The sequence below is a fragment of the Segatella hominis genome (assembly GCF_019249725.2).
Classification (GTDB): Bacteria; Bacteroidota; Bacteroidia; order Bacteroidales; family Bacteroidaceae; genus Prevotella.
This window is the reverse complement of record NZ_CP137559.1, coordinates 2355857-2471199: the sequence shown is the minus strand read 5'-3', so window position 1 is coordinate 2471199 and position 115343 is coordinate 2355857. Positions and strand designations below refer to the sequence as shown.

At 43.3% G+C, this 115343-nt stretch carries 74 protein-coding genes and 1 pseudogene (2 of these 75 running past the window's edge); 41 read left to right on the top strand and 34 right to left on the bottom strand.

Features of this window, described 5'->3' with window-relative positions; genetic code table 11:
• The 6 genes from KUA50_RS10065 to KUA50_RS10040 form a co-directional block, all read right to left on the bottom strand.
• Positions 1–2926, bottom strand: the 5' portion of a protein-coding gene (locus tag KUA50_RS10065) for a hypothetical protein (RefSeq protein WP_218458176.1). It extends 473 nt beyond the left edge of the window; the window shows 2926 of its 3399 coding nt (coding positions 1–2926); its start codon is at positions 2924–2926; its stop codon lies off the left edge, out of view.
• A gap of 765 nt (positions 2927–3691) precedes the next feature.
• Entirely contained in the window at positions 3692–4639 is a 948-nt protein-coding gene (locus tag KUA50_RS10060; RefSeq protein WP_218458177.1) for a M23 family metallopeptidase, read from the bottom strand.
• A 367-nt stretch (positions 4640–5006) separates the two neighbouring features.
• Positions 5007–5447, bottom strand: coding sequence for a hypothetical protein (locus KUA50_RS10055; RefSeq protein ID WP_218458178.1), 441 nt, complete (start codon positions 5445–5447; stop codon positions 5007–5009).
• Between the two features lie 68 nt (positions 5448–5515).
• A complete protein-coding gene (gene recG / locus KUA50_RS10050) occupies positions 5516–7612 on the bottom strand; it encodes an ATP-dependent DNA helicase RecG (protein WP_218458179.1) in 2097 nt (698 codons plus the stop codon).
• A 34-nt stretch (positions 7613–7646) separates the two neighbouring features.
• Positions 7647–8318, bottom strand: coding sequence for a 2-C-methyl-D-erythritol 4-phosphate cytidylyltransferase (locus KUA50_RS10045; RefSeq protein WP_022109682.1), 672 nt, complete (start codon positions 8316–8318; stop codon positions 7647–7649).
• 10 nt (positions 8319–8328) lie between these two features.
• Positions 8329–8901, bottom strand: a complete 573-nt coding sequence (locus KUA50_RS10040; protein WP_118119752.1) for a DJ-1 family glyoxalase III — start codon at positions 8899–8901, stop codon at positions 8329–8331.
• An 82-nt stretch (positions 8902–8983) separates the two neighbouring features.
• Between KUA50_RS10040 and KUA50_RS10035 the strand changes: the two genes are divergently transcribed.
• The 6 genes from KUA50_RS10035 to KUA50_RS10010 all read left to right on the top strand — a co-directional run bounded on the left by KUA50_RS10035 (position 8984) and on the right by KUA50_RS10010 (position 16358).
• Positions 8984–9874 (top strand): NAD kinase, encoded by an 891-nt coding sequence (locus tag KUA50_RS10035; protein ID WP_022109674.1) that lies wholly within the window; start codon positions 8984–8986, stop codon positions 9872–9874.
• 52 nt (positions 9875–9926) lie between these two features.
• Positions 9927–11645, top strand: a complete 1719-nt coding sequence (locus tag KUA50_RS10030; protein WP_256624385.1) for an ABC transporter ATP-binding protein — start codon at positions 9927–9929, stop codon at positions 11643–11645.
• A 137-nt stretch (positions 11646–11782) separates the two neighbouring features.
• The gene (locus KUA50_RS10025) at positions 11783–12913 is read left to right on the top strand and encodes an AAA family ATPase (protein ID WP_022109672.1); all 1131 of its coding nucleotides are present in this window, start codon (positions 11783–11785) and stop codon (positions 12911–12913) included.
• Positions 12914–12972: 59 nt separating this feature from the next.
• Positions 12973–13320, top strand: coding sequence for a hypothetical protein (locus KUA50_RS10020; RefSeq protein WP_218458243.1), 348 nt, complete (start codon positions 12973–12975; stop codon positions 13318–13320).
• Complete coding sequence (locus KUA50_RS10015; RefSeq protein WP_218458244.1) at positions 13302–14261, top strand: IS3 family transposase; 960 nt, start codon at positions 13302–13304, stop codon at positions 14259–14261. Before KUA50_RS10020 ends, KUA50_RS10015 begins: the two co-directional genes overlap by 19 nt.
• 873 nt (positions 14262–15134) lie before the next feature.
• Positions 15135–16358 carry a transposase gene (locus tag KUA50_RS10010; protein ID WP_217752555.1) on the top strand — a complete coding sequence of 408 codons (1224 nt, stop codon included), beginning with the start codon at positions 15135–15137 and terminating at the stop codon, positions 16356–16358.
• 335 nt (positions 16359–16693) lie between these two features.
• On the opposite strand, the gene KUA50_RS10005 is transcribed toward KUA50_RS10010, so the two are convergent.
• From KUA50_RS10005 to KUA50_RS09950, 12 genes are all read right to left on the bottom strand, one after another.
• Complete coding sequence (locus tag KUA50_RS10005; protein WP_218456969.1) at positions 16694–16897, bottom strand: hypothetical protein; 204 nt, start codon at positions 16895–16897, stop codon at positions 16694–16696.
• 38 nt (positions 16898–16935) lie between these two features.
• The gene (locus tag KUA50_RS10000; protein WP_134843703.1) at positions 16936–17211 is read right to left on the bottom strand and encodes a type II toxin-antitoxin system YafQ family toxin; all 276 of its coding nucleotides are present in this window, start codon (positions 17209–17211) and stop codon (positions 16936–16938) included.
• Positions 17208–17414 carry a hypothetical protein gene (locus tag KUA50_RS09995; RefSeq protein ID WP_134843702.1) on the bottom strand — a complete coding sequence of 69 codons (207 nt, stop codon included), beginning with the start codon at positions 17412–17414 and terminating at the stop codon, positions 17208–17210. Before KUA50_RS09995 ends, KUA50_RS10000 begins: the two co-directional genes overlap by 4 nt.
• A gap of 217 nt (positions 17415–17631) precedes the next feature.
• On the bottom strand, positions 17632–17886 hold the full coding sequence (locus tag KUA50_RS09990; RefSeq protein ID WP_218456970.1) for a hypothetical protein: 255 nt from the start codon (positions 17884–17886) through the stop codon (positions 17632–17634).
• Positions 17887–17907: 21 nt separating this feature from the next.
• Entirely contained in the window at positions 17908–18105 is a 198-nt protein-coding gene (locus tag KUA50_RS09985; RefSeq protein ID WP_218456971.1) for a hypothetical protein, read from the bottom strand.
• Positions 18106–18346: 241 nt separating this feature from the next.
• Positions 18347–19639, bottom strand: coding sequence for an alpha/beta hydrolase family protein (locus KUA50_RS09980; RefSeq protein ID WP_218456972.1), 1293 nt, complete (start codon positions 19637–19639; stop codon positions 18347–18349).
• Between the two features lie 552 nt (positions 19640–20191).
• The gene (locus KUA50_RS09975) at positions 20192–22219 is read right to left on the bottom strand and encodes an alpha-amylase family glycosyl hydrolase (RefSeq protein WP_218456973.1); all 2028 of its coding nucleotides are present in this window, start codon (positions 22217–22219) and stop codon (positions 20192–20194) included.
• Positions 22220–23226: 1007 nt separating this feature from the next.
• Positions 23227–24078, bottom strand: a complete 852-nt coding sequence (locus KUA50_RS09970; RefSeq protein ID WP_218456974.1) for an Rpn family recombination-promoting nuclease/putative transposase — start codon at positions 24076–24078, stop codon at positions 23227–23229.
• Positions 24079–24261: 183 nt separating this feature from the next.
• Positions 24262–25659 (bottom strand): DUF5115 domain-containing protein, encoded by a 1398-nt coding sequence (locus KUA50_RS09965; RefSeq protein ID WP_218456975.1) that lies wholly within the window; start codon positions 25657–25659, stop codon positions 24262–24264.
• Positions 25660–25681: 22 nt separating this feature from the next.
• Positions 25682–26959 (bottom strand): SusE domain-containing protein, encoded by a 1278-nt coding sequence (locus tag KUA50_RS09960; RefSeq protein ID WP_218456976.1) that lies wholly within the window; start codon positions 26957–26959, stop codon positions 25682–25684.
• 31 nt (positions 26960–26990) lie between these two features.
• Positions 26991–28724 (bottom strand): RagB/SusD family nutrient uptake outer membrane protein, encoded by a 1734-nt coding sequence (locus KUA50_RS09955; RefSeq protein WP_218456977.1) that lies wholly within the window; start codon positions 28722–28724, stop codon positions 26991–26993.
• Positions 28725–28745: 21 nt separating this feature from the next.
• Positions 28746–31838, bottom strand: a complete 3093-nt coding sequence (locus KUA50_RS09950) for a SusC/RagA family TonB-linked outer membrane protein (RefSeq protein ID WP_413777425.1) — start codon at positions 31836–31838, stop codon at positions 28746–28748.
• 361 nt (positions 31839–32199) lie between these two features.
• On the opposite strand from KUA50_RS09950, the gene KUA50_RS09945 reads away from it, so the two are divergent.
• The 15 genes from KUA50_RS09945 (at position 32200) to KUA50_RS09875 (ending at position 64027) form a co-directional block, all read left to right on the top strand.
• Positions 32200–33225, top strand: a complete 1026-nt coding sequence (locus tag KUA50_RS09945; RefSeq protein WP_218456978.1) for a LacI family DNA-binding transcriptional regulator — start codon at positions 32200–32202, stop codon at positions 33223–33225.
• An 87-nt stretch (positions 33226–33312) separates the two neighbouring features.
• Positions 33313–34617 carry an MFS transporter gene (locus tag KUA50_RS09940; RefSeq protein WP_218456979.1) on the top strand — a complete coding sequence of 435 codons (1305 nt, stop codon included), beginning with the start codon at positions 33313–33315 and terminating at the stop codon, positions 34615–34617.
• Positions 34618–34763: 146 nt separating this feature from the next.
• Positions 34764–37436 carry a 4-alpha-glucanotransferase gene (locus KUA50_RS09935; RefSeq protein ID WP_218456980.1) on the top strand — a complete coding sequence of 891 codons (2673 nt, stop codon included), beginning with the start codon at positions 34764–34766 and terminating at the stop codon, positions 37434–37436.
• Between the two features lie 206 nt (positions 37437–37642).
• Positions 37643–39778 carry a glycoside hydrolase family 97 protein gene (locus tag KUA50_RS09930; protein ID WP_218456981.1) on the top strand — a complete coding sequence of 712 codons (2136 nt, stop codon included), beginning with the start codon at positions 37643–37645 and terminating at the stop codon, positions 39776–39778.
• A gap of 291 nt (positions 39779–40069) precedes the next feature.
• Positions 40070–42109, top strand: a complete 2040-nt coding sequence (gene pulA, locus KUA50_RS09925; RefSeq protein ID WP_218456982.1) for a type I pullulanase — start codon at positions 40070–40072, stop codon at positions 42107–42109.
• An 86-nt stretch (positions 42110–42195) separates the two neighbouring features.
• Positions 42196–44121 (top strand): glycoside hydrolase family 13 protein, encoded by a 1926-nt coding sequence (locus tag KUA50_RS09920; protein ID WP_218456983.1) that lies wholly within the window; start codon positions 42196–42198, stop codon positions 44119–44121.
• Positions 44122–44260: 139 nt separating this feature from the next.
• Positions 44261–44461, top strand: a complete 201-nt coding sequence (locus KUA50_RS09915; protein WP_218456984.1) for a DUF6722 family protein — start codon at positions 44261–44263, stop codon at positions 44459–44461.
• 419 nt (positions 44462–44880) lie between these two features.
• Entirely contained in the window at positions 44881–47751 is a 2871-nt protein-coding gene (locus KUA50_RS09910) for a two-component regulator propeller domain-containing protein (RefSeq protein WP_318346023.1), read from the top strand.
• Between the two features lie 324 nt (positions 47752–48075).
• Positions 48076–50010, top strand: coding sequence for a glucanase (locus KUA50_RS09905; protein ID WP_218456986.1), 1935 nt, complete (start codon positions 48076–48078; stop codon positions 50008–50010).
• Positions 50011–50051: 41 nt separating this feature from the next.
• Positions 50052–53141 (top strand): SusC/RagA family TonB-linked outer membrane protein, encoded by a 3090-nt coding sequence (locus tag KUA50_RS09900; RefSeq protein ID WP_218456987.1) that lies wholly within the window; start codon positions 50052–50054, stop codon positions 53139–53141.
• Between the two features lie 27 nt (positions 53142–53168).
• Positions 53169–54965, top strand: a complete 1797-nt coding sequence (locus tag KUA50_RS09895; protein WP_218456988.1) for a RagB/SusD family nutrient uptake outer membrane protein — start codon at positions 53169–53171, stop codon at positions 54963–54965.
• A gap of 21 nt (positions 54966–54986) precedes the next feature.
• The gene (locus KUA50_RS09890; protein ID WP_218456989.1) at positions 54987–58238 is read left to right on the top strand and encodes a SusC/RagA family TonB-linked outer membrane protein; all 3252 of its coding nucleotides are present in this window, start codon (positions 54987–54989) and stop codon (positions 58236–58238) included.
• 21 nt (positions 58239–58259) lie between these two features.
• A complete protein-coding gene (locus KUA50_RS09885) occupies positions 58260–60086 on the top strand; it encodes a RagB/SusD family nutrient uptake outer membrane protein (protein WP_218456990.1) in 1827 nt (608 codons plus the stop codon).
• A 100-nt stretch (positions 60087–60186) separates the two neighbouring features.
• Positions 60187–62946, top strand: a complete 2760-nt coding sequence (locus KUA50_RS09880; RefSeq protein WP_218456991.1) for a glycoside hydrolase family 43 protein — start codon at positions 60187–60189, stop codon at positions 62944–62946.
• Between the two features lie 112 nt (positions 62947–63058).
• The gene (locus KUA50_RS09875; protein WP_218457036.1) at positions 63059–64027 is read left to right on the top strand and encodes a family 43 glycosylhydrolase; all 969 of its coding nucleotides are present in this window, start codon (positions 63059–63061) and stop codon (positions 64025–64027) included.
• A 580-nt stretch (positions 64028–64607) separates the two neighbouring features.
• Here the strand turns inward: KUA50_RS09875 and KUA50_RS16910 are convergent.
• Both KUA50_RS16910 and KUA50_RS16905 read right to left on the bottom strand, forming a co-directional pair.
• The gene (locus tag KUA50_RS16910; protein WP_413777460.1) at positions 64608–64709 is read right to left on the bottom strand and encodes a hypothetical protein; all 102 of its coding nucleotides are present in this window, start codon (positions 64707–64709) and stop codon (positions 64608–64610) included.
• Positions 64710–64727: 18 nt separating this feature from the next.
• Positions 64728–64895: pseudogene (locus KUA50_RS16905) on the bottom strand (AAA family ATPase); the annotation flags it as partial.
• 387 nt (positions 64896–65282) lie between these two features.
• Here KUA50_RS16905 and KUA50_RS09865 point away from each other — a divergent pair.
• On the top strand, positions 65283–66647 hold the full coding sequence (locus tag KUA50_RS09865; protein WP_318346022.1) for an ATP-binding protein: 1365 nt from the start codon (positions 65283–65285) through the stop codon (positions 66645–66647).
• 164 nt (positions 66648–66811) lie between these two features.
• On the opposite strand, the gene KUA50_RS09860 is transcribed toward KUA50_RS09865, so the two are convergent.
• The 4 genes from KUA50_RS09860 to purL form a co-directional block, all read right to left on the bottom strand.
• Positions 66812–69250, bottom strand: a complete 2439-nt coding sequence (locus KUA50_RS09860) for an alpha-L-arabinofuranosidase C-terminal domain-containing protein (protein ID WP_218456992.1) — start codon at positions 69248–69250, stop codon at positions 66812–66814.
• A gap of 722 nt (positions 69251–69972) precedes the next feature.
• Positions 69973–70545 (bottom strand): chromate transporter, encoded by a 573-nt coding sequence (locus KUA50_RS09855; protein WP_218456993.1) that lies wholly within the window; start codon positions 70543–70545, stop codon positions 69973–69975.
• A 496-nt stretch (positions 70546–71041) separates the two neighbouring features.
• On the bottom strand, positions 71042–71593 hold the full coding sequence (locus KUA50_RS09850) for a chromate transporter (RefSeq protein ID WP_218456994.1): 552 nt from the start codon (positions 71591–71593) through the stop codon (positions 71042–71044).
• Between the two features lie 19 nt (positions 71594–71612).
• On the bottom strand, positions 71613–75344 hold the full coding sequence (gene purL, locus KUA50_RS09845) for a phosphoribosylformylglycinamidine synthase (protein WP_256624262.1): 3732 nt from the start codon (positions 75342–75344) through the stop codon (positions 71613–71615).
• A gap of 407 nt (positions 75345–75751) precedes the next feature.
• Between purL and KUA50_RS09840 the strand changes: the two genes are divergently transcribed.
• Together KUA50_RS09840 and KUA50_RS09835 are read left to right on the top strand one after the other, a co-directional pair.
• Positions 75752–76609 carry an OmpA family protein gene (locus tag KUA50_RS09840; RefSeq protein ID WP_218456996.1) on the top strand — a complete coding sequence of 286 codons (858 nt, stop codon included), beginning with the start codon at positions 75752–75754 and terminating at the stop codon, positions 76607–76609.
• A 276-nt stretch (positions 76610–76885) separates the two neighbouring features.
• Positions 76886–78097 (top strand): NADP-dependent isocitrate dehydrogenase, encoded by a 1212-nt coding sequence (locus tag KUA50_RS09835; RefSeq protein WP_218456997.1) that lies wholly within the window; start codon positions 76886–76888, stop codon positions 78095–78097.
• Between the two features lie 74 nt (positions 78098–78171).
• Here the strand turns inward: KUA50_RS09835 and KUA50_RS09830 are convergent, their stop codons facing one another.
• Positions 78172–78414, bottom strand: a complete 243-nt coding sequence (locus KUA50_RS09830) for a helix-turn-helix domain-containing protein (protein ID WP_218456998.1) — start codon at positions 78412–78414, stop codon at positions 78172–78174.
• A gap of 497 nt (positions 78415–78911) precedes the next feature.
• On the opposite strand from KUA50_RS09830, the gene KUA50_RS09825 reads away from it, so the two are divergent.
• The 5 genes from KUA50_RS09825 to KUA50_RS09805 all read left to right on the top strand — a co-directional run bounded on the left by KUA50_RS09825 (position 78912) and on the right by KUA50_RS09805 (position 85856).
• Positions 78912–82181 (top strand): leucine-rich repeat domain-containing protein, encoded by a 3270-nt coding sequence (locus tag KUA50_RS09825; protein WP_218456999.1) that lies wholly within the window; start codon positions 78912–78914, stop codon positions 82179–82181.
• 53 nt (positions 82182–82234) lie between these two features.
• Positions 82235–82465, top strand: coding sequence for a hypothetical protein (locus KUA50_RS09820; RefSeq protein WP_218457000.1), 231 nt, complete (start codon positions 82235–82237; stop codon positions 82463–82465).
• Between the two features lie 265 nt (positions 82466–82730).
• On the top strand, positions 82731–83426 hold the full coding sequence (locus tag KUA50_RS09815; RefSeq protein WP_218457001.1) for a response regulator transcription factor: 696 nt from the start codon (positions 82731–82733) through the stop codon (positions 83424–83426).
• A gap of 18 nt (positions 83427–83444) precedes the next feature.
• Positions 83445–84938 (top strand): ATP-binding protein, encoded by a 1494-nt coding sequence (locus KUA50_RS09810; RefSeq protein ID WP_218457002.1) that lies wholly within the window; start codon positions 83445–83447, stop codon positions 84936–84938.
• Between the two features lie 351 nt (positions 84939–85289).
• A complete protein-coding gene (locus KUA50_RS09805; RefSeq protein WP_218457003.1) occupies positions 85290–85856 on the top strand; it encodes a hypothetical protein in 567 nt (188 codons plus the stop codon).
• Positions 85857–85940: 84 nt separating this feature from the next.
• On the opposite strand, the gene KUA50_RS09800 is transcribed toward KUA50_RS09805, so the two are convergent.
• Entirely contained in the window at positions 85941–87119 is a 1179-nt protein-coding gene (locus KUA50_RS09800; protein WP_218457004.1) for an ATP-binding protein, read from the bottom strand.
• A 567-nt stretch (positions 87120–87686) separates the two neighbouring features.
• On the bottom strand, positions 87687–88220 hold the full coding sequence (locus KUA50_RS09795; protein ID WP_256624263.1) for an outer membrane beta-barrel protein: 534 nt from the start codon (positions 88218–88220) through the stop codon (positions 87687–87689).
• A gap of 686 nt (positions 88221–88906) precedes the next feature.
• Here KUA50_RS09795 and KUA50_RS09790 point away from each other — a divergent pair.
• From KUA50_RS09790 to KUA50_RS09780, 3 genes are all read left to right on the top strand, one after another.
• The gene (locus KUA50_RS09790) at positions 88907–91039 is read left to right on the top strand and encodes a Tex family protein (RefSeq protein ID WP_218457038.1); all 2133 of its coding nucleotides are present in this window, start codon (positions 88907–88909) and stop codon (positions 91037–91039) included.
• A 215-nt stretch (positions 91040–91254) separates the two neighbouring features.
• Positions 91255–92592: an ATP-binding protein gene (locus tag KUA50_RS09785; RefSeq protein ID WP_218457006.1), complete on the top strand. Its 1338-nt coding sequence runs from the start codon at positions 91255–91257 to the stop codon at positions 92590–92592.
• 57 nt (positions 92593–92649) lie between these two features.
• Positions 92650–92934, top strand: coding sequence for a hypothetical protein (locus KUA50_RS09780; RefSeq protein WP_235390427.1), 285 nt, complete (start codon positions 92650–92652; stop codon positions 92932–92934).
• Positions 92935–93659: 725 nt separating this feature from the next.
• Here KUA50_RS09780 and KUA50_RS09775 read toward each other — a convergent pair.
• Complete coding sequence (locus KUA50_RS09775; RefSeq protein ID WP_218457007.1) at positions 93660–94811, bottom strand: 5-methyltetrahydropteroyltriglutamate--homocysteine S-methyltransferase; 1152 nt, start codon at positions 94809–94811, stop codon at positions 93660–93662.
• Positions 94812–95036: 225 nt separating this feature from the next.
• Here KUA50_RS09775 and KUA50_RS09770 point away from each other — a divergent pair, with 225 nt between their 5' ends.
• Positions 95037–95513 (top strand): Lrp/AsnC family transcriptional regulator, encoded by a 477-nt coding sequence (locus KUA50_RS09770; RefSeq protein WP_022110128.1) that lies wholly within the window; start codon positions 95037–95039, stop codon positions 95511–95513.
• Between the two features lie 26 nt (positions 95514–95539).
• Here KUA50_RS09770 and KUA50_RS09765 read toward each other — a convergent pair whose 3' ends face one another.
• Together KUA50_RS09765 and KUA50_RS09760 are read right to left on the bottom strand one after the other, a co-directional pair.
• Entirely contained in the window at positions 95540–95992 is a 453-nt protein-coding gene (locus KUA50_RS09765) for an HTH domain-containing protein (protein WP_218457008.1), read from the bottom strand.
• A gap of 585 nt (positions 95993–96577) precedes the next feature.
• On the bottom strand, positions 96578–97051 hold the full coding sequence (locus KUA50_RS09760; protein WP_218457009.1) for a hypothetical protein: 474 nt from the start codon (positions 97049–97051) through the stop codon (positions 96578–96580).
• A gap of 363 nt (positions 97052–97414) precedes the next feature.
• Between KUA50_RS09760 and KUA50_RS16900 the strand changes: the two genes are divergently transcribed.
• Together KUA50_RS16900 and KUA50_RS16895 are read left to right on the top strand one after the other, a co-directional pair.
• Complete coding sequence (locus KUA50_RS16900) at positions 97415–97783, top strand: transposase (RefSeq protein WP_218457010.1); 369 nt, start codon at positions 97415–97417, stop codon at positions 97781–97783.
• A 93-nt stretch (positions 97784–97876) separates the two neighbouring features.
• Positions 97877–98260, top strand: coding sequence for a transposase (locus KUA50_RS16895; protein WP_413777424.1), 384 nt, complete (start codon positions 97877–97879; stop codon positions 98258–98260).
• A 306-nt stretch (positions 98261–98566) separates the two neighbouring features.
• On the opposite strand, the gene KUA50_RS09750 is transcribed toward KUA50_RS16895, so the two are convergent.
• The 4 genes from KUA50_RS09750 to KUA50_RS09735 all read right to left on the bottom strand — a co-directional run bounded on the left by KUA50_RS09750 (position 98567) and on the right by KUA50_RS09735 (position 104037).
• A complete protein-coding gene (locus KUA50_RS09750; protein WP_218457012.1) occupies positions 98567–100732 on the bottom strand; it encodes a ThiF family adenylyltransferase in 2166 nt (721 codons plus the stop codon).
• Positions 100725–101858 carry a hypothetical protein gene (locus KUA50_RS09745; RefSeq protein ID WP_218457013.1) on the bottom strand — a complete coding sequence of 378 codons (1134 nt, stop codon included), beginning with the start codon at positions 101856–101858 and terminating at the stop codon, positions 100725–100727. Before KUA50_RS09745 ends, KUA50_RS09750 begins: the two co-directional genes overlap by 8 nt.
• Positions 101851–102582 (bottom strand): hypothetical protein, encoded by a 732-nt coding sequence (locus tag KUA50_RS09740; RefSeq protein WP_218457014.1) that lies wholly within the window; start codon positions 102580–102582, stop codon positions 101851–101853. The genes KUA50_RS09745 and KUA50_RS09740 overlap by 8 nt, the downstream gene beginning before the upstream one ends.
• 105 nt (positions 102583–102687) lie before the next feature.
• On the bottom strand, positions 102688–104037 hold the full coding sequence (locus KUA50_RS09735) for an AAA family ATPase (RefSeq protein WP_256624264.1): 1350 nt from the start codon (positions 104035–104037) through the stop codon (positions 102688–102690).
• Positions 104038–104390: 353 nt separating this feature from the next.
• Between KUA50_RS09735 and KUA50_RS09730 the strand changes: the two genes are divergently transcribed.
• From KUA50_RS09730 to mads7, 6 genes are all read left to right on the top strand, one after another.
• Positions 104391–104642, top strand: coding sequence for a helix-turn-helix transcriptional regulator (locus KUA50_RS09730; protein ID WP_218457016.1), 252 nt, complete (start codon positions 104391–104393; stop codon positions 104640–104642).
• 108 nt (positions 104643–104750) lie between these two features.
• Complete coding sequence (mads2, locus tag KUA50_RS09725; protein ID WP_218457017.1) at positions 104751–106784, top strand: methylation-associated defense system DNA methyltransferase MAD2; 2034 nt, start codon at positions 104751–104753, stop codon at positions 106782–106784.
• A complete protein-coding gene (gene mads5 / locus KUA50_RS09720) occupies positions 106781–108142 on the top strand; it encodes a methylation-associated defense system restriction endonuclease subunit S MAD5 (protein WP_218457018.1) in 1362 nt (453 codons plus the stop codon). Before mads2 ends, mads5 begins: the two co-directional genes overlap by 4 nt.
• Complete coding sequence (locus tag KUA50_RS09715; RefSeq protein WP_218457019.1) at positions 108127–109662, top strand: RNA-binding domain-containing protein; 1536 nt, start codon at positions 108127–108129, stop codon at positions 109660–109662. Before mads5 ends, KUA50_RS09715 begins: the two co-directional genes overlap by 16 nt.
• A 12-nt stretch (positions 109663–109674) precedes the next feature.
• On the top strand, positions 109675–113793 hold the full coding sequence (mads6, locus tag KUA50_RS09710) for a methylation-associated defense system protein kinase MAD6 (RefSeq protein WP_218457020.1): 4119 nt from the start codon (positions 109675–109677) through the stop codon (positions 113791–113793).
• A 13-nt stretch (positions 113794–113806) separates the two neighbouring features.
• Positions 113807–115343: the 5' portion of a methylation-associated defense system protein MAD7 gene (gene mads7, locus KUA50_RS09705; RefSeq protein ID WP_218457021.1), read on the top strand. Its footprint extends 20 nt past the window's final position; only the first 1537 of its 1557 coding nucleotides appear in the window; it begins with the start codon at positions 113807–113809; its stop codon lies off the right edge, out of view.

Sequence of the window (115343 nt, the reverse complement as noted above, 5' to 3'; positions counted from 1 at the left end):
CGCTGATAGTTCCTGCATCAATGGTTATGGCGCCTTTTAGCGCAGTCTTTTTGCTTATATTTATAATATAAGGTGTATTGGCTACGAGATATGCGCTATTGGCATTATTCTTATCTTCCTCTACCAGACTGAATCCGATAACCAAGTTGCCGTTTGAATCATATACTTTGTTTGCCTTAGCTAACTTGGCATCTGAACCAAATGCTTCATCAAATTGTGCTTTGGTCAAGTCCACTGGCATGATGAGCGAGTTCCATTCATTTTTCACGAAAGAACGCTGGAAATACATCGTCAGATTTTCCTTGTATTTCTTCTGACTCTTCTCGCTGAGATTTACGGTCTCCTGGAAAACGAGGTCCTGCTTGCAGTCTTCTGCGAGTTCATCATCATCAGGTGTTCCATCTCCATCCTTGTCGTTACGCAGATAAAGTCCATAGACTGCCAATGCATCAAGAAGTTTTATACCATCGCCTTGTGTTATCGCCACCTCATCGTAATCTGACTTCGGATTGATAAAGATGTAGCCCTTATCGCCCAAGGTAAGGATATTGGTTCCGAGTATGCTCCAGTCGCTGAATGTTTCAACAGGCTCTTTACCACCCTTATTATAAGTTTTCACAACGAGGGCATTAACCACATCAGCATTTAAGCCAAAGGCTTTTTTGTCCACAACAACTACGAGCTGCTTATTGCGCGTTGCGGTAACACCTAATTTTATGGCGAGAACCGAACCTCCCACAGCATTCACTCCTCCAGGGAAAATAGTTGTGTTGTCTGGGTCACTATCAATACAGTTGGTAATGTCTTTCAGACCATTGCCCAAATTTGCCACTGCGATAGACTGAGTTCTTTCTTGGTTGATAGTGGCATTGGTATTGTCGAACGATATGGCTTCAGCATGCTCCAATGGGTCGTCGAGAACGGCATTCGCATCGGCTGTATAAGCATAGTAGATGTTCATCACGCTGAGCTTTGCACCTAACACACCAGAAGTATAGAGGCGGATCTCGTCAAAGATAGTACCTGCAGGTACATTGATAGAAAATCTAACCTTATGTGTATCTTGACTGCCAATCAGATTGGCTGCGATGGCAGATGAAGCAATGCCGCCTTCTACCTTTTCACCATTATTGTAAAGTCTGACGTTAAACATATCGAGTACGTCTGCATTCAGGGCAGTTTTGGTTGTTACTACGAAACCAACCTGGCGTTCGCCGCTTTGGCGAGCATTTATTTCATCAAAGATTTTACCATTCTTTTTCTTAACGCCACAGATATAAGCATCTCCGATAGTAACACCTCCGAAATAAGAGGCATAACTGTTGAGCTTAGACGAAATGATGTTGGATGAGTTCTTGACGAAAGTCAGCAGGTTGATACCTGCGCTTGTGCCTCCACCTAATTCATATATAGGATTTGCAGGATCGGCATTATAGAGCACAGTTTCCTTCTTCTTATCTTCCGGCTTCTGCTCGGTAGAGCCGCCATAGTTGATAGTGATGGTTTGTGAACATTGATTCTCGCATGCAAGGTTCGTCAGTTTCATTTTTACAGTCACTTTCTCGCCTGTACCATTCTTGTAGCTATCTGTTTCGCTGAAGTCGAGCGTGTTGTTGGTTGAGTCGAATGTAACTCCATTTGGTAAAGGTTCTGCTGGGTCCCATCTTACATTTGGGAAGTTTTCCTCATCCCATTTGAGTTGATAATGAGAGTCGCAGTTGCAGAGGTCGAGACTGGCAGTAGGATTCATCTCGCATTGATGGCCTGCTGTGATAGGCTTAGGAACGATGAAGGCATAATTTGCAGTGACACCATTAGCAACTTCCACTCCCATTGTTCTGAATTTGATGCCAGAGAAATCCATTGGAGCCTTAATGGATACTTTCTTTTGTTTGCCAGCTATAGAAACAGACAGCACGGTTGTTTCTATAGCTTTTTTGTAAATCTCGTTGCCATTCTTGTCAAGAAGATAAATGACAGGGGTTACGCCTGCACCAATCAGAGCTCCATCGCTATACACAAAGCCAGCTTCTGTTCCTGCGGGGAATGTTTCTGTGCTCTTTCCATTATTAGCAATGACTTGTGCATAACCAGAAGAGCCAAGCTGCAAGAGTGCAGAAATTACAATACCATTTGTGAGATCATCATCTATAAGATCTCTGTTAAAGTAATTAAGGTCATGTATTAATGTTGGAACTGAATGTGTGCTTGATTTGGCATTTAATGTAATGTTCTTGTCGTATTGTTGGATTTTTGGATTTGTCAGCGTATATTCTGCATCACCCACGAATGCATAGTAAATCTTCAGACCTTTCACAACATCTACTTTGATGCCATCCTGCCCAACAAGTGCAATCTCATCATAATCTTGATCTGGTTGTTCTGCTGCAATAATATCTACGGCATTATTGCCTAAATCAATATTACCAACAGAAAGATTGAGTACAGTAAAACCAAGCTGTTCTACGGCAGAAGTCTTGAGAATTTTTCCATCTCTATAGAAGCGAATATGATAGTTAGCTTTCAACACTTCGAGTTTCAATACATTACTTTCTCCCGAAATCTTGAAACCTGCCTTTGTATCTTTGTCGATGTAGTGCTTCATGTCTTTCACTGCTACAATAGGTGAACCGGCAAGAAGCGTAGCGTTTGCTACACTTGGAATTGTGTAGTAGTTGTCCAGATTCTCGTCACATAAATAAGATAGATTTTTGGAACCTGAACCAACGGCAATACCATCAGACAGGCTGCTTACCATACAGTTATGGCCTACGAGTGCCATACGTGATTTCAACGGGGTGCGATTTGGTGTTTCACCCTCTTGTCCCTTGTCGTAGTAGGTATTTGCCTGACCTACTGCCTTCAAAGGAAGCAACATAAAGATAACGGCTACCAGCACGGCAGCTTTAAAAATTTTGATTTTCATAAGACAAATAAATGAGTTAATCTGAATATCTAAAATTATATTGGAATTACTTAGAAAGTATTTAAATTTTTACTTATAACAGAATAGAACGTTTAAAACGTTAAAATGGTCGTACTATCCCTGCCTCTGCCTTATGACAGAAGATAAAAAGGGATATTTATCTAATAAAACTAACCTCCAGAAAACGGAATTTTGATAGATTTAGGGAAAATTAAAATCTTGGTATTTAAGATTAGGGGACTTTAAATGTTGAAGAGCGAAATTACCCCCCCACAATTAGAAATCTCTATCAAGAGATGGTTACTATTTTTTCTCATCATTTTCATGATCTAATGTTTTTATCCTTGAATTATACAATCTTTTTATACAACTCTTATGATAAGAGTTTACCTGTTGTAATTTCGGGTGCAAAATTACATTCTTTTTGAGAATAAATATGTTTCAAAATGGTTAAGATTTGCAAATAGAATGATTTTTGTAGAACTTTTATGACTGAAAAAAAGTGCTAATATATGGATTTGCAACTTCGAGAAAGCAAATCGTGGAGTATTTGGAGATTCTCTTTCACAAGAAAGCGAGCTATGCATATCAATGTTGCAAAGGTAATATTTTCTATTGAAAATACAACCTATTCTCTCTTTTTTTCAACAACATTAACGTTAGCCTCTCCTGAAATGATTATATAACGAAAAAAGCAGGAACCTCCTCCCAGAGATTCCTGCTTTATGGTTGTTATTGAAAAAGTATTGTTGTAAAGTCCTAAGATTAAGAGTAGCGGATAATCTGACCTGGAGTCAGCTTCTTATCCTTCTTGTAACCGTTGAGGCGGCAAATCTGATCTACTGTTACACCACGCTTCTCGGCGATGGAATTCAGAGTCTCACCATACTTAACCTTGTGGTAAAGCTTCTCGCCACCAGCGTTGGCATTGTATCTGCCCACTTCGCCACCATTAACCTGCTCACGGGTGTAACCACCATTACCAATCTTGCCACGAGCAGCATTGGCATCTGCTGACTCACGCTCGTAAGAGTCGCAACGGAAATCGTAAAAATCGCCAGTAACGTCCTGATTGCGGAAGTCGAACATCAACGCTGGGTTGAGGGCTACACCGCAAAGACGAGTCTCAAAGTGAAGGTGAGAACCGGTACTACGACCTGTATTACCTCCCAAACCAATCACATCGCCTGCTCTTACCTCCTCGTTCTCAGAAACGAGCTGCTTAGAGAGGTGACCGTAGATGGTCTCCAAACCATTATAGTGACGGATTACGATGTACTTACCATAACCACCACCTTCATATCTTACGATGCGAACTTTGCCTGAGAAGGCTGCGCGGATTGTGTCGCCAATATAAACCTTGATGTCCATACCTTTATGTTGGCGGCCAAAGCTAGCACGGTAACCGAAGTTACTTGTGACAACGCGACTTGGAGTTGGCATGCAGAAATGACGGAGGTCGATACGGAAGTGCTCAGGAAGCGCAGTCCGGCGGTGAGCATACTTGTTGGAGAAATCCTGATACAACTCTGCTGAAGGATTCTCTCTATCTTCCATCATTCGATAATGAGATACTGCTAATGTGTCTATCGACTTCATGCGATGGTCAACTGGTGCCTGACGGGCAAGCAAGTCTTGACCAAATGACGGCACGGTTGTTAGCGCCAACAATGCAACTACGGAAATCTTCTTTATTTTCTTTTTTAAACTCATACTTTTTAATTAATATTCTTTTTTAGGTTCGTCACTATTGAAATGAAATCATAAATGAAATTCCACTACAAAACACCTAAGTAAAAACCCCTTATGTGCGTGACTTTGTTAAATAGACTTTGCAAATATATGAAAAATATTCCAGTCTGCCAAGGCCATTAACACGAATAAGGGGATATTTAACGCGAAAAGTTGATGTTTAACTTTTGTTAAGAAGAAGCGCTTTTTGATTTAAATCAATTTTGCAGTATTTCGTTTTTGCAAAATTATGCAGGTTTCGTACGAAAGTATTTGCATTTTCTATTGAAATTACTTTCGTTTCCTACTGAAGCCTGTTTCATTCCTTTATGAAGCCTTTATCGTTTTTTCACGATAAATTCTGTGCTTTTTCTTTCAGCATTCGCAGCAGGGTGACGGCTGGAGAGTGACCCATAAAGATGATTCGCTTGACTTCCGGACTTGTAAAGCGGAGGCATTTCTGATAGGCCTGATACAGTTCATCGAGATTGATGGTGAACTCCTTGCCGGAACTTTCCCGGATGCCTATCAACATTTTGGCTGTGAGGTGGATACGGATGTATCGGATGCCTGTAGCTGTCTCTATCTCCGTGATGCCTTCCAGAAGTTCTCTCATCTGTTCTGGCGTGAGGGGCGGTCTGTCTTCCGTCACCATGGAGCGCTTTCTTCCTCTACGGCGAGGGGCATCTGTGGACTCTGTGCCTTCTGATGTCTGTGTGTCCGTTTCCTGCTTTCCGATTTCTTCTGCATCAAAAAGGAAGCCTTCTTCTATATTGTTTTTCTCCTTCATCTCTTGATTCCTTTTTATCTCTGATTTCTTTCTCTGTTATTCTCTTTTTAATCCCGGTCATGGTTTCCCTAACTGATTGCAGCCCAATTGATATGGGTTTTCTTCATTTCTTTCAGTCGGTTCCAGAGCAGGGCATTCTGAGGCAGGTTGCAATGTGGGTCGGCATCGATGATGGTCTGTGCTTCTGTGCGTGCCAACTGTACAATCTGTCCGTCTCTTGCAATATTGGCTATCTTCAGGTCGAAAGCCATTCCGCTCTGTTGGGTTCCTTCCAAATCGCCCGGTCCTCTGAACTTGAGATCGGCTTCGGCGATGCGGAATCCATCGTTCGTATCACACATGATATCAATGCGTTTGCGGGTTTCCTCCGACAACTTATAGCTGGTGACGAGGATGCAGTAACTCTGGTCGCAACCTCGTCCCACTCTGCCTCTGAGCTGGTGGAGTTGGGCAAGTCCGAAGCGCTGTGCATCGAGGATAACCATCACGGAGGCATTGGGCACATTCACACCCACTTCTATCACGGTGGTGGCTACCAATATCTGCGTCTCGCCCTTCACGAAATGCTCCATTTCTTCTTCCTTCTCTGCCGGTTTCATCTGTCCGTGTACCTTGCTGAGGCGGAACTCCGGGAAGGCTTCCTTCAGCGTTTCAAATCCTTCCTCTAAGTTCTTGAGGTCGCTCTTTTCGCTCTCCTTGATCAGCGGGAAGACGATATAAACCTGTCTGCCCATATTGATCTGACGGCGGATGCTCTGGTAGAGGCTGGTCAACTGGTTGTCAAACTTATGCAAAGTCAGGATGGGTTTTCTGCCTGGCGGAAGTTCGTCTATCACACTCACGTCGAGATCGCCATAGATGGTCATCGCCAAGGTTCTCGGGATAGGCGTGGCGGTCATCACCAATACATGAGGCGGATTCTCGCTCTTTGCCCATAGGCGGGCACGCTGGGCAACTCCGAAGCGATGCTGCTCGTCGATGACTGCTACACCGAGATGGGCGAACATCACGGGGTCTTCGAGGATGGCATGTGTGCCCACCAATATCTGGACATCTCCACGAATCAGAGCATCGAGCACTTCCTTGCGCTTCTTTCCCTTCACCATACCCGTGAGCAGTTCCACCCGGATGTCCATCCCCTTGAGAAATTCACGGATGGTCTGCAAGTGCTGTTCGGCAAGGATTTCGGTAGGAGCCATCAGACAGGCCTGATAACCGTTGTCGAGGGCGATGAGCATGGTCATCAGCGCCACGAGAGTTTTACCAGAACCCACGTCGCCCTGCAGCAACCGGTTCATCTGTCGGCCGCTGCACATATCGGCACGGATCTCATGCATCACCCGTTTCTGTGCGCCCGTGAGTTCGAAAGGAAGATGGTGGGCATAGAAATCATGGAAGATGTCGCCGATTCGGTTGAAGATGTAGCCACGGTATTTGCGCCGCTGGTCGCTCGCGTACCTTAATATATTAAGTTGCACATAGAAGAGTTCCTCAAACTTGAGTCGCACCTGTGCTTTCTGCATCTCCTGATGGGTATGCGGATAGTGGATGAAGCGGAAGGCTTCATCGCGGGAAATCAGATGCAGGCGGGAGGTGATGGAGTCGGGTAATGTCTCGGACAATTGAGGAAGCAGTCCTACCAAAGTCTTGGTGAGCTTCTCAATGGTGCGGGAGGAGAATCCGTACTTCTTCATCTTTTCGGTGGTATTATAGAAAGGTTGCATTCCCATTTCTGAAATCTGCAGGTTGCTGGCATCATCCATGTCGGGATGGGCAAACTGATAGCGGCCACCAAAGAGGGCTGGTTTGCCGAAGACGATGTATTCGGTACCTACATGATAGGTCTTGAGAATGTACTGGGAACTGCGGAACCAGACTAAATCGACCACGCCGAAGCCATCGGAGAAATGGGCAACAAGACGCTTGTTGCGTTTGCCAGTATCAAACTCCTCGTAACTTAGTATTCGACCTTTGATCTGGACATAAGGCATGTCGGGGGTGAGTTCGCTGATGTGGAAAATCCTCGAACGATCTACATATTTATAAGGGTAGTATTCCAGCAAGTCACCATAGGAGTTGATACCGAGCTCCTTGCTCAGTATCTCTTTCTTTTTGGGTCCTACGCCAGGCAGGAACATGATGTCTTGGTCTAAAATACTACTCATATTTTTAAGTGAAGAGAGAAGAATTCTCTTGTTCTTATTCTGATAACAATGCTTCAGCGATCTTGATGTCGAATGGGGTGGTGATCTTGATGTTCTCTCGATTTCCATCCACCATCGCTACCTGACAGCCGAGACTTTCTACAACGGATGCATCGTCGGTAAACTGTTCCTTGTAACCCTGGTTGAAGGCCTGTTTTGCCAAACTGATGTCAAAGGTCTGTGGAGTCTGCACGATGCGATAATCATCACGGAGCACATTCTTGCCACCGCCACGCTTGTCAATATATCTCAGGGTTTCAGTCACCGCATAGACAGGGATGGCTGCATATTCCTCGCGTGCCGTCTCGTAGCATTCGCTGATGACGTCGATAGAGACGAATGGGCGCACACCATCATGGATTCCTACCACACCGTCCTCACCATCGGGGATGAGTGCAAGTCCGTTTTTCGAAGATTGGAAACGGGTGTCGCCACCATTGGCAATCTGATGTTTGATATCAAAATGATGCTCCTCGCAAAGCTGGTGCCAGTATTCCTGCTGGCTTTCCGGCAATACCAAGATGATATTCAGATGCTCATCGTATTCATGAAAGCGCTCGATGGTGCGCATCAGGATAGGCTTGCCTGCTACTGGCAAGAACTGCTTGGGAATCTCACTTCCCATGCGGAGCCCTTTGCCCCCGGCTACTATAATTACGTAATCCATATTTTTCTTTTTACTTGCTCTTCATGAGATGATCATACATCATTCCGTCCTGCAGGGCAGCCACGGTTTCCTTGCTCACGAAATAACTCAATATCTGGTAGGCATAAGGAAGGGTGGCTGCAGGACCTTCACCTGTAATCACATTGCCATCTTCCTGGAAGAGGGTGCCTGTATATTCTGTGCTGGCATCGAAATACTGTTCGAAACCAGGATAGCAGGTAGCTTTCTTGCCGTCGAGTATGCCTGTGCTGGCCAATACCATAGGCGCTGCGCAGATGGCACCTACACGTTTGCCTGCCTTGTGCTGGGCGATGAGTGCCTGGCGTACTCCCTCATGCTCATTGAGGTTGGTGCTGCCCGGCATTCCACCAGGAATCATCAGCATATCGGCATCTTCAAAACTCTCAACATCCTCGAAACGGAGGTCGGCCTTGATGGTAACTCCGTGGGAAGTTTCCACAAATTCACTACCGGTAACGCTGACCGTCTTGATATCTACGCCCCCTCTGCGGAGGATGTCAACAGGAGCCAAACCTTCGATTTCCTCGAAGCCATTGGCAAGAAATTCATATACCTTTGCCATAATTTTATCTTTTTTGTTGAATAATTCGATTTATATTATTACCTTTGCAAAAGTAACAATAATAATTGAAATGACAAAACAAATGGCAGAACAACATTTGAAATTTGCAATATTTGGCAATGAATACCAGGCTAAGAAGTCGGTTTCCATCGAAACTATCCTGGCTTTTCTGGAAAAGAAGAAGGCTGAGATCTATGTGGAAAATGCTTATTACGACTTTCTCGTGCGCGACCTCCATCTGGATGTGAAGGTGGCGGGTGTCTTCGAGGATTACAACTTCGATGTGGATTACGTCATCTCCATGGGCGGCGACGGAACCTTCCTCAAGGCTGCCAGTAAGGTGGGGGCGAAGGGAACTCCTATCATCGGTATCAACATGGGCCGATTGGGATTCCTGGCTGATGTGTTGCCAAGCGAAATAGAGACTGCACTGGACAGCCTCTATGCCGGGGAATGCCAGATAGAGGAACATGCGGTTATCCAGGTAGAGGCGAGGGGCGGCGTATTGGCAGGCAATCCTTTTGCCCTCAATGATATTGCCGTTTTGAAGCGTGATGATGCTTCCATGATTTCCATCCGTACTCATGTGGATGGGGAATTCTTGGTTACCTATCAGGCGGATGGTCTGATCGTTACCACGCCTACGGGTTCTACTGCCTATAATCTCTCCAATGGCGGACCTATCATCATCCCGCAGAGTGGAAGTCTCTGCCTCACTCCTGTTGCTCCGCACAGTCTCAATATCCGTCCTATCGTAATCAATGATACGGCTGAAATCCAACTGGACATCGAGAGCCGCAGCCATAATTATCTCGTGGCTATCGATGGTAGAAGTGAGCGCATGACGGAGGAAACCAGTCTTGTCATCCGCAAAGCTGCGCATTCTATCAAAATCGTGAAGCAGCGCAACCAGCGTTATTTCTCTACGCTGAGAGAGAAACTGATGTGGGGCGCTGACCAGAGGGAAAGATGATTTTAAGTGAAGAGTGAAGAACGAAGAGTGAAGAATTCAAATGCTTAGATGGATGAAGATATTCAAGGTTCCAAAGTTTAAGTATGATGCCAAGACCTTGCTGATTTGGCTTTGGCAGGCATGGCGGGGCAACCAGTTGCAGGCTGTCCTCAATGCTTCCGTGGGTTTGCTCTCGGTGGGAGTGAGTCTGGCACAGGTTTGGGCGGTTAAGCGTGCCATAGATGTTGCTTCTCATGTGGTGGAAGGCGATATCTATTGGGCTGTTGCTCTCATGGGCTTCCTGATTCTTGCCGACTTCGCCCTGAATGTTTCTTCCGTCTGGATTCGTAATCTCTTGGGCATCAAGGCGCAAAACCGTATGCAGCAGCGCATGCTCGATCGTATCCTCCGTTCTGAATGGCACGGTAGGGAAAAGATGCATTCGGGAGATGTGCTCAACCGACTGGAGACGGACGTGAGCAATGTGGTGAATTTCCTGACGGAGACCATCCCGAATACGCTGGGTGTATTAGCGATGTTTCTCGGTGCCTTCTTCTATCTTTTCTCGATGGACAAGGTGCTCTCTATCGTTATCGTCATCATGATTCCGATTTTCTTGGCTTTCTCCAAAATCTATGTGGGAAAGATGCGCCAACTGACCCGCCAGGTGCGTGATTCAGACAGTAAGGTGCAGAGTGTGCTGCAGGAAACTATCCAGCATCGTATGCTCATCAAGACCTTGGAGAAGGATGATGCGATGGTGGATAAACTTGAGAATACACAGAAGGAATTGCGTGGACACGTGGTGAAGCGTACGATGTTTAGCGTGTTCAGTAATCTGATAGTCAACTTCGGTTTTGCCTTAGGTTATCTCGTGGCTTTCCTTTGGGCGGCCATTCGTATGAGTGCCGGCAGTCTGAGCTTCGGAGGCATGACGGCTTTCCTGCAGTTGGTCAATAAGATACAGGTTCCGGCACGAAACCTTACCAAGTTGGTTCCTGCCTTCGTGAGTGTCTTTACGGCAGCAGAGCGACTGATGGAACTGGAGGAAAATCCGCTGGAGGAACAGGGAGAGCCAATCCTGATTCCTTCGCCTTGCGGTATCCGACTGAAGGATGTCTGCTATAGTTATAAGTTGGCTGAGGCTTCTCCAGAGGAAAAAATCTTGTATCAGAACCAGTCATTGGACAAGACGAATATCATCAATCATCTGAGTTTTGATTTCCGTCCGGGCAGCTGTACGGCTATTTTGGGAGAAACGGGTGCAGGAAAAACTACGCTTATCCGTCTGCTTTTGGCCTTGCTCCGTCCTCAGCATGGAAAAGTTGAGATTTATCATTCGTCGAAAAAGCAGGGAGAACTGTCGCCTCGCCACCGTTGCAACTTCGTATATGTTCCTCAGGGCAATACCCTGATGAGTGGAACCATCCGTGATAATCTGAGATTAGGCAAGTTGAATGCAACTGATGAGGAGATGCAGGCAGCCTTGCATACGAGTTGTGCCGACTTTGTGATGGAATTGCCACAAGGACTCGATACGGTTTGCAGCGAGCAGGGAGGAGGTTTGAGTGAAGGACAGGCACAGCGTATTGCCATAGCCCGAAGTCTGTTGCGCAATCGCAGCATCATGCTTTTTGATGAGGCTACGAGTGCATTGGATCCAGAAACCGAGCGTCAACTCCTTCAGAATATCTTGGCTTCGCATGATAAGACCGTTATCTTCATCACGCATCGCCCTGCCGTAGTAGATTATTGTGATCAGGTATTGAAAATAGAGCGCACCCCGAGATAGAACGTATTTGAAGCAGTCCGTTTTCGTGTAATTATTATTAAAAATCTCGAAAACATTTGGCTATCTCGTTTTTTATTGCGTAATTTGCGTTGCGTAAAAAGCGCAATGGTTATTTGTGTAATGAATAATGATGAGATATGGCAACATTGAACAATCCTTTTGTTGTGTATGGTTATAAAGGAGCAGAGTATTTTTGCGACCGCCAGAAAGAAACCGAGAAGATGATTTCTACGCTGCATAATGAGCGTAACATCACGCTTGTCGCCCCTCGTCGTATGGGTAAGACGGGCTTGATACATCATGTTTTCCATCAGATGGAGGAGCAATATGAAGGGGTGAAATGTTTCTACCTCGATATTTTTGCCACCAAAAACCTGGAGCAAATGGTGCAAATCATGGCTTCTGAAATCATCGGAAAACTTGATACGGTTTCTCAATCGGCCCTTCGTAAAGTTCAGGAGTTCTTCAGTAGTTGGCGACCTACTTTGACGATAGATGAACTGACAGGAATTCCTACTTTTTCTTTAGATTTAAAGCCGAGTGAGGGTAAGGAGAGTTTGAAGCGAATATTTGAGTATTTGAAGCAGTCAGGTAAGCGCTGCTACATCGCCATAGATGAGTTTCAGCAGATATTAAACTATCCTGAGGATGGGGTAGAGGCAATGATTCGTTCTTATATCCAGTTTTTGCCGAATGTATATTTCGTATTTTCTGGCAGTCAGCAGCACATGATGCAGGAGATGTTTCTGTCTGCCAACCGTCCTTTCTTCCAGAGTTCTTTGGTGTTGTCTTTGCCTTGTATCGAAGAGCAGGTGTATTTGGAATTTGCCAATCGTCTTCTGTCCTCTCAGCACAGGTCAATAGATGAATCCACCTTTTCTTATATCTATCAGCAGTCGGATTGTGTAACGTGGTATGTGCAGGCAATATTGCATGGCATTTATGAGCATGGTTCTTCTGAGATTACGAAGTCATTGGTAGATGAGGTGGTTCAGGAGTTGATAGATGAACAGGCGATGGCTTATCAGAACTATTGTGCCTGGCTTACGGAGAATCAGCAGTTGCTTCTATTGGCAATAGCTCGAGAGGGACTGGTGAGTTCGCCTTTGAGCCAGCAGTTTATCAGATCCCATCAGCTTCCTGCTACGAGCAGCGTGAAAACTGCGTTGAAGGCATTGGTGGATAAGCAGTTGGTAAGCAAGACTCCTAATGGTTATTTAGTAAGCGACCGCTTCTTTGCGAAGTGGATTTGTATTCAGTATGCATGAGAAGTTGTCTTGTCCTAGAAAAAGTTGACACAGTATAAATCAACTTAAAAATAACAAATATGGACAAAGACAAAATGGATTTAGCGTTGAGCATAGCTCGCAGTTATTATCAGTATCATGTACCAGTTAGAGAAATTATGGCAAAAATGTCAATTAGCAGTACTTCAGTTTACAGAATTCTTGGTAACTTTGCAACCAATAATCCACAAATCGTAGAAGAAATGAAGCAAAATGCAACACCAGAAAATCTCTCGCAGGAGAACATTGAATTGAAGAAACGCTTGGCAGCTATGGAGCAAGAACTCCATGAGGCAAAGATGGCAGCTGCCGCCTATAACAAGATGATTGATATTGCAGAGCGTCTTTATAAGATTCCTGTGCGAAAAAAATCTGGACCCAAACAGTAAAGGAACTTCGTGCAGAGGACAAAAACTATAGTGTTTCTGGCCTCTGTAAACTGTTTGGGTTTACTCGTCAAGCGTATTATCAGCACGAAGACAATATGCTTGCAGCCTTGGCAGAGGAATCGTTTGTAATAGAGTATGTTAAGTCTATTAGAAAGCAAGATCCAGGTATCGGCGGTCGTAAACTCTGGCTGATGTATTGCAAGGAGTTTGGAGAAGAGAACGCCATGGGACATTGCCGTTTCGAGGATATAATATCAAGGTACAAGTTGGGAGTGCGTTCTTCCAACCGAAAACCTCGTACAACGGACTCTCGTCATGGGTTACCCACATACCCCAACAAGATAAAAGAACTGATACCATCATCACCCAATGAAGTTTGGGTGAGCGACATTACATATCAGAAGATTTGGGATGATGCCGAACAAGGCACTTATCATTTCTGCTACATTTCTTTGATTACGGATTATTACACAAAAGAAATCATTGGCTATTCTGTCGGTGAGTCACTCTCCACCAGGTTCCCTTTGAAAGCCCTAAACATGGCCTTAATGCGCATGGAAAGTTATAAGGATATTATTACACCAATCCATCATTCCGATAGAGGTGTACAATATGCTAGTAACGAATACATCAAATTACTAAGGGAATACGGTATCATACCTAGCATGACAGAATGTGGCAATCCGAAGGATAATGCTGTAGCAGAGCGTGTCAATAACACGTTGAAGAACGAGTTATTCATGGGGCTTTCTTTTACTTCTTTACAGGAAGTAGAAGAGGCTTTAGAAAGGGCAGTACACTTTTACAATGAGTTACGCCCTCATGGAAGTATCGGGATGCTAACACCAAAGGAAGCTGCGAAACAAAAGGGAAGTTTAAAGAAAAATTGGACAAGTTATAGGGAAAAGTACATAAAATCCTTGTCAGTTCAGGAAAAATGATTAATTTTGCAGCAAAATTGTAAAAACCGCGATCCACCCCTAGGGGTGGGTCCTTTGTCTACTTCTATTAGGAACTAGAATGAAGTATGTAAATACTAACTAGGAATAAGATAGAAGATTGACAAGTAGAATTAGGAATAGAGAAAATAATTGTCAACTTACAATAGGAATAAGGAACTATGTAGTCAACTAAATATAGGAAACTACAAGTTCCTGCTATGCCCTTCAAGCGGTCCCTCGGGGATCACGTGATGGGGAACCGATGAACATGAGATGAGCAACCGTTGCTCACGAGGCGGGCAATAAGTGCCCAAACCGAGAACCACAATTTGGGCAATATATCTTGACTTTATAAAATAGCAAAAGAGGTATTGCCCGAAAACGCTTTTTGGGAATACCTCTTTTAAACCTAAAACAAAACCAACTAACTAATAAAAATTGTATGCCTAAACTAAACTCTATTTGTTATATTCTGCTGTAACATCCTTTACTTTATGTTTACTGCTTTCACTGGTTGCTTCGATTTCGAAGTATGCAGTGTTGGTGATTTCTTTTACATCTATATTTAGCTCCCACGTCTGTACCTTCGTCATTGTTCAGGTTCTGGCTCTGGTTCTGGAGTTGGGGTAGGAATTGGCTCTGGAATATCAGGGTCGTTGCTACTTGAACAAGCTCCGAGAGTAAGTGCCATTGTGGCGAGGAGGGGTGAAATATAATTTCTTCATGTTAATACAATACTGCGTTAAATTAATATTTAATCGTCTGTAAATCAATAACTTATATTAAGAAGTGCTTATGAAAACTTAACTGTAAAAAGTTGGTCAAGTCGCTGATTTTCAGTAACTTTGTAGATCACGACAAATACAATATTACATGAATACAGGACTTGACCAATATATGGATATCTTTAAAGATGCAGTTGAAGATTCAGCTGCAAAGATAACAAAAAGTTTCGAGAAAATACTCATCGAGGTGATAATTTTGTTCATGGTAATACCAAGAAAGATAAATTTCACCCAAATGGGGAGGTATGGCTTGCATGTTGAGCAAACCTATCGCAACGCATTCGGCTTGAAAAAGTCGAAGTGCATTGATTGGCTCAAACTTAATGTCTCACTTGCCAAGCGCTTCTTGGGTAAACAGGGAAGATGGGCTATTGCCATTGATCCCAGCTACATCAGTAAAGCTGGCAAGAAAACACCACATATCGGTCGTTTTTGGTCAGGATGTGCTCAGTCTGTTAAACATGGTCTCGAAATCATGGGTATTGGCCTCATTGATATTGATGCCAAAGACTGCATGATGTTAAAAGCACACCAGTCGCTAAGTAATAAAGAACTGAGTCTTAGAAACAAGACTATGGTAGATTTCTATATCAGCGTCATTAAGCGTTACCGCAAGGAACTTCTTAAACTCTCAACCCTCATAGTTGCAGATGCTTACTTCTCTACAAGTACATTTGTTAATGGGATAAAGAAAGAAGGGTTCTCTTTGATAAGCCGCTTTCGTGACAATGCTTGTCTCTTTTATGTCTATGCTGGTCCACGTACTGGAAAACGTGGTCGCCCCAAGACCAAGGATGGCAAGATTGATATGAAGAATCTTGACCTCACTCGAATGGAGAAGATGGAGATGAAAGATATAGAAGGAACAGCTTATACTTTGATAGCCTATTCCAAGGCACTCAGGTGTAAAGTTAGACTTGTCATCTGGCAGATGCCGAATGGCAAGAAGAAACTATTCTTCTCTACAGACACCTCACTTTCGGGTGAAGAAGTACTTCTTTATTATAGAACCAGGTTCCAGATCGAATTTTGCTTTCGTGACGCCAAAGGCTATACTGGTCTTATGGACTGCCAGGCTCGCGATAAGTGGAAACTCGATTTTGCTTTCAATGCTTCGTTCACATCACTAAATGTTGCCAAGGTAACTATGAAGGAGATGGGAATGGAATATTCTATGTCTTCATTCAAGTCACTGATGACCAACATTTATCTGGTGAAACGAATTTTTAAAGCAAGCGGGTACACCCCGAACCGAACTTTAATTAGCAAGATTTTCAAAGATCTCTCGTGCTTACAGCGTATAGCTGCTTAGCACATTATTGAATTATTAACGAACTATTGTTAATATACTTTTGCTTGTTAATCTATTTTTATCGTAGGTTTGTATTGTTATTACGGTGGCAAAGATACGATAATTTTGATTAGCCTGTATCATCAATTGATGCAAATCAAGTGAATAAACCGTGCAAACGTTTGCACAAATTGCTCATGGCATAAAGTGGAATTACATCTACATGATGACTGACATTTTGACGAAATTCGGTTTCATTTTTTCCGTCCATGTACCCACTTTTATTTTTCCCTGCCCACGGAAAAATTCTTGCGTGGGCAGGGAGAAAAATATACCTGGGTAGAGAAGGATATTCCTCATACTCTCATTTTCTGAATTTCCTCCAGTGGAAGTTCTGTGGCCGTTGATACTTGTTCATCAGAAAGCCCCATTGATAGGAGGCGGCGAGCTGTGGCTATCTTTTCTTTTTCCATACCTTTCGCCATACCTTCCTCACGCCCCTTTTCCAAAGCCGTATCTATAGAGTTCTTGACATCACGATAAGCCTTCAAACTATCCATATTCTTTTCCTCCCTTACGAAAGTTCAATATATTATTGTCAAAACAAATCGCTATGGGTTCCATTGTTGAGGAACAGCAACGTTAGTTTTTCGTCGTTTTGTTCCCATAGCATCAACCAATCAGGGGTTATATGGCATTCCCATATACCTTCAAAGTTTCCATGAAGTTTATGTGATTTATATGATGGTGGTAGTTTACCCTCATTGGCTAATTTCTCTACTGCTTTTTCAATGAGAACTGGATTTAGACCACGTTTTACTCCTTTTCGAAGAGACTTTTTAAATTTGTTTGTAAAGTCAATAGAGTATTTCATTGTAAGCACTGTTTGATCAAGTCGTGAGCATCTTTTGCATGATATACTCTGCCAGCTTTAACATCTTCTATGGCTTCTTCAATTCCACTTTTCTTTTCGGTTTGAATAACCCAGCCAAACTTCTTTGCCAGTTCCTTTAATAAGTTGAAGTCAACTTGTGGAACAGTTATTGTTGTTGTTATTTTATTTATAGCTACATCCATATTGCTTTACTTTAATGTTATTTCTAATTTGCCGCAAAGTTACGACTTTTCCTCGTAACTTCCAAGTTTTTGGGGGAAAATATAGCGAGGGTGGTAAAGAAAAAAATAGGCGACTCCGGAATGGAGAGTCGCCTGTTGAATGTTGTTGTTTCAATGATGAAACAAAGGATTATTTACTAAAGTTTCCCACCCTTGTTTATAGGGCATTTTTGAGTCCTTAATGTTCCATCAATCCAACATTAATATAATCGGACATACGTCCGCCCTTTTCCATAAGTGAAGGTACAACACCTATAACACGTCTGCCTCCTTGGTGCATAACCTTGGCTATGCAGTTCATAAGTCCATGGTTGGTATCTCCAAATATTAGGTCGTGGTGGTTTTGTGCCATCCATTTGCCAAACTCCTCGGTAAGGCTAAAGAAGTCGGGGTCGATATGCTCGTTGGCAGAGCAGAATACTGCAATTTTCATAGCTTTATTCTTGAGCTTCATTTATTGTTCTTTGCTGATTTCCTCAATCTGCTTTATCATTTCGTCATTGGTCTTTTGCATCTTTCGGTATATCCACCATGCAGCAACTACACCAATGAAGGCTCCTGTGCCACCACCATAGAATACAAACCACATGCCAGTATCGGCATTTATGGCAATGAGATGAAAGCCTATTTCTATTAATAACCATATGCTCATGACTATTGTGGCTGTCAACATTAGTTCAGTGCCACACGGTATATATGGTGCTACGGTTGCGACGAACAATGTCGGTGAATTGTTGTTCGTTTTCTTTCATAATTTATGTCTTATTTGGTATTTTCTTTACCCTTTAGACTAAGGGTTGGAATGGTTTGCTACATGAAAAAGAAAAAATGTTTTTAATAGGTATAGACAGTTTGGGTCGAGCGCACTTCGCCCGACCCACTTATAATTATTATTACAGTTCGTTAATCCACTTGGTTATTGTCTCCAGCACTTCTGGAGCAATAGTTTCTTCTATTTGCTGATATTCCACAACGCTGCCAGTTGAGCAATGCTGGAACAGATGGTTTACACCATCAATCTTCTTTATAGTGTGCTTGCAGTTGGAGAGTCCAGTTTCAAGTATAGTTGTATTGGCGGCGCAGTCCACTTGAGTGTCTTTTGTGCCGTTAAGTGCCAACACTGGGCATTTAATCTTGGACAACTGCTTGCCAGCATCTATAGTTATGAAATGGCGTATGTATGACGAGTTGGCTTGCTCTAATGATCTTTTTAGGATAGGCTTTAAGTTGTCTGGCACTCCGTCGATGGTTATCTCACTTGTCTTCTTGCCATTTGCAATCTCGTCGAGAATATTTGATATGTTATTGCAGTAGGAATCCACCATCTCCTTAGGCAGGCCTAAGGATGATATTGCCTGACGGTTCTGCATCACGAGAGTTTCTTTGCCAGATATTGCCATGCCAGCGAGCGACACAATGAAGTCGGCTTTGCCTTCAGCTGCAAGCATCATGGCTATTGTGCCGCCCTCGCTATGTCCTAATATTCCAACCTTGTTGAAACGCTTGCGCAATAAAGGTAAGGCAGATGCGGCATCTTGGAGGAAATCGGCTGTTGTGAATTGACCGAAATCAATATTCTTGTCATTCCATCCACGGTCGTCATAACGTAAGGAAGCAATGCCTTGACGGGCTAATGCATCTGCAATTACGGCAAAGGGTTTATGATCGAACAGTTCTTCGTCGCGGTTCTGCTGTCCGCTACCAGTAACCATCAGCACTACGGGAGTTGTCTTAGAATAGTTTTGTGGTAGGGTGAGGGTTCCGTTGAAAGTGTATCCTGCATTTGTGAAGCTTATGTTCTCTTCCTTATATGGAAATGGAGCAACCGGAGTTTGCAGACGTTTAACTACAAGTTTGCCGGGCTTTAGTGTAAGAGGTATGGGGAAACCATTTTGGGTGTATGTACCTTTAATTTCGCCATTCTCCATCTTTCCTTCAAATGTGGCTCCAATCATCGCAACCGAAACCTTTATTGTACCGTCGTCCTTAATAGTCTTCTCGGCTGGTATTCCTTTAGCACCTTGCGAAGGCGAATCCATGGTGCAGCCGTCGCCAGAGAAGTTGAATACTAAAGGCAACTTAGTTCCCATTATGTTTAGTTCGCCGTTCCATGCTCCTTCCTGTGCATTGGCTGCAAGTGAGGCAAGCGCAATAAGCACTGTTGTGATGATTCTTGTAGCTTTCATAATTGTATTTATTAATTGTATGTATTAATGGATTTTACTCTATGCCGATTGGTTTAGAAGAGGTGGTCCTTAATTCCGCAACACTATTGTAAATTAAACTTTTTGAGTACCTGAGCAACAAAAAGTTGCCCATGGTTTTGTCATGTCGAAGAATTCACTTATCTTAGTGTTGCAAAAATAAACAAGCAAAATTCTGATATGACATGGCAAAGATACAAATTAAATCTGAGAAATTCACTCCTTTTGGAGGAATATTTTCAATGCCACTTTTCTTTTCGGCTTGAATGACCCATTCAAACCTTTTGCAAAGTTACGATTTTTCTATTTTTACTCCAAATATTTAGATGAAAGACAGAGTAGAATGAGCAGTAATTAAGTTTACGAATGAAATGGCTCAGATCTTAATACAATAGCAAAAGAGGTATTGCCCGAAAACACTTTTGGGGAATACCTCTTTTAAACCTAAAACCAACTAACTAATAAAATTATTTGCCTAACCTAAAATCTATTTATTGTATTCTGCCGTAACTTTAAAATATCAGGTTTGATTCTTTATTTTATAATTACCTTTTTGCCCTGATGAATATAGATACCAGCCTGCGATGGCTTCTTTGTCATCTTCATACCACTTAGGGTGTACCAGGCATTGTTGGTGCTTGTTTCCTTGTCGATGACTGGTGCATCGGTGATGCCTGTAGTTGGCATATCGGCAGTTACATCCTTGATCTTATAGTGACCTTCATTGTTCTTCTCATTCAGAACCTCCAGGTAGGTATCCTTGTTGATATCCGTAAAATCTACGGTCTGTGGAGTTCCGGTACCTGTACTGAATACGAATGAAACCTTATAGTCCTTGCTCTTGATCTTGTAAGTCTGATAATACCATTTCTTGCCTTCGATCTCCTTGCCCTGGGTAATCTTATCGCCAGGCCATGTCTTAGAGACGGTCAGGTTCTCATTAGGTTTCTCGCACCAAGCCCAGAAGTTGAAGCCATTTTTCCAGCCCACCTTGTCGGCGTTGGCATACACGGTGATATCGTATGGCTCGAAGGCTGCAGGCTTTTCTACCTTATAGGTACGGGTAAGAATGCCGCTGACAGCACCATTCATCAGCAAGCCCACTTTGAGGGTTGTCTCGCCGAAAGGAATCTCAATCTCTTCTCCGCTCTTAGCCTTCTTGCTGCTGGCAGTAGGCTCTGTGCCATCGGTTGTATAAACCAGCTGCGCATTATCCTCGTTGCTTACTGCCACGAGCTTTGCCTTCATCACGCCTTCGTAATCTCCAGAAGCCAGATCCACCCAAGCCACGTTTGCCTTCTTGGGCATGAAATAGCGGTAGTGGTAGCCGTTCAGCAGTTCGGCGTATGTGTTTGGTGCTGGATACTTCTTGGCGTTAGGACCTACGATGGCAATCAATGTTGCCTTGTCGCCTACGGTCCTGATGCCGTTATATCCTTCTCCCCTGAAGGCATTGAAGGTGGTATTGCTTGTATTGGTGATGCCAGCCAGCTGACGTGCGTTGATCATCGCCTTGATATCCTGCTTGCAGTCAATCCAGTGTTTGTAGAATACGCATGGGGTACCGCAAGATGCCAGGATGTATGCATTGGCTGCCAGGGTATCCTTGCGGATAGGGTCCTGCTGTTCGCTGGATGAGCGATATTCTGTATCGTGATTCTCTACGAAGGTGATGGCATACTGCTTGTAAGCTGGGTCGTTAGCCAGACCATCGGTCTTTACGGTCGACCAGTTGGCTTTGATGGCATCGCGCACCACGTAGCGGATAGGGAAGTCGAAGGCAGCACTGGTTATCTGCTCATTCACCTTGGTAGCGTTGAGCCAGTTCTTGACTACTGATACTTTTCCATCCCAATATTCTCCTACGGAATAGTTAGGTTTGGTAGCATCGTTGTAGATACCCGTGTATTTGCCGCTGTATCCCTTCACCATGTCGTAACGGAATCCAGCGTAGCCGAAGTCATTGAGGAGCATGTCAAGATAAGCCTTTACGATGGTCTGCACGTTCTGGCTGCTGTGGTCAAGGTCGCGCATGCCGCCCCAGTCATCGCCTGTGTCATTATTGCTGCTGAGCTTTACGCCCTGCTTATCTGCCTCTTTCTTGGTCTTGCCGCCATCATCGTTGGCACAGATATCGGTAGATTTCATCTCGTAAGTTACGCCCTTGTAGGTTTCTGCAGGGAAGTCAAACCAGGTGGATACGTTCTTGCGATGGTTGATTACCACGTCGGCGATGGTTCCGATGCCGTTATTCTTGAAGGTCTTGATGAGAGAGCGGAGTTCGCTTTCACTTCCGAAAGAACTTTCGTAGTTGGAAAACCAGTAGAGGTCATCGTAACCCATTGATTTATTTCCGCAGTAGGCGCTCTGTGGAATCCATACGAGGTTGAAGTACTGTCCCAGTTCTGGAGCCTGCGCTTCGAGCTTGGTCCATTTGGATTCGCTGAAGGAATCCCAGTAGAATCCCTGCAGCATCACGCCGCTATAGTTGGCAGGCCAACCCTGTGCGAACATATTGACGGTTGCCAGGAGGGCAACGAGTGTTAAGTAGATTTTCTTCATATTTATTCAGTTAGAGTTGTTGCTTTGATAACTGTTGCAAAGTTACGATAATATTCTTTTAGTACTTCTCTTTCTTGATGTAAATCAAGCAAAAAGTTTGTGCAAACGTTTGCATTTGCCTATCTCTTTTTTTATTGCGTAAAAAGCGCAATGGCTGTAGAGAGGAGGAATCATTGCCAACTGAAGAAATTTTTCAGTTCAATGCTAGTTGATTTCATTGCTTTTTCCGTAAAATCTCACCCGATACAGTAGAAATTACGTCCCGACGCGGTGAAAGATACATCCCGACGTAGTACAAGATACGTCGGGACGTAATTTCAGAAGCATCCAGGTTCCCATCTGGTAGGTCTCATTTGTCTTTCAAGTAAGCCTTATTTGAAGTTCAAGTAAGCCTTGTTTGCCTTTCAGGTAAGCCTCTTTTAAATGTTACGTAAGCCTTACTTCACCATAAAGTAAGCCTCATTCGAAAAAAGAATCTTCTCAGAATTTTCGCATCAGGTTCATGGCGTGGCAATAAGTGGCAATAAGGTGGCAATTAAAAATCCCTTATTGCCACGCGTTATGCGCTTGTAATCAAAGAGTTAAGCGTAAGTGTGATATTTGTGGTATTAATTTGATGAAAAATAATTTTTCTTTTGATGAATTCACCAGACACACCCTCTTTGTTGAATGCTTGAGATGATTGAACCAATCAAAATTTTTGATCAGTTCATCCTTATTTATCGGTTGCTTGTTGTAGTTTATGTACTCATATAAGAAGCTGATTTCAACTAAAAGTTCCTTGGTGAATTGTTAAACAGAAATTTTGCAAGTTGGCTCCACACGCCCTGAAGGGGCAGAAGCTCATAGCCCAGGGCATCGCCCTGGGTATAATAGCATTCAGCATACGCCCTGTAAGGGCAAAAGCTTTGTAAATACCTGATACTTTGAAGCTTTTGCCCTTACAGGGCGACAGTTTTGTGTCCGTAATTACCCAGGGCTATGGGCTTCTGAGCCTTCAGCCCGGTTCAGGCTTGTTCCTTCAATTTCTGGATTTCCTCCAGCGGAAGCTCGGTAGCTGTTGCTACTTGCTCATCAGAAAGGTCCATTGACAGGAGGCGGCGAGCTGTGGCTATCTTTTCTTTCGCCATTCCTTTTTCCATTCCTTTCTTTTCGTCAAACTTTCTGGTGGCATATATATCACGCATATTCTTGATGTCCTCGTCATAAAGCTCAAGTTCTTCACGGGTAAGCTTGCGGAGGTCGCCTATTTCAGCCAATTTGCGGAAGACTGGATACTTCTCGCTGAATGGCATCTGCTCAAACATATTCATATTCTTCACTATATAAATCCAACAATCAAATATATCCATACACTCTGCCTCCGTATGCTTGTCGAACAAAGGCAACTGGAGGTACACAATACGCATTCTGTCGGACACTCGCTGGCGTGTCTGTAAGTCGGTGAGCACCAAGTCGGTGCGAAACTCCTTTAGCATAGGACTGTCTGATACAAAGTCCATGAAGCACACCGTATAGACAGGGGCCAAGTGATAGTCCCAGATTCCACGAACGCCTTGCTGCACAATGGCACGTGCCGTGTAATACAAAGCCCGGTCGGCAAAGTATTCCTGCTCTTTTTTCTGCATTTCTACGATGACATGCTTGCCTTCGTTTGTGATACAATAGACATCGAAGACCACACCTCGATCATCGGGGCGCAAGCCAAGTTTTTCGGTCTTGGCAAACGTCACGTCCTTGATTATCAACTCGTCTTCAAACAGTCCGTTGAGGAATGTTATCAGACATTCTTTCGTGTCCTCGCTTCCAAATATTCTCTTGAAAGCCCAATCAACACGTGGGTCTATAAATCTTGCCATTTGCTTTCGCTCTATATGGTTGTGGATGCAATATTGCTATTCGTTGGCAAAGATACGACATTTCCTTGTAACTTCCAAAGTTTTAGGAAAAAATGTAGGGATGGGGATAAAGAAAAAATAGGCGACTCTCGGATTGGAGAGCCGCCTATTGAATATACTGTGCTTATATGATGAAACAAATGCTTACTTTACTGTGCAGTAGATGTTGTCAGATTTCTTTCTTGTAGGATACAACTTGATGGTGTTTCCAGCAACAGCAATGTTGTCACCACCTGCTGTCAAGTTATTGAGACTACCACCGAGGTTGATGTCCCAACCACCGTTTATGCGGAACTTCCAACCATCGGCAGTAACACCTACATTTGTTGCCTCGAAGCAATACTCTTTAGCATTCCAAGTCATGACTGCATCGCCACCCCAATTGTTGAAGCCACCGATGATGCCCATGGTCTCAACCTTAGTTGCCTTGATGGTGCCTTCTCCAAGATTAACATCGAAGTAGTAGACACCCTCTCCAGCGTTCACACCGAAGTTTCCACCTTCGTTGGTTGCAGCATCCGAGAATGTGGTGAATGCACCAGCATTGATTTCGTTGTCCCAGCTTCCAGCTACACGCTGGAACTTGAACTGGAGACCAGCTCCGTTAGGATCGGCTACATATACATAACCAGTGTATACGCCCTTTGCCTCGTCCACGAGAGCGAGCTTCTGGTCTGAACTTGACCAACCATCTGTGCTACCGATGAAGTAGATGAATGGATCGTAGTTTACTTCCTCTATGGTATAAGAATAGTCCATCATGTTGATGGTGAGCTTATACTTACCAGCCTTAGCAATCTTACCTGCCTTAGCGTCACCGTTGGTCAGCGCACCAGTCATGCTGGCGTCGCCGTCAACCTTAGGACCTACTACGCCGGCAGCCCAGATGTTGCCAGATTCGATGTTCTTCTTAGGAATGATCTTCCAGTACTGGTCTGCCTTTGTTGTCTCGAATGTGATGGTGAAAACAGGGTCATCATATACATCCTTATCGCTGTGCTTGAATGCCTGCTTGTCACTAACTGTATTCCAGCCGTCAACGCCTTCGGCATTAAACATGTCGCCTACGAGATAATAGCCGTTTTCGATAACTGGAGCCTCAGGAATAGCCTTAACCTGGAATGTTGCAGATGTTGCCATCTTCACGGCTGTAGAGCCATTGCTTACCCATGCATCAAGAGTAGCATCGATGTCGCGCTTTGTAGGACGCTTGCCATACTTATCTACGATATAGCTTGTCAATTCAGCTGTTGCCATGTTGCCATCAGCATCAATGTCGAATGACTGACCGTCGAAGTTAATCTTATAATTAGGTGTATAAGCTGCGTCGGAAGAAGTAGGAGCAACAATGCTCGCTACTTTTACCTTCTCTGTCTTAACGTTAGCCAAGTTGATGACATCAACTGGAGTTACGCTACCGTCGCCGAATGATACAGCTTCCTCCTGAGGATTTGACTGTGGGTTACCCCAATCTGTGTAGTCTTCGGTGCAAGACACCATAGCCATCAGCAGGGTCATTCCCAATAATATTTTCTTAATCATAATTGTCTATACTTTAAATGTTTTACAATTTAACGATGCTGAACGAACCAGTGATGTCGTTGAATGAGATGACATACTTGCCTTCTGCCAAGCCGATGTTCTTGCCACCTGCATCACACTTTCCGTACATGTTGATAGCGCCATCTTCTGCACCATAGCCCCAGCTTGTATCCCAAGAACCTTCAATCTTAAACTTGAACTGTGCAGTCTCGCCGGCAGGAACATCCATTACATAGTACCAAGCGTGGTTCTCAACGCCCTCAGTGTTGTAAGGAAGCATTGGAGTGTCAGCCCAATCATTGAATGAACCACTAATCTGGATAGTACCATAGTTGGTTACATTACCCTCGTACTTCACCATCTTGGCTGTATTGTCAGCAGTGTTGATTGTAATGGTGTAGTAACCGGCTTCAGCAGCAACGATATGACCACCGTCACCACCGCCATTACGATTTTCTATTGTGCCTTTTTTAGCGCTGATTTCGTTATTGAGTATGGCGTTCATACTGTAATCCCAGTTGAAGTCTGAAGGCAGAATCTTGAAACCAGCTCCGTCGCACTCGGCCTTGTCGTTGTAATCGCCGGTAAGGAAGTAGTTGGTGTATTCAATCTCACCAGCACCAGTCTTCTTGTCGTAAGAGAAGTTTGGCTTAAGGAACATAGGAAGTGCGTCTTCTCCAATGCTCTTGTTGCCAGCCCACTTAGCGCCGAACATGTTACCTACAAGATACCACATTGTTGGAACAGCATCCTTCAACTCAATGTAGTAAGGCTTTACGTTGAGCTTTACTGAGTTTGAAGCGATAGGGTTCAGACGGCTTGTGCCCTCAAGGATGTAAGCGTTAACACGAACGTACATCTCCTGCTCGGCAGGAACATTACCTTCAGTCCATTTAAGTATCTTTACCAATGCCTTGTCCATTTCTTCTGCAGAGGCAGAAATATTACATTTCTGTGTGGTGTTGCTAAGAACAGCGTAATCTGGCACCTTTTCGCCACTCTCGTCTGCAGCAGCTTCATCAGTAGAAACTGTGAAGCTGTTGGTTGGAGATACCTGCACCTCGTAAGTTGCGTTGATAGGGGCATTGTCTGCTGTGTACTTAGGCTGTGACCATGTAAGACCAAGTTCTGTGGAATGCTCCAAATCAATAGTCGTAGTCGCATTGGCATATGCAGGAGTGTTCAACGCAAACTCTTTAGGCTGAATCAGCGTAGGGTTAGAGTCGTTGTCATCCGAACATGATGCGAATAAGCTGATGATGCCGACAAGCAGAGCACCAATTATATATTTATTCTTCATATTGCGTTTTCTTTAATAATTCTTTTATACTTTAGTTTTGAACCTCGTTATATCCGTCAATCTGTGTCAAGTTCTTGTTAGAAAGAACCTCTGATGATGGGAGAGGATATACATTATAGGTCTTGGCGAAGGTTGTACCATTAGCGCTACCACCCTTAAGTTCCCAATTGTATGTAGCCTGACTGCCACCAAACTGATTGAAACGAATCAAATCGGTACGGCGAAGACCTTCGCAATATAACTCACGTGCACGCTCATCGAGCACGTCGTTAAGAGTATAAGAAGCACGTACGGCAGCGTGGGCACGATTGCGAAGAGCATCGATATACTTCTTTGCCTTAGCCGAGCTTTCACCATTGAGGTGCATCTCAGCCTCAGCTGCATTGAGGTAAGCCTCAGCTACACGGAAGAGGAAGAAGTCTATATCTACGTTATAGCTGTCGTGAGGAGTACCACCATTAGAATAGTTGTTATTCCATTTTGGTGTTGCAATACCCTTGACGAACTTATCGTTAGCACCAATCTCCAAAGTACGATCGCCGTCACTGTTGCCTTTACCCCAAAGGATAGCACGGTCATCAACGTTCATAGCACGGATTTCGGAAGCTGACTTGTTTACAACAACTTTTGGATTGGTAAAGAACTTCTCTACGAATTGTGGACGAACACGCATACCTGACCATGTGTTGGCAGTAGTGGCAGCATCCTTATCTGTAACAGTCTGCATCGTAGCATCCCAAAGAGCTGCAACAAAGAACATCGAGCCACCCCATCCCTGAGTCTTGTCACCATCTTGCATCAAAGGAAGAAGAGCCTCGCAGCTTGCACCATTTGAACCATTGTCGCCCATGAAGAGCAGGTCGTATGGCTTGTAGCCATTAGCCTTTGCCTCTGCAGACATCTTGCTGTCATCGAAGAGCTTATAGTCTGAATTGATAACCTTCTCGGCATATTCGAGAGCCTTATCCCAATATTGATTGTTCTGGCCATCGTTGTTAAGGTATGTACCTGCATTGAGGTACAGACGGCTTAAGAGCAGCCAGCATGTGCCTTTATCAATACGGCCATAGTCTGGGTCGCTGTCAGTCTCAGGCTTTGCCTCCAACAGGTCTGGCTCTGCAGCGAGCAATTCGTCCTTTACCCAGTTGAACAGGAACTCACGGCCCAACTGAAGAAGCTCTGCACGAGTGTAAGACTTGCCTTCCTCAAACTTTGAATTGTAAGTATGAGCCTGTCGTGGTGTCTCTGCCGAAATCTTATCAATGAATGTTGGATCACCGAAGAAGTCGAGCATCAAGAAATAGCTGTAGGCACGAATGACACGTACCTCTGCATACTTGGTTGGCTCTGCCTTGGCAGCGTCAAGACTTAAGAAGTGGTTCTCGTAAGAGATGTTCGACATCAGACGATAGTAGAGGTTCTTCAGAGTGGCATTACCCGGATCGAACTTATTGTAGGCAACATCTGCGATACCGCCATCTGACCACCAGCAGACAGCTTCGTCGGTAGGTACCTCGTTGAAGTTGAACAGGTTGCGTAGAAGGGTTGACTTACCTGCGTCGTCGATAGTGAAATCGGCATTACCGTCATTACCCTCCATGATAAGACCAGCATAGCACTTGCTGTATAAGCCCGTAATATTAGGATTGGCATCAACAGTAGGGTCAATGTTTCCCTTGTTCAAGTCATCCATGCAAGAGCTCAAGCTTGCTGAAAGCAGAAGAGCTACTGCTGGGGCAATTATGTTGAATTTATTGAGTTTCATATCGAAATCTATTTTAAAATGTTAGAAGTTAAGGTTCAGACCGAGCAGGAATGTGCGGCAACGAGGATAGATGTTGTCGTCCTTACCTGATGTTACTTCAGGGTCGATACCTTTATACTTGGTGATAGTAAACACGTTAGAGCATGAGGCGTAGATACGACCTGAGATACCCTTGTAGTTACCCATCTTCAATACTTTATCAAAATTATAGCCCAAAGTGATGTTATCGCATTTCAGGAAGCTACCATTCTGAACGAAGTAGTCAGTAAGAGGATAGTTGTATGAAGTCCAGCCCAAATTTACAATATCCTTTGTGCTGTTTTTGTAATATCCCTTAGCACTACAAATTTCTTTCGTATTTATTGCACCCTCAGCGTATCCATTGTAGAGATAGTTTCCGAGGCTTGCACGGAAGTTACTTCCGAGATCCCAGTTCTTGTATGCAATCTTGAAGCTGAAACCACCAGTCCAAGGAGCTACAATGTTCTTATAGAAGTATTTATCGTTCTCGTCAATAGAACCATCACCATTGCGGTCTACATAGCAACCCATGATAGGACGTCCGTTCTGATCGTATACCTGTTGGTAAACCAAGAACGAATTGGCTGGCTTTCCTACTTTATGATAGGTGATTGCCTGATCCTGACCTACCTTCATACCTGCCTCCATCAAATCACGACCACCTGCAAGTTCGGTAATCTCGTTCTTGTTGTAAGCAGCGTTGACGCTCAATTCTACAAACCAGTCCTTGGTCTGGATAGGACGACCTGTGATAGCTACCTCAAAACCCTTGTTTTCCAATGTACCTGCATTCATCAAGAGAGCATTGTCAAAGTTCTGACCTGCAGCGATGGTTGTTGTGCTGAGCAAGTCGGTTGTCTTGCGGATATAACCATCAAGGTTGATGGTGAGTCTCTGGTCGAACATACCATAGTCGAGACCTACGTTCCATGTAGTAGTCGTCTCCCAAGTCAATTCGTCATTGTATGCCAATGGACGGTAGAGTATTCCTGGGTTGTTGTCAATACCACCGATTGGATAGAGGAAGTGATTACTTGTACTCTTCTTATAGGTAGCGGTGTAGTACTCTCTACCTGTATCCTGCTGACCGGTCTTACCCCAACCAAGTCGGAGTTTCAAGTCGCTGATAGCATCAACATCTTTCAGGAATTTTTCGTCTTTGATACGCCATGCGAAGGCTGCTGATGGGAAGAAACCCCAACGGTGTCCGTCTGCAAAGCGGCTTGAACCATCATAACGGGCAGTGAATGTAAGGAGGTAACGATCCAACAGAGAATAGTTGGCACGTCCATACCAGCTCACGAGGTAAGTCTGTCCCTTCCAGTTGCTTGTATCGTAAGACTTCACAGTTCCTGCAAGAGGTTCGCCCTTGTCGTTCTTACCTTCGTTGGTAGAAGGATACATAGACTTGCTCCACTGGTCTCCCCAATATTTCATGTGGCTATACTCATAACCAGCCATGATGTCGAAGTGGTTAGCCTTGTTGAAGTCCTTGGTGTACTGAGCATAGGCAGTAGCTACAACGTTATACTTCTTCTCCTTATTTTCGCTGTTGCCACCATAGTAGAATCCGTATGTAGATTGTGGATTGTTGGTGTTGTACTCTCCACCAGTGCTATATTCTCCAGCTATGTTGGCGTGAAGATGAAGGTCTTCGAAACCATGTATCTTATAGTCTGCCTCTACATTACCCAAGAGGATATGCGCACTCTTGTAGAAATCGTAGTTTTCAACTTTTTCTACAGGGTTTGTTGGAGCATCGTCGTTGCGGTTATATGGGAATGTAGGGTCGTATGAAGTAGTAGGTAATGCCCACTGCCAATAGCCACCCCAGTTCTTGAATGTTTCGTCACTGCTCTTTACTGGGCGGGTAGGATCCATGTTGATAGCTGCACCTACTGCATCCTGTCCACCTGGATTTGTTTTTGAGTAAGAATACTTACCGTTGACATTAATGTTAAGGTGCTTGTCGAACAATGATGGATTGATGTTGAAACCGGCAGTAACACGCTTATAGTCAGAACCCTTCAGAATACCTTCCTGACCGGTGTAACCAACGCTGACACGATAAGGCATAGACCAAGAATTCTTACTGATTCCACCTGTCAAGCTGACATTATGCTCATGGCTGACAGCTGCACGGTAAATCTCGTCCTGCCAGTCGGTATCGTATGTGCCGGCAGAATAATCTGGAGTTCCATCTGCGTTGAACTTCTTCCAGCCTAAACCTTTGTAGGCAGAAGAATCTTCACCATAATAGTTCTTGATGAAGTCTGTATATTCAGAAGCATTCATCACATCCATTTTCTTGGCAACAGTACTTACCGAAAGTGTACCATTGTAAGAAACCTGTGGCTTCTGGCCGCTGCGACCCTTCTTGGTTGTAATGATGATGACACCATTGGAACCGCGTGAACCGTAGATGGCAGTTGCTGAAGCATCCTTCAATACGGTAAAGCTCTCGATATCATTAGGGTTGACAAGAGACAGAGGGTTGTTTACACCCTTTGTGCTGTTGTTATCCATAGGCATACCATCGATAACAATCAATGGGTTGTTGCTCGCAGTAAGAGAAGCACCACCACGAATACGAATCTGTGCTCCATCACCAGGAGCACCCGTTGATGAGTTGACATTTACACCTGCAATTTTACCCTGGATCATGTCCTGTGCTGAAGTAATGATACCATGGTTCTTCTCGTCAGGTTTGATCGCAGTAACAGAACCTGTCAAGTCGTTCTTCTTAGCCACACCATAACCGATGACTACGACTTCGTTCAAAGACTTAGAGTCATCCTGCAAGGTAATGCTCATTTCTTTAGAAGCCTTCACGGTCTGTGGAGTCATTCCCAGATAGGTAAATGTAAGGTTAGTACCAGGAGCTGCATCAACAGAGAAGTTACCATCCATGTCGGTAATGCCCACTGCCTTACCGTTGGCTGTAATGGTAGCACCCATGACAGGCTCACCAGAAGCATCTTTCACTTGTCCCTTAATAGCACCAGACTGTGCAAAGGAACTCGCTGTCAGGAGCAGACCACTTGCGAGGGTCAACGCTCTGAGAGGCAATTTAAATTTTACCTGCTTCATCATTTGCTTGATTTTTAAGTTAATGTATAAATGTTTATGTTTATTATTGTTTTTAGTCTCGGCCACACTTTAACTACATTTACCTTTACTTACGGTTTCATTAGGAAATCATTGTTTGTTAGGTTCTTTATATTTATAAGGTGGCAGAAAGCGGATTTGCATCCTCTTTGCATGCTTTTTTACGGCATTCTCAGACTTTCTGAGTGCAAAATTAAATTCTTTTTCGATACGTTGTACTATTTTTTAGTTAATTCCGTTATTTCTTTAGTGCAAACGTTTGCACACCTTTTTCTTGATTTACATCAATGAAATGGTTCAACTTAACGGATATTTGTCTAATTTTGCATTGTAACTAAAAACAATTATGAAAGAAATTGTACCCATAACAATGAAAGATATCGCTCGCGATCTCGGATGTAGCATAGCTACTGTGAGTAGAGCGTTGAAGAATAGCCCTCGTATCAGTGCTGCTCAGAAGGAGCGTATCCAGGCTTATGCCAGGGCGCACAACTTCTATCCGAACGTGATCGGTGAAGCCCTGCGACATAGTAAGGTGCAGCCGATGAAGGTAATTGGAGTCATCGTACCGGAGTTCGTACATTATTACTTTATGTCTGTTGTCTCTGGCATAGAGGAAGAGGCGCGTGCACGCGGCTATCGTGTGATGGTGGCGCAGAGTAACGAACGGTATGATAAGGAAGTGGCTATTTGTGAAGACTTCTATAAGAATAAGGTGTGTGGCATTATTGTCTCTCAGGCCAAGGACACCAAGCAGTATGATCATTTTCTGAAACTGATGGATAATGGTGTACCGCTCGTATTCTATGATAGAATATGTACAGGTGTGAATTGTTCTCGTGTGGTTGTAGATGACTACATGGGAGCTTTCACCGCCGTTACCCATCTGATAGATACGGGATGCAAGAAAATTGCATTCTATGGGTCGCCGATGAATATGGAAATTTCCAAAAACCGCTACAACGGCTATCGGGATGCTCTCCTGAAGCATGGACTGAAAGAAAATCCGGACTGGGTGAAGATCTGCGACAACCGTGCACAGGCTGAGGCGCTCACACCAGAGATTCTTGGAACAGAAGATTGTCCGGATGCATTCTTTGCCATCAATGATGATACGGCTATCGGTATTCTCTATACTGCCAAGCGTATGGGGTATAAGGTGCCGGAAGAAATTAGTGTCTGCGGATTTACCAATGGTGATCGTGCCAAGGCTTCCGACCCGATGCTCACTACGGTGGAGCAGCGGGGTGTTGCCGTGGGAGAGGAGGCCGCCAATATTCTCATTGGACAGGTGGAAGGATCCATTCCTGTGGATGAGGTGGAGAAGAGAGTCGTCAGAACAAGATTGGTGGTGAGAGGAACAACAAGATAATGTTGAATGTTGAATTGGCATTCTTGCTGGCACCTTTTAGGGTGTTGTCTTAACTTCTGAATGAATATAAATTAAAACAAAAATAATATGACACAAAAACCTGATTTGAGTTTCTGGAAGCTTTGGAATTTAAGTTTCGGATTCTTCGGGGTACAGATTGCTTACGCCCTTCAGAGCGCCAACATATCCCGAATTTTTGCAACATTGGGTGCAGACCCACACAACTTGAGTTATTTCTGGATTCTCCCTCCGCTGATGGGAATCCTGGTGCAACCTATCGTCGGTACTTTGAGCGATAAGACCTGGTGCCGCTTCGGTCGTCGAATACCTTACTTATTTATTGGTGCTTCGGTGGCTGTATTGGTGATGTGTCTGCTGCCTAATGCCGGTTCGTTCGGATTGACGGTGAGCGGTGCGATGCTTTTCGGTTTGATAGCCCTGATGTTCTTGGATACAAGTATCAATATGGCGATGCAGCCTTTCAAGATGCTGGTGGGTGATATGGTCAATGAAAAGCAGAAGGCGAAAGCTTACTCCATCCAGAGTTTCCTCTGCAATGCCGGTTCTGTGGCTGGTTACATTTTCCCATTCCTCTTTACTTTCTTGGGTATCAAGAATGTGGCTGACAAGGGTGTGGTTCCTGATTCCGTAATCTGGTCATTCTATATCGGTGCTGCTATTCTGATTCTCTGCGTCATCTATACTACGATGAAGGTGAAGGAGTGGAACCCCCAGCAGTATGCGGAATATAATGAAGTGAAGAATGCTTCTGCTTCAGAAGAAAAGGCCGATTGGATTACTTTGCTCCGCAAGGCTCCTGCTACTTTCTGGAAGGTGGGTCTCGTGCAGTTCTTCTGCTGGGCTGGCTTCCTTTATCTATGGAATTATTCTACAGGTGCCATTGCTGAGACGGTTTGGAATACTACCGATCCTACTTCCGAGGCATTCCAGGAGGCTGGCAACTGGGTAGGTATCCTCTTTGCTGTTCAGGCTGTGGGTAGTGTGCTTTGGGCGGTTGTGCTGCCTCAGTTTAAGAATACCAAGATGGCTTATGCGGTCAGTCTGGTCATTGGTGGTGTCGGTTTCGCACTGATTCCTTTCCTGCATGACCCATATCTGCAGTTTATTTCATTCCTGATGATTGGTGCTGGTTGGGCAGCCATGTTGGCAATGCCTTTCACTTTTGTTACCAATGCCCTGCAGGGATATGGACACATGGGTGCTTATCTGGGTCTTTTCAATGGAACGATTTGCATTCCTCAGATTGTAGCTGCCATCTGTGGTGGTGCTGTTTTGAGCCTGGTGGGTTCTCATCAGAGTGACATGATGATAGTGGCTGGTATCTTGCTGATATGCGGCGCTTTATCTGTTTCCTTCATCAAGGAAAAATAAGTAAGAAGATAAGTAAAATGTATTAAATTGCAAAAAATGTTGTGCAACCGATTGCGCAACATTTTTTGTGATTTTTGTGCAAAAAATGTTTGATTTTTCGATAATTAATATTACCTTCGCAGCGTAAATAATAACCTTTGTATCTTATGGTGTTTCATTTTAATATAGATTATAAAACTGTCTATGGCGAGGAACTCGTTTTGAATATGACAGTTGATGGGAAGGAGGTCCAGTATAAAATGGGGACTGAGGATGGCTCTCGCTGGTCATTCGATTGGGATGGTACCCCAAAGTCTAAGAACAATTCCTACTTTTACAGTGTAAGTAGAGATGGCTTTTGCACCAAGGCTGAATGGCAATTGGCGAGGCATCAGCTGAACTGTACGGCTGAGCGTGCCGGTGATTATACTTTGTATGACCGTTGGCATGATATTCCTGAGGATTCATACTTCTATAGCAGCGCCTTTACTGACTGCATTAACCATCAGCAGTTAGGCAAAGTGAAGGAGCATTCCTTTGCTAAGACGATCCGCCTGATTGTTCGTGCTCCACAACTTCGTGAGGGTGAACGTTTAGTAGTAGTAGGTTCTGATCCTGCACTCGGTGCTTGGGACAAAAACCATGCTCTTCCTATGGTTCAGCAGGCTTACAATGAGTGGACTGTTGATATCAATGTGGAGACTTTAGCTGTCAACTATCTGGAATTCAAGTTCGTAGCGCTCAATGAAAAGAAGGAATGTCTTTGGGAAACAGGTTACAACCGTTCTATTGAAATCCCTGAGATGAAGAGCGGTACGTTGATTTCTTATGAGTTGAGCCAGTCGTTCCTGGAGCGTTGGAACCGTAAGTTGGCGGGTACACTGGTGCCTGTTTTCTCACTCAGAAGTAAGAAGAGTGCCGGTATCGGTGATTTCGGTGATCTCAAGAGCATGATCGATCTGGTGGCTAAAACCGGTCAGAAGGTTCTTCAGCTTTTGCCTATCAATGATACGACTATCACGCATACCTGGACAGACTCTTATCCATATGGCTGTATCAGTGTCTTTGCTATTCATCCTCAGTATGCAGATCTTCTTGCATTACCAGAGTTGAAAGATGCCAAGAAGCGCGCTGAGGCTGAAAAGACGAGAGCAGAACTCAATGCGCTCCCTCAGATAGATTATGAGAAAGTAAATGATTTCAAGATAAACTATTTGCACCAAATCTTCGAACAGGAAGGAAAACAAATGTTAAAGAGTGCCGATTTTCAGGCATTTTTTCAGGAAACAGAACAGTGGCTTGTGCCTTACGCACAGTATTCTTACTTGCGTGACAAGTATGGTACTGCCGATTTCTCTCAATGGCCAGACCATAAAGTATGGGATGAAGCTGAGCGTAAATCATTGAGTGATTCTAAGAGCAAAGCATACAAGGAGGTGGAATTCTTCTACTTCGTGCAGTATGTATTAAATACACAGATGAAGGCGGCTCACGAGCATGCTATGGCAAAGGGTGTTATTCTGAAGGGTGATATTCCTATCGGTGTAAACCGCTATAGCTGTGATGTGTGGGTGGAGCCTAAGTACTTCAATCTCAATGGACAGGCGGGTGCTCCACCTGATGATTTCTCTGCAAATGGCCAGAACTGGGGATTCCCTACTTACAACTGGCATGAAATGTTGAAGGATGGTTGCCAGTGGTGGGTTCGCCGCTTCCAGAACATGTCTCTGTACTTTGATGCTTACCGTATCGACCATGTACTCGGTTTCTTCCGTATCTGGGAGATTCCTGTAGATTCTGTTCACGGATTGCTGGGTCAGTTTGCTCCTGCGTTGGGAATGACGGCAGATGAGATTCGTTCTTATGGCCTTAATTTCCAGGAGGATAGATTCACCCGTCCTTTCATTACCGACTGGATTCTGAACCGCATGTTCCATGAGCGTGCTGATGAGGTGAAGGAAAAATATCTCGACCGCTTGGATGACGAGCGCTATCAGATGAAACCGGAGGTGAATAGCCAGCGCAAGGTGGAAGCTTTGTTTGAAGGTGCTACCGATCAGAAGGATATCTGGCTCCGTGATGGTCTCTATGCTCTGATTAGCGATGTGCTCTTCGTTCGTGATCATCGTAATCCGGGATTGTTCCACCCACGTATCTCGGTTCAGTTTGATTTCATCTTTGAGTCACTTTATGATAACGACAAGGCTGCGTTCAATCGTCTTTATAATGATTATTTCTATCGTCGCAACAACCAGTATTGGTATGGTGAGGCAATGAAGAAATTGCCTAAGTTGGTTCAGGCTACCCGCATGTTGGTATGTGCCGAAGACCTCGGAATGGTGCCTGATTGTGTGCCATGGGTAATGAATGAGTTGAAGATCTTGAGCCTGGAGCTGCAGAGCATGCCTAAGGATCCTTCTGTGAAGTTCGGCCATCTGAGCCGTAATCCTTATCGCTCGGTTTGTACCATTTCAAGTCATGATATGCCTACCCTCCGTCAGTGGTGGGATGAGAATATCCAGCGTACTCAGGAGTATTATAATACGATGCTCTATCGTCAGGGTCCTGCTCCTCATCCGCTCCCAGGTTGGCTTGCCAAGGATATTATCTCACGTCATCTGACCTCTCCTTCTATGCTCTGTGTGTTGAGTATTCAGGATTGGCTTGCTATCGACGAGCATCTCCGCTTGCCTGATGCGAATGCAGAGCGTATCAATATCCCTGCTAATCCTAAGCATTACTGGCGCTATCGTATGCACATTAATATCGAGGATCTGGCAAAGGATGCTGCTTTTATGAATCAGTTGACAGAAATGATTTCACAGGCTGGAAGAAACTAAGATTTCTTCAAAAGCATTGAAACGTTTCTCGTTAGTTTGAAATAGCTTTTGCTTAGAATTGAATGACTTTTAGTCAGTATTTTAGACAAAAGAATGAGGGGCGTGCAAACGTTTGCACACCCCTTTTTTAATTTATTACATATTATAATATGGTGTATTTCCAAGATTTTACTAATTTTGCAGTGTAGAAAACAATAGCAATAAATATGAAGAAAATCAGTATTTTACTTATGGGCTTGTTGCTCCCTATGTTTGCAGCAGCTCAGACCGTCAAGTCTCCTGACGGGAATGTTTCTCTGACCTTCTCCCTGACAGGTAATGGTCAGCCTACTTATGAGATGAGTTACAAAGGCAAGACTGTCTGTAAGCCTTCTCATCTCGGTTTGGAGTTGGCAAAGGATAAGCATGCCTCTAAGGGGATGGAAGAAACGGATTTGATGGATGGTTTTACCGAGACCGGTAGCAAGACTTCTACTTTTGATGAGACTTGGAAACCTGTCTGGGGGGAAACTTCCACCATTCGCAATCATTACAATGAGTTGGAGGTAAACCTCAATCAGGCTTCTTCCAATCGTAACATTACCATCCGTTTCCGTGTCTATGATTACGGTATGGGCTTGCGCTACGAGTTCCCTCAGCAGGAGTCTTTGAATTACTTCGTGATTCAGGAGGAGCACACTCAGTTTGCAATGGCTGGTGATCATACTGCATACTGGATTCCAGGTGATTATGATACACAGGAGTATGAGTACAACATCACTCCGCTGACTGGTATCCGTCCTATCATCGCTGCTAATCGTGAGAAATATAAGAGTAATTCTTCTACTACTGTTTTCTCTGATACGGGCGTGCAGACTTCCCTTCAGTTGAAGACGAAGGATGGTCTTTATATCAATATCCATGAGGCTGCCTGTCTGGATTATCCTACCATGCACCTCAACCTAGATGAGAAGAATCTCGTGCTTGAGTCTTGGTTGACTCCTGATGCTGTAGGTCGCAAGGGCTTTATCCAGACTCCATTCAATACGCCTTGGCGTACTGTTCTTGTGAGCGATGATGCGCGTGATATGCTTTCTTGCAAGTTGACATTAAATCTCAATGAGCCTTGCAAGATTGAGGATACTTCCTGGATTCACCCTACCAAGTATTGCGGTGTATGGTGGAACATGATTGTCGGCACTAAGACATGGAGTTATACGAATGATCTTCCTTCTGTTCGTCTGGGTGTTACTGATTATAGCAAGTGTAAGCCTAATGGTACTCATGGTGCTACCAATGAGGAAGTGAAGCGCTATATTGACTTTGCTGCAAAGAATGGTTTGCAGGAAGTATTGGTTGAAGGTTGGAACGAAGGATGGGAAGACTGGTTCGGTCATCAGAAACTGGATGTCTTCGATTTCGTAACTCCATATCCTGACTTCGATATCAAGATGCTCAATGACTATGCGCACTCTAAGGGTGTCAAATTGATGATGCACCACGAGACCTCTTCTGCAGCACTCAACTATGAGCGTCATTTGGAAAATGCTTTCAACCTGATGAACAAGTATGGTTATGATGCTGTGAAGACTGGTTATGTGGGCGACATCATTCCAAGAGGTGAGTATCACTACAGCCAGTTGATGAATAATCACTATCAGCGTGTCATCGAGACTGCTGCTAAGCATCATATTATGGTGAACGCTCATGAGGCTACCCGTCCTACTGGTATTTGCCGTACATGGCCTAACCTGGTAGGTAACGAAAGTGCAAGAGGTACTGAGTATGAGGCATTTGGCGGTTCTGTTCCTTATCATACCGTGATGTTGCCATTCACCCGTTTGCAGGGTGGTCCTATGGATTATACCCCAGGTATCTTCGAAACCAAGCTTTCTGAGTGGAGCAACAATCAGAGTTATGTGCATTCTACTCTCTGCGGTCAGCTTTCTCTTTACCTCGTAATGTACAGTCCTTTGCAGATGGCAGCCGACTTACCTGAGCATTATGAGAAGTATGATGATGCCTTCCAGTTCATTCGTGATGTTGCTTGCGACTGGGATGATTCTAAGTATCTGGAGGCTGAACCTGCTAAGTATATTACTGTTGCTCGTAAGGCTAAGGGTACAAACAACTGGTTTGTTGGTGGCAAGACTGATGCTGCCCGTACTTCTGTTGTAAAACTTGATTTCCTCGATAAGGGCAAGAAGTATGATTGCGCGATTTATCAGGATGGCAAGAATGCTGATTATGAAAAGAACCCTAAGTCTTATCAGATTATTCACAAGACTGTGAAGAAGGGTGATGTTTTGAAGATTAAAGAAGCTCGTGGTGGTGGTTTTGCCATCTCATTGCTTGCAAAATAAACTTTAAAATTTTAACTGGTGTACTTTGGTTGTGAAATTCATGAAAAAACAGGGCTTTTATATTCGCCGTATTTTCTGTATTTCCGACCGAATGGCAAGGTGGAATCAAATACGCTAAAAATGAGCGTGTTTGGTTCTTCCTATTTCTGCATAAAATACGCTCTTGTAGGTGTTTTATGCAAGAAAAAGATGGCATAATAGCTATTGTTTAGTTAAAAGTCTATATTTATACATGAAATAGAGAATAATTCTTGTTCGGATTTTCTCTCAATCTAGCAAAAACTTAACCGTATGAGCATTAAAAATCAATTTTTAGTAGCCTTGACTGCTGTTTTAGTTCCCCATTCATTGATGGCACAAGGTGCTTTCAATGAAATGTCCTATTCTAAGGATAAAACTACTTTCTCTTTGAATTCACCTACAGCTTCTGTTGAAGTAGATGGTGTAACGGGTGCGACTCCTCAGGTTTCTTCCAGTAGTGCAAAACCGAGTGTAAAAATCCGTATTTATAAAGACGGTTTCACAGGAAAACCTATCAAAACCGTTAAGATGAAAAGCGTAGGTAAGGACCGATGGGAAGCTACCGTAAAGGGTGACATGAAGGGAAAGTTCTATACTTTTGATATGGGAAAGGGTGAATGTCCAGGTACATTTGCTAAGGCTGTTGGCGTCAATGGTAATCGTGGAGCCATCATTGATCTGAGTCAGACCAACCCGGAAGGTTGGGAAAATGATGTGCGTCCTGCATTGAAATCGCCTGCTGATCTTATCATCTATGAGTTGCATTTCCGTGATTTTTCTATTTCTCCAACCTCAGGTTTGAAGTATAAAGGTAAGTATCTTGCTCTTACCGAACCAAAAGCTATTGAATATCTTAAGAAGTTGGGTATCAATGCAATACACTTCCAGCCTTGTTTTGATTTTGCTTCTGTTGATGAAACTAAACTGGACAAACCACAGTTTAACTGGGGCTATGATCCGAAGAATTATAATGTACCAGAAGGCAGTTATGCTACTGATCCATATAATCCTGCAGTCCGTATCAAGGAATTCAAGCAGATGGTGCAGGCACTTCATAAGGCAGGCATCCGTGTGATTTTTGATGCTGTATATAATCATACTTTCGACATCAACGGCAGCAATTTCCAGCGTACTTATCCTGACTATTATTATCGCAAGACTGTGGATGGTAAGTATTCTGATGGTTCTGGTTGTGGCAATGAGACTGCATCCGAGAAACCATTGATGCGTGAGTTTATGATAGAGAGCGTGAAATATTGGGTGAATGAATATCATATTGATGGTTTCCGTTTTGACCTGATGGGCGTGCATGATATCGAGACGATGAATCAGATTCGTGCGGCTGTTGACGAGATTGATCCTTCTATTTATATATATGGTGAAGGATGGAGCGCTGGAAGCTGTGCTTATCCTACAGAGAAGTTGGCAGTGAAGGCTAATACGCCACAACTCCATGGCATCGGTGCTTTTAGCGATGATATGCGTGATGCTCTTCGTGGTCCTTTCTCTGATGATACCAAGGGCGCCTTGTTGGCTGGCATTCCTGGAGAGGAGGAGAGCCTGAAGTTTGGTATCGTTGGTGGTATAGCCCATCCACAGGTGGATATGAATAAGGTAAATTACGACAAGAAACCTTGGACTAACAATCCTACTCAGCAGATTAGCTATATTAGTTGCCATGATGATATGTGTCTGGTAGATCGTTTGAAGGCAAGTATTCCTGGCTTGAAGGATCCGTCTGTTTCTGAAAGTGACCGCTTGGCTGAGTTAATCCGATTGGACTTGCTGGGTCAGACTGCAGTTTTCACTTCTCAGGGTGTACCGTTTATCTTGGCAGGAGAGGAAATGTTGCGTGACAAGAAGGGTGTTCACAACAGTTTTAATTCTCCTGATAGCATCAATCAGTTCAACTGGGATCATCTCAAGAAATATCCACAGGTTTTTGAGTATTATCGCAATTTAATCCAATTGCGTAAGAATCATCCTGCATTCCGTTTGGCTACTGCAGAAAAGGTACGTGAGCACCTGGAGTTCTTGCCAACTGTCAGTCCTGATGCTGTTAATCAGGTGAAGAATGAGGGCTGCCTTGTGGCTTTCATGCTCAAGAATCTGGAAGGCATAGACTCTTGGAAGAATATTATTGTCATCTTGAATACAAACCGTGAGGCAAAGTCTGTCGCTATTCCTGAGGGTGAATATCATGTGGCTTGTTGCAATGGTATCATCAATGAGGAGGGTATCGGTATGCCTGTTAGTGGTAAGGAGGTCTTGGTAGATGCACAGTCAGCTTTGATTCTTTATGCTAAATAAGCATGAAAGTTGGCAATGATTCAAGATATCATCAGGAAAAATTCATTATAAAATATAATTTTACTAATGACTAAATCTATAAGAAAATGAGAAAAATATTTGTATCGTTAATGTTGCTTATGGGTACAATGAGCATGAATGCAGCGGTCTCTGTTGACCGCATTGAACCAACCAACTGGTATGTAGGTATGAAGGATGCTTCTCTCCAGTTGATGGTGTATGGTAAAGACGTGCGAAATGCGGATGTTGAGATTGATTATCCTGGCGTTCGCGTCGATTCTGTCGCAAAACTCGAATCTCCTAACTATCTCTTGGTTTATCTCAACTTAGAGGGTGCAAAGGCGGGAGAAATGACCTTGAAATTCAAGCAGGGTAAGTCTGTCAAGAAGGTAAAGTACCAACTGAAAGACCGTGAAATGGCTGGTGATAAGCGCATAGGCTTTAGCAATGAGGATGTACTCTATATGTTGATGCCAGACCGCTTTGCAAATGGCAATCCTAAGAATGATGCTTTCAAGACTATGAGAGACAAGACTTGCGACCGTAAGGCACCAAGTCTTCGTCATGGAGGTGATCTGGAAGGTATCCGCCAGCATTTGGATTATTTCAACCAGTTGGGTGTTACCGCATTATGGTTTACTCCAGTATTGGAGAATGATAGTCCTAATGATGGTAAGAACAGTACTTATCATGGTTATGCTACTACCAATTACTATCGTGTAGATCCTCGTTTCGGTACCAATGCTGAATACAAAAAGTTGATTGATGAGGCTCACCAGAAGGGATTGAAGGTGGTGATGGATATGATTTTCAACCATTGCGGTTTTGAGCATCCTTGGGTTGCTGATATGCCATCCAAAGACTGGTTTAATACTCCAGAGTGGCTTCTTCCTGAATACCAGACTCCTGAACATCTGAAAAAGATAGGTACTGTAGATGGTGCACGCACCGTGAATGATATGTATAAGCAGACCAGCTATAAGTTGACGCCGGTTTTGGATCCTTATGCCAGCAAAGTTGACTTTAAGGAGACTGTAGATGGCTGGTTTGTGCCTTCTATGCCAGACTTGAATCAGCGCAACCCACATGTCATCAAATACCTTATACAAAACAGCGAGTGGTGGATTGAAACAGTTGGTATAGATGGTATTCGCATGGATACTTATCCATACGCAGACCGTGATGCCATGGCTTTGTGGATGAAGACGCTGGATCAGGAATATCCTAACTTTAATACCGTAGGTGAAACTTGGGTAACAGAGCCTGCTTATACGGCTGCTTGGCAGAAAGACAGCAAACTGTCAGAGAAAAACAGTTATCTGAAGACTGTCATGGACTTTGCTTTCTTCGACCGTATCAATAGTGCCAAGAAGGAAGAGACGGATGATTGGTGGAATGGAATGAATCGTATCTACAATGTACTCTGCTATGATTATCTCTATCCAAATCCAAAGAGTGTGATGGCTTTTGTGGAGAATCATGATACCGACCGTTTCTTGGGTGAGGGAAAAGACTCATTAGCTTTGAAGCAGGCGTTGGCACTTCTTCTGACCATCAACCGTACTCCTCAACTCTATTATGGTACTGAGGTTCTGATGAATGGTACTAAGAGTGTTACCGATGGTAATGTTCGTAAGGACTTCCCTGGTGGATGGACTGGTGATCAGCATAATGCTTTTACTGCAGAAGGAAGAACGAATGCAGAAAACCAGATGTTCAACTGGTTGAGCAATCTCTTGCATTGGCGTCAGGGGAATGAAGTGATTACTAAGGGAAAGCAGACCCAGTTCTGTCCTCAGAATGGTGTTTATGTCATTGCCCGTCAATACAATGGTAAGAATGTGATGACCATTATCAATGGTAAGAATGAAGCCAACGAACTCAATGTGAGCCGTTATGCTGAGATCATCGGTTCTCACGACAAGGCTACGGATGTTACAAATGGTCGCACCGTTCTTATCAACAAGAACGTGAAGCTCCGTCCTCGCCAGAGCATGATTCTTGAGTTCTAAAACGCAAGTATATTCCTACATGAACGTTCCTAGAGTTGCAAATTTACACTTCTAGGAACGTTTTTTTTCTTGATAAAAATTCTTTCGTTTCATTTTTTCTTCGTACTTTTGCAAGCAGAAGTTTAAAAACTTAATAAAAATGTTTGGAGAAATCGGAAAGTGGCTATTAGATATATCTAAATATTTAATAACGGGCTATGTTTTAGCCAAAATGTTTGGTCAAGAAGACTCAACATGGGTTGTAATAGGTGCAGTTGTAGTTGCGGCATTGCTGTTTGCCTTAGGATTGTACTGTTTACGAAAGGACAAAGATAAAAATAACAAAAAGAAAGGAAAATAATTATGGATACTGGATTATTTATTATGTATGGCTTTTTGGTGCTTTTGGCAGCAGGAATATTTATTTATGCCAAAATTGATGATCGCAAAGAACAGAAAAGGCAATAAGTATGGATGCAGGGTTGTTAAGTATGTATGTCGCTCTTATGCTTTTAGGCTTAGGAATGATAGTATTTTCCAAAATTGAAGATAATAAGAAAGGGAAGTAAAATGAGTAATGGATTATTAGTGATGTATGTCTTTTTGGCTTTAATTATTGCTGGTTCTTTAATCTATTCAAAATGGGAGGATAAGCATCAGCAACAAGAGCAATAAATGGTGATTAGATACATTCTTTCTATAATAAGCATTTTTTTCATAACCTTGAGCAGTTTTGCACAAGGCGGGCTGCCTAGTCGCTATAATGTAAGCTATCTCAATATGGCTGCAGGTATGCCGAATAACTTTGCCGATGACATCTTTCAGGATTCTTACGGCTTTGTATGGATTAGTACGCATGGTGGTGGATTGGTGCGCTACGATGGTTTCAATTTCATGAACTTCGGTTTGGGGTCTGTAGGAATCAGTCTGCGAAGCAACAGTTGCCGTAATGTCTGCGAAGATCCGTTCAAGCGCCTTTGGGTGGCTTTCGAAGAAGGTCCGCAGGTGCTCGACCTCAATACCATGCAGCCTGTTGTTCTACCTTGTGAGAACAGCCAGGTAGAGGCACAACTCAATAAAGTATTCAAGAACCTTTGCACCCGAATATATTGTGATGCAAAGGGCAATATATGGATGCTTTCTTTCAACCAGCTTACCCGTTTCGGCTTTAACGAAAAGGGCGAGGTGACCAGCGTCTTGTCCACATCCTATCCTTATAGTGCTCCCGATCTTGGAATCTGTGATGTCTATCGCAGAGGAACAGTTGTATTATGCAACAATGGAGTGGTGAGCGAGTTCTCAGTGAAGAACAATCAGCTCGTAGCAAAGAACATCTCATCCCTATTCCCTCCGCTCGAAGGCTGGTATGGCGGTGCCATCATCTCGTATCATGGCAAGATATGGATGGGTACGAATCGCGGATTGTTTAATAGTGGCAAGCAGGAATTCCATTGCTCTGCTACCGACCATTCGCTTCAGCACGAAGTAGTGACGAGCCTTGCCGTTTCTCCAGATGACAAACTTCTGGTAGGAACGCTCTGTGGCGTAGATATCTTCGATGATAAGACCGGAGAGATAGAACATTGGAACACTGCTACGGCTGTGAATCCGCTGAGCAGCAACTTTATCAACAGTCTTTTCTCAAAGAACGGACAGATATGGGTAGGCTCTGAGACGGGTGGTGTTACCAAGCTGGCTCCACGTCAGCTGGATTTGGCATTCTACCGTCACGACCCCGCCAACCCAGGCAGCATCTCTCCCAACGCAGTCAATGCCATGTATGCGGCAGCTGACGGAACCCTGTGGGTAGGAACCGTAGAGGGAGGTCTCAATGCCTTGGCTCCAGGCAGCATGAACTTTGTTCATTATACGATGGCAAATTCCGGTTTGCCGCATAATACCGTCTCGGTTCTTGCAGCCGATAACCGCAATCAGCTCTGGATTGGTACCTGGGGTACGGGCTTTGCTGTGATGAATCTCCAGCAGCCGGGCAAGATTATTCCTCTGGTGACAGATGCAAAGCATCAGCATTTACTTAACTTTGCCGGTGCCTTGGCTTACGATCCTATCAATGATGGTATGTGGCTCGGAACCAATGATGGTCTCTTCTTCTATGATATGAAGCGCCGCCAACTCATCGAACCTTTCAGGGGATGCCAAAATGTGCGCGGCTGCATTGGTTCTCTGATAACCCGAAAGGGCAAACTCCTGATGGGTTGTGTGCGGGGAATGGTAGAGATCGACCTCAAGTCGCGTCCTCATGGCAAGGGCGATTTCGCTGTGACGTATCATCAGTATAAACTCGACAATCCGAAGAGCGGAGTCTTCGATAAGATATTGTCTTTCTGCCAGGCTAAGGATGGAAAGATATGGATGGGCAGTAACGGCTACGGTCTGTATTGCTATACCAGCGATAAAAACGGAAAAACTCAAGTGAAGTCGTATACCACCAACAACGGACTTGCCAACAACATCGTTAAAGGTATTGTAGAAGATAACCAGGGCATGCTGTGGATAGCTACCGATAACGGACTCTCTATCTTCAATCCTAAGACAGAGGCATTCTGCAGTTTCTCCCGTGAAGATGGTCTGATCAGTTCACAGTTCTATTTCAATGGAGCCATCCGCAATGACAAGGGAGAGATATTCCTGGGCACCGATATGGGTATGATGGCCGTGAAGGGCGTAAACCGTTCTGTGCATCAGACGGGTAAGTTGTGCTTTACCGAACTTCTGGTAGATAACCAGCCAGTTTTTGCCGGCAGCGATTATCTGGAAAAAGACATCTCCATCGCCAGAAAGTTGCGTATCCATGAGAGTGATAAGTCGTTCACTCTCTTTTTCTCAGCGCTCAATTATGGCAGCGAGACACAGGGCGTGTACCTTTATCGCATGAAGGGATACGAGAATGAGTGGGTTCAACTCAAGGCTGGCCAGCATGGTGTGCGTTATTCCACTCTGCCGGCTGGAGACTATGAGTTTGAGGTGAAATATATCCCATCTATCAATTCCGATAAGGAACAGGTCATCTCTGTAGAAGTAGAGATTACTCCTTATTTCTGGAAGAGCTGGTGGTTTGTTACTCTTATTATAATAGGTATCATCGCCTTGCTCCAATATGCTTATGTGCGCCGTCTCAACAAGATGCGCGAAGAGGAAGTTGAGGCTTTGTACCGTCCTATCGAGGCAGCGATGAAGGAAAGTGATGAACCAGAAAAACTGCAGAGTCGCATCCAGATGATTCTGCAGAACCAGAAGCGTTATCAGGACAGTCAGAAGAAGAGCATTGAGGTTGACAGGAAGATGGTAGAGGAGAATACGCGTCCATTCATGGAAGAAGTGATGGATGTGATGGAGAAAAACTACGATAATTCTGAGTTCGGAGTTCAGGAACTGGCAGATGCTTTGGGCATATCCCGCAGTGTGCTGAGCAAGAATCTCTCCCAGGAGACAGGCTTGCCAACAGCCCAGTTTATCCGCAACTACCGTCTCGACATCTCGCGCAAGATGATGGCTGATAAAACTTCCAACCGAAATATCACGGAGATAGCCTACCGTGTAGGCTTCAACGATCCGAAGTATTTCACCCGTTGCTTCACCAAGCAGTTTGGTATTTCGCCAACTGCATATAAGGATCAGTTGGATTCTTAGGGTTCAGATATGGCATAGTTCTCCTTGGATTCTTTGAAGAAATAATGTTCCAGGATGTGATTATTTGTTAAGTAAACGAAATAAAATCATGGGGTTGCTTGATATAAGTCAAGTAATCCCTTGTTTTGTATGTGTGGGTACACAACTGGTGGATAAGCACGTAATATCCCTTAAAAATCCACTATTTATGCGTTTGTCCACCTATAAAACCCATTTGTCCACCCAATATAATCTGATTAATTGTACTTTTGCCACTGTAAATGGATTTAAAATTTTTAAATAACCTATTATTATAGTAACAAAATAACCTAAAAGCATTAAGTTATGAAGATAAGAAAAACTTTGCTTTCGTTTGCTTGGGCTATCATGGTGGCATTAAGTTTCACTGCTTGTGGTGATGACTGGGGCCGGCAGGACGATCCTGCTGGCGGACAGATTTACCCATCTAAGACAACAGTGGCGACTTATGACTTTGAGTATTCAGAAGAGAAACCTGAGTATTCTGACATGATCAGTCATGACGAGTCATGTGAGGTGACCAACGATGAGTCCCTCGCAAGTAATGTATTGCACATCAATGGTAAGGGTGGTGCCAAGATTGCCAATCCTTTCAATGGGGTGAAGTTGCAAAATGGTGCTGCCATCACTTTCGCTGTAAAGATTGATGCAGATGTAGCTGAGGACGGAACAGTCGCAGATGTTGACTTGACACGCCCTCTTATCTCATTTGGTTCAGATGAGAAGGATGCAGCTGGTAATGATATCAGTGCTCACTTCTATTTCACTGCCAACGGTCAGGTGGTTTACAACAAGCCTACCCAGTTGCAGAGTTTGAACCTGAATGAGAATGACCCTTCTTCTGTGAAGACAGGTATTCTCTCTCCTAATGAGTGGCATTTCGTAGCCTTTCAGCTTTCTACTGAAGGTTACCAGCTCTACGTTGATGGTAAGAAGAGCCTTTCCGGTTATCAGACATCATCAAGTGCTACCTCTTTCAAGTACAAGACTTTGGTTGATTCCATCAACTCTTTACCTTATATATATATAGGTGGAGACAGCAAGTTGACAGCCGAAGAGACCAACACCGTATCTATCGACAATGTTACCCTGATCCGTAACATGATGGAAGAGAAGGATTGGAACAAGACCATTGGTGGTAATGGTGGTGGTGATGAAGCTTTCAAGAATGTAGAGTTTGTGAAGGAGGATGGTACTCCTACTACCGAAATCGGTACTTCTGATTGCTCTGCTGCTTGGTGGACTAGCTTCTCTGACTACTATCGTATTCCTGCAAATGGTTCTATCCACTTGAAGTTTACCAACCATACATCAGGTGCTGGCAACTGGAACAACTGGAACCTCTGTTTGAGTACAGATGATGTACGTAATGGTGGCAAATACTTAGAGTACTTCGTTATCCGTAGCGATGCATATGGTTGGGGTAGTTCCTATGCCTCTGGAAAGTGGGATAATGAAGGTTATCCTGCCAATGATGATGAATGGGCTGTGTTCCGTCAGGATATGGAGGGTGCCAAGGTAGATATGACCATTTCCCGTTCTGGTACAGATATCAAGGTAGTTGCAGTGGCAACCTGTACAAATGGCAAGGTTTACACCGAAAGATTCACTGCTCCTTGCAATGATGCCAATGAGGTTCTCCGTGCCTTCCTGATTGTTGATGGTTCTTATCTTGTCATGGATACCAACGAGTGTCAGGCACAGACTGCTGTAGAAGTTACAACCAGCGAAATCGGAACTTCTGATTGCTCAGCCGCTTGGTGGACACAATTCTCTGATTATTTCCAGATTCCTTCCGGTGCTTCATTGCACCTCGGTTTCACCAACCATACATCAGGTGGTGGTAACTGGAACAACTGGAACCTCTGTGTCAGCACCGATGATGAGCGTGCTGGTGGTAATTATTCAGAGTATTTTGTTATCCGTAGCGATGCATTTGGCTGGGGTGGTTCTTATGCCTCAGGAAAGTGGGATAATGAAGGTTATCCAGCCAATGATGATGAGTGGGCTGAGTTCCGCCAGAATATGGAGGGCGCCAAGGTGAATATGACCATTTCCCGTTCTGGTACAGACATCAAGGTGGTAGCTGTAGAGACCTGTACTAACGGCAAGGTTTACATCGAGAGATTTACTGCTCCTTGTAGTGATGCCAATGAGATGCTCCGTGCCTTCCTGATCGTTGATGGTTCTTATCTTGTGATGGATCCTGCAGCTTGCTATATTGGAAAGCCTTTGTATTAAACGGAGGCTGAACTTCAACAATAACATTAATAGAATAAACAATGAACAATAACATATTGCATAAGTTTTTCTTGACCCTGACACTGGTGCTCCTTACTTTAGGAGCATCAGCACAGGTTACCGTATCTGGTAATGTGTCAGATGAATCGGGTGAGCCTATCATCGGTGCTACTGTTATGGAAGCATTGACAACCAATGGCGTTGTCACTGATTTCGACGGTAACTTCAAGATTCAGGTGAAGAACGAGAACGCTACTTTGAAGATTTCCTATATCGGTATGGTTGCTCAGAACATCCGTGTTGGCAATCAGCGTAATATCAAGGTAGTTCTCAAGGACGAAAGTCAGAAAATCAATGAGGTCGTAGTCGTTGGTTACGGTCATCAGAAGAAGGAGAGTGTCGTAGGTGCTATCTCTCAGGTTAGTTCAGACGACCTCTTGAATACTCCTACAGCCAACGTAACACAGGCTATTGCCGGTAAGATTCCAGGTGTTGTTACAACACAGGTATCTGGTGCTCCTGGTGCCGATGATGCTACCATCAACATCCGTGGTCGTGCAACCTTCGCTGGCGACGGTGCTCCATTGGTAATGGTAGATGGTGTAGAGCGTGCTTTCTCTCAGGTTGCTCCTGATGATATCGAGAGTATCTCTGTATTGAAGGATGCTTCTGCTACAGCCGTTTACGGTGTGCGTGGTGCAAATGGTGTCATCCTCGTTACTACCAAGCGTGGTAAGGATATGAAGCCAGAGGTTAGCTTGACCAGCAACTTCATGTGGGGTACTCCAACCCGTAAGCCTCACTATCTGAATTCTTACGACTCTGTTACTCTCCTGGAGGAGGCTTTGAAGAACGATGGACTCCCATCACAGTATTCAGCTTCTGATATCGAGATGTACCGCAAGAGCTGCGCCGGCGAATTGACAGGTGCTGATGCGCTTCTCTATCCTAATGTAGATTGGTATGATGAGGTGCTCAACAACTGGGCTCCATCTCAGCGCTATAATGTAAGTGTACGTGGTGGTACGAAGCGTATGCGCTACTATGTATCTGGTGAAATCTACAACCAGGGCTCTCTGATCAAGAACCTCAGCCTGGATGCATACGGCAACTCTTCAAGCCCTGGTTACAACCGTTACGCTTTCCGTGCCAACATGGACTTCTTCCTCTCTAAGGATTTGACATTCAGCGTAAACTTCGGTACACGTTTCGAGAACCGTCATGGTTCTAATACTAACGAGAGTCCTACCAACTATGATATCTTCGCACGTATCAACCATACTCCAGGTTGGATCTTCCCAGTATCTTATGAGGTACAGAATGGTGAGACAACCAAGACTCTCTATGGTGGTACTGCCGTATATCAGGACAATGTGGTAGCTGCTCTTTCAAAGGGTGGATACTATCGTGGAACCAATACCATCAATGAGACCAACTTCATTGCAGACTACAAGATGGACTGGTTGACTCCTGGTCTTTCTGCCCGCGGTATGGTTTCATTCGACTATGACTCTTATTATAAGAAGACATTCGGTGCAGCTTTTGCAACCTATGAATTGAACGACCGCAACAACTTTACAAGTGCAGATGCTTATACCAAATATAATGTAGATGGCGACCTGGCTTACTCTAAGGGTTCTTCTACAACTTACAAACTCTATATGGAGGGTCAGATTAACTACGCCCGCAAGTTTGGTAAGCACGATGTTACCGGTATGGTACTTTACAACCAGAACGACTACCGTTACAACTCAGACCTGGCTAAGCGCTATCAGGGTCTCGTAGGTCGTGTAACTTACGGCTATGATGACAAGTATCTCGCTGAGGTTAACGTTGGTTACAACGGTTCAGAGAACTTCCTGAAGGGCAAGCGCTTCGGTTTCTTCCCAGCCTTCTCACTCGGTTGGCGTGTAACTCAGGAAGAGTTTATGAAGCCAACAGAAAACTGGTTGAACAACCTGAAGATCCGTGCATCTTATGGTGAGGTTGGTAACGACGTTTATACCGTAGGTGGTGTAGCTCAGCGCTTCCTCTATGAGGAGAAGTGGAACCAGATTACTAACGATTACTACTTCGGTAACAAGGGTCAGACCGGTATCTTCGAGAGCCAGTATCCTAACTATGGTGTAACCTGGGAGCGTGCCAAGAAGTTCAACGTCGGTTTGGAGTTTGGTTTGTTCAACGGTATGCTGACCGGTAACTTCGACTACTTCGTTGAGAACCGTAACAATATTCTGACCGAGTACTTGAGCCGTCCACAGTGGGTAGGTGTAACAATGGCAGCCGGAAACCTCGGTAAGACCCAGAACAAGGGTTACGAGTTGGAACTCCATCACTTCAATCACATCGGCAAGGATTTCACCTATAATATCGGTGCAACCTTCTCTCATGCAGCCAACAAGATCAAGAATATGGATGAGCCTGCTTACAAGACCGCTTACCGCAAGCGCGAAGGTCACCCAATCAACCAGTACTTCGGTCTGGTATGCGAGGGCTTCGTAACACAGGCAGACTTGGATAATCCTAACTTCCCTGTATCAACCTACGGAAACGTAAAGGTTGGTGACCTGAAGTACAAGGATATGAATAACGATGGCTTCATCGATGACCGTGATGAGACATTCATCGGCTACAGCGATATTCCAGAGAACACATACGCTCTGACACTCGGCGCCAACTATAAGGGCATCGGTTTCGAAGTAATGTTCCAGGGTGTAGATCATGTATCCCGTTACTACGACAGTGATGCGATGTTCGCCTTCCAGAACAACGGTAAGGTAAAGGATATCCACCTGAACCGCTGGAACCCTGCAAAGAGCGAGGCAGAGAACCTGGCAACAGCAGAATATCCATTGCTCCATTACGGAAGCAACGGTGACCACAACCAGCGCCAGAACTCATTCTTCCTGAAGAACGGTTCATTCGTCCGTCTGAAGAACATCGAGTTGAGCTATACATTCCCTAAGGAGTTGATTAAGCATGTCGGTATGAGCAATGTCCGCTTCTACATCAATGCCAACAACCTCTTTACATGGGATCATCTCGACGACTTGGTTGACCCAGAGAGTAACGGTTCAAACCGTTATCCACTCTTGAAGACCGTCAACGTAGGTTTCAATGTCGTATTCTAATTCAAGAACATTCAAAAAGAATCGAAAATGAAGAAATATAGTATATTTGCTTTGGCGCTCGTTATGGGAGCAATGACGCTCACCTCTTGCGAAGACGCCTTCGGCAATTTCCTCGACAAGCAGCCAAGCAATGAGTTGACAAAAGCTGAGGTGTTGGGTAACTTCACTCTGTTGGAACAGAACCACAACGATACTTACAACTTCCTGCTTCACGGTGCCAACCGTGTGAACAACTCATGGATGGATGCTGCTACCGATCTGGCTGAGTCAAGTATCGGTACATCAGGTACACGTACCACATTCAATATCGGTAACTATTATGGTGGTGGCGGTGCAGCAGAGCTGACTTCTCCTTGGGAGAGTCGCTATCGTGGTATCCGCAAGTGCAATATCACCATCAACACATTGCAGCAGGATACAGAGAACAAGCTTCGCCCTGCAGATCTTGACGTAGAACTTTACAATTCACGTAAGGCAAACTATATTGCAGAGGCCCGTTTCCTCCGTGCCTATTTCTACTGGGAACTGTTCCTCCGTTACGGTCCGGTGCCATTGGTTACAACCGAGCTCGACCCTAACGGTGACCTGATGACAGGTTATACAGAGCGCCCTGACCTCAAGACCTTTATGGATTATCTCTTCAAGGAGGTAAAGGAATGCGAGAGCAGTCTGAAGACTTACGCAGAGACCAACGATGCTACCTATGCAGGCGAGGTGAACCAGCCTACAGCACGTGCCCTCTATGTTCGCATGATGCTCTACATGGCAAGTCCACGCTACTCAGCACAGAGCGGTGTTACCTGGCAGCAGGCTGCTGACGCAGCTGCGAGCTTCATCGCTGACTATGGTGAGAACTATAAGTTGGAAGATCGTACCAACGGTGGTGTAGCTGCCTACAACAATGCCTGGTTGCTCAACACTTATACTGACAAGAACCCTGAGGTTATCTTCTTCCGCAACGATGTAGCCATCGGCTGGAGCGGTATTTCTACCGATACTCCTGTAGGTGAAGGTGGACAGGGTGGTCTTTGCCCAAGCCAGAACCTCGTGGATATGTATGATATGGAAGATGGTTCAGCTCCTTTCAAGCAGTATGATGCAACAGGTGCTCCGGTTTATGTAAACGGCAAGCCTACCATCAACGAAGGGAGCGGTTATACAGAGCAGAAGATGTGGAAGAACCGTGATCCACGCCTCGCAGCTACCATTCTTTACAATGGTTGTGAGTGGGGTCAGGCTACCAGCACCAAGACCAATGTCATTGATGTGGTTTATGGTCATCGCGATAATCCTATCGGCAACCAGAATGCTACTCCAACAGGTTACTATGTACGCAAGTATATTCCTGAGACCATCCTGAGCAGTAACCACAGCGGTACAGCCAAGCGCCTCTGGAAGATCTTTACCTATAGCGAACTGCTTCTGAACTATGCTGAGGCATTGAACGAGGCTGACTATGCAGGCAACAAGACACAGGTTTGCAACCTGCTCGACCAGATTCGTCATCGTGGCGGTATCATGGGTAATGTAGCCGACCGTACAGACCTGAATTCCCAGACAGCTATGCGCAATTTCATCCACAAGGAGCGTACCATCGAACTTGCTTTCGAGGAGCACCGCTGGTGGGATGTACGTCGCTGGAACGTAGCAGGTGATGCACTCGGCCGTGATATCTATGGTGTAGATGTGGCAGCAGATGGCACTATTACCCGTAAGGTAGCCCAGCAGCGCAAGTGGCAGGACAAGTTCTACCTCTATCCAATCCCAGAGGCTGAGGTTTGGAAGATTGGTCAGGACTTCCAAAACGATGGTTGGAAAGAATAACTCTTTTAATGATAGAATCGTATGAATAATATTCAGAATATATATAATAAGGTATCTTCATCAAGCAAAGTCTTGATGCTGAGTGCACTTCTCTGTGCTTCAAGTTCTGTCTTGGCACAGGAGCAGGTGCTCAAAGGCCGAATCGTCAACAGCCAGGGTGATCCAATCCCTGGAGCTGTTGTCAACGTGGCAGAGGAAAGCCGCATTGCCCTGACCGATAAGGATGGCTACTTTACATTAAAGAAGGTAACTCCTAGCGATGAAATCTGTGTAAGTAGCGTAGGTTACAAGAATGCGCAGGAGAAGGTGACCACTTTTGACGGCACATACGTCATTAAGATGGAAGATGATACTGACGAGTATGAGCATCTCGCTCCTGTTCCTTTCGGCGAGCAGAAAAAGAAAATCTTGACTGATTCCCGTTCGGTTGTTTCAGGCGAGGAATTGCAGAAGCATCCTGTTACCATTCTTCAGAATGCCTTCACCTCAACACTGAATGGTGTGCAGACCTACGAGTGGTCTTCTGAGCCAGGATGGTCGGAGAGTTTCCTCTTTATCCGTGGTATCCGTACCACCAACCAGAGTGCCCGTTCTCCACTGATTATCGTGGACAACGTAGAGCGTGACCTCTCCTTCCTCGATGCTTATCCTATCGAGAGCATCACCGTACTGAAGGATGCTGCCGCTTCTTCTATCTATGGTATGCGTGGTGCCAATGGTGTGATTATGGTTACTACCAAGCGCGGTAATGCCGGTAAGACTAAGATTGATTTCACTCAGGAAGTCGGTTTCCAGACCCTCGCCAACAAGATGGAGGTTCAGAACTCTTACAACATGGCGATGACCCGTAACCAGGTACGCTATCTGAGCGGTATGGATCCGATGTACACCCAGGATCAGCTCGACAACTACAAGTATGTATGCAACGGTGGAAAGTTTGCTGACGATGATATCCGCAAGTATCAGTACTTCAATACATCTTGGGCAGACCAGTTGTATCGTGAAGCTGCACCGCAGTATCGCACCAACCTGCAGATTAGTGGCGGTAACCAGCGTGCCCGCTACTATGTAAGCTTCTCTTATCTGCGCCAGGAGGGTATGTGGAATACCGAGGGTACAGAAATGAATGATGGTTACAGCACTCAGCACGTACTGAACCGCTGGAATCTCCGTTCCAACATCGATATCGATGTATCCAAGTATCTGAATGTATCTCTCGACTTGGGTGGACGTATAGATAACATCTCTCAGCCTACTGAGGGCGTGTTCAACCTCGTTACCTTCGGTGTAATCGAGGCAAACCCTATGGCTCCTACCCATAACCCTGACGGAAGTATCTATTCTTCATCTACAGCCAACAACCCAGTACGTTACCTGGGTGGTTCCGGTTTGGAGAAGAACCGCCGCCGTAACTTGTATTCTACCTTGAATGCCAAGTACGATTTGAGTCCTGTATTGAAGGGCTTAGGCTTGTTCGGTACTGTCAGCTTCGATGCATACGAGACTTTCGAGTCAACACAGACTGCTCAGATGGATTCATGGAACTACGACTACGATAACCTGGCGGTTACCGATGTCAGCCAGTTCAAGTATACCAAATATACAACCAAGGCAGCTTTGAGCAACCCATCAGCTAATCAGCGTGGTTACTACTACAACCTGAATTTGTTTGGTGGTGTAAGTTACAAGAACAGTTTCGGTAAGCACAATGTAGATGCCCGTGCCTTTGCCCGTTACTACCGTAATGAGGAAGCAGGTTCAGATTACTCAACCCAGCAGAGTGCATCTTCAAACCGATATCTGGCATACAACTTCCAGGGAACATACGACTATGCTAACAAGTATATCGCCTCAGTCAACCTCTCTCGTATGGGATGTGATAACTTCTCACCAGACGACCGTTGGGGAACTTTCTGGGGTGCATCTGCTGGATGGGTACTCTCTGAGGAATCCTGGATGAAGAAACTTGGCTTTGTCAATCTTCTCAAGCTCCGTGCTTCTTATGGTGAGGCTGGTCAGTCATCTACTGGTGCAGGCCGTTACCCATATCAGAGTATCTATGGTACAGCTACCGGTTATGGTTTCGGTTATAATGGAACTTTTGTGAATGGCTATGCTGAGAGCAAGACCGGTAATGCCAACAGTAAGTGGGAAATCTCCAAGATGGTAAACCTCGGTATTGACTGGAACCTCTGGAACAGCAAACTCTATGGTAGCTTCGATATCTTCAAGGAGTGGCGTTCTAACATCCTGGTATCCCGTTCAACCGTGCCAGAAACCATACTTGGTGTGCCTGTAGCACAGGATTCATACGGTAAGGTTGAAAGCCACGGTTACGAACTCGTTCTCGGTCATCGTGGCAATATCGGCAAGGACTTTAAGTACTTTATCGAGGGTCAGCTTACCTTCAATACCAACAAGATTACCGATATCGATGAAACTGCACCAGATGTAGAGTGGCAGCGCAAGGCAGGTCATAGAATCTATGACAATACTTCGGTAGCCGAACTCTATGAGCAGGCTCAGACTGGTACCAACCGTGTGGGTGGATGGAACATCTATAAGTTCGACCAGTGGGCTTCAGATCCTAACCTGATTGCTACATCAGCAGAGGATGCTAAGGCTCATCCGGAAAAGTATCCATACAACAGCTTCTCTAATGGAGCACAGCAGTTGGGTACAGCGGTGTTCAAGGATATCAATGGTGACCGCGTGATCGACTCAAAGGATATGGTACCAGATTCATACACCATCATTCCTGAGATGATTCCAACCTTCAACTTCGGTTTCGAGTACAAGGGCTTCGATGCCCGCATGATTGTGAATGCTTATCTCCGTCGCTCAGTATTCCTTTCACCAGCTATCAGCTACAGTGGTTGGAGTAACATGGGTACCCATGAGGTAACAAAGACTTGGGGTTACTATACTGATGATCCTTCTGATCCTCGCAACGTGAATGCTACTTATCCACGTCCTGTATATAATGGATTTGATGCAGTTGATTCCGACCGTGCTACAGGTTCTTACCAGAACAACATCTGGGTACGTAATGGTAACTTCTGGTCTATCCGTAATATTGAGGTAGGTTACTCTTTGCCATCTAAGTTGATTTCTAAGTTGTGGATGACTAAGTGCCGCGTTTACTTCAGCGCTTACAATATTGCCACCTTCAGCAGTCTGCCAGATGATGTAGACCCAGAGAAGCCATTGAGCTACTGCTGGTGGTATCCAAAGACAAAGTCATTTACATTTGGTATTAACATTGGTTTCTAATCAATTTTATCAAAAACGAATATGAAAAAGATATTAGTTAATATATCATTGGCGATGCTGGCTGTAGGAGGTATGACCTCCTGCAGCGACATCCTCGATAAGGAAGTCGACTTGACTTATACTGACGAGAACATCTACAGCAACTACGACCGTACCCGTGGTGTCTTGGCAAATGCCTATACCTATTTGCCTGATGCCTTTGCGGGATATACCGATGGTCAGTTCCGTGCTGCTTCTCGTGACTGTATGACCGATAATGCCATCTCTTACTGGAATGTGCATTACTATCACAGTGTGTTGAACGATTCATATGATGCCAAGAACCACTGGTTTGCTGAGAATTATTGGAGCAACGATCTGAAGGGCATCCGTGTCTGCAACGACTTCATTTCAAAGGCACGTGAGAGTGTCATCGGAAATGCAGAGAAGAGCGGTGACGACAACAAACTCTGCGATCGTTACAAGGCAGAGGCGCGTTTCATTCGTGCCATCCTTCATTTCGATATGATTGGCTATTTCGGTGCAGTGCCTATCGAGGATCATGTGTTGGATAATGCAGAGGCTGCTTCTATCACCCGTACTCCAGCTCCTGAAGCATTGAAATGGGTAGCTGATGAATGCGATGCCATCATCAAGAGTGGTGCACTCCCATTCCGTTACAGCAATGAAAATGAGAACTGGGGACGTATCAATGGTGCTGCTGTCTATGCATTGAAGTCAAGAGCATTGCTCTATCGTGCTTCTGCACTGAACAATCCTACAAATGATGTTACCTGGTGGCAGGAAGCTGCTGATGCAGCCCTCGCTTTCATCAATGCCAACAAGAGTTCTGCCAACCCTTACCGTCTTTACACAACAGACGATAACAATCCTAACAAGAACTATTATGAGTGCTTCACCAGTACCCCTCACCTGAATCCTGAGTACATCCTCAGCCGTAGTGAGTGGAATACCCGTGAGATTGAGATGTTCAATACTCCTTGTGGTTTTTCTGGTAACGTGAACTCTACCGGTCGTGTAAACCCTACACAGAATCTGGTTGATTCTTACGAGACCATCAATGGTCTTCCTATCGACCAGGATCCTTCTTACAACGACCAGGATCCATACAAGAACCGTGACCCACGTCTGGAGCAGACCATCTTCCACCAGGGAAGTATCTGGGGTGACAAGAGTCAGGACGAGGAGCGTGCCGTGGATGTATCTGTAGGTGGCAAAGACTACCAGGATCTTCATGGTGGTACCACTACCGGTTACTACTCTAAGAAGTTCGTTCACAATATGAGCTTCAAGAACCCTACCACATTCGTTACCGCTTGCCCTATCTTCCGCTATGCGGAGATTCTGCTTAATGCAGCAGAGGCATTGAACGAGGCAAAGGGTCCTGATGCTGCCTACGACTATGTGAACCAGGTTCGTGCCCGTGTGGGTATGCCTGCTTACAAGGGTATGACCAAGGAGCAGCTTCGTGAGCGTATCCGCAATGAGCGCCGCATCGAGTTGGCTTTCGAGGATCACCGTTTCTTCGATGAGCGCCGCTGGAAATTGTTTGATGGCAAGAGTGCTGCTACAGAGAAGAGTGAGCCACGCTACAAGCAGGTTTACAACATCTATAGCGTTGTTGTAACTCCTAATGAGAGCCAGGTATATACTTATCGCAACGATAATACCCATCCTACTCGTGCGTTCTCTATTCCTAAGAATTATTACTTCCCAGTGCCTGATGACACTTACAAGAAGAATCCTAACTTAGGACAGAATGCAGGTTGGGAACTCTCTGATGCTCCTAAGAAGGACGACACCACTGAAGGTGGCGAGACTACTGAGGGTGAAACAACCGGTAAGTAATCTTTGTCAATATACATTATATATTTTAGGTGAGGTCTATGGCGAAAACACCATAGACCTTCCTTGGTTTTAAAAAATCATATCTTAAACTTGAAATCGTATGAAGAAGTTATTATTTTCTATCATGAGTCTGATGGCGATGAACGGAGTTATGGCTCAGACGCCTGTCGGCGATAATGATCTGGCTAATGCATACGCTACCCAAACGATAACAGGGCGCATCGCGGTGCATGACCCTTCTATCGTGATGGATGTAACGGGCTCCACGACCAATCCTAAATATTATATCTATGGTTCGCATCTCGGCAGAGCCAAGACTTATGCTACGGGCAACTATCAGATATGGAACACCTTCAAAACGGGTGAGGAGAATACCGGAACCAGCAACAGTCTTTTTGCTGATGTGGATGGAAAACTGATTAATTTTAAAGATGCTTACACCACTCACGTCATCAAAAAGGTGAAGAACTATAAGGGCGAGGAGGTTGCTTTCGGTAACTTCGATGCTCATGGATGGCAGTATAAAGGACCTATCAACGTGAATGGCAACTGGACTAACACAGCCAATACCGTAGCCGGAATGCAGTGGGCTCCTGATGTCATCTACAACAAGACCATGAAGAAATGGTGTATGTACATGAGTCTGAATGGTGATTATTGGTGCTCTACTATCGTATGTTTTACTTCCGATGATTTGGAAGGTCCATGGATATATCAAGGGCCTGTTATCTGTGGCGGTTTTTCTGGTAAGTTCGGTCATAATGGCTATGCTACAGCTGATGATTGGAAGAATACCGATTTGGCGATTGCTACAGGATGCACTTCGCTTCCTGCCCGCTATGCTACTCCAGGCGATGCTTATGGTGCTCACTGGGGAGAATACTGGCCAAACTGCATCGACCCATGCGTGTTCTATGATGATGACGATAATCTCTGGATGAGCTATGGCTCCTGGTCGGGTGGTATCTATATGATTAGATTAGATAAGGAGAATGGCCTTCGCGATTATACTTATACTTTCCCTTATCAGATTAACGGCAAGGATGCAACTCCTGGCTCCTACAATCAGGCTTGCACTTCTGACCCTTACTTCGGTAAGAAGATTGCCGGTGGATATTATGTTTCCGGCGAGGCAAGCTATATCCAGAAGGTAGGTAAGTACTATTATCTCTTTATGAGTTATGGCGGTTTGACGGCTGCCGGTGGCTATCAGATTCGTGTTTTCCGCTCTGAGAAACCTGACGGACCTTATAAGGACTGTCTGACCTCTACGGGCATTGATGCCATGTATGGCAAGTATATCCTCAACTTCGGTGGTGATGCCAAGCGCGACGAGGGTGTGAAACTCTTCGGTAACTACCAGTGGGAAACCATGCCTAATGCTGAACTGGCTCAGGGACATAATTCAGCCATTGTAGACCATAAGGGACGAGCACTCATCGTTTACCATACCCGTTTCAATAATGGCACAGAGGGGCATGAGGTTCGCGTGCATCAGCTCTTCGTAAACCAGGACGGCTGGTTGGTTGCTGCACCTTACGAGTTTAGCGGCGAGACTTATACCGATAAGGATATTGCTACCCAGCAGCTCTATGATGCAACAAAGGTAGAGGGTGATTATCAGATCATAGCTCATCCTTACCGTCAGAATACGGCGGCAATGGATTATGAGAAGCCTGTTACCATCCATCTCAATGCAGATGGTTCTATCTCGGGTGAGTATACCGGTAAATGGGAACTGGTGAGCGGAACAAGCTACATCAATCTTACCTTGAAGGGTGTTGCTACAGCCAATGCAGAGGTGAAGTTTAAGGGTGTGCTTACTGAGCAGACCATCGATTATACCAATATCAAGGCTCTTTGCTTTACAGCTCTCAGTTCTTCTGACGGTTTGGCTACATCGGGTGGTGCCAGTTTGCAGACTCGCGGTTTGAGTATCTGGGGAAGCAAGGCTGATGCCAAGGCGGCTATCAAATATACATTGGATAAGACCAGCGTTCTTTTCGCAGATGGTGCTACTTTGAATTCTATGCCAAAACTCCCAACAGAGGGGCATCTCGGTGCTACCATTTCATGGAAGTCAAGTAATCCTTCTATTCTGACCGATGAGGGCGTAGTAAAAGGCAAGGGTAAGGTTACTCTGACCATGACTATTAGCAAGGATGGTTATGAATATACTAAGGATTATACCCTGAACATCGATGCTGAGGCTGAGGAAACGACTCCGGTTTACTATCCGGAATCTTCTGTAAAGAATACTACTTCAGGATGGTGGCTCAACTTCTCTCCTTACTACGAGTTGCAGGCAGGCAAGAAGATGCAGTTCAAGTTCTATAACTATAGTGATATGTCTGCGGCATGGAACAACTGGTGCTTGGCGGCTACCCAGATAAAGCGCGAAGATGCTGGCTATGGAGCAGATAAGGAGTACTTCGTTATCAGAAATGATTTCTTCGGATGGGGTGGAAGCTATAATGCTTCCGGATTCACCCACGATTTTGATACGAGCGACGAAATGAATGTATTCATAAAGGATATGAATGGCTCTTTGGTTGATATGACAGTTAGCTTGACTGCTGCAGGCGTATTCAAGATGGAATCTACCATCACGACTACAACCAACAAGGTATATCATTATACCTATACCACCACATTGACGGCTAAGCCATCTAAGATTGTTCTCTTCTTCGTGAACGAGAAGTCTTACATCGACGGCTCAAGCCTTTCTACAGGCATCTCGAACCCTATCATCATCCAGAAGAAGAATGATGGCAAGTGGTTCAACCTCTCCGGTCAGCAGGTAGACAAGAGCTACAAGGGTGTAGTGATTGTGAACGGAAAGAAATTTGTGAACAAGTAATTCTCTTATATATATAATAAGGTGTAATTATATGAAGATGCATATTTCTAAAATACTATTGGGAGCAGCAATGATGATTGCTGCTCCTGTTGTTAAAGGAGGTTGCCAGGTGATGGCACAGAATGCTCCGCAGGAACCGATCGTGGTAGATACTCCTTTTGTCCACGACCCCGTAATGGCGTATGAGAATGGCAAGTACTATCTCTACTGCACAGGTCATGGCATCACGCAGATGACTTCCACCGACCGCAAGCATTGGACCATCGTTCCTCAGGGCGTGCTCAAGAACAGCGAGATTCCGGCATGGACGCATGATAGTGTACCGGGTTTTACCACGCATATCTGGGCTCCGGATGTTATCCGCTTCAAGAACAAGTGGTATCTGGCTTATTCCTGTTCTACCTTTGGCAAGAATACTTCTGCCATCGGCTTGCTGAGCAATACTTCCTTATCTGATAAGGATGGATGGAAGGATGAGGGCTGCCTCGTCGCCTCTAAGGGTGATAGAGACAACTGGAATGCCATCGATCCGAATTTCATTGTTGATGAGAAGGGAACCCCTTGGCTTACCTGGGGCTCTTTCTGGGATGGTATCCAGATGATCAAGCTGGATAAGAAGACGATGCATGTCAAGAATGGCGCCAAGCCTCAGACCATCGCCCGTCGTCATGCCGTGGGCGATACTTCTGCAGAACCGAATCCTACCTCCAAGTTTGCCGGCACCAATGCCATCGAGGCTCCTTTCATCATGAAGCATGGTGATTATTACTATCTCTTCGTCAGTTGGGATTACTGCTGCCAGGGGATGAAGAGTACTTATCGTGTTGCCGTAGGCAGAAGCAAGAAGGTTTTCGGTCCTTATCTGGACAAGACGGGTAAGGATATGCGAGAGGGTGGTGGTACCCTGCTGCTGGAAGGTGACAAGAAGGAATATGAGGCGATGGGCCATTGTTCAGCCTACTCCTTCCCTGATGGTGATTTCTTCTTCTGCCATGGTTACAGTATCGCCAAGAATGGCGCCAGCATCCTGGTTCAGAAGAAAATCAACTGGACGAAAGATGGGTGGCTGACGTTGGAATAAAAAGCATTTGTAAAATATCTTTTTGGTATGTTGCTTCAATCTTACGTTTGTAAGCTTTTCAAGAAGTATACTGCTGAAATGTTAAAACTGAGTTAAAATAGCGTTTATTCCGCTACGAACGGCAAAAAATTGGTTTCGTAGCGAAATAAACGCTATTTTCTTTCGCTATTTCCTATATATGCATAAGGTATTTGACAAGATTCTAAAAATAAATTGGTAGATTATTTTACTGTTAAAAAACACGGACAAATTGAATTTGTCCGGCTCTTTTGTCCGGCGGCTTGTAAGTTATTAAAAATGAGTGATTTATAAGGATACGGACAAATTCAATTTGTCCGTTTGTTTTTTTTAGCCCTTTTTGGCTTGAAAACTATAGGTTATGATGCCGAAACCTATGAGATGCTGGGAAGAAACCTATGAGTTATGATGAAAGAAACCATGAGTTGTGGGGGGAGAAAACTATGACTTAGTTTTTTTTACAAATCAAGTAGGCTCGAAGTACTCGGCTCATCCAAATGAAATCAGTATCAAAAAAATCCGAAACAGATAACTTGGTAAGCTTCTGTTTCGGATTTTTTCTTTATTCTTCCTTGATCTTCCATTCGCTGATGGTTCGCTGGGTGCTGTCAAAGCTGATGCCCACTTTTACCAGTCGCTTACCCTCAGAATGATATGGCAGCATATAGCCTTTTTCGTCTATCTGTGCCAAAGCCTCAATATCCGGTTTCATCTGTGTGGTCAGCTCGGTCTTGCTGATACCGCAGATAGCCGAATACAGGTTGAACATGCTTATATTGTCGAGGTTGTTGAGTCCGCTGAATATGCTAGACTGAGGAAACTTGGTGATACCCGTAATAAAGGTGAACTGATGAGTTAAAAACATGTAAAATAAGGCATTCTTCATTATTTTTTCTTATCTTTTCATCCAAGACTTGAAAACGGGAGATTGAAGGATTACTTCTGGCTCATCGCAAGACGCAATGCACCGACCTGCTGCTCACAGACCATGAGTACAGTCAAGTTACTGAAAAAGGTCTTGACATCAAGATACGACCGGTATATGATTGGGTTGTGGAAATGGGGAAGAGAAAATAGAGAAAATATTCTTGTTTAAATAGAGGAGTTTCGGAAAAAAATGGTATCTTTGCAGCGGCTAGAAGTTGGAAAAGTGGCAGAAAATACCCCAAAAAGGGTTGGAAAAGCTCCTTTTTCTGGTCTAAAATAGGTTGGAAAAGTTCCGTAAAGCCTATAAATTATGGTAAGAAAAAGTAATATAGATATGCTTAACAGAAAGATATACAGCTATTTACGCAATTTCTTCGAAATGGAGAAAAAAGCTCTTCTCGTTTCAGGCGCTCGCCAGGTAGGTAAAACCTTCGCTATCCGGAAGGTTGGAAAGGAATGCTTTGCGGATGTAGTGGAGTTCAATTTTCTCAATAATCCTAAGTATAGAGAGGCTTTTAAGTCTCCTTCTGATGCTAAGGAAATCCTCCTGCGCCTTTCTGCCTTGGCAGAGAAGAAACTTACTCCAGGCAATACTCTTGTTTTCTTTGATGAGGTGCAGGAATGTCCGGAGATGGTTACTGCCATCAAATTCCTAGTAGAAGAGGGTAGCTATCGCTATGTAATGAGTGGCTCGTTGTTAGGGGTAGAGTTGAAGGACATCCGTAGCGTACCTGTTGGTTATATGGCAGAAAAAGAGATGTTTCCTCTCGATTTTGAGGAATTTGCAGAGGCTGTAGGGATGAGTACTGGAGTAATGGCTCATGTCAAGGAGTGCTATGAGCAATGCAAGGTGGTGGATGAGGTTGTGCATAATAAGCTGAATGATCTCATTCATCTTTATCTCATTGTCGGAGGAATGCCTGAGGCTGTCCAAAAGTATATTAATACGAATAATTTACAGATAGTGCGTGAGGCACAACGAGAAATCATGCACCTCTACGGAAAGGATATAGCCAAGTATGACCCAAAGAACAAGCTGTATATCAAAGATATATTCGACTTGATACCTTCAGAACTGAATGCCAAGAACAAGCGTTTTATTTTGAAGGCATTAAATGAAAAGGCAAAATTTGAGCGTTACAGAAATTCTTTCTTATGGCTAGCCGATGCTGGTGTGGCGCTCCCTACTTATAATGTAGAAGAACCTCGCTTGCCTTTAAAACTTGGTGAACAGCGCAATTTATTTAAGTTGTTCATGAACGATGTGGGGTTGTTGGCAAGCCAGTATGCGGCCAATATAGCAATCGATTTACTTACGGGTACAACAGAAATCAACAATGGAGCCATTTATGAGAATTTTGCAGCGCAAGAATTACGTGCTCACGGTTATAATCTTTATTATTTCAATAATAAGAAGCAGGGGGAACTGGACTTTGTTATAGAAGACAGAGGTAAGGTCTTGCCGATAGAAATCAAGTCGGGCAAGGATTATAAACGTCATAATGCACTCTCTAATGTGATGAACAATGAGGAGTACGCTATTCCTCGTGCCATAGTTTTCTCTAATGGCAATGTGCAGGTTGTAGACAAGATTCTCTATTACCCTATCTATATGTTAATGTATCTTCAACCCGAAATGATAAAGAAACCTATATTCAGATTTGAGCCAATATAGGCTTTTATTATTTTTTTTGTCAATAGATAAAAAACGAGACGGCAATCTGCATCACGCAGATTGCCGCCTTCTTCTTTTCTAACTAACTATCTTATCAACTATTCAAAGAATGTATCAATATATTGGGTATATCCAGGGCTGATGCCCTGGATGTAGCTTGTTTTTTACTTCAAACGGATGATGTTCAGAGAGCTGGCTGGAATCTCTACCGTAGCACCATTCTTCTCTGTAGTTACATAGTTTTCTACAGGATAGATGTTGGTAGGATTGTCGATGGTGTTCTCCTCTAGACCGTTCTTGGCAGAAAGACGGATGAGCTTACCATTCTTGATTTCCTTGCCCTGAAGATTGATCTTCGCTGTGGTGTGCTCGGTACTGGTGTTGGCAATCTTAAGGATTACCTCGCCAGTCTTCTCATCAAGCGTTGCTGTTGAGAAGATGCCAGGAAGGGTGTTTGCCTTCAACTTGGTAGCGAATACCTCCTTGCCATCCAACTTGGCGAAGATGCTGTCGCCTACTACCTTCAGCTCGATATCGTACCACTTGCCGGTTTCAATTTTGCCTGGGCAGGTAGCAATCTGGCTCTTGGCACCATTCACGATAGACTCCACGCCGTGTTGGGTATTGTTCCAGCCGCCAAGGTTCAACCAGCAGTAGTTGTTCTTATCTACATAGTTGAAGATGATGAGGAAACCCTCGTTTCCGGCATCCTTCTTCGCGCGTACCTTATATATATAGCCATTGCTGGTAATCTCGCCTGGGTTCAGACGGATGCAGCTCTCTTCGTTGCTGGTCTGCTTGATGATGCTGCCTTCTGTCTTCCACTGACCGCGGATATCGGTAGGCAATTCCTGAAGCGTCATTGGCAGTGCCTTTCCGTTCTCATCGCTGTAGCCCTTGTCTTCGAAAGAAACCTGAGTACCCCATGTTCCCATACCCACACGGCAGATGGCTGGCTTTACACGAGCCTGATCATACTTGTATGGATTCTCCTGGTTCACCTTCAATACACGGGTACCGATGTTGTTCGCCATTACGTTCTGAACGTAGTAGGATGGAGTTCCGAATACCTTATCAGAGGTATATTGAATCATATCCGGTGCCCACATACGGTTGTTGAGGTTGGCGAAGATAGGAGCGTAGGATGCCATGGTCACGATGTCAGAGTTGTTCTCGATGCCCATCATATAGACAGCCTCACCGAGAGCTGCATCGAGCGAACCCATATTGCCGAAGCCCTGGGTTACGGCATATTCACCTACATAAATCTCGCTGCCCTTACGGTCGTAGTTATCATACTTGTTGAAGTTCTCTGCAAACCAGGCTGGGTTTCTGTAGTAGTGCTCGTCGAGGAGTTCTACGCTTTCGTTGCTTTCCCACTTAGGATTGTCATCGCCCCAAGCCACTACGTTACCGATGAGGTGCATCTTAGGATATTTCGCCAATACAGCATCCTTGAACTTCTTGAAGCGCTCGTAGTAATGGTCGCTCTGAGCCGCAGGATCCGGCTGGTTGTTCTCATTGCCAATCTCCAGATATTCGATATTGTATGGTTCTGGATGACCGTTCTTGGCACGCAGCGCACCATATTTAGAGGTAACAGGACCGTTGGCATACTCCAGGGCATTCATGCACTCGTCAATCCAAGGCTGGATGCTATCCACAGGAGTCATGCCGCCGTGCCACAAACCAACATTCACAACATAGAGCGGCTTGGCGTTCAAATCTTCGGCAAGCTGCAGATACTCATCGAAGCCCATACCGTCGCTGGTACGGTAGCGCCAGTTTACGTTCTTATGACCTGGACGTTCCTCGATAGGACCGATGGTCTTCTCCCAGTGGAAAGCATTCTCAGGAGATTCCTGTCCTTCAACGTAGCAACCGCCAGGGAAGCGGACGAACTTAGGATGGATATTATAGAGAAGCTGAGCCAAATCAGGGCGCAAGCCGTTCTCGCGATTCTTGAAAGTAGGAGGGAAGAGGCTTACCACATCGAGAACGATGGTACCCTTTCCGTCGGCAACGAGTTCGAACAGAGCCTTTGCATCATTTCCGTTGGCAGTCAACTCAGCCGTATATTTAGTCCACTTCTTGCCCACCTTGGCATTGAGAGCGGTTTCTGCATACACCTTGTCGCCCTTGTCGTTGGTGAGGCGAGCCTTCAATCCGCCCTTGTAGCTACCCTTTGCCCAGAAAGAAAGCTTATAGGTTCTGCCCTGAACGGCGTTGATGCCCCAGAAGCCCTCGTTGATGATAGAAGCTGTGGCAGCAGGTTTGGCAGCGATGGTCAATTGGAGCGCCTTGCCCTGTGCCTTGTTGAGCAAACCCTTATTGATGAGTTGTGCATTGATCTTAGCACCTTCCTGAACTGCAGTTTTCCAAGTAGGAATATCCTTTTCAGAATCCTCGAATGATCGGTTGCTGATGAGTTCGGCATAGAGACCGCCATCTGCAGCATGGTTGATATCCTCGAAGAAGATACCATATAAATTAGGTGAAACCTTGATACCTGGGTTAGAGGCATCCACATTGATAGTAACCTGTGCATTGGCAGCCATGGTTGAGGCGAGCAATGCAGAAAGTAAAATCTGTTTCTTGTTCATTGTTTATTCTTAGGTTTTTTATTTCCGTTTTATTTTGTTACAGTGGCAAAAGTACACAAAAAACACAAAGAAGAGGTGGACAAAAGGCGAAATATAGTGTAAAAGGTGGATTTTCTGCTGAAAATCCACCTTTTTATGGTATAATTAAAGACTAAAATTATAAATAATCTTGTAAAAAACAAAAGAGAATAGCGTTTATCCGTAGAATTTTGTGGGATTTTTGCTTGCAAAGCGACAAAAAATCTTATTTCCTAAGTACAAAAGACTTGTTTGCGACTCGTATCTCTGAAAGATAGAGATCTGTGTTTCGGGTTTACGGGTGGTGTCTTACTTGCGTCCCCCTTGTGCTTATCGGGGGCACAAATGTGCTCTTACCCGAGCACAATGTTGCCTTTACCTTGGCACAATAGTGCCCTTCCTTAGGCACTTTACAAAATAGAAAGGTAGCCACCTTCAATTTTATAAAACTGAAATAGTAGACACTTCTTATTTGTCGTTCTGTTCGCTTGCAATTTTACTCTTCACCCTTCACCTTTTCGTCTGGAATGCCGATAAACACAGGGGTTTTGAGGGTGAAGGGTGATTTTTAGTTATTTTGTTTGTAATCGCTTGTATATCAGATGATTATGTTGATAGGGTGAAGGGTGAAGGGTTTTCTCCGTTTCGCTTTTCAAATTTTCGACTTTTATTTATTACTACCAAATAAAATAGTAAGATTTTGTTTAATATAGTAATACCAGCCCGGCGAAAGCCGAGTAGAGTATCATTCTTATCGGATTGATCTTCATTACTTTCACGCCGATAAAGGTGGCGAAGAAGAGGGCGATGGAGATGTAGAAATGCCAGGGATTCTCTGGAGTAGAGAAATTCTCTGGAGTCATCAGGAGCAGGGCTGCGGCGCCTACCAGACCCACGATGCATGGGCGCAAACCGATGAAGATGCTCTGCACCATTGATGTGTTCATATATTTATACAGCATTTTGCTGATCAGAATCATCAAGACGAAAGAGGGGAGAACCAGGGCGAAGGTGGCCGTGGCACTTCCGAGTACTGCCATCATGCCGTTCATGCCTGCATTGTGGACAGCAGTATAGCCACAATAGGTGGCGGTGTTGATACCGATAGGTCCCGGTGTCATCTGTGAGATGGCCACCACATCGGTAAACTCTTGCATCGTCATCCAATGATACTGCGTCACTACCTGTCCCTGAATCAGGGAAATCATGGAGTAGCCACCTCCGAATCCGAAGATGCCTATCTGAAGGAATACGATGAAAAGTTGAAGAAATATCATAGTTTATTCTCTTTTTAATTGCAAATGTACTGATTTTCTTGATTACCGCCAAATTATTTTAAAAAACTTTACTCTCTTTTTTGTAAATAAGTGCCATTTCCTTGCTATTATTGGAAAAAAGTTGTAAATTTGCACGTGAAAAGCTGGAAAAAAGTTGCAACTTAAAGCCTGAAAAGCTGGAAAAAAGTTGCAAATAAGTATCCGAAAACCTGGAAAAAAGTTGCAAGTATGTTTTTTACTTTCTTTTATTTTCGAATAGTTGAAGCTGGCGACTTAAATCCTCTTCCGAAGGGAGAGCTTCACGTATTTTCTTGATACGTACCTTGTCATAAGAGGCAACTCCCATGTTTGGGGGAACATTCGGTTTCTTGAATTTCTGCACCAAGTTGTTGCAGCTTCGTATTTAGCTTATTATCAGAGTTTTGTAATTCTCCACCAAGTTGGTGGAGTTTTTCGTTCGCTTTGTTTGTGGAATAAAAAAGATACCATTTTTTAATTACTCCGTCGGTTGGATAAACTGGCCATAGACGTATCCACCTAAGGCAGCTACGATAATTACCCAGATAGGGTTGACACCCATCAGCCATATCAGGAGGGCAGATAAGATAGGAACCCAGCAGTTGACGAACGAGATGTGGGCACTCTTGGCCAATGAAAAGGTAGGAACGGCTATCAGAGCCACGACGGCAGGACGGATACCTGCAAACATCGCCGCAATCACCTTGTTGTCCTCAAACTGATGGAAAAACATAGCAATCGCTAATATAATAAGGAAGGAAGGCAACGAAGCGCCGAGGGTGCAGACAATGGCTCCCGGTATCTTTGCCAACTTATATCCGAGCAGGGAACTCATGTTGATGGCCAAGGCGCCCGGACAAACCTGGGTAGTAGCGATGGCATCCAAGAATTCCTCCTTCGTCATCCAATGATGCTTATCGACGACTTCGGATTCTATAATAGGAATCATGGCATAGCCACCACCAAAGGTGACTATGCCAATCTTCATAAATGTTTTGAATAATGTAAGATAACTTACGCTATTATTCATTTTTTACCTTTTTATTTTTTTACTTTTTAAAAGCTCTTTCTTCAATCCACTGACGTGCATTGACAAATGCTTCAATCCAAGGAGTTACCTCGTCGTTGCGGCGATCAGCTGGATACCAAGCGTTCTGCCATGGGAAGATAGCACGCTCCAAGTGTGGCATCATAGCCAAGTGGCGACCATCTGCAGAGCAGATACCTGCTACGTTGTAGTCACTGCCGTTAGGATTGCCTGGATACTCAGCATAGTTATACTTCGCAATGATGTTGTAGTGATCCTCTGGCTCTGGCAAGTAGAAACGACCCTCACCGTGAGCTACCCAGATACCGAGCTTATCACCGCTCAGGCTACCAAACATCACACTGTCGTTCTGAGGAATAGTCAAACCGAGGAATGTACTCTCAAACTTCTTGGAAGTATTGTGGCAGAGGTGTGAACGATGCTTGTGCTCAGGATTGATGAGGTTCAACTCAACCATCAGCTGGCAACCGTTACAGATACCGAGTGAAAGGGTATCCTCACGGGCATAGAACTTGTCGAGTGCCTCCTTAGCCTTAGGATTGTAGAGGAATGCACCAGCCCAACCCTTGGCAGAACCGAGAACGTCGGAGTTAGAGAAACCACCGCAGAATACGATGAAGTTCACATCCTCCAAAGTTTCACGACCAGAAATCAAGTCGGTCATCATTACGTCCTTCACGTCGAAGCCAGCGAGATACATAGAGTAAGCCATTTCACGCTCACCATTAGTACCCTTCTCACGGATGATAGCTGCCTTGATGCCTGATGGAGTGCGACGGTTAGCGTCGAGACCATAACTTGCGAGAGTGCCCTTGAAGCCGTAGCCGAAGTTCATCTCGATAGGCTGCTTCTTATAGTTGGTATAGCGCTTCTTAGCCATACCGTTCATGCTCTGCTTGCGGTCGAGGAGGTAAGATGTCTTATACCAGTCGTCGCGCAAAGCGTCGATATCAAACTCGTGCTCGAAGCCTTCCTTCTTGATGATGATCTTGCGGAGCTCAGGAGCAGGATAACCAATCTTAGCATAGCCGATACCGTTCTCATCGAAGAATGCCTTCAACTCGTCCTTGTGGGCATCGCTTACCTGAATAACAACACCTGGGTTCTCAGCGAAGAGAGTCTTGATGATGTCAGCATCAGCGATGTCGTGGAGGTTGATCTTCATACCACCCTCTACGTTGGCGAATGTCATCTCGAGGAGAGTAGTAATCAAACCACCGGCACTGATATCGTGACCAGCCATTACCCAACCGCGGTTGATGAGTTCCTGTACAGCGTTGAAGCAATCAACGAAGTACTCTGGGTTCTTTACGGTAGGAACATCGCTGCCCACCTTGCCCAAGCTCTGAGCGAAGGCAGAACCACCGAGGCGCTGCTCGTCGAAGCTGAAGTCGATATGATAGAGGCTTGAGTTCTTGTCGTTGACGAGAACTGGACTAACCACCTTCTTGACATCTGAAACCTCACCACCAGCACTTACGATAACGGTACCTGGAGCGATGATCTTCTCGCCGTTAGGATACTGCTGGGTCAATGAGAGAGAGTCCTTACCTGTTGGTACGTTCACGTGGATGGCGCAGCAGAAGTCTGACAATGCCTTCACACCCTCGTACAAACGAGCATCCTCACCCTTCTGACTGCGGCAAGGCCACATCCAGTTAGCAGAGAGGCTGATGCTGTCCATGCCATCTGCCAAAGGAGCCCATACGATATTGGTCAATGACTCTGCTACAGAGAGTACAGAACCAGCCTTAGGATCAGCCAAACCAGCCTGAGGAGCATGACCCATAGCGGTTACGATACCCTTCTCGCCACGGTAGTCGAGTGCTACGACACCACAGTCTGAAAGTGGCAACTGAATCTGGCCCTGACCCTGCTGACGGGCAATCTTACCCGTTACGGAACGGTCCACCTTGTTGGTCAGCCAGTCCTTACAAGCCACAGCCTCCATCTGGAGAACACGCTGCAAGTACTCGTCGAGGTTGTCGGCAGAGTAAGTTACATCTTCATATTTACGCTCTACGGTCTCATCCACCATGACGGTCTTAGGAGTATGACCGAACATCTGAGCCACGTCGAGGTCGAATGGCTTCACACCGTCAGCCTGCTTGAAGCTGAAGTGAGCATCGCCAGTAGTCTCACCTACCACGTACATAGGAGCACGCTCACGGTCGGCAATCTTCTGTACCTCTTCAATATATTTTTCGTCGATGAGCAAGCCCATACGCTCCTGACTCTCGTTGGCGATGATTTCCTTAGCGCTCAAAGTCTTGTCACCGATAGGCAACTTAGCCATGTCGATTTCGCCACCGCACTCTTCTACCAACTCAGAGAGACAGTTCAAGTGACCAGCAGAACCGTGGTCGTGGATGCTGACTACAGGGTTCTCATCGTTCTCAACGAGTGCACGAACCAGGTTGTAAGCACGCTTCTGCATCTCAGGGTTGGCACGCTGAACAGCGTTCAACTCGATGCCATTGCTGTAACGACCTGTATCTACAGAAGAAACAGAACCGCCACCGAGACCGATGCGATAGTTATCACCACCTACTACTACAACCTTGTTGCCCTTCTGTGGCTCGCCCTTCTTATAGTCACGCTTCTTGCCGTAACCTACACCACCAGCGAGCATGATTACCTTGTCGTAAGCATACTTCTCGCCGTTCTCCTGGTGCTCGAAAGTAAGCACAGAACCTGTGATGAGAGGCTGACCGAACTTGTTGCCGAAGTCAGAAGCACCGTTAGATGCCTTGATGAGAATCTGCTCAGGAGTCTGATAGAGCCATTTACGCACAGGCAGGATATCTTCCCAGTCGCGCTCCACATCGCTCTTGCCGTTGTCATCCTTCAAGCGAGGATAAGCAGTCATGTAGCAGGCAGTACCTGCGATAGGCCATGAACCAACACCACCACCCATACGGTCGCGGATTTCACCACCCGTACCCGTAGCAGCACCGTTGAAAGGCTCTACAGTAGTAGGGAAGTTGTGAGTTTCAGCCTTCAGGGAGATGACACTCTCGATGTCCTTCACCTGGAAGAAATCGCTGGTAGTCTGATCGGCTGGAGCAAACTGCTCGATAACAGGACCCTGAGAGAAAGCCACGTTGTCCTTGTAAGCAGAGAGGATCTTGTTAGGATTCTCGTTGGTGGTCTTCTTGATCATGTTGAAGAGAGAAGACTCCATCTCCTTACCGTCGATGATAAACTGGCCGCCGAAAATCTTGTGGCGGCAGTGCTCTGAGTTGATCTGTGCGAAACCGAAGATTTCGCTGTCGGTGAGAGGGCGTCCGTTCTCTTTCTCCAGCTTGTGGAGATAAGCCATTTCGTCCTCGCTGAGGGCAAGACCCTCTTCCTCGTTATACTTCTCGAGGTCATCGACGTACTTGATAGGTTCTGGCTGGTGGTTCACGGTGAACACATCCTGTCCGATACCGTTGTACATACGCTGGAGCATAGGGTCGTGCTCAGCGTCTTCGCTATCTACAGGGAAGTACTCCTCGATACGCGAAATGCCGTTAAGACTCATGTTCTGAGTAATCTCAACGGCATTCGTACTCCAAGGAGTAATCATTTCACGGCGTGGGCCGACATAGAAGCCCTGCAACTGCTGGGCGTCCTCTAAAGTCGCGTCACCATAAAGCCAACAAAGTTCATTGATTTCGTCCTGAGAAGGCTTGTGGTCAATCTCGGTCGCAATCACACTCTTAGATGGAGTTCTGAAAAAAAGAATCATACTTATTTCTCTTTTTATATTGTTAATGTATTTATTCTTTCGGTAAGGATACATGGCCTATGTATCGCTTTTCGAGTGCAAAGATAATACAAATTAAAATAAGGACAAAATAAAACGCTTGTTTTTTTATATTTTTAGGTATGTTGCCCGGATTGTGTGCTTTCACAGTGTAGGAAAAGCTGCTGAATGGAGACGCTAATTTGTTAAAAATGAGTGAGAAAGATGAGAAAAATAGAAAAAGTGGTTAAAATTATCTAAATGGGTTTGACAAAAGTGGTTTATTCAAGTCTTATTCGTAACTTTGCAATTGGAAAGCAGCGGGTGGATTTTTATTCATCATGCAGCGATTCATGGTATTTAGTAATTCAGTAAAATATCACTATCATAAAAATTAAAAACCAGAAAATATGAAGCAGAACAAATTTTTAGTAATGGCTTTGATGGCTGGCGCATTGTTGGCCACAAGTTGTGCAAGTAAGAAGGAACTTCAGAATTGCCAGAACGAGAACAGAGAGTTGTCAAGCAACTATCAGAATACAAAGGAGCAGTTGGCTGCTTCTCAAGCTCGTGTAACAACTCTCGAAGACCAGCTTGCTCAGATGAAGAAGGACTATAAGTCTATGCAGAATGCGCTCGACAAGAGTTTGAACAACGCAAGTCAGAACAACATCAGCATCGACAAGCTCGTTGACCAGATCAATGAGTCTAACCAGTACATCCGCCACTTGGTAGAGGTGAAGAGCAAGAGCGATTCTCTCAACATGGTGCTTACCAACAACTTGACCCGCTCTCTCAGCAAGGATGAGTTGAAGGAGGTTGACGTACAGGTGATGAAGGGTGTGGTTTACATCTCTTTGGCTGACAATATGCTCTACCAGAGCGGTAGCTATGAGGTAAACAGCCGTGCTCAGGAGACTTTGAGCAAGATTGCCAAGATCATCATGGACTACAAGGACTACGATGTACTCGTAGAGGGTAATACAGATAACGTACCAGTTAGCACTACAAGTGCCAAGATGAAGAACATCCGCAACAACTGGGACCTCTCTGCTCTCCGTGCATCTTCTGTAGTACAGTACTTGCAGGATCACTTCGGCGTAGATCCTAAGCGTTTGACCGCTGGTGGCCGTGGTGAGTACAACCCTGTAACTACCAACGATTCTGAGGTTGGCAAGCAGCGCAACCGTCGCACTCAGATTATCATCACTCCTAAGCTCGACCAGTTCATGGACTTGATCGACAAGGCTCCAGAGAGCGATAAGTAAATCGGAGACTTTTTAGAGTATCATAAGTAAAATTTAGGAAGCACCAGTGGGCCCAGGCTCATTGGTGCTTTTTCAGTATGACAGGTGCTTTTCTGTATAAATATGCTTAAAATAGGAAAGAAAGAACCAAAGTTTGTTTCGTTTTGAAAGAAAAACTGCGATTTTCTTTCTCTTTTGAGATTTATTTATTAATTTTGCAATCAAATTATTAAGCGCCCGTCGCTAAGTGGTTATAAATTGTAATTTATTAATAATACATATATAGGTATTTCGCTTATGGAAAAGATTCAGATGACAACTCCTTTGGTGGAGATGGATGGTGACGAGATGACAAGAATCCTCTGGAAGATGATCAAGGATGAACTGATCCTTCCTTTCGTAGATTTGAAGTCAGAGTATTATGACCTTGGTTTGCCTTACCGTGACAAGACCAATGACCAGGTGACTATCGACTCTGCTGAGGCTGCCAAGAAATATGGTGTAGCCGTGAAGTGTGCTACGATTACTCCTAATGCCCAGCGTATGGACGAATATCATCTCCACAAGATGTGGAAGAGCCCTAATGGCACTATCCGTAGCATCATGGATGGTACTGTGTTCCGTGCTCCTATCACGATTCCAAGCATTCACCCTTGCGTGAAGAACTGGGAGAAGCCGATTACTATCGCCCGTCATGCTTATGGCGATGTATATAAGAGTGTGGAAATCCGTGCTGATGAGCCGGGAGTTGCCAAACTCGTATTCGAGGGTAAGAGCGGAAAGAAGCAGGAAGTGGAGATTCACAACTTCGAAGGTGCTGGTGTTATTCAGGGTATGCACAATACCGACAAGAGTATCCGCAGCTTTGCTCATAGCTGTTTCAAGTTTGCCATCGATACCAAGCAGGATTTGTGGTTTGCTACCAAGGATACCATTTCCAAGACTTACGATGCTCAGTTCCGCAAGATTTTCGAGGAAGTGTATGAGAGCGATTACAAGGAGAAGTTTGCAGAACTCGGCATTGAGTACTTCTATACATTGATTGATGATGCCGTGGCTCGTGTTATCCGCAGCAAGGGCGGATTCATCTGGGCATGTAAGAACTATGATGGTGATGTGATGAGCGATATGCTCAGTACAGCCTTCGGTTCTTTGGCGATGATGACCTCCGTATTGGTTTCTCCAGACGGCAAGTATGAGTACGAGGCTGCTCATGGCACAGTAACCCGCCACTACTACCGTTATCTGAAGGGCGAAGATACATCTACCAACCCAATGGCAACAATTTTCGCATGGAGTGGAGCGCTGAAGAAGCGTGGCGAGTTGGATGGCATTCAGGCATTGCAGGATTTCGCCGATCAGCTCGAAGCAGCATGTTTCGAAACCCTGAACGATGGTATTGCCACCAAGGACCTCGTCAACCTGATGGAAGGTGTAGAGGCAAAGGCAGTCAACTCAGCCGGTTTCATTGCAGCCATCCGTGAGAGGTTAGAGAAGAGATTAGCATAGTATGATTTATATATATAATAAAGGTGACAAAGGCATAGAAACCTTTGTCACCTTTATTTTTTTGTGAAAACTAATTAACCGTTTTTCTGCTTCTTGTATTCCTCAGACAACAAGTCAAAGAAATTATAGCCGATTACCTTGCAGATATGCATGAGCATACCTGTGTCGATAGTAGATTTGCTATAAATCTTATAAATGTTGGTTCTGTGGCAACCAAGTTGCTTTGCGAGCCATACTGTTGTTTTTCCTTGTCTTTTGAGTTCCTGTTTTATGCGTTCCCCAATGACCAAGGAGCAATTGTTAGTTTGATCTGTCATTTTCTTATTTTCTTTAAATACTAATAAATTCAATATGGATGCAAAATTACGAAATAAGATTGTAAACTAACGAATTTTTTGGTAGCTAATGTGACGACACGCTATTAAAAAAGTATAAATGCAGAAAACAAAAGAAATCCTTTCGTTTCATTTTGTTTGCTTACTGACACGTTTTTCCTCTATTTCCTATCTTTTTTGTGCCTATTTTGTTTCGGTTTACATTTTATACACAAGAAAAGTACAAATCATCTGTTGTACGTAATTGTAATTTCATAATTTTGCACCCAGTTAAGGCGCACAGCCTAAAAACTATGCGATGCGGCTACAGAAAGCTACACATTATTATATAGACTTTTCTAACGACGCATAAGCGAACAAGATTTCTAAGACATTACATAAACAAAAATATATTGTATAAAGTAAAAGTTATGAATCTCAAATCCCACTAAACCCTATAGGTTGCGGATTTGAGGATAAATTTAAAATATAAGTTTAAGATGGTAAAGAATCTATTAAAAAAAGTTTGTCTTGTTGTATCCATCCTCATAGGATTGGGTAGCAACGTACAGGCACAGGAGACTTCTGTTACATTCAATGTTTCAGATGGTGGCAAGACTTTGACTATTTCTGGTCAGGGTGATTTAACAACGTATCAGACTACAGACTTCTCTGCCCGTGTCTTTTCTGACAAGGCGGTTGGTTATGTATTTACCGATGACAAAGGAACAAAGGTAAATGCTGGTGATTCATATTCTGCTAACAATACATATTACCAGGCGAATTATGAATATACGAAGGTTTGTGATGGGGAACCTACTAGTTGGAATGGCCCATTTGGACAGGTAACTTCTAACAAGCCTTGGAAAGAGGATAAAATAACCAATCTTTATAAGGGCTATTATTCATCTTATAACACATCTGTCGTTCTTAATGCTAAAGTTAAGGTAGGTGATGAGGTTTCTGCGGAAGTGTGGAGTAATGACAAATATACCGACATGTCGGTTTATTTCCTGTCAAGCAAGGAAATCTCTGGCGAAAAAACTGTGTCATTGAGCGAATTGGAAAGTCAGGGGGTAACTTTGATTTCAAAGGTAGAATTACAAAACTATTATGAATCAAATGTTACCTATACAATGCGGGCTGATGCATTCAAGTCTTCAGATGGAGGTAAGACATATACAGGTCTTACTAATGGTAAAACCTATACTTGGACTCCAGGCGAAGTTTTCTATACAGGTACAGCTACTTATTCTCAGATAAAGGACAATGGTGCTTTCTTTGGTACTGAAGGTTCGCATTCTGACTATATCAAAGCAGACGAAACTCCATACACATTTGCGCAATTGCTTCAGAAGAAAATCGCAAGTGGTAGCTATGAAACCGTTAAGTTTAAAAAGGCTTCATCAGAAGATTTGTTGATTAATAATGATATTGTATCTAAAATACGGTTTATTACAGAAACCGACGATTGGGGGACGACCACAATAAGCTATAACTCCAATTTAAAGACTCTTGATTTGGGTGCAGCTACATGTACTGGTTTCTCTAAGGAAACTTTTGCAGCAGCTGATGGTGTATATGTACACGGAACTCCTGCGCTTACAAACTTGACATTGCCTCTCACTAATAAGACGAGTGTGCTGAGTGAAAGTACAGGAACCAAGGTGGACAAAATGGTAGTACCTACACAAGTACTCTCTAAATTGAACTCAGTACCAACTACTGTTACTATCCCAGAGGGCTATGACCGCGTGGGTAATGAGGCATTTGCGAATTCGTCAATAACAAATATCAATTTCCCAAATTCTTTGACTCTTATCGGAGAAAGCGCTTTTGAGAATTGCACAAAGATTACTTCCATTACCCTCAATGAAGGTTTGGAGAATATTGGTAAAAAGGCTTTTATGGGTACGTCTCTTACTGCTTTGAAATTTCCTTCTACATTGCAAATTATCCATGATGAAGCTTTTAGAAATTGCTTTATATATGGTTTGAAATTTAATGCAGGATTAAAATTTATAGGTAAAGGTGCTTTCGCTCTTCTTAAAAATGAAAAAGCAGAAACTACGTTGGAGATACCTGCCAGTATGAGATATATCGGTGCTATAGCCTTTGGAGCCCGTCAATACCAAGATGTGTTTTTCTACGGTGAAAATGCTCCTTTGATGCCTTTTGGTACAATAGAGGATTGGTCTGCAACTGCCTCTGCCTTTGACGGAATTACTCTTATGGGTAATAATGCTTTTGACGCAACAAAGGGTGATATTAGGGATGATGCTGCTAATACTGGTTATGCGAATCGAGAGAATTATAAAAGCCATGGTGTCTATTTCTGCCTGCTTCATTACCCAAAAGATTTGACAGATGAGCAACGTGCGGCATATACTGATATAACTCGTGTGTATAAGACTGTAGATGAGGGACAAACTTTTTATTATGGAAAGAATGATCATAATTCTTATTCATATCATGAAGTAGGTCAAGAAGAAACAGATTTGTCGTTCGGTTCTTATACTGCCCCAAAGAGAACTTCTCTCGGTTTCCAGGATACATATCTGGGACGTCAGTATATTTGGCCAAGCCAGGATGCGTGGCGTCGTTCTTATGTTGTCAACTCTTTAGGCTTTAACTGGAACGGTAAAGATAGATATTTGCCAACGTTATCGAAAGAAGATTTAGCTGTTTTGGCTTATGCTGGTTATAAGGTCGCTGATGGGGATCATCCTGCTGATAAGGAAAAAGGTTACTACGCACTGGATGATCTGCGCATGATGGCTCACATGGGTACACGCCAGTTCGTATTGGTTAATGAAGACGTGAATGTAGATAAAGAACCTGAGGTGGAGCCTACTTATCCTATTAATATTAAGGGCGGTAAGTGGTGGACCATCTGTGTACCTTTCGATATGACCAAGGCGCAGGTTGACGACGTGTTTGGCAAGGATACTCATGTTTGTCGTTTCAACAAGGTTGAACGTGTGGTAAACAGTGAGAAAAAAGTAAAATCCATCAAGTTGTACTTTACAAACGATGTGTATGTACATAAGAGTACCAAGGACGATGAAGGTCATTATACAACAAGCACCGGAACTCCTGTAGCAGATGATATTGTGATTTATGCGCATGAATCCTATATGATCTATCCTAAAAAGAACAATGATGATGCCAATAATATGTACAACATCAGCGATTATACTTTGGTTACTGGCTCTCCACTTCCTACTCTTGTGGAAGCGACCGAACAGTTCATTGGTGGAGCTAAAGAAAGCGCTTCTGGTGATGCAAGTTGGAATAAGGAATATCGTTTTGTAGGTAATTATCAAACAGAGGTAGCTGTAGCAGCTTCTGAACAGGGTAATAGCTCAGAAGAAGCTGTACCAAGAGATATAAAGAATGTCACTGTTCCTCAATATAGCTACATCTATGCCAAGAAGAATGGTACACCAAATGCTCAGTTCTGGTTCTATACAGGAAAAGAGATGTTGTGGGGTGCCAACAAGTGTGTCGTACAGGCTACAGCAAGAGATGGTGGTAAATCTGATTTTAATACCTATTTCGGTGGTAATGGTTCTGCTCGAGCAAAGGAATTGTCTTTCTTTGGAACGGATGATGAGGTCACTGGTATTGAAAACGTTGAAATCATTGCAGGTAACGAAAATGACACTCAGATAGTTTACAACTTGAACGGTCAGGTTGTCAATGGCAATTTAAACAGCCTTCAGAAGGGTATTTATATTAAGAATGGTAAGAAGTTCATGGTGAAATAATCCATGAACTATCTTCTAAGAACATATTATTTTATGAATTTACAGCAAAAAAGATGAAAAAAATATATTTAAGACCAGTCACCCTCCTTATTCATGCCGAAGTAGCTAACATACTTGCGGGGAGTGGTGATTTTAGCGGAGAAAGTTCTGCTACAGTTGGTGGTGGAGGAGATGGTTCTTCTGACCAGCAGACCAGTGGAGGTGGAACTGGAGATGACGGAGATTTTGACGGAGGATTATGTTCCAAAGGCTATAATGCCTGGGAAGCATGGGATGAGTTTTAAACCATTTACACTTTTATTTAATAGATTGCATTTATATTTGTGATGAAGTCAGGGTGTTTGTCGATGAGGACAAGCACCCTGTTTTGTCCACCGCAGTGTGCAGACGATTTTGAAGGAATCAAACAACAATGCTTCCTGTCACACTTTTTACTTGCTTTTGAAATGAAATTGTAATAGAATGTAATGCGTGTTACAGATTTTTTGTCGTATCTTTGCACCCGAGGAAAGACCTCAGACTATATATACATTATTATATATTATAAAGATGGACGAAAAGAACTATAAAATCCTTGTGGTGGATGATGAACAGGACCTCTGTGAGATTCTGAAGTTTAACTTGGAAACCGAGGGGTATCAGGTGGAAACTGCCAACTCGGCTGAGGAAGCTCTGGAGAAAGACATTGCTTCCTTCGACCTCTTGCTGCTCGATGTGATGATGGGAGGTATGAGCGGATTCCAGCTGGCGAAGAAACTCAAGGAGAATGTGGCTACGGCTCAGATTCCTATTATATTCCTGACGGCTCGCGATACAGAGAACGATACCGTTACTGGTTTCAATCTCGGGGCTGACGACTATATCTCCAAACCTTTCTCTATCCGTGAGGTGATGGTGCGTGTGCGTGCAGTCATCCGCCGTACTGCCGATAAGCAGGGCAAGGATGCTGAACCTACCATCATCAGCTATCAGGGATTGGTGCTCAATATCGACAAGAAGACGGTGAGCATTGATGGAGAGGATGTGCCTTTCACCAAAACAGAATTTGAATTGCTCCGACTTCTCCTGGAAGAGAAGGGTAGAGTGTTCTCCCGTCAGGAACTCATCGACCGCGTATGGCCTAAGGATGTGCTCGTGCTCGACCGAACGGTGGATGTCAACATCACCCGTATGAGAAAGAAAATCGGAAAGTTTGCGAAGTGCATCGTCACCCGACTCGGCTTCGGATATTATTTTGATGCGTGATAAGAAAGGATTTTATCTATGCTGAAAATACAAAAAACGAAATCTAAGGTTGGACGAAAACTGTATCTTATGGTGCTGACGGTGTTCCTTGTGTTCGCTGTCAGTTTTATCATGTTCCAGCAGACTCGTGAGAAACAGTATAAGATCAGTACGCTCACGATGAAACTGGAAAACTATAACGCCCTCTTGGAGGAGGACCTCTCGCTGGCTCATGACAGGGGAATCATCTTGAGCAACGGCGATAGTCTGGAGACGCTGCCCAGCGTGAGTCGGTCGAAACTCGTCGTGGCGGAGACCAAACTGAATGCTTTCATTCGTGAACATGAAAGTAAGGATCTGCGTGTCACCTTAGTAAGGCCCGACGGCAAGGTGGTGTACGACAATATGAGCAAGCACTATGACCGTTTTGCCAATCACCTGAACCGCAAGGAGATACAGGAGGCGCTGAAGAATGGACAGGGATCGAGCGTGGAGCGAGAGTCGAAGACCCTGAAGCAGGATTACTTCTATGTGGCTTCCTATTTCCCTGCCGACTCTATCATCATCAGAAGTGCCTTGCCTTATAATGATGATCTCTCTAAATCGCTGCAGGCTGACCAGCATTATATCTGGTTTGCCGTTTTCGCCATCATCCTCCTGACCATCGTGCTCTACCGATTCACCCATCGGTTGGGCAAGAATGTGGCTAAGCTCCGCATCTTCGCCTACAAGGCTGACCACAACGAGAGCTTGGAGATAGAGGATCTGGCTAAATTCCCGGATGATGAACTGGGTGAAATTGCTGAACGCATCATCAAGATGTATAAGCGTATCCAGACCACCCGAAGGGAACAGGATATCCTGAAAAGGCAACTGACGCAGAATATCGCTCATGAACTGAAGACTCCGGTGGCGAGCATACAGGGTTATCTGGAGACGATACTTGACAATCCGCATATCAGCGAGGAGATGAAGGAGCAGTTCCTGCAGAGATGTTATGCGCAGAGCGAACGGCTTACCTCCCTGCTGAGAGACATCTCGACGCTGAACAGACTGGACGACGGTTCGGACATGATAGACTTCGAGGCGGTGGATATCACGAAGATGGTGAGAGACATCATGAGGGAAACGGCGCTGGAAAGGGAGGAGCACAAGATGGGGTTCCACAATCTGCTGCCTGAGCGCATCGTGGTGAAGGGAAACCGCAGTCTGCTCTATAGTGTGTTCCGCAATCTTACTGATAATGCCATTGCCTATGCCGGTGACGGAACGACCATCACGTTGGAGGGTAAGGAAATGGGCAACAAGTGGCACTTTGTCTTCAGAGATAATGGTCAGGGTGTGCCGCAGGAGCATCTCGCCCGCCTCTTCGAACGCTTCTACCGTGTGGATAAGGGAAGGAGCAGAAAAATGGGTGGAACGGGGCTGGGCCTTGCCATCGTGAAGAATGCCGTGCTGCTGCATGGTGGTACCATCCGGGTGAATAACTTGCCGGAGGGTGGCTTGAAATTTGAGTTTACTATCAAGAAATAAAAATGTTTTTTGAATAAAGTATTTAAGCGGTAAATAAAGATACTCAGGTAGCAGATAAAGATACTTACGTAGTAAATATATAGGTAAAGAAAGGCAAGGTTTCTGAGAAACTTCTGGATGGAGTTCTACAGAAATCTTGCCTTTCTTGTCTTTTAGAACATTTTTGTTTTCTTTTCGTAAACTTTGCTTAAATCTCTTATTTCTGACCTTTTTCTGCTAAAAGTGTAGATTGCATCTCTAAATGTTGATTAAAATCAAGAAAAACTACCTTTTTTCTATAAAAATATCGATAAAGTTTGCAATAATTAAATACTTTTAACAGAGACAGGCTTGTAGTTTTATAAGCCTATCGTGTTGAACGGCGACTCTGTGAAGGGATTCAACTATGTTGGTGGTGATAACTACGAGTTTGACGCGACTAGTGGAAGTGCAAAGATGTATGGTATTATCCCTCCGCTGACTTCTCAGTTGCAGAATGGTAACTGGTTCTTCTCTGTCAAGAATATGGGAACCTATGGTCAGGCTTATTGGAATAAGTGCTATGAAATCTGCCAGGGTGAAGAAGTTGGAGGCGAGGAAATGAGCTATGCTTTCTTTGGTACCTCTAGTTTCTCCTCAAGCAATGGTAAATATGGTTTTGTGTTTGTTAGTGCCAATAAGTATGCAGGTTGTTTGAATTGTACAGCTACTCCTGTTGATGACACCCATATTACTTTGAAATTTGCTTTGTCTGGTGACAGCAATGGTATTTTCTACTATAATAGTGGTGGCTATAAATACATTATTGCAGCACTTACGGCTGGTAGTAAAGGTAAGACGTATTCTATCGAAGGCAATGACCTGAAGAGCCCAACAGTTCTTAAGCTTGTAGATGTTGATAATCCAGATAATTATTACATCTTGTCAAAGAATACATAAAATCTCTCGTCTGGGGGCGTGCTCATTTAAGCACGCCCCTTATTTATTGTTGCAGTATAAACTGTATTCCGGAATTGTTTAGTTTCAATATAAAAGACCAAAACTCCATAGTGGTAATATGTCACCATTAGCATATTCTATATCATCACGCACTATATAAGCGTTTTCTACATCCTTCACCTGTTTATGACTCTTTTTGGCACCCCCAATCTCAAATGTATACTTTCCTATTGTAAAATCGGAAATCTTAGATGATGTAACATCCTGATTCACTCGGGTTTGGTTGTAGAAGAATGTCTCTCTCACATTACCGATGTTAGAATTATTGCCAGAAAGTGCATATATGATATTCGGATTATCGAGATAAACTTTCTCTGTCTTTCCCAATCCTCGCATTCCACCAGTTTCGTCACGTAACTGACCGATCATTCCTGCTTTTTCCATGTATAGAAGATAGGTAGGAATATCATTACGGCTCACTTTAATTTCGTTTGCCAATCCTGTGGCTTCTGGCTTATAGGGTACATTGCCTGCTATGATAGATAACATGCGACGGAGTTTTTTTCCTGTTGCTGGCGACATGTTGGCATATTGTGGAATATCTACTTCCATCGTAAGACGTATCACCTGCTGTAGTCTTTGCTGGAAAAAGCCTTCCTTGGAAAACGGATAGTATCCTTCTTTCAGATATTTGTTGAAGAGCGGGATAGGGTGAAGCACCTCTTTTATTTCAATATTTCCCCTCAGAATATCATCTAATGACCTGACTGGTGTCTTGATTCCTTCGAACATTTCCAGATATTCTCTAAAAGACATACCCTGCATCTCATATAAGATGACTCTTCTGCTCAAATCTGCCTCTCCATCTAAAATATCAAGCATAGAAGATCCTGTGAAGAAGATCTTGAGCTCAGGGTGGGAATCGTAGATTTGCTTCAATTCTCTCGACCATGAATCATACTTATGTACTTCATCTATATAAAGCGTTTCGCCTCCTTCACGTACAAATTGGTCTGCTGTATCAATTAGTGTGTGAGTTGTGAAATAGCTATGGTCTGCTGATATATAGAGACTTTTTGCCTGAGTATCAGCATCCATTTCTTTAAGATGTTGAAGAATCAAAGTTGATTTCCCTACTCCTCTAGGTCCCATGAGTCCAACGAACCTCGCTTGCCAAGGAAGTTTGTCATACATATAACGCTTAAAGTCCAGACTTACTAGACGCAGCTGTTCTTTCATGTAGTTTACGAGTGTAATATCCATATTTCACCTTATTTTATGCATCTTTTAAGATGCTGTTTTTATAGCATATGCACCTTGGAAGGTGCACGTTTGTGCACAATGTGCACTTTTCAAGGTGCAAATATATGCTTTTTCTTTCGAAACTCCAAACTTTTTGCTTAATTATTTTTGCTAATAAGTTTCCTTTGTCCCCAATTTTGTCATAGCTGCCTGAGTTTTTATCAGTACTTAGCGTTTATTGCCTGGTTATGGAAAAGTATTCTGCCGAGGAATAAGTTGGCTGTTAACCGGAAATAGTGTACAGGCGAATGAAGAACAGCTGACTAGCCGTACACTCGCTAGTTGGCTGTTCTATAGGAACAGTCAGCGTAAATGCCAGAATTATTGTTGTAAGTAAGGGATAAGGAAATACTCTTCACTCTTCACCCCTCTGAATGCCGATAAACACAGGCGTTTCCGAGGGAAAGGTGAAGAGTGAAGAGTAAAAGCGTGTTCGCTTGCTGAAAAAATGGGGCGCAAGCTGTTTCCATGAAAGGAATCGCTTGCGCCCCTGATATTTTTGCTTATGAGTAAATGAGCACCCTAAGATTAGAACTTGTAGATAGCACCAAATGAAATGTTGCTGGCATCTACGCCAAGTCCGAATGTTGATGAGTTGTCACCATGCTCAGGAGAATAACCTCTGTAACCGAGGAAACCTACCTTTGTGATGAAGTTTACGTGGTCTGAAAGCTTAACAGCCAAACCTGGCTTGATGCCTACCTCGTAAGAATTGCCACCGCCCTTGCTGATGCTGCTGTAACCGATTGTACCTTCTACGAAGAGGTTAACCAACTTGGTTTCTACGGCTGTGTAACGTACGTAAGGAGCTACAACGAATGTTGTTGCTTCTGGTACTGCAGAAAGTTCGCAAACATCGCCCTTCTTGATACCAACCTCGAGACCAGCCTCCCACTTGTTGTTGAATTCGTAACCGATTTCAGGCATCAGGGTGTAAGCTGTCTTGCTGTCACCATCACCAATCTTGTTGCTGGAAATACCAGCAGTACCACCGATGTAAACCTGTGCGCTAGCGCAAACTGAAACGAGAGCCATAGCAAGGCTCAACATAATCTTCTTCATAATCAATCTTTTCTTTTAATTATTACTTTATTTTATAACTCTAATCAGGTAGCTTTTCAGCCCCTTATTTATGATAGCAAAGCACATTCATGATATGCTCCGCACTCTCTAATTCGGCGGCAAAGGTATAGGAAATAACTCGAAACTCAAAACTTTTTCTCAGTTTTTCTTGTAAAATGAGCCGTATTGTTGATGTAAATCAAAAAAAGCAGGTATGCTGCATGTATCTGAAATTATTTTTGAAGGATGGCAGCGATTTTTTTATTGAAACCGCCAAATAATATGGGGTAATATTTGGGTAAACCAACTTTTTTCTCTATCTTTGCATCTCTATAAATTGCTTTATTTTTCAATTGAAACTTAAAAATCTGTTTGAAATATTTGGAGAATTCAATTATTCGTTGTACTTTTGCGAAAGTAATTAAAATATGTGTGGAAATGGAACTGAATAAAGAATTGGGAAAATGGCTTTTATTTCATAAAAATAAAAAAATATGATGACAATAGTTGTGTGCATATTCGTATGCGTTTTGGCAATTACTGCTTATACTTTAGGTATATACCAGGACAAAAAAAGTTGAGAAAGCAATTCTTAAATAAAAGTAAGGAGCGAAGGGTGCCTGATGACACTCTCCGCTTTTTATTTCCAGAATAAATCGTATTATTTGGAAAAATATAATATAATGATGAATCAATTTACTAAGATTATCGCAGCGCAGCTCAAACTGAGAGAGCAGGCTGTCGAAAATACATTGGAACTGCTCGAAGAGGGCTGTACTATCCCTTTCATCTCCCGATACCGTAAGGAGAAGACGGGGAATATGGACGAGGTGAACATTGAAGCCATCGCCCAGGCTAACGATAAGCTCAAGGAGATGGCGAAACGTAAGGAAACCATTCTCAAGACGATCGATGAACAGGGAAAACTGACGGAGGCACTCAAGAAGCGTATCGAAGAATGCTGGGATGCTACGGAACTGGAAGATATTTATCTGCCTTTCAAACCGAAGCGCAGAACCCGTGCACAGATTGCTCGTGAGGCAGGATTGGAACCTTTGGCACAAACTCTGCTCTTCCAGCGTGAACGTAATATCATGCAGGTGGCAAAGAAATATGTAGGCGACAAGGTGGCTGATGCTGATGCGGCTATTCAGGGCGCCAAGGACATCATCGCTGAAATGGTGAACGAGAGCGAGGAAAGCCGCAATGCCATCCGTGGGGAGTTCAGACGTGGCGCCATCATCACTTCCAAGGTGGTGGCTAAGAAGAAGGACGAGGAAGAGGCTCAGCGATTCTCTGATTATTTCGACTTCTCGGAACCTCTGAAGCGCTGCTCTTCTCATCGCCTGTTGGCTATGCGCCGTGGCGAGGCTGCCGGTATTCTGCGTGTCAGCATTTCTGCTGATGACGAACAGTGTACGGATAAGTTGAAGCGCCATTATGTACATGGTTATGGGGAATGCCAGACCTTGGTAGGAGAGGCGGTGGATGATGCTTTCAAGCGTTTGCTGAAACCAAGTATCGAAACGGAGTTTGCTGCATCAAGCAAGTTGAAGGCTGATGAGGAAGCTATTCTGGTTTTCGCTGAAAACCTGCGCCAGTTGCTCTTGGCAGCTCCGCTCGGACAGAAGAGAGTGATGGCGGTGGATCCTGGTTTCGCCAATGGTTGCAAGACTGCCTGTCTGGATGCTCAGGGCAATCTCATCCATCATGAAATCGTATTTCCTCATCCTCCTCGCAGCAAGCGCAGCGAGGCTACTGCCGCTCTGCAGCGCATGGTGAAGATGTATCATGTGGAGGCGATGGCTGTGGGCAATGGTACGGCGAGCCGTGAGACGAGCGACTGGCTGCACGAAATCGCTTTCGATCATCCTGTGGATATCTATGTGGTAAGCGAGGATGGTGCTTCTATCTATTCGGCTTCGAAGATTGCAAGAGATGAGTTCCCGGATGAGGATGTTACCGTGCGTGGTGCTGTGAGCATTGGACGAAGACTGATGGATCCGCTTGCTGAGTTGGTGAAGATAGATCCTAAGAGCATCGGTGTGGGACAGTATCAGCACGATGTGGATCAGAGTCAGTTGAAGAAAAGTCTGGATACGGTGGTGATGAGCTGCGTGAACTCTGTGGGTGTCAATCTGAATACGGCTTCGCAGCATCTCCTGACCTATGTGAGTGGTTTGGGACCTACGCTTGCCAAGAATATCGTGGAATATCGCCGCGAGAATGGAGCCTTCGCTTCCCGTGCCCAGTTGAAGAAGGTGCCACGTCTGGGTCCTTCGGCCTTTGAGCAGTGTGCCGGCTTCCTCCGCATTCCAGGCGCTAAGAATCCTTTGGATAACAGTGCCGTGCATCCTGAACGCTATGCGCTGGTAGAGACGATGGCGAAAGATCAGGGCGTGACGGTAAAGCAACTCGTGGAGGACAAGGCTCTGCAGAAGAAGATAGATATCAAGAAATATGTGAGCAAGGAGGTGGGCATGCCTACCTTGACTGATATCATGGCTGAGTTGGACAAGCCTGGACTGGATCCTCGTGGCGAGGTGGAGAAATTTGAGTTTGATGCTTCCATCAAGACGATTGAGGATTTGCAGGAGGGCATGGTGGTGCCGGGCATCGTGACCAATATCACCAAGTTTGGTGCCTTTGTGGATATAGGTGTTCACAATGATGGTCTGGTTCATGTTTCTCAGATGGCAAACCGCTACATCAGCGATCCTTCAGAGGTTGTGAAACTCCATGAGCATGTGATGGTTCGTGTGGCTGAGGTGGATTTGAAGCGCAAGCGCATCGGACTCTCAATGAAGAATGTCAAATAATGAGGAAATCTGCCAAAGATTTTGGTATGGGACTATAATTTCGTCCAAAAGATTTTGGTAAGAGACTATAATTCCATCCAAAAGATTTTGGTATGGGACTATAATTTCGCCAAAAAGATTTTGGTATGAGACTATAATTTCATCCAAAAGATTTTGGTAAACCAAACTTTTTCTGTATCTTTGCGCCTGAAAATGAAGTAATTAGAAGGATATTTATGTCAGAAAGAAAATTCAGACGGAAAGTCTATGGAAAAATATTAGAATGGAAGGCTGCTTCCAAAGGGAGAAGTGCTCTCCTTTTGGAAGGAGCAAGGCGTATTGGTAAATCTACCATTGTGGAGGAATTTGCCAAAAAGGAGTATCGTTCTTATATATTGATAGACTTCAATGAAGCTTCGCAGGATGTAAAGGACTTGTTTGAGAACTTGATGGATTTGGATTATATATTTCTTTATCTCCAAAATATTTATCAGACGTCTCTTTATGAGCGTGAGTCGGTGATTGTTTTCGATGAAGTCCAGCAGTGTCCAAAGGCACGCCAGGCAATCAAGTACTTGGTAAAAGATGGGCGTTATGATTACATAGAAACAGGTTCGCTTATCAGCATCCACAAAAATACCAAAGACATCAATATCCCGAGTGAGGAGCATCGTGTAGAAATGTTCCCGATGGATTATGAGGAATTCAGATGGGCATTGGGTGATGAGGTTGGCATGTCGTTGCTAAAACAGGTTTTTGAGAAAAGAATGTCATTGGGAGAGGGGATTAATCGCATGAAGATGCGCGACCTTCGCTTGTATATGCTTGTGGGGGGAATGCCGCAGGCTGTCAATGAGTATCTTGACACTAAGAATTTGCAAAGTGTGGATATGGTCAAGCGCCAGATTATCCAACTTTATGCTGATGATTTCCGAAAGATTGACTCTACTGGTCGTATCTCTAAACTCTTTATGGCAATACCATCACAGCTGAGCAGGAATTTGATGCGTTATCAACCGACTCCTGTAGTAGGTAACATGCCTTCCGCAAAAATAGATGAGTTGCTGCTTAATTTGGAGGATAGCAAGACCATTAATATTGCTTATCATGCAGACGACCCTCAGGTTGGAATGTCGTTGACAGCGGATTATGGAAAGTATAAGCTCTATGTGGGCGATACTGGTCTCTTTGTTACCTTGGCGTTTTGGGACAAGGATTTTACGGAAAACATCATCTATAATAAACTTTTGAGTGACAAACTCTCTGCCAATATGGGATATGTCTATGAAAACTTAGTGGCGCAGATGCTCAGGGCTTTAGGTGACAGACTGTTTTATTATACTTTTCCAAAAGATAAGACTCATTTTTATGAGATTGATTTCCTTCTTTCTCGGGGCAACAAACTATGTCCGATAGAGGTGAAGTCATCAGGTTATAAAACCCACGCCTCTCTCGATGCGTTCTGCCAAAAATACTCCGATCGTATTGGCCAGAGATACCTTATATATACTAAGGATTTGCAAAAGGATGAGCAGACTTTGCTTCTGCCAGTATATATGACACCGCTCCTGTAAATGGGTGTAAGCGCTCATAGGAGTTTTCTTTATCGTATAATAATTGTAAATTGTAATATGGACAAATCTCTTATGGATGATAAGCAGGAAATGGCTGAGATCGGACGTGACTGTATCGAGTCGGCTTATTGCTTTATTCACCAGAAACTTCGTGTATATGAATTTTCCAACAACCCTACGCAGCGGGATGATATCGAATATGCAATTGCTCAGTATGTGGAGGGAATGAATCCGGCATTGTTTCAGTTGCTTGCTGGCGGTAGGAAAGAGTTCTTGCTCGATCATACCAGATTTGAGGAGGATATGCGCGAGGCACAGGAAAAGCTTGAGGGAATGATGTAATGTCATTCCCTTTTTCTATTCTTTTTCTCTTAGCCCACATTGCAGCAGCCTTTAGTAACTACTCAGCACCCCTATTGAAAACTTTGAATAGAAAAGCCTTGAAATATGAAATAGGCTTCGATAGTCAATGAAGCCTATTTCGTAGAGCAATGAAAGCGGCTTCGTAAGCAGTTGAAGCCTATTGCATTATTCTGATAGAAACTATAAAAAATATAGTTGACCACTTTAAACTTTATTGATAATACACGTTGACTCACAGTATTAACGTAACAACTCATGACAATATGGGTTAATTTTGATGTTGCAGACGGAAAATCGCCGTCTTGAAATGGAATGTAATTAGCTGATTTTCAATGATATAACTTGTGTGAAATCTGCAAGACCTAACGATGCGCTTTATTAGCACCTAACGATGCGCATCATTAGCACCTAACGATGCGCATCATTAGCACCTAAGGAAGCGCATCATTAGACCTTAATAAAGCGCTTTCTTATAGTTTATACTTGCGCTTCTATTGAGAACTTGCCAAAGGGTATAGCAAAGGGGCGAGTTTCGGGAATGCAACCTCTACCCCTGAAGTTCTTTCAGCCATCCCCATGTCGCTTTGGAATGTGGCTTTAGAGCTTCACGTGGGCAGATGCTATTCTCCATTATTAGGTCCTCTTTCCGACCTTTTCGTCTTCCTCTCCGGTTTGCTGATTACGCTGGTTTTGCTTTGGCTATATTATTCTGCATCGGCGAAAGAAGAGCTCCAAACTTCCTCGGAAATCTCTCTAACCAAATCTATCTTTGCCCATTGCTCAGCATCGGTCAGTTTATTACCGATTTCGCAAGAGGCGAAGCCGCATTGAGGACTGAGACTGAGACGATCGAGAGGAATATACTTGGCAGCTTCGTGGATTCTGGCGATAACCGTAGCCTTATCCTCCAACACCGGAGATTTTGAGGTTACCAAACCCAGAACCACCTTCTTGCCATCTGTCACATATTTCAAAGGCTCGAAACCGCCCGAACGCTCATCGTCATACTCCAGATAGAAGGTATCCACATCCTCATGAGCAAAAAGATAAGGAGCCACGGCATCGTAGGCACCCTTGGTAGCATAGCAGGAATGATAATTGCCACGGCATACGTGGGTGTTGATGGTCAACCCCTCAGGTTTGCCCTCGATGGCAAGGTTGTTCACCTTCAGATACTGCAGGGCTTCCTGCTCTAGGGTAAACCCTGTACCCACCTTAGCCTTCCAGTAATCACTATCCACAATCATTCCCCAGGTACAGTCATCTAACTGAACGGTGCGGCAACCGGCTGCATAAATTTCCTGGAAGAAGGTGCGATAGGCCTGGGTAATATCCTCTATCAGCTGGGTGGTGTTAGGATAGAACTTGCGGGTATTCTCGGCATTCTTGCCACGAAACAGTTCGGCAAGAAACTGTGCAGGAGCAGGAACCGTCTGCTTTGCCTCGAAGATATACTCGCCCTTGGCATCCAACTCCTCAAACTGCTTTACAAACAGGAAATCCTTGATAAAAGGATGATTCTCGCCGGTAATCTTGCCGGTCAGTTGGATAGAACCCTTGGTTGTTTCCTCGCCATGGAACTGGTAACCATGCTCCAGTTCGATATGCTCCACGCCATTGAATCCCCACATAAAGTCGAGATGCCAATAGCTGCGACGGAATTCGCCATCGGTGATATAAGGCAGGCGATGCGCCTTCTGCTGCCTGATAACCTCTGTAATCAGACGGTCTTCTACGGCGCGGAGGTCGGTGGCAGAAATCTGTCCATCTGCAAACTTAGCTCTTGCTTCCTTCAACTCTGCAGGGCGCAAATAGCTGCCCACTGCCTCAAAATGTATATTTCTTACGTTACTCATTGTTTTATCCCCTATATTTTTAAATGATGAATGACTCTTGATTTGCCATTATCTGATGATAAACGGCTCTTTGCATCCGGAATTGCGGTTGCAAAGGTAAGAAGAAGAATTTTATCTTCCAAATATTCTCCGTAATTCAGAAAAATATACTATCTTTGCAGCGAATTAAGCAAATCAGCAGAATATTATTCTGCAGGAACAGGTAAAAGCAGAAATAAAGAAACAATGGCTACAGAAGAAAATCTCGACGAAATCGACATCAAGATACTCAAGTTGTTGCAGCAGAACTCTCGACTCACCGTGAAGGAACTTGCCGCAAGAGTCAACCTCTCTCCTTCTCCAACCTTTGAACGGCAGAAGCGGCTGGAACGAGAGGGATACATCCAGCGATATGGAGCCATCGTAGACCATCACAAGATGGGACACAACGTAATCGTGCTCTGTAATATCCGGCTCAAGCAGCACACCCATGATCTGATTCAGCAATTCATGGATACCGTGCAGACCATCGACCAGATAACGGAGTGCTACAACACCACCGGCGATTATGACTTCCAGATCAAGGTATATGCCCGCGATATGAAAGCCTATCAGGACTTCATGCTCAACACGCTGGGAAATATCGAATGCATCGGAAGCCTGCACAGTATCATCGTGATTGGTGAAATCAAGGATTCGCATTATATTCCCGTAGCAAAATAAGGAGGAACGTGATGACAGCAAAAAAGTTATTTATGATATGCCTGCTTCTTGCCGGCCTTTTCTGTCTTCCAGCCGAGGCACAGCATCCTGGAGAAACCGTCAGCCCCCAAACCATCAGGAAACTGGGCGAGAAGCATTTCTTCTCTCTTTTTGAGAAATGCTATTTCACGCTTTGCGGTGGCATCCGACAATCCAGTTTCCTCACAAAGCCTTTCTCTGCTTAGATTCTTTTCCTCTGAGAACATCTGCAAAATCATCTTCTGCCTCTCGGTCAAGTTTATTGGGTCATTTATTGGGTCATTCAATGAACCAGATGCAACCTTGTTCTGAATATGCAGAGTCAATTTAACTTGCATAAGTTCAGGCTGTTCCAATAACTCAGGCTTTATCCAATGCTTTTCATTCCATGCGTTTAGAATGAGTGGGAAACCAGAACCGAGGTTCTCGCCATAGCCTATCATACGGAACATGTTCTGCATACGCTGATTTCTGGGTTTCTGTTCCTAACTCAACGAAAGGCAAACACAAAATAATTCTCACAATTAAAGCTATGTTGAAACTCGACCTGACAATAACGACTTTATCCAAAGAAGAAAGACGTGAAAGACAACTCGAGAAACTGAAAAGCGAGATGGGTAAGCTAATAAAAGAAAAGTCGGTCAAGAATATTTAAAAGAAACAGTAGTTATTATTAATTTGCGAACAGGAGAAGAAGTTGAGTAACGTAAATTACTCACATTTTTCCCTTGTTTGGATATCCTATTATTAATCTGATAGTATCGGCAATCTATACCATTATAGCGCATGAACCGGTACTCCTATAGCACTGCTTTTGTTTGGTATTTGCTAGTGCTGTTTTTGCGGTCCTCTCTTCTCTTCAGATTTGTGTGTCTGTTTAATTGCATAAGAATTTGTATATAACCGCAAACGACCGCAAACGACCGCAAACGACCACAAAAACGACCGCGAACGACCGCAAACGACCGCGAACGACCGCAAATGACCGCAAATGACCGCAAAAACGACCGCAAACGACCGCAATAACGATTGAAATATGATAGCTCTTATGCTCCAAATTCTTCTTCACCTTTTTGGCTTATAATCCATTTTTTACCATTGGGTGATTTTGTTAGCAGGCCATCTTTTGCCATATTAATTAGTAGGCGACCTATTCTTCGTAATTTTTCATCATGGCTATTATTTGCAGGAAAAACATGCTGAAGACTTTCGAATGCATCTCTGCGCCAAAATCCCATTTTTCCAGCATTATGTGCCAATTGTAATAATAGCTTTTGGATACTATTTTCTGCAAGTCCTTTCTCTTTTGTGTAGTGACCAATCTGGTTTGTCAGTTTGGCTACTTTTAATGATATGGTGTAATGAGGTGCACGGCCTTCTATCAAACCTTTGTCATAAAGATGCTTGGCAGCTTCTTTAGTGATAGGGTGATGCTTCTGTACTGCGTCTAACCAAAGACACTCTTTTAGAGACAAAGAGTTGTTTGTTTTTAAGAGATTGGTATATTTCTCATCGATCATCTTGCCATAGATGGTAACTTCTTTGTGATTTTTTCAGTTTTGGGCGAAAAACTCTATGTATGGGGATAAACTAAAGTGGTGTGTGTAATCGCAAGAAATAGTGTGAAAGTATGTAAAATGATACCTTGCTTTTGGCTGTTACTATAGATTAGTATTGAAATATGTTGCCAAAATGTTGCCAAAAATAGAAAAGAAAAAGAGGGTGTGTCATAAGTCTGTGACGCACCCTTTTTTATTTTTTTCCCTTTTCACAGATACGAAATCTTAAAAAACATTTTTATTTACAACAAAGCCCAAACTTTCACAAGCTCGGACTTTGTTTTTCCGCAAAAAAGTATATCTTTGCAGAAAACTTCTTAAAGTATGGCAAAGATACAAATAAAATCTGAAACTCGGCACGAATTGAGTTTTTTTCCTAACTCTTTTGATGATTATGTACCAAAAGACAGCAAAGTGCGTATCTTCATGCGACTCAAGGAAGATGCCATGAACAATGGGCAGACCAAACCTGCTTATAACCTTCAAATTGCGATGGAGAATCAATACTGGACGAACTTCGCCCTTTATCACAATCCAACGGACAGCCTGACATTCAAGCCTTTCTTGGATAAGTACAGAAAAAGACATGGAAAGCAATCCAAGTGCGTCACCGCAGACTCAGGATACGGATCAGAGGAGAACTATGAGTACATGGAGATGGAAGAGATGGTGGGATATGTAAAATACAACTGATTTCACAAAGAACAGCATAAACCTTTCAAGGAAGATGTCTTTAACCAAGCAAATTTCTACTATAATAAAGACGAAGACTATTACGTCTGTCCCATGGGACAACACATGAATCCTTGCGGACAACGGCAAACGAAAAGTGACTCTGGCTATGTGTCTGTCATTACATTATATAGAGCGCAGCGATGTGAAGGTTGTCCACTTGGGAGTCTTTGCAAGAAAGCCAAGGGTAACAGAACCATATATGTAAACCATAAGTTGAATGCATATAAAAAGGAAGCATTTTTGCTGTTGACGTCAGAGGAAGGTATGAAGCACAGGAGTCAGAGACCGATAGAGCCAGAAGCTGCGTTTGGACAGATGAAGGAAGACATGCATTACAAGCGATTCAGGCATTTCGGAAAGGACAAGGTTTACATGGACATAGGGTTGTTCGGTATCGGATTCAATTTGAAGAAACATTTGGGGATAAAACGATAAAACTCAATTTGGGCAGTTTTACCGTATGGGACAATTATGCCCTTTTGTGAGCTTTTGCGCAGTTTTGTTATCGATAAAACAAGAAAAGTAAAGTTTCTATACAATATAATAAGATTCCCCTTGTAAAGAAAGACTACGATTCAACTAAAATATACAGAAAAACACACAAAGAGGGTGCGTCACAGACTTATGACACACCCTCCTTAAACACAGAGTATAAATTAAGATTGGGTTTGATAGTGTAATGTTAATTGGGAAGTGTTTATCTAATCTGTATCTGCTTACTCACTCTTTTTTATGCTTATTTTAATGTAATAAATATGCAAGGGTTTTCTTCTTATTTGTAATAATGCATATTCCAATTTTTGCATTTATTTCATCTCTTAAGACTTCTTTACATGTATATTTGTCTGTGTCTGACATCTTAAGAGTTCCTGTAGGATGGCTATGCCAATCTCCAATATAGTCTATCACTTTGTTAGAACTAGTGTAAACCTTCAAATATTCATTCTTCCATTCAGATATAGGCAACTCTAAGTTTGTCTCGTTTGAATATAAATGACTTGGAGTATAGTTGTGGGTGACATAAATCATTTTATATTTTAGGTCAATAGAACCCATTAGATAGCCCCCTGTCTCATTTCTTCCTGCAACTTTGGTGTTATGTCTGATTTCTGTTAAAATGTCTGATTTTATTCTTACCGTCCAAGAGATATCATTTTCGCATGTTATACTCGTATAATTTTCAAGATCTATTACATCTGTGAAGACTTGTCCGATATATTCAATGTTTGCAAATGATATGTATATTTTATTCTCTTGTGCAGGTTTGGCAAACATATTGCGTATTATATTAGAAGCGATTCCGCAATGCGTACTAATAGTATCATCACTTAAAATCATAGAATTGGAATGGCAACCTTCTCCAACTCTGATTAAATCATAGTTATATTTATCTTCATCTTGAAGCCATTTTCTTATGTCCTCGTTATTACATGATTCTAAAGCAATCTGTATGTGATAGTCTGATAACAGGTTCTTTCTGTTGTAATTTAAGTACAACAAACCGATTTTTCCTGCATCAGATAATGCAAATCTTGCAATAGGAACGTTACACTTTGTGCTTACTTTTGTGAGCATTCGAAATACTGCAGTAGAAGCAGTAGCCTCAATGATTAAATCGTACTCTTTTAAATTTTGATTGGGTAACCATGTGAGGATATTCTCTGTTATAGCATCAACTGTTTTGTTGTTATGGTAAAACATCGAGTCAAGCTGTTCTTTTACCAAAAGAGCTTTGCTGGAACGAAAGTCCCAATTGGAAAGTGCATGTCGACAAACATTATGTGATTCCATTATGTCATTGTCGCAAATTGTAAGATTACAGATACCACTTCTATATAAGTGGTACGCAAGTTTGCTACCTATAGCGCCACAACCAAGTATTAAAATTTTCTTGTTTGATATGTTGTTTGGGGTAGCTGATATGTATCTTGCAAGATCTTTTGTTGCAATATCATAAGTTATAACCTCCTGGATTATACCTTCCGTATTATTGGTGTTGACATCTATATATTTTACGCAGAAATACAAATAGTCTATTCTCGTATTTTTATTAAGTACTTTCACTGGTCTGACAAATGCTAACTGGAAAAATACATTCTTGATGTCTTTTAAATGATGTCTCTCTATTGTTTGTCTGACATTTTTGATATTGAAGTCAAAGCCGTTTTCTTTAATGAAATGCAACAATTCTCCCCATGTCTTAGGCTTTTGTATAAACCATTCTTTGCAAATAATTGCACAGTTTCTGTATAGAAGAATGCCAAGACTATCTCCTTCGTATTTTTGACTTCCGATAGTTCCTTCATATGCTTCACAATCATCTATAATGCGTTTGACAGAATATACAAAAGAACCAGCATGTTTTTTCTTTTCTAAAACAGTATCCTCCCAGGGCTTTTTGAAAAGAATTATGCCGGTTTTGCTTGCTCTGAATGGTTCGTAAGCGTCATGCTCTTTAAATTTTATAAGATTACCATGAGCAGCATCATTATACCATTCTGAAATTAATTTAAAGAAATCATCAAAGTTGTGTTCTGCATACCAATCAAGAAAATTCTCTCTGGTAAGGCATAAGGAAGGAGGCATTTCTCCTACAGCATAATTTATATGAGGAAGCTTATCATAGGGGAAATCCTTTCTGTTAGGATACACATTAATGTAAGAGAGCTCTATGTCTTCAATATTGGAGAATTCTATAATGATAGGTTCGTTAGTTCGCAGTAGCGAATTAGAACCTGCATCAACTCTAACTTTAGTGTTAATAGCGTAGCATTTGTTTGGCGTTTCGAAAATTTCATATGAGTTTCCGAGTAATTCGTACGATTCATATGAATGAAGTTGTTCTTTTAATTTAAGAACAACTTCATTTGATATCTTGTGAGAATAATTGTCTGAAAATTTATCCATAATAATGTGGTTTTTGTGCAATGGAATTTTGCTTTTGATCATCGTTCTCCTTTTCTGTTTCAATGAGATGAATTCCGTCAGATTTAATCTCGAAGACTACAGGCTTTTGGACTCCATCTATTTCTGTACATAAGAAATGTTCTTCTTCTTTCAAATGCTCTAGATAACGATTTTTTGCCTTTTGGCATGGTGGATTATCATTGTTCTTTTTTATAGTTTTAGAGGAACTGACAACATAACCATTACCTTCCATCTTATCTAAGAAATCAATTGACTGTTGGCTAGGCTTATCATCTCTGCTATCTGCAAAGTATGTATAACTGCAATGGTGTGGAGCTTCGAATAAATTCCAAACTATATGCTTGTTATCTTTTGTTTTCTCCATGATTTGCTTCCAAACTCGCCATTCGGCATCTCCACCAAGCATAATTTTTCCTACATCAGATTTGCTCCCAGCATCAATTCTTATTTGCATTACTATACTTGTTTCATTTCTGTTATCTCCTTCAATGGCTTCTTTGAAAGGTGCATGAATAAACCAGCGGTAATCTTTTGTTGATTTGCCATCAAGTTCATTAAGCTCATTTCCTGGAACGGTAATACGTTTGTCAGGTATGCCGTTCAAATCGTCTATGTCTGAATATCCGATGATTCTAATTCGATTTCCTGGTTCGTCTTTCGTGGAATCATTATCCTTCCATAACTTCATACGGCGTTCTGCTTCCTTTTTGAAAGCCTTTGCGTCATCGCATAGTTCTTGCTGTTGTTCCGTGAAAACACGTGGTGAATACCACAACTCTCCAATAAGGATAAGTTTACTGTCTATTTCAGACTTGCTAGGCTCTTTTTTCGCAGGGTTTTTTCCATTGAAAAATTTAGAGGAAAATCCCAAACAGTGATCCTCATCTGGGTGGGTTAATACGAATGCGTTTAAATATGGCAAATCGTATACCTTCTTTTTTAGTTTGTTTGTTAACAAATCTTCGATTACATTGTATTCATCATTATCCTCTTCTGATGAAGCTCTAAATTTGCAATCTACTAACATCTTCTTCCCATCGGAAAATTCGATGAGATTAGTATCTCCATTTGATACTGGATAAAAAGTAATTTTTGTGTTATTCATTATTTTTACAAATTAAATAGTTTTCAAAAAGTTCTTTTGCATACTCTATACCAGTTTGCTTATATATGTAGAACATGTATAGGTCCAACATACAACTGATGGTAATACTTATAATTGGACAAAACAAAGAATAGCCTTTTATTGCACTATAGATAGTTATTACCAATTGTATCAGAATTGCAATTGTGCTTCCCCCAATCATGTTGCGACATCTACCATATCTTATATTCTTAATTAAGTAAGTTTCTGTTCTCTCAAGGCGGCTTACTTTTTTCCTGATTAAATTTGTAACTTCAGCAATAACTTTCCTTACCTTAGTTTCATCTTCTTGATTACTAATTGATGTGTTGAGATCAATTTCAAAATCTTTTTGTGCTTTTAAAAGGATTCTATTCTTGTACTCATTGCTCAATATACTTGATGAAGGTAGCAACATTGAAATTGTTGGAAAATTTAACTTCTCTTTCCCATAAGTAAGCCTTTCTATTGAGTTTTTTGATAGTGTACGAATTATCCACATCATTATTTTTGTAATGATGAGTATAAGTACTGCAAAAATAGTCATGTGTACCTTAGAATCCAGTACATCTATGTGTTCCAAGTACCCATGCAGTATATTTCCTAAGGCAAATACTATCAGAAGAATAGTTACTGATGCAGGGAAAAGTACTGCTTCTCTATCGTACCTGTCACCAAAAATTGATATGTAAAAATCTTTATTCATTTTTCTTGTTTCTATTTGGTACTAATTTTATTACTTCATTAGCAATGTTTTTGCTATAATCCGAAAGTCGCTTCTTCTGAGGTAACTTTCTGTTGGATATACGTTTTAATGCTTTACGTTCTCTTGGCATATACTACTTTTTGAATTTGTAATTTGGTTAGAAAGAGATTGAAGTTCTTTGTCGTCAAACTTTGGTATGCCACCGAAAGAACCTTCTAAATAGCTACCACGAAGTTCTTTGTCAAATCGAACTTTATATTCTTCCAAAGAAACCAATTTGCTCTCACCTAGTTCGCTTTTTTCCATAAACCAGATTTCATCCTTTCTTAGAAGGTTTTGAGTCATTAATGTCGTTTCGTGACTTGTAACGATGAGTTGACTGTCGGTTTGGCTGCATGTGTCGAGAAATAGTTGAAAAATTCGGTAAACCAATGATGGGTGAAGGCTTCTTTCTATTTCATCCACAACAAAAACCTTTGCTCCTCTTATTAAGTCTAATATGAGTGGAATATAATCAAACAAACGTTTGGTTCCATCACTTTCGTTGCTAAGAGAAAACATTGCTATATCATTTTTGTCACCATTCATCATTTTATGGATTGTGATGAGTTTTTTCGTCTTGATTAGTCCATTTTCTGCTGACACCAAGTACAGCTCATCGTCAAACGAAAGGGTGCCATAGGCATCTTTGTCCTTTGTTTTTAATAAGTCTGTTTTTATATCTCGAAGTAAGTCTTGGGGAATACCCAATTTGTCAATGTCAACATCATTTAGCTTGATACTATCTATGCCTGTGTCGAAATAGCGAAGAAGAACAGCGTAGAAACGTTGTAACTCACTGTCATTTGCAGCCTGTAGCATTACTCCATGTTTATATGGTGTACCTGGAAAAATTATTTTTAATGTATTTAAAAACCAATCTGTAACAGCTGTGAGATCCTCTATATTATCAACATTGTCTTTGATATTCCTTGAGAACACCTCGTGGAGGAAGAGTTGGTTTTTTGGAGTTGATTGTGCAAAGAACTGTAAATATTGTCTGGATTCGTCTGATTTGTTGCGTTTGAATAGACCATCTAAAGTAAATTTACCTTCTTTCCTGTCATATATCATAGACTCGGAACGTTTGGTAAATTCATACAACCATTCATTGACGATTTCTTCATTGTTGAATTCGATTCCATAATCAAAATTCTTTTCCCCAGCCTGAAACTCTATTTCTATTTTTGAAAGTTCGTTTTGAGATTCTTTTGATAATAGAAACTTATGGTAGTCAATGAGACTATCTGGTCGGGTACCATGAAGTACTAGGTATTTGATAAAAGCGATAGCCTTTACCAAATTACTTTTACCACCTGCATTCGCTCCATATATGGCTGCAGTTTTTAATACACAATATCCGCCGATAGGCGTAGTTTTGTGCTCTTTTTTTAGTCTTCCTTGTCCTGGTATCATAGAGAATTCGATCTCTTTGTTGAATGAAAGGAAATTTCTAATTCTGACTCTTATAATCATATTTTTTATATTTTAATTTATTTTTGTGCAAAGATAGTGAAAATATCACATAGTTAAAGCGTATTATAATTTAATTTAAGTTATATTAACCGCTTGAAAGTGAAAATATCGCATTCAAAATGCTTTTCGAAGGTAAATCTGAAAATAATAATTGATATAATAGCGATAGTAGTTGTTAATCGAAATAACAATAAAAATTGCTTAAAACGCAATATTTTATGAAAAATATACAATTTTTATTTGTTATTTTAGAAATATCATTGTAACTTTGTGGCATAATTTAAATAAAGGTCATGGATCAAAAAGACTTAAATAGGATTAAACTAGTGCTGGTAGAGAAAAAACGTACTGCCAAATGGCTTGCAGGAGAATTACACAAAGATCCTGCAACCATATCTAAGTGGTGTACAAATACAGCACAGCCAAGTTTGGAAACGTTGTTTGAAATAGCGAAGGCTTTACAGGTTGATGTGAAGGAACTGATTAATTCCTCAACAGATGATGCCTTTTATATAAAGATGCCTTCGCCTATTGCGACGAAATGATGCGAGTATGCCAATTTTCAGGTCAAACAGATAGATTTAAACTTGGACCAACTTGGATGAAGCAAAATGGATAGTGCTTCGAATTAATTTATTAATTTCGCAAATAAAATGGCAACAGTAGAAAAAAACATAGAGACTTCTCATAATAACGAGATTGTTCTTGGTGAGAATGAAATGGTGTGTTCACTCACTAATCGTGTGGTGAAAGCCACAGAAAAAGAAATGACTTTGCAGTCGATGATTGCAATGATGACGGAAGAATATGGTTTCGCTTCTGAGGATATGGAGCGTGACTATAAGGTGAAGTATGAGGATGTTGATACTGGTAAGAACAAAACTCAAAAAGTGGATTTGGCCATCTTTAATGCTGGTCGTGCCCATGATGAAGATGAGCTAATCCGCTTTATCATTGTAGCAAAAAATGCCAAAGTGAAGCCAACTGATAAAAAGGCCGGTGTTGAGGCTACAACAGAAAATATTCTGAGTACTACAGATTGCGAGTTTGCCTGTTGGACAAACGGTGAAGACCTGCAATATGTACATGCCTTTGAAGATGATTTCGGACAGGTAACCTGTGAGGCCATTTCTGATTTCCCTGCCGAGGGACAGACACTTGAAGACCTTGAAAAACAAGGCGAAAGAGCTGTGCCACGCAAACCTGCCAATGAATCGCTTGTCAAGACCTTTAAGCGTTGTCATGATTATATCTATGGTAACGAGGGTATGAAGAAAACTGCCTTTTGGGAACTTCTCAACCTGATATTCTGCAAGCTCTATGACGAGAAACGTCGCTTCTCTGATGCAAGAGAGGGCAATAGTTATCGCCGTCGTTTTTGGGTGGGTGTGAAAGAACAGAATACTCCAGAAGGTCAGCATGCTGTTGCTGAGCGAATCAAGGGAATCTTCGAGGATTTGAAGGACAGTCATGTCTTTAAGGATGTGTTCGATGGCAGTGAGCAAATTACGCTCTCCGACCGTGGTCTTGCTTTTGTAGCAAGTGAACTGGCAAAGTATTCTTTCCTTGATGCTACGGTTGACGTGAAGGGTACAGCTTATGAAACCATTGTAAGCAACACGCTGAAGCAGGAGGCTGGTCAGTTCTTTACACCTCGTAATATTATCAAATGTATGGTTGAAATGCTTGATCCCGATCAGAATTGTCGTGTGCTCGACCCTGCTTGTGGTTCGGGTGGTTTCCTTGTGATGGTACTCGACCATGTGCGCCACAAGATAGCCCGTAATTTCTATCCGGAATTGGACGAGATGCACCTTGAAGCCAAACTGAACTCTGCTGAAGTGGATGATGCTGTTCGAGAGTATGCCGAGAAGATGATATTCGGTTTCGATTTCGACCCGGACTTGAAGAAGGCTGCACGTATGAATATGGTGATGGCCGGTGACGGACACTCAAATATCTATAACATCAACTCTCTGGATTATCCTTTTGGTAGCAAACCGGATGTTCCTCATATTGCTGAGGCTGTAAATGAAAGTATCAGTCACAGTGCCGACCGTGATTTCCATTTTGAAACTCCTGCAACAAACGCACAGGGCAAGTTTGATATGGTGTTTACGAACCCTCCGTTTGGTACGAAAGTAGAAGTAGATCAGGAGATTGCTGCGCGATATGAATTGAGCAGCAAGGCTCCAGAAGTACTTTTTATTGAGGCATGTTACAACTTCTTGAAGCCTGGCGGCAAAATGGCAATCGTATTGCCTGATGGTATTTTGGGCAATCCAAATACAGAGAGTGTACGTTTGTGGATTCTCCAGCATTTCAAACTCCTGGCAAGTGTGGATTTGCCAGTAGAGACATTCTTGCCACAGGTAGGTGTGCAGGCATCGCTCCTCTTCCTTCAGAAGAAGACGGATGCTGAAATGCTTGTGCCTATTGCAAATGAGGACTATGACGTATTTATGGCAATTGTAGAACAGGTAGGCAAAGATCGTCGTGGCGTTCCTGTATATGAAAAGGACGATGACGGAGCTGAAATTCTGTTTGAACATTATAAAAAATGGCTCACATACGCTGATAACGGACGTGAGGTAGTAAGACAACGTAGAGAACGTATCAAGCACTTGGCGGATGATCTACCGAAGGTGGCGAAGGCATATAAGGAGTTTAAGGAGGGAAAAGTATGAAATATAATGTTGTAAATACAAAAAACGTACATTCTACTCAAAGATTTGATCCCTCTTTTCATTTAAGTGATGCTATCACTCTTAGAGAAAAAGTTGAAAATGTACCTTTTGAGAAAGTGTCTATTGCGGATGCTACAGAAAATGTATTCCTTGGAAATATTTTTTCCCGCATTTTCGTAAAAGATGCAGAACATGGCATTCCTTATTTAGCAGCATCAGATACGGTATTGGCTAATTTGGACACAGGTAGATACTTGTCTAAAAAACAAGCATCTATTTTGTCGTATCTTATGCTGAAAAAAGATTGGATAGTTGTTACTTGTTCTGGAACTATAGGCAATGTTACATATACAAATTCTTCCTTTGAGAACCATATAGCAACTCACGATTTAATTAGAATTGTACCCAATGACGAAAAAAATCTTCGAGGCTATCTGTATGCTTTTTTAGCATCGAAATATGGATATAACCAACTTACTCAATCTCAGTTTGGCGGTGTAGTCAAACATATCAATGCCGAACATGTACGAAACATCAAAGTACCCTGTTTTGCCGAATTCTTCCAAGAAGAAGTAAATGACTTGGTACAAGAGGCGGCGAGATTAAGAGAGAATGCATCAGATGCGCTTGAATATGCGATTGGCTATTTTGACACATTGTTTCTTATGCCGTTTAAAGAAAGCTGTTTGGGTAAGGTGTCGTCTAAAGAGATTCTGACCTCTATAAATAAAAGATTTGAAGCTTCTTTTCATATATCTGAAGGTAAGGATATTGATAAATATATAAAAGAACATTATGAGTGGAAATCGTTAGGCGAAGTATGTTCAAATATTTCACGCCCAGACATATTCAAAAGATATTATGTTAAAAAAGGTATCACTTTCTTGGGGGGTGCAGACATATTCCTTGCTACTCCTGATAGTGAGAAACGCTTGTCTTCTAAAAAAACAGCAAATATAGAAGCTCTAATGATCAAAGAAGGTACTATACTATTGCCACGCTCTGGTACCATTGGTAATGTCGCTTGGGCGCATGCCGGACATGCTCAGAAGCTTGCTTCTGAGGATGTCATTCGGATAACTCCGAATGACATCCTCAGAGCAGGCTATGTATATGCTTTTCTGGCTTCTAAATATGGTAAGAAACTGATTCAAAGATATATCTTTGGCTCTGTAATACAGCATGTAGAGCCGCCACACCTTAAATTGATTCCTGTACCTATTATAGATAAAAAGGTTATGGATGATATTCATGATAAAGTTATGGTATATAGTTCTGCGATGGGAAAAGCCATAGAATATGAGCGCAAAGCCATCACCATGGTCGAGCAAGAAATAGAGAAGTGGAACAAGCATTAAATGATTGTATGATGACAGAAGATACTTTTAAAGACCTGTGTCTTTGTGGTGAGACCACTAAGGTACAGTTTAAGGAATCGTTTACTTCGCAGAAGGAAATAGCAAAAGAGATGATTGCCTTTGCCAATACCAAAGGTGGAGTAATCCTCTTTGGTGTGGAAGACAAATGTGGCAAGCTTGTAGGTCTGTCATACGATGAGATTCAGGTAATCAGTCGTGAACTTGGCAATGCTGCCAATGAGCAAGTGCGCCCAACTATCTATATTGAAACGGAGGTTGTGCGCATGGAAAAAAAGCATTTCCTGATATGTTCTGTCGAGGAAGGTAAAAACAAGCCTTACAAGAATCTCAACGGAGAAATTTGGGTGAAGCAAGGAGCCGACAAACGCCGCATTACAGAGAACTCGGAGATTCTTGCCCTGTTTCAAGACTCAGGCAGTTATCAACCAGATGCCGCAGGTGTGAATGGTACGACATTTGATGATCTTGACCGCTACGCCATTGACGATTACCTTCAGAAGGTTTATGCTACGACGTTAGACGGATTTGGAGGTAAGGCAGAGCAGGTGTTAAAGAATATACATATTCTTAACCATCATGGCGTACCGACACTTGCCGGATACCTGTTCTTTGGCAAACATCCAGAGTACAATTGTCCAACTTGCATGGTAAAAGCCGTATCATTTTTCGGAAATGATCTCGCAGGCACACAATATCGTGACTCCAAAGAAATATTGGGCAATATGTCGCAGCTTTACAACAAGAGCATGGCTTTTCTCAAAGCCAATCTGCACAATGTGCAGGAAGAAGGAGCATCGTTCAATACGTTAGGCAAGTTGGAGATAGCAGAAGAGGTTTTGGAAGAAGTTGTTCAGAATGCACTTGTGCATCGTGATCTGCTTCGTCCTGCTCCCATCCGCCTTTTCGTCTTTGACGACAGAGTGGAGGTAATCAGTCCTGGAGCTTTGGCTGGCGGACTAACAGAAGAGGATATACGCAATGGTAAGACCTACCAGCGTAATCCATATATGGCCACCTTTGCCACCAATGCCTTATATTATAAAGGTATAGGTTCGGGCATCGTCCGTATTCTTGCAGAATATCCTGATATTCGGTTGGAAAACGATGTAAACGGAAAAGAGTTTAAGGTAACAATACCGAGAACTATCCAAAAGAGCGATTCTACTACCCAAAAGGAGCAAATTGAGGATATAAGTACTACCCAAAAGGGAGAAAACGCTACCCAAAAGAGTGATTCTACTACCCAAAAGGAGCAATTTGAGGATATAAGTACTACCCAAAAGAGAGAAATCGCTACCCAAAAGAATTTGGATACTACCCAAAAGGAAGTATTGGAATACTTTAAAGGCAATCCTAAGGCAACCAGAGTAGATGCTGCTAATGCACTAGGTAATATTACGGAGGATGGAGTAAAATTCATTATAGCAAAATTACAGAAGAAAGGCTTGCTGAAACGTGTTGGCGGAAGAAAACACGGAGAGTGGCAGGTATTAATTTAAAAACAAAACAATATGGCACAATTAAGAAAACCCATACATGATGATGGACCTGTGAACGCTGGAGAACAGCGCTTGCTGGACTTTCTTTGTGTGAAACTGCCAGACAACTATATGGTCATTCCGAATCTCAATATCCCGATAACAGGTCCCAACCGAGTTATGAAATATTGGGAGTATGACTGTATTGTGGTAGCTCCGCATGCAGTTTATCACCTTGAGAACAAAGACTGGGCTGGCAATCTTGAAGGAGATGATTGGGCTTGGTTCCGTAGTGGTCAGGAGGTGGCTAATCCACATAAGACAGCAGGTCTTAAAAGTCGTATTCTTGCAAGTAAAATAAAAAATCAGCATCCAGATTGGCATTTCGGTCTGATTCAGACGGCTATAACTCTGAGTCATCCGCAGCAGTCTAAGTTCGGACTTGATCCTACCTGCGACTGTTACGGACAAACCTTTACCTTGGGTAATGAGCTTATTGATTTCTTGACCAATCCAGAGAGGGTAGGACGAAAAGCAGGGGCAATCCTCGATTTACAGAATCAATTGACCGATTTACTGACCGGTCAATCTGTAGAACGTCGCAAAACAGAACGTACGGAAATTTTCAACTATCAGATAGAGGAAGTACTTCAGGAAACGGAAGAATTTACAGAATATCTATGTGTGCCAAAGCTCATAGCCACAGCACATTATAAGATTCGTGAATATCCTCTTGATGTTGTAGGAAAGAGTCCGAAGGAACTGGAGGAACTTACGCTGAAGGTTCAGAATGCAAGTCTTGCCCAGGAGAAGATAGGTACGTCTCCATACATCGTTCAGACCATCTGTCGTATGAATGAGGAGCAGACTTACTATTATGAAATCAGCCGTTATCAGGATGAAAGTTCACTCCGCAGCAAACTGCGTTTGAAGACCTTTAAGCAGACAGATAAGATCAGTATTATCCTTGATGTGGCGCATGCATTAAAGGCTGCTCATCAGGAACAGGTATTCCATCGCAACGTTTGCCCGGAGAATATATATGTGTTTGAAGGTGGTAAGGCTGCTCTTGCCAACTTTGGCATGGCATGGTTTGTAGAACACTCTGACTTCAGCTTTACGGTGAAGAATGACATTGACATGAAATCTCCCTATTCAGCACCGGAATTTATGGAAAACGATGCCTGTGCAGGTAGTGATATATTCTCGTTGGGTGTCATCTTCTATGAGCTGATGGTCGGTAAAAAGCCATTTGATAGCAGCTTGATTTTCAGTGCAGTAATGGGAGGTAAACTGCCAGATGACCTGTTGCCAAGTAAGGTCTCAAAAGATTTGCCGGCATGGATGGATGAAATCGTGAAGCATACGATAGTGGCAAACTTAGACGAACGATGGCAAGATGCAGATGAGTTTATCACGTTTATCAATAACTCTATAGAAGAGGAAAAGAAGACAATCCAGACCGTTCATTCTACAACTGGTGGAAAAACAGAAGAGAAGAAAACCTGGTATCTGAAAGATATGAAGCCAGGAGTGAAGGTAACTCCTTCATTGACACTTCATGAAATACTGGGTAAGGGAGGCTTTGGACGTGTGTTCAAGGTATGGCATGATATGCAGAAGCAATATCTTGCCATCAAGATATTTGAGCGTGATGCATCGGTGGATAATGCTATTAACGAGTTTGAGGCATTGAAATCGCTTCATCATCCTAATATCGTTGAATTTAAATATATTGATAGAACTCAGCAAGGATTGTTCTATACCCTGATGGAACTTCTTGAAGGAGAAAACCTTCAGAACTATACCAGGGGTGACCTTCGTTTGCCTGTTGATGAGGTATATAAGATGGCTATCCAGATACTTGGAGCACTGAAATATATGCAGGAGGAGCAAAATCCGCCAGTTTATCACAGAGACATCAAGCCAAGTAATATCATGTGGCATAAGCGTCAACTTTATAAGCTGATAGATTTCAATATATCTACTACTACAGATGACAAGTCGTTTGGCGGTACATTTCCATATATGGCTCCAGACCTGATTGTAAGTGGCAATAAGATTGATTGGGACAAGTCTGCCGACACCTTTGCTTTGGGTATTACTATGTATGAACTGTTGGCTCATGCTTATCCATGGCCAGGTAGCAACATGCGTCCAAGTATTCATACATTGCCAACAGATATCCGTAAGTATAATGATAAGCTGACGGATGAAATAGCAGAGTTTGTGATGAAGTCTATCATAACAGATAGAACCAAGCGTTTTACTTCTGCAAAAGAGATGCTTGAAGCATTACAGAAGATTGGTGTTGACAGAATATTGAAGGATACTTCATGCATCCTCGATTCTCCTACGGTAAATGCAAATCCTGTTGACTATATTAATTCTCTATATAGTCAAAGTCGTCATGGCAATAGCGGTACTCGTGCTGGCTCAAAAGCTCATGCTTTTGATGATCTTACCTATTCTGAGACAAAGCTTGATAAGGAACTGATCAAGGATATCAAGAATCTGAAGTACAAGCTGATAATCATTACCGGTAATGCCGGAGACGGAAAGACCGCATTCATCCATAGAATTGAAAGTCAAGGTACAGACAAGAAGGCGTATGATTCGAACAATGGATCTTGTTTCTATCTCAATGGAGTGCGCTTTGAATCAAACTATGATGGTTCTCAGGATGAAGATGATAAGGCAAATGACGATGTGCTGGCAGAGTTCCTTGCTCCTTTTACAAATCAGACAGACTATACAAAGGCTACTGAGGGGCGTGTAATTGCCATTAACGAAGGTAGATTGGTTGATTTCCTTTCTACGAGACAGGAGTTTAAAAAGCTTCAAGACAACATTGAGGAGTACTTTTATAAAGAAGGACATGTAGAACTGCTTCCGGGATTAATGGTTATCAATTTGAACCTTCGCTCTGTAACTGCAAAGGATGGTCAGACTCCAAGTCTGTTGGCTCAGCAGGTTAAGAAACTTACTCGTCCGGAATTGTGGTCAAAGTGTGAAGGATGTCCGATAGCTGATCGATGCTATATCAAATATAATGTAGATACGTTCCAGGACAGCAGTGCTGGAGATGAGGTAATCAGCCGTCTTGAATGGTTGGTTAGAACCATCGTATATAAGCGTGAACTTCACATTACTATGCGTGATCTCCGCTCAATGATAGCATGGATGCTTACTCGTGACTACTCTTGTGATGAAGTAAAGCAGCTGGTAGAATATGTTCAGACAGAACGTATTCCAGAATACTATTGGCAATACTATTATTTTAATCTTACAGCGCCAGTAGAAAGAACTGTGGATGATTTCATACTTCCGTCACTTGACTCAAATGACCGTCTGGTTAAATTGCTCCGTGAAACTGATGTAGCTGGTGTTGCCCTGCCTGCATTCGACCGTGATCTCTATTACAGCAGTAAGCGCCCTGATGAATATCTGATATTCAGCGACAGAAAGCATAGTCTGCTGAATGATTTCAATGAAAATAATGTAATTATACCTGCATACGAAGTAAAGTCTGACGAAATAAGAATGAAGGTTACTAGTCGCCACAAGACTTTTGTGCGTCATCAGTATTTTGAGGGCACCATCGACTACCGCAGACGTTTGCCGTATCGTTATGCCAGCAAGTTTGAAGAGCAACTCCGTGTTGAAGATGAAAAATCACTGAACGAAACCAAGCAGGATCTGGCACGTGCCATCTCGGCAAGTGAAGGCTGTGACAATGTTCTGTTGACGGAGGGATATCTTCTGTTGGCAAGTTCTAATGTGGCTGATCCTATATCAAAGAGTTATCGCAGATTTCCTCTAGATGAGTTTGAACTGTTTGTGAATAAGACTGATCATTTGACAAAGTATATTGAGTATGAGAGTGACAGCTTGACTTTCCGTCACAAGATGGATAAATTCATCCAGTTGACAGTCAGTCTTGATCTTTATGAAATGTTGCAATATATTCGTGCAGGTTTCAGTCCTTCCGTTAACGATTTGCGTGGTCGTTTCATAGAACTTCAGATATTCAAGAACCTCTTGGAGGCAAAGACTTACTCGGAAATTCTCGTTACGAAGAATAACAGAAAATTCACCATAGTTCGTCTGGACAATAATAAGCATATAGTTATAGAACCTCTTAAAGCATAAGGAGAATACGATTATGATACTGAAATTAAAGAAAGGAACCGTCCCATTCTTGAATAAAGACTTGCTCTATGTGGATTTTAAGTCGGTAAAATTGGATCGTGTTCTTACCAATCTGTTTACTAAGATGTATGCAGGTGGACAGCCTGTATCGTTGGCGTTTAGAAAAGAGTACACCATCGATATACTTAAAGATAACTTGGAAAAATTAGAAGCCCAGGATGTTCTCAATGGTGTAACTGACAATCCTGATGGTGTAGAAGACTGGCTTCGTAGCTCATTGTTGGAACTGGTGAACCGTGGTAATGTTATCAAGGAACATGTATCTGCCTTGAAGCCGCTCCACCTGCTTAGTTTCCGTGTGCAGAACAGTAAATATTGTAGAGACTATCGTGCTTCCGACCAACTTTACCTGATGCTGAAGAGTAATCCAGAGGTAATGAATGGGTTAGTAAAATATCTGAGTAAGGGTTGGGATAAATCTTCTGGTGAGATTAATACGCAGGAGGAACTTGATGTAGATACTACAGGCATTCTCTACATAACCAAGCCATTGCGCGAACGCAAGAGTATGAACAAGGAGGTGGATGTCATTCCATTGCCATTGTTGAAGAAGCAGGCGGCCTTGTTTACAGATGACATCCGCAGACTGCTGATTTACAAGGATAAACTCCCGAGAGCCGTCTTCATCGATTATCTCAGAATCCTTTGCGGATTGCATCTGACACTTTATACCATGAAGGTTGTTTATCTTCTGCCTAAGATGATAGAGGCAGGCACTCGTGAGGTAGAGGATGACTGGTCTATGGTGGTAGATGTAACAGATAACTTGGATAGCATCGTAGCTCCATATGCTTGTAAGGACATAGAGCGTATGGAAAACAGCTATGGTAAGTATATTCGTGCTACTTATATGATTGACATCATACAGGATAGAAAATCCTGTAGCGTGGATGAGGCTCTCCGCATATTGAAAGAAGACAATGATAAGCAGGGTGAGTACTATGAAGTGAAACTCAAGGATATAGAGAATAATCTTCCTAACAGTGATGAAAAGGAGTTTGACAAAAACGACTTCCGTGAAATGCTGGAGTTCTTCCCTGAGAATGACTACTTTGATATGTTTGTACATGTTTTGGAGAAGTCAAACTTAGGAGCCAGCCAATATCGCTATCTTCGAGAGTTCATAGATGCAGTATCGATGAAGAACAGTTCTTCTATGCTGATGGCCGACAGCCGTTCTAAGCGCCATCCACGTCGAGGTGCTCTTGGAAGCAAGTTGCTGGAAACAATGGTTCAGCTTCTGGTGCTCAAAGAAAAACCGAATGGTGGTTACGAAACCCGTTCACTCTCTATCGATGAGTTGGCTAGTGCTATCCGTGAGCGTTACGGTCTCATCATCAATGGTATAGAAGACGAGCGCTTTGCTGATGCTGATGTAGAAATGAATGCAGCATTCCATCTGAATATGGAAGCTTTCAAGAACAAGTTGCGTCAGATTGGATTCTACACAGATATGAGCGATGCTTGTATCCTTCAAAAAATTCGTCCAC

Coding starts and splice junctions, on each gene's coding strand:
- KUA50_RS09775 (WP_218457007.1), bottom strand. CDS start 94,811: ATGAGTAACGTAAGAAATATACATTTTGAGGCAGTGGGCAGCTATTTG.
- KUA50_RS16900 (WP_218457010.1), top strand. CDS start 97,415: ATGGCAAAGATACAAATAAAATCTGAAACTCGGCACGAATTGAGTTTT.
- KUA50_RS10025 (WP_022109672.1), top strand. CDS start 11,783: ATGGCAACATTGAACAATCCTTTTGTTGTGTATGGTTATAAAGGAGCA.
- KUA50_RS09875 (WP_218457036.1), top strand. CDS start 63,059: ATGGCACAGAATGCTCCGCAGGAACCGATCGTGGTAGATACTCCTTTT.
- KUA50_RS09820 (WP_218457000.1), top strand. CDS start 82,235: ATGAAAAAAATATATTTAAGACCAGTCACCCTCCTTATTCATGCCGAA.
- KUA50_RS09760 (WP_218457009.1), bottom strand. CDS start 97,051: ATGATCGATGAGAAATATACCAATCTCTTAAAAACAAACAACTCTTTG.
- KUA50_RS09765 (WP_218457008.1), bottom strand. CDS start 95,992: ATGCAGAACATGTTCCGTATGATAGGCTATGGCGAGAACCTCGGTTCT.
- KUA50_RS09995 (WP_134843702.1), bottom strand. CDS start 17,414: ATGGATGTAGCTATAAATAAAATAACAACAACAATAACTGTTCCACAA.
- KUA50_RS10035 (WP_022109674.1), top strand. CDS start 8,984: ATGGCAGAACAACATTTGAAATTTGCAATATTTGGCAATGAATACCAG.
- KUA50_RS10000 (WP_134843703.1), bottom strand. CDS start 17,211: ATGAAATACTCTATTGACTTTACAAACAAATTTAAAAAGTCTCTTCGA.
- KUA50_RS16910 (WP_413777460.1), bottom strand. CDS start 64,709: ATGCTGCCATATCATTCTGAGGGTAAGCGACTGGTAAAAGTGGGCATC.
- KUA50_RS09785 (WP_218457006.1), top strand. CDS start 91,255: ATGTCAGAAAGAAAATTCAGACGGAAAGTCTATGGAAAAATATTAGAA.
- KUA50_RS09955 (WP_218456977.1), bottom strand. CDS start 28,724: ATGAAACTCAATAAATTCAACATAATTGCCCCAGCAGTAGCTCTTCTG.
- KUA50_RS09745 (WP_218457013.1), bottom strand. CDS start 101,858: ATGAATAACACAAAAATTACTTTTTATCCAGTATCAAATGGAGATACT.
- KUA50_RS09730 (WP_218457016.1), top strand. CDS start 104,391: ATGGATCAAAAAGACTTAAATAGGATTAAACTAGTGCTGGTAGAGAAA.
- KUA50_RS09855 (WP_218456993.1), bottom strand. CDS start 70,545: ATGATATTTCTTCAACTTTTCATCGTATTCCTTCAGATAGGCATCTTC.
- KUA50_RS09895 (WP_218456988.1), top strand. CDS start 53,169: ATGAAGAAATATAGTATATTTGCTTTGGCGCTCGTTATGGGAGCAATG.
- KUA50_RS09910 (WP_318346023.1), top strand. CDS start 44,881: ATGGCTGCAGGTATGCCGAATAACTTTGCCGATGACATCTTTCAGGAT.
- KUA50_RS09740 (WP_218457014.1), bottom strand. CDS start 102,582: ATGAATAAAGATTTTTACATATCAATTTTTGGTGACAGGTACGATAGA.
- KUA50_RS09985 (WP_218456971.1), bottom strand. CDS start 18,105: ATGAGCATATGGTTATTAATAGAAATAGGCTTTCATCTCATTGCCATA.
- KUA50_RS09905 (WP_218456986.1), top strand. CDS start 48,076: ATGAAGATAAGAAAAACTTTGCTTTCGTTTGCTTGGGCTATCATGGTG.
- KUA50_RS10020 (WP_218458243.1), top strand. CDS start 12,973: ATGGACAAAGACAAAATGGATTTAGCGTTGAGCATAGCTCGCAGTTAT.
- mads5 (WP_218457018.1), top strand. CDS start 106,781: ATGAAATATAATGTTGTAAATACAAAAAACGTACATTCTACTCAAAGA.
- mads6 (WP_218457020.1), top strand. CDS start 109,675: ATGGCACAATTAAGAAAACCCATACATGATGATGGACCTGTGAACGCT.
- KUA50_RS09885 (WP_218456990.1), top strand. CDS start 58,260: ATGAAAAAGATATTAGTTAATATATCATTGGCGATGCTGGCTGTAGGA.
- KUA50_RS09920 (WP_218456983.1), top strand. CDS start 42,196: ATGAGAAAAATATTTGTATCGTTAATGTTGCTTATGGGTACAATGAGC.
- KUA50_RS09735 (WP_256624264.1), bottom strand. CDS start 104,037: ATGATACCAGGACAAGGAAGACTAAAAAAAGAGCACAAAACTACGCCT.
- KUA50_RS09975 (WP_218456973.1), bottom strand. CDS start 22,219: ATGAAGAAAATCTACTTAACACTCGTTGCCCTCCTGGCAACCGTCAAT.
- KUA50_RS09830 (WP_218456998.1), bottom strand. CDS start 78,414: ATGACAGATCAAACTAACAATTGCTCCTTGGTCATTGGGGAACGCATA.
- KUA50_RS09850 (WP_218456994.1), bottom strand. CDS start 71,593: ATGAATAATAGCGTAAGTTATCTTACATTATTCAAAACATTTATGAAG.
- KUA50_RS09825 (WP_218456999.1), top strand. CDS start 78,912: ATGGTAAAGAATCTATTAAAAAAAGTTTGTCTTGTTGTATCCATCCTC.
- KUA50_RS09835 (WP_218456997.1), top strand. CDS start 76,886: ATGGAAAAGATTCAGATGACAACTCCTTTGGTGGAGATGGATGGTGAC.
- KUA50_RS09790 (WP_218457038.1), top strand. CDS start 88,907: ATGAATCAATTTACTAAGATTATCGCAGCGCAGCTCAAACTGAGAGAG.
- KUA50_RS09750 (WP_218457012.1), bottom strand. CDS start 100,732: ATGGATAAATTTTCAGACAATTATTCTCACAAGATATCAAATGAAGTT.
- KUA50_RS09900 (WP_218456987.1), top strand. CDS start 50,052: ATGAACAATAACATATTGCATAAGTTTTTCTTGACCCTGACACTGGTG.
- mads2 (WP_218457017.1), top strand. CDS start 104,751: ATGGCAACAGTAGAAAAAAACATAGAGACTTCTCATAATAACGAGATT.
- KUA50_RS09795 (WP_256624263.1), bottom strand. CDS start 88,220: ATGAAGAAGATTATGTTGAGCCTTGCTATGGCTCTCGTTTCAGTTTGC.
- KUA50_RS10010 (WP_217752555.1), top strand. CDS start 15,135: ATGAATACAGGACTTGACCAATATATGGATATCTTTAAAGATGCAGTT.
- KUA50_RS10055 (WP_218458178.1), bottom strand. CDS start 5,447: ATGAAGGAGAAAAACAATATAGAAGAAGGCTTCCTTTTTGATGCAGAA.
- KUA50_RS09980 (WP_218456972.1), bottom strand. CDS start 19,639: ATGAAAGCTACAAGAATCATCACAACAGTGCTTATTGCGCTTGCCTCA.
- KUA50_RS09780 (WP_235390427.1), top strand. CDS start 92,650: ATGGACAAATCTCTTATGGATGATAAGCAGGAAATGGCTGAGATCGGA.
- KUA50_RS09960 (WP_218456976.1), bottom strand. CDS start 26,959: ATGAAGAATAAATATATAATTGGTGCTCTGCTTGTCGGCATCATCAGC.
- pulA (WP_218456982.1), top strand. CDS start 40,070: ATGAGCATTAAAAATCAATTTTTAGTAGCCTTGACTGCTGTTTTAGTT.
- KUA50_RS09880 (WP_218456991.1), top strand. CDS start 60,187: ATGAAGAAGTTATTATTTTCTATCATGAGTCTGATGGCGATGAACGGA.
- KUA50_RS09915 (WP_218456984.1), top strand. CDS start 44,261: ATGTTTGGAGAAATCGGAAAGTGGCTATTAGATATATCTAAATATTTA.
- KUA50_RS09890 (WP_218456989.1), top strand. CDS start 54,987: ATGAATAATATTCAGAATATATATAATAAGGTATCTTCATCAAGCAAA.
- KUA50_RS09965 (WP_218456975.1), bottom strand. CDS start 25,659: ATGATTAAGAAAATATTATTGGGAATGACCCTGCTGATGGCTATGGTG.
- KUA50_RS09950 (WP_413777425.1), bottom strand. CDS start 31,838: ATGATGAAGCAGGTAAAATTTAAATTGCCTCTCAGAGCGTTGACCCTC.
- KUA50_RS09800 (WP_218457004.1), bottom strand. CDS start 87,119: ATGGATATTACACTCGTAAACTACATGAAAGAACAGCTGCGTCTAGTA.
- KUA50_RS09865 (WP_318346022.1), top strand. CDS start 65,283: ATGGTAAGAAAAAGTAATATAGATATGCTTAACAGAAAGATATACAGC.
- purL (WP_256624262.1), bottom strand. CDS start 75,344: ATGATTCTTTTTTTCAGAACTCCATCTAAGAGTGTGATTGCGACCGAG.
- KUA50_RS10045 (WP_022109682.1), bottom strand. CDS start 8,318: ATGGATTACGTAATTATAGTAGCCGGGGGCAAAGGGCTCCGCATGGGA.
- KUA50_RS09935 (WP_218456980.1), top strand. CDS start 34,764: ATGGTGTTTCATTTTAATATAGATTATAAAACTGTCTATGGCGAGGAA.
- recG (WP_218458179.1), bottom strand. CDS start 7,612: ATGAGTAGTATTTTAGACCAAGACATCATGTTCCTGCCTGGCGTAGGA.
- KUA50_RS09770 (WP_022110128.1), top strand. CDS start 95,037: ATGGCTACAGAAGAAAATCTCGACGAAATCGACATCAAGATACTCAAG.
- KUA50_RS09940 (WP_218456979.1), top strand. CDS start 33,313: ATGACACAAAAACCTGATTTGAGTTTCTGGAAGCTTTGGAATTTAAGT.
- KUA50_RS10040 (WP_118119752.1), bottom strand. CDS start 8,901: ATGGCAAAGGTATATGAATTTCTTGCCAATGGCTTCGAGGAAATCGAA.
- KUA50_RS10030 (WP_256624385.1), top strand. CDS start 9,927: ATGAAGATATTCAAGGTTCCAAAGTTTAAGTATGATGCCAAGACCTTG.
- KUA50_RS09945 (WP_218456978.1), top strand. CDS start 32,200: ATGAAAGAAATTGTACCCATAACAATGAAAGATATCGCTCGCGATCTC.
- KUA50_RS09930 (WP_218456981.1), top strand. CDS start 37,643: ATGAAGAAAATCAGTATTTTACTTATGGGCTTGTTGCTCCCTATGTTT.
- KUA50_RS16895 (WP_413777424.1), top strand. CDS start 97,877: ATGGGACAACACATGAATCCTTGCGGACAACGGCAAACGAAAAGTGAC.
- KUA50_RS10005 (WP_218456969.1), bottom strand. CDS start 16,897: ATGGATAGTTTGAAGGCTTATCGTGATGTCAAGAACTCTATAGATACG.
- KUA50_RS09810 (WP_218457002.1), top strand. CDS start 83,445: ATGCTGAAAATACAAAAAACGAAATCTAAGGTTGGACGAAAACTGTAT.
- KUA50_RS09815 (WP_218457001.1), top strand. CDS start 82,731: ATGGACGAAAAGAACTATAAAATCCTTGTGGTGGATGATGAACAGGAC.
- KUA50_RS09990 (WP_218456970.1), bottom strand. CDS start 17,886: ATGAAAATTGCAGTATTCTGCTCTGCCAACGAGCATATCGACCCCGAC.
- KUA50_RS09970 (WP_218456974.1), bottom strand. CDS start 24,078: ATGGCAAGATTTATAGACCCACGTGTTGATTGGGCTTTCAAGAGAATA.
- KUA50_RS10060 (WP_218458177.1), bottom strand. CDS start 4,639: ATGAGTTTAAAAAAGAAAATAAAGAAGATTTCCGTAGTTGCATTGTTG.
- KUA50_RS09860 (WP_218456992.1), bottom strand. CDS start 69,250: ATGAACAAGAAACAGATTTTACTTTCTGCATTGCTCGCCTCAACCATG.
- KUA50_RS09840 (WP_218456996.1), top strand. CDS start 75,752: ATGAAGCAGAACAAATTTTTAGTAATGGCTTTGATGGCTGGCGCATTG.